Annotated in this window: 108 protein-coding genes, 6 tRNA genes and 1 pseudogene (2 of these 115 cut by a window edge); 77 read left to right on the plus strand and 38 right to left on the minus strand. The window is 71.8% G+C overall.

What is annotated here, in order from left to right:
• The 6 genes from ACIQU3_RS08030 to ACIQU3_RS08055 all read left to right on the plus strand — a co-directional run.
• Window positions 1-14: the 3' portion of a DEAD/DEAH box helicase gene (locus ACIQU3_RS08030; protein ID WP_403728756.1), read on the plus strand. It extends 2836 nt beyond the left edge of the window; only the last 14 of its 2850 coding nucleotides appear in the window; the start codon falls outside the window, past its left edge; it ends in the stop codon at window positions 12-14.
• A gap of 372 nt (window positions 15-386) precedes the next feature.
• Window positions 387-2027, plus strand: a complete 1641-nt coding sequence (locus tag ACIQU3_RS08035) for a sensor histidine kinase (protein ID WP_403728754.1) — start codon at window positions 387-389, stop codon at window positions 2025-2027.
• Window positions 2024-2431: a roadblock/LC7 domain-containing protein gene (locus tag ACIQU3_RS08040; RefSeq protein ID WP_053673866.1), complete on the plus strand. Its 408-nt coding sequence runs from the start codon at window positions 2024-2026 to the stop codon at window positions 2429-2431. Before ACIQU3_RS08035 ends, ACIQU3_RS08040 begins: the two co-directional genes overlap by 4 nt.
• Window positions 2428-2826, plus strand: a complete 399-nt coding sequence (locus tag ACIQU3_RS08045) for a DUF742 domain-containing protein (RefSeq protein WP_403728751.1) — start codon at window positions 2428-2430, stop codon at window positions 2824-2826. Before ACIQU3_RS08040 ends, ACIQU3_RS08045 begins: the two co-directional genes overlap by 4 nt.
• Window positions 2807-3427, plus strand: coding sequence for a GTP-binding protein (locus ACIQU3_RS08050; protein WP_403728749.1), 621 nt, complete (start codon window positions 2807-2809; stop codon window positions 3425-3427). The genes ACIQU3_RS08045 and ACIQU3_RS08050 overlap by 20 nt, the downstream gene beginning before the upstream one ends.
• 68 nt (window positions 3428-3495) lie before the next feature.
• Window positions 3496-5097 carry a cytochrome P450 gene (locus ACIQU3_RS08055; protein ID WP_403923927.1) on the plus strand — a complete coding sequence of 534 codons (1602 nt, stop codon included), beginning with the start codon at window positions 3496-3498 and terminating at the stop codon, window positions 5095-5097.
• On the opposite strand, the gene ACIQU3_RS08060 is transcribed toward ACIQU3_RS08055, so the two are convergent.
• Window positions 5091-6092: an RluA family pseudouridine synthase gene (locus tag ACIQU3_RS08060; protein ID WP_403923930.1), complete on the minus strand. Its 1002-nt coding sequence runs from the start codon at window positions 6090-6092 to the stop codon at window positions 5091-5093. The two genes, ACIQU3_RS08055 and ACIQU3_RS08060, sit on opposite strands and share 7 nt — an antisense overlap.
• 80 nt (window positions 6093-6172) lie before the next feature.
• On the opposite strand from ACIQU3_RS08060, the gene ACIQU3_RS08065 reads away from it, so the two are divergent.
• Window positions 6173-6754, plus strand: coding sequence for a GNAT family N-acetyltransferase (locus ACIQU3_RS08065; RefSeq protein ID WP_403728742.1), 582 nt, complete (start codon window positions 6173-6175; stop codon window positions 6752-6754).
• Between the two features lie 54 nt (window positions 6755-6808).
• Here the strand turns inward: ACIQU3_RS08065 and ACIQU3_RS08070 are convergent, their stop codons facing one another.
• Window positions 6809-7651: a siderophore-interacting protein gene (locus ACIQU3_RS08070; RefSeq protein WP_403923933.1), complete on the minus strand. Its 843-nt coding sequence runs from the start codon at window positions 7649-7651 to the stop codon at window positions 6809-6811.
• A 127-nt stretch (window positions 7652-7778) separates the two neighbouring features.
• A complete protein-coding gene (locus ACIQU3_RS08075) occupies window positions 7779-8708 on the minus strand; it encodes a 5'-3' exonuclease H3TH domain-containing protein (RefSeq protein ID WP_403729224.1) in 930 nt (309 codons plus the stop codon).
• Window positions 8709-8906: 198 nt separating this feature from the next.
• On the opposite strand from ACIQU3_RS08075, the gene ACIQU3_RS08080 reads away from it, so the two are divergent.
• The 4 genes from ACIQU3_RS08080 (at window position 8907) to ACIQU3_RS08095 (ending at window position 14224) form a co-directional block, all read left to right on the plus strand.
• A complete protein-coding gene (locus tag ACIQU3_RS08080) occupies window positions 8907-9998 on the plus strand; it encodes a glycine betaine/L-proline ABC transporter ATP-binding protein (RefSeq protein WP_403923935.1) in 1092 nt (363 codons plus the stop codon).
• Entirely contained in the window at window positions 9991-12606 is a 2616-nt protein-coding gene (locus tag ACIQU3_RS08085) for an ABC transporter permease/substrate binding protein (RefSeq protein ID WP_403923938.1), read from the plus strand. Before ACIQU3_RS08080 ends, ACIQU3_RS08085 begins: the two co-directional genes overlap by 8 nt.
• A 332-nt stretch (window positions 12607-12938) precedes the next feature.
• Window positions 12939-13508: a helix-turn-helix domain-containing protein gene (locus ACIQU3_RS08090; protein ID WP_403728736.1), complete on the plus strand. Its 570-nt coding sequence runs from the start codon at window positions 12939-12941 to the stop codon at window positions 13506-13508.
• On the plus strand, window positions 13505-14224 hold the full coding sequence (locus ACIQU3_RS08095) for a helical backbone metal receptor (protein WP_403923941.1): 720 nt from the start codon (window positions 13505-13507) through the stop codon (window positions 14222-14224). The genes ACIQU3_RS08090 and ACIQU3_RS08095 overlap by 4 nt, the downstream gene beginning before the upstream one ends.
• Here ACIQU3_RS08095 and ACIQU3_RS08100 read toward each other — a convergent pair.
• Window positions 14136-15287 carry a TDT family transporter gene (locus ACIQU3_RS08100; RefSeq protein WP_403923943.1) on the minus strand — a complete coding sequence of 384 codons (1152 nt, stop codon included), beginning with the start codon at window positions 15285-15287 and terminating at the stop codon, window positions 14136-14138. The two genes, ACIQU3_RS08095 and ACIQU3_RS08100, sit on opposite strands and share 89 nt — an antisense overlap.
• A 70-nt stretch (window positions 15288-15357) precedes the next feature.
• Between ACIQU3_RS08100 and ACIQU3_RS08105 the strand changes: the two genes are divergently transcribed.
• Window positions 15358-16296, plus strand: coding sequence for a LysR family transcriptional regulator (locus ACIQU3_RS08105; protein WP_403923946.1), 939 nt, complete (start codon window positions 15358-15360; stop codon window positions 16294-16296).
• A 138-nt stretch (window positions 16297-16434) separates the two neighbouring features.
• Here the strand turns inward: ACIQU3_RS08105 and ACIQU3_RS08110 are convergent, their stop codons facing one another.
• The 3 genes from ACIQU3_RS08110 to ACIQU3_RS08120 all read right to left on the minus strand — a co-directional run bounded on the left by ACIQU3_RS08110 (window position 16435) and on the right by ACIQU3_RS08120 (window position 19611).
• The gene (locus ACIQU3_RS08110; RefSeq protein ID WP_403924172.1) at window positions 16435-17130 is read right to left on the minus strand and encodes a gamma-glutamyl-gamma-aminobutyrate hydrolase family protein; all 696 of its coding nucleotides are present in this window, start codon (window positions 17128-17130) and stop codon (window positions 16435-16437) included.
• Between the two features lie 37 nt (window positions 17131-17167).
• The gene (gene eat / locus ACIQU3_RS08115) at window positions 17168-18613 is read right to left on the minus strand and encodes an ethanolamine permease (protein ID WP_403728725.1); all 1446 of its coding nucleotides are present in this window, start codon (window positions 18611-18613) and stop codon (window positions 17168-17170) included.
• A gap of 260 nt (window positions 18614-18873) precedes the next feature.
• Window positions 18874-19611 carry a FadR/GntR family transcriptional regulator gene (locus ACIQU3_RS08120; RefSeq protein ID WP_403728722.1) on the minus strand — a complete coding sequence of 246 codons (738 nt, stop codon included), beginning with the start codon at window positions 19609-19611 and terminating at the stop codon, window positions 18874-18876.
• A gap of 98 nt (window positions 19612-19709) precedes the next feature.
• On the opposite strand from ACIQU3_RS08120, the gene ACIQU3_RS08125 reads away from it, so the two are divergent.
• Genes ACIQU3_RS08125 through ACIQU3_RS08140 form a run of 4 tightly spaced genes read left to right on the plus strand, consistent with a single transcriptional unit; the run spans window position 19710 to window position 24186 of the window.
• Window positions 19710-21074, plus strand: a complete 1365-nt coding sequence (locus tag ACIQU3_RS08125; protein ID WP_403728720.1) for a glutamine synthetase family protein — start codon at window positions 19710-19712, stop codon at window positions 21072-21074.
• 8 nt (window positions 21075-21082) lie between these two features.
• Window positions 21083-22456: an aldehyde dehydrogenase family protein gene (locus tag ACIQU3_RS08130; protein WP_403728718.1), complete on the plus strand. Its 1374-nt coding sequence runs from the start codon at window positions 21083-21085 to the stop codon at window positions 22454-22456.
• Entirely contained in the window at window positions 22453-23238 is a 786-nt protein-coding gene (locus ACIQU3_RS08135) for a 3-oxoacyl-ACP reductase (protein WP_403728716.1), read from the plus strand. The genes ACIQU3_RS08130 and ACIQU3_RS08135 overlap by 4 nt, the downstream gene beginning before the upstream one ends.
• Before the next feature lie 48 nt (window positions 23239-23286).
• Window positions 23287-24186 (plus strand): DUF2510 domain-containing protein, encoded by a 900-nt coding sequence (locus ACIQU3_RS08140; protein WP_403924175.1) that lies wholly within the window; start codon window positions 23287-23289, stop codon window positions 24184-24186.
• A 15-nt stretch (window positions 24187-24201) separates the two neighbouring features.
• Here ACIQU3_RS08140 and ACIQU3_RS08145 read toward each other — a convergent pair whose 3' ends face one another.
• Window positions 24202-25404: an amino acid deaminase/aldolase gene (locus ACIQU3_RS08145; protein ID WP_403923948.1), complete on the minus strand. Its 1203-nt coding sequence runs from the start codon at window positions 25402-25404 to the stop codon at window positions 24202-24204.
• A gap of 267 nt (window positions 25405-25671) precedes the next feature.
• Between ACIQU3_RS08145 and ACIQU3_RS08150 the strand changes: the two genes are divergently transcribed.
• The 3 genes from ACIQU3_RS08150 (at window position 25672) to ACIQU3_RS08160 (ending at window position 29471) form a co-directional block, all read left to right on the plus strand.
• Window positions 25672-27429, plus strand: coding sequence for a hypothetical protein (locus ACIQU3_RS08150; protein ID WP_403923951.1), 1758 nt, complete (start codon window positions 25672-25674; stop codon window positions 27427-27429).
• A 5-nt stretch (window positions 27430-27434) separates the two neighbouring features.
• The gene (gene mycP, locus ACIQU3_RS08155; RefSeq protein ID WP_403729215.1) at window positions 27435-28634 is read left to right on the plus strand and encodes a type VII secretion-associated serine protease mycosin; all 1200 of its coding nucleotides are present in this window, start codon (window positions 27435-27437) and stop codon (window positions 28632-28634) included.
• Between the two features lie 108 nt (window positions 28635-28742).
• A complete protein-coding gene (locus tag ACIQU3_RS08160) occupies window positions 28743-29471 on the plus strand; it encodes an SseB family protein (RefSeq protein WP_403728710.1) in 729 nt (242 codons plus the stop codon).
• Between the two features lie 20 nt (window positions 29472-29491).
• Here the strand turns inward: ACIQU3_RS08160 and ACIQU3_RS08165 are convergent, their stop codons facing one another.
• The gene (locus ACIQU3_RS08165; RefSeq protein ID WP_062925865.1) at window positions 29492-29848 is read right to left on the minus strand and encodes a DUF1844 domain-containing protein; all 357 of its coding nucleotides are present in this window, start codon (window positions 29846-29848) and stop codon (window positions 29492-29494) included.
• Between the two features lie 392 nt (window positions 29849-30240).
• Here ACIQU3_RS08165 and infC point away from each other — a divergent pair, with 392 nt between their 5' ends.
• The 10 genes from infC (at window position 30241) to ACIQU3_RS08215 (ending at window position 41123) form a co-directional block, all read left to right on the plus strand.
• Entirely contained in the window at window positions 30241-30879 is a 639-nt protein-coding gene (gene infC, locus ACIQU3_RS08170) for a translation initiation factor IF-3 (protein WP_232840736.1), read from the plus strand.
• Window positions 30880-30986: 107 nt separating this feature from the next.
• Window positions 30987-31181 (plus strand): 50S ribosomal protein L35, encoded by a 195-nt coding sequence (rpmI, locus tag ACIQU3_RS08175; RefSeq protein ID WP_003977225.1) that lies wholly within the window; start codon window positions 30987-30989, stop codon window positions 31179-31181.
• Window positions 31182-31279: 98 nt separating this feature from the next.
• Window positions 31280-31663: a 50S ribosomal protein L20 gene (rplT, locus tag ACIQU3_RS08180; protein ID WP_010045263.1), complete on the plus strand. Its 384-nt coding sequence runs from the start codon at window positions 31280-31282 to the stop codon at window positions 31661-31663.
• Window positions 31664-31750: 87 nt separating this feature from the next.
• Entirely contained in the window at window positions 31751-32611 is an 861-nt protein-coding gene (locus ACIQU3_RS08185) for a TrmH family RNA methyltransferase (RefSeq protein ID WP_403728707.1), read from the plus strand.
• A 53-nt stretch (window positions 32612-32664) separates the two neighbouring features.
• Window positions 32665-33816 (plus strand): ATP-binding protein, encoded by a 1152-nt coding sequence (locus tag ACIQU3_RS08190; RefSeq protein ID WP_403728705.1) that lies wholly within the window; start codon window positions 32665-32667, stop codon window positions 33814-33816.
• 167 nt (window positions 33817-33983) lie between these two features.
• Window positions 33984-35111: a phenylalanine--tRNA ligase subunit alpha gene (pheS, locus tag ACIQU3_RS08195; RefSeq protein WP_403728703.1), complete on the plus strand. Its 1128-nt coding sequence runs from the start codon at window positions 33984-33986 to the stop codon at window positions 35109-35111.
• Window positions 35111-37624 carry a phenylalanine--tRNA ligase subunit beta gene (gene pheT, locus ACIQU3_RS08200; protein WP_403923954.1) on the plus strand — a complete coding sequence of 838 codons (2514 nt, stop codon included), beginning with the start codon at window positions 35111-35113 and terminating at the stop codon, window positions 37622-37624. The genes pheS and pheT overlap by 1 nt, the downstream gene beginning before the upstream one ends.
• Window positions 37625-37837: 213 nt before the next feature.
• A complete protein-coding gene (locus ACIQU3_RS08205; RefSeq protein ID WP_403923956.1) occupies window positions 37838-38869 on the plus strand; it encodes a PP2C family protein-serine/threonine phosphatase in 1032 nt (343 codons plus the stop codon).
• Between the two features lie 261 nt (window positions 38870-39130).
• A complete protein-coding gene (locus ACIQU3_RS08210; RefSeq protein WP_403728697.1) occupies window positions 39131-40471 on the plus strand; it encodes a transcriptional regulator in 1341 nt (446 codons plus the stop codon).
• A gap of 106 nt (window positions 40472-40577) precedes the next feature.
• The gene (locus ACIQU3_RS08215) at window positions 40578-41123 is read left to right on the plus strand and encodes an NUDIX hydrolase (RefSeq protein WP_403923959.1); all 546 of its coding nucleotides are present in this window, start codon (window positions 40578-40580) and stop codon (window positions 41121-41123) included.
• On the opposite strand, the gene ACIQU3_RS08220 is transcribed toward ACIQU3_RS08215, so the two are convergent.
• Complete coding sequence (locus tag ACIQU3_RS08220; protein WP_351640432.1) at window positions 41120-41377, minus strand: hypothetical protein; 258 nt, start codon at window positions 41375-41377, stop codon at window positions 41120-41122. The two genes, ACIQU3_RS08215 and ACIQU3_RS08220, sit on opposite strands and share 4 nt — an antisense overlap.
• A 219-nt stretch (window positions 41378-41596) precedes the next feature.
• Here ACIQU3_RS08220 and ACIQU3_RS08225 point away from each other — a divergent pair, with 219 nt between their 5' ends.
• Complete coding sequence (locus tag ACIQU3_RS08225) at window positions 41597-41824, plus strand: hypothetical protein (RefSeq protein ID WP_403923962.1); 228 nt, start codon at window positions 41597-41599, stop codon at window positions 41822-41824.
• Between the two features lie 22 nt (window positions 41825-41846).
• On the opposite strand, the gene ACIQU3_RS08230 is transcribed toward ACIQU3_RS08225, so the two are convergent.
• Window positions 41847-42722 carry a 3-hydroxybutyryl-CoA dehydrogenase gene (locus tag ACIQU3_RS08230; RefSeq protein ID WP_381046263.1) on the minus strand — a complete coding sequence of 292 codons (876 nt, stop codon included), beginning with the start codon at window positions 42720-42722 and terminating at the stop codon, window positions 41847-41849.
• Window positions 42723-42902: 180 nt separating this feature from the next.
• On the opposite strand from ACIQU3_RS08230, the gene ACIQU3_RS08235 reads away from it, so the two are divergent.
• Window positions 42903-44132 carry a glycoside hydrolase family 10 protein gene (locus ACIQU3_RS08235; protein ID WP_403923965.1) on the plus strand — a complete coding sequence of 410 codons (1230 nt, stop codon included), beginning with the start codon at window positions 42903-42905 and terminating at the stop codon, window positions 44130-44132.
• A gap of 110 nt (window positions 44133-44242) precedes the next feature.
• On the opposite strand, the gene ACIQU3_RS08240 is transcribed toward ACIQU3_RS08235, so the two are convergent.
• The gene (locus ACIQU3_RS08240; protein WP_010045242.1) at window positions 44243-44443 is read right to left on the minus strand and encodes a DUF1918 domain-containing protein; all 201 of its coding nucleotides are present in this window, start codon (window positions 44441-44443) and stop codon (window positions 44243-44245) included.
• A gap of 93 nt (window positions 44444-44536) precedes the next feature.
• Window positions 44537-45457, minus strand: a complete 921-nt coding sequence (locus ACIQU3_RS08245; protein ID WP_403923968.1) for a DMT family transporter — start codon at window positions 45455-45457, stop codon at window positions 44537-44539.
• Here ACIQU3_RS08245 and ACIQU3_RS08250 point away from each other — a divergent pair.
• The 3 genes from ACIQU3_RS08250 to ACIQU3_RS08260 all read left to right on the plus strand — a co-directional run bounded on the left by ACIQU3_RS08250 (window position 45456) and on the right by ACIQU3_RS08260 (window position 48041).
• Window positions 45456-46892, plus strand: a complete 1437-nt coding sequence (locus tag ACIQU3_RS08250; RefSeq protein ID WP_403923970.1) for a PLP-dependent aminotransferase family protein — start codon at window positions 45456-45458, stop codon at window positions 46890-46892. The genes ACIQU3_RS08245 and ACIQU3_RS08250 overlap by 2 nt on opposite strands.
• Before the next feature lie 41 nt (window positions 46893-46933).
• A complete protein-coding gene (locus ACIQU3_RS08255; RefSeq protein ID WP_403728685.1) occupies window positions 46934-47374 on the plus strand; it encodes a GNAT family N-acetyltransferase in 441 nt (146 codons plus the stop codon).
• Window positions 47375-47447: 73 nt separating this feature from the next.
• The gene (locus ACIQU3_RS08260) at window positions 47448-48041 is read left to right on the plus strand and encodes a histidine phosphatase family protein (RefSeq protein WP_403923973.1); all 594 of its coding nucleotides are present in this window, start codon (window positions 47448-47450) and stop codon (window positions 48039-48041) included.
• Here the strand turns inward: ACIQU3_RS08260 and ACIQU3_RS08265 are convergent.
• Window positions 48023-48505, minus strand: coding sequence for a DUF6314 family protein (locus ACIQU3_RS08265; protein ID WP_403923976.1), 483 nt, complete (start codon window positions 48503-48505; stop codon window positions 48023-48025). The genes ACIQU3_RS08260 and ACIQU3_RS08265 overlap by 19 nt on opposite strands.
• A gap of 134 nt (window positions 48506-48639) precedes the next feature.
• On the opposite strand from ACIQU3_RS08265, the gene ACIQU3_RS08270 reads away from it, so the two are divergent.
• On the plus strand, window positions 48640-51126 hold the full coding sequence (locus tag ACIQU3_RS08270; protein ID WP_403923979.1) for an alpha-L-arabinofuranosidase C-terminal domain-containing protein: 2487 nt from the start codon (window positions 48640-48642) through the stop codon (window positions 51124-51126).
• 63 nt (window positions 51127-51189) lie between these two features.
• Here ACIQU3_RS08270 and ACIQU3_RS08275 read toward each other — a convergent pair whose 3' ends face one another.
• The gene (locus ACIQU3_RS08275; protein WP_403728676.1) at window positions 51190-51870 is read right to left on the minus strand and encodes a DUF6215 domain-containing protein; all 681 of its coding nucleotides are present in this window, start codon (window positions 51868-51870) and stop codon (window positions 51190-51192) included.
• 173 nt (window positions 51871-52043) lie between these two features.
• On the opposite strand from ACIQU3_RS08275, the gene argC reads away from it, so the two are divergent.
• Genes argC through ACIQU3_RS08300 form a run of 5 tightly spaced genes read left to right on the plus strand, consistent with a single transcriptional unit; the run spans window position 52044 to window position 56877 of the window.
• Window positions 52044-53072, plus strand: a complete 1029-nt coding sequence (gene argC, locus ACIQU3_RS08280; RefSeq protein WP_403728673.1) for an N-acetyl-gamma-glutamyl-phosphate reductase — start codon at window positions 52044-52046, stop codon at window positions 53070-53072.
• Entirely contained in the window at window positions 53069-54220 is a 1152-nt protein-coding gene (gene argJ, locus ACIQU3_RS08285) for a bifunctional glutamate N-acetyltransferase/amino-acid acetyltransferase ArgJ (protein WP_403728671.1), read from the plus strand. The genes argC and argJ overlap by 4 nt, the downstream gene beginning before the upstream one ends.
• Entirely contained in the window at window positions 54217-55128 is a 912-nt protein-coding gene (gene argB / locus ACIQU3_RS08290) for an acetylglutamate kinase (RefSeq protein ID WP_403728668.1), read from the plus strand. Before argJ ends, argB begins: the two co-directional genes overlap by 4 nt.
• Window positions 55125-56324, plus strand: a complete 1200-nt coding sequence (locus ACIQU3_RS08295; protein WP_403923982.1) for an acetylornithine transaminase — start codon at window positions 55125-55127, stop codon at window positions 56322-56324. Before argB ends, ACIQU3_RS08295 begins: the two co-directional genes overlap by 4 nt.
• 7 nt (window positions 56325-56331) lie before the next feature.
• Complete coding sequence (locus ACIQU3_RS08300; RefSeq protein WP_033311957.1) at window positions 56332-56877, plus strand: arginine repressor; 546 nt, start codon at window positions 56332-56334, stop codon at window positions 56875-56877.
• Between the two features lie 103 nt (window positions 56878-56980).
• Here ACIQU3_RS08300 and ACIQU3_RS08305 read toward each other — a convergent pair whose 3' ends face one another.
• A complete protein-coding gene (locus ACIQU3_RS08305; RefSeq protein ID WP_403923985.1) occupies window positions 56981-57256 on the minus strand; it encodes a hypothetical protein in 276 nt (91 codons plus the stop codon).
• Window positions 57257-57542: 286 nt separating this feature from the next.
• On the opposite strand from ACIQU3_RS08305, the gene ACIQU3_RS08310 reads away from it, so the two are divergent.
• The 4 genes from ACIQU3_RS08310 to ACIQU3_RS08325 all read left to right on the plus strand — a co-directional run bounded on the left by ACIQU3_RS08310 (window position 57543) and on the right by ACIQU3_RS08325 (window position 60782).
• A complete protein-coding gene (locus tag ACIQU3_RS08310) occupies window positions 57543-58100 on the plus strand; it encodes a PadR family transcriptional regulator (RefSeq protein ID WP_403728662.1) in 558 nt (185 codons plus the stop codon).
• Window positions 58101-58172: 72 nt separating this feature from the next.
• Complete coding sequence (locus ACIQU3_RS08315; protein ID WP_403728660.1) at window positions 58173-59897, plus strand: acyl-CoA dehydrogenase family protein; 1725 nt, start codon at window positions 58173-58175, stop codon at window positions 59895-59897.
• A gap of 264 nt (window positions 59898-60161) precedes the next feature.
• Complete coding sequence (locus ACIQU3_RS08320; RefSeq protein WP_403923988.1) at window positions 60162-60515, plus strand: hypothetical protein; 354 nt, start codon at window positions 60162-60164, stop codon at window positions 60513-60515.
• A gap of 6 nt (window positions 60516-60521) precedes the next feature.
• Window positions 60522-60782 carry a hypothetical protein gene (locus ACIQU3_RS08325; RefSeq protein ID WP_403923989.1) on the plus strand — a complete coding sequence of 87 codons (261 nt, stop codon included), beginning with the start codon at window positions 60522-60524 and terminating at the stop codon, window positions 60780-60782.
• 318 nt (window positions 60783-61100) lie between these two features.
• Here the strand turns inward: ACIQU3_RS08325 and ACIQU3_RS08330 are convergent, their stop codons facing one another.
• From ACIQU3_RS08330 to ACIQU3_RS08355, 6 genes are all read right to left on the minus strand, one after another.
• Window positions 61101-61904, minus strand: coding sequence for an FAD:protein FMN transferase (locus ACIQU3_RS08330; protein WP_403728656.1), 804 nt, complete (start codon window positions 61902-61904; stop codon window positions 61101-61103).
• A complete protein-coding gene (locus ACIQU3_RS08335) occupies window positions 61897-62976 on the minus strand; it encodes an FMN-binding protein (RefSeq protein ID WP_403728654.1) in 1080 nt (359 codons plus the stop codon). The genes ACIQU3_RS08330 and ACIQU3_RS08335 overlap by 8 nt, the downstream gene beginning before the upstream one ends.
• Window positions 62977-63016: 40 nt before the next feature.
• The gene (locus ACIQU3_RS08340) at window positions 63017-64399 is read right to left on the minus strand and encodes a ferric reductase-like transmembrane domain-containing protein (protein WP_403728652.1); all 1383 of its coding nucleotides are present in this window, start codon (window positions 64397-64399) and stop codon (window positions 63017-63019) included.
• Window positions 64400-64526: 127 nt separating this feature from the next.
• Window positions 64527-65225 carry a L,D-transpeptidase gene (locus ACIQU3_RS08345; RefSeq protein WP_403923992.1) on the minus strand — a complete coding sequence of 233 codons (699 nt, stop codon included), beginning with the start codon at window positions 65223-65225 and terminating at the stop codon, window positions 64527-64529.
• Between the two features lie 3 nt (window positions 65226-65228).
• The gene (locus ACIQU3_RS08350; protein ID WP_403923995.1) at window positions 65229-65816 is read right to left on the minus strand and encodes a pyridoxamine 5'-phosphate oxidase family protein; all 588 of its coding nucleotides are present in this window, start codon (window positions 65814-65816) and stop codon (window positions 65229-65231) included.
• 141 nt (window positions 65817-65957) lie between these two features.
• A complete protein-coding gene (locus tag ACIQU3_RS08355) occupies window positions 65958-66800 on the minus strand; it encodes a hypothetical protein (RefSeq protein ID WP_403923998.1) in 843 nt (280 codons plus the stop codon).
• A gap of 223 nt (window positions 66801-67023) precedes the next feature.
• On the opposite strand from ACIQU3_RS08355, the gene argH reads away from it, so the two are divergent.
• The 4 genes from argH to ACIQU3_RS08375 all read left to right on the plus strand — a co-directional run bounded on the left by argH (window position 67024) and on the right by ACIQU3_RS08375 (window position 71758).
• Window positions 67024-68457, plus strand: coding sequence for an argininosuccinate lyase (gene argH / locus ACIQU3_RS08360; RefSeq protein WP_403728644.1), 1434 nt, complete (start codon window positions 67024-67026; stop codon window positions 68455-68457).
• A gap of 144 nt (window positions 68458-68601) precedes the next feature.
• Window positions 68602-69573: an aldo/keto reductase gene (locus ACIQU3_RS08365; RefSeq protein WP_403924001.1), complete on the plus strand. Its 972-nt coding sequence runs from the start codon at window positions 68602-68604 to the stop codon at window positions 69571-69573.
• A 101-nt stretch (window positions 69574-69674) separates the two neighbouring features.
• Window positions 69675-70226 (plus strand): TetR/AcrR family transcriptional regulator, encoded by a 552-nt coding sequence (locus ACIQU3_RS08370; protein ID WP_403728640.1) that lies wholly within the window; start codon window positions 69675-69677, stop codon window positions 70224-70226.
• Window positions 70223-71758 (plus strand): MFS transporter, encoded by a 1536-nt coding sequence (locus ACIQU3_RS08375; protein ID WP_403924004.1) that lies wholly within the window; start codon window positions 70223-70225, stop codon window positions 71756-71758. The genes ACIQU3_RS08370 and ACIQU3_RS08375 overlap by 4 nt, the downstream gene beginning before the upstream one ends.
• A gap of 127 nt (window positions 71759-71885) precedes the next feature.
• Here the strand turns inward: ACIQU3_RS08375 and ACIQU3_RS08380 are convergent, their stop codons facing one another.
• On the minus strand, window positions 71886-72560 hold the full coding sequence (locus ACIQU3_RS08380; protein ID WP_385654235.1) for a lysophospholipid acyltransferase family protein: 675 nt from the start codon (window positions 72558-72560) through the stop codon (window positions 71886-71888).
• A gap of 387 nt (window positions 72561-72947) precedes the next feature.
• On the opposite strand from ACIQU3_RS08380, the gene ACIQU3_RS08385 reads away from it, so the two are divergent.
• The 3 genes from ACIQU3_RS08385 to ACIQU3_RS08395 all read left to right on the plus strand — a co-directional run bounded on the left by ACIQU3_RS08385 (window position 72948) and on the right by ACIQU3_RS08395 (window position 75261).
• Window positions 72948-74117: a glycerophosphodiester phosphodiesterase gene (locus ACIQU3_RS08385; RefSeq protein ID WP_403728633.1), complete on the plus strand. Its 1170-nt coding sequence runs from the start codon at window positions 72948-72950 to the stop codon at window positions 74115-74117.
• A gap of 95 nt (window positions 74118-74212) precedes the next feature.
• Window positions 74213-74707 carry an RNA polymerase sigma factor gene (locus ACIQU3_RS08390; protein ID WP_403728631.1) on the plus strand — a complete coding sequence of 165 codons (495 nt, stop codon included), beginning with the start codon at window positions 74213-74215 and terminating at the stop codon, window positions 74705-74707.
• Window positions 74708-74763: 56 nt separating this feature from the next.
• Window positions 74764-75261, plus strand: a complete 498-nt coding sequence (locus ACIQU3_RS08395) for a GNAT family N-acetyltransferase (protein WP_403729211.1) — start codon at window positions 74764-74766, stop codon at window positions 75259-75261.
• Window positions 75262-75328: 67 nt separating this feature from the next.
• Here ACIQU3_RS08395 and ACIQU3_RS08400 read toward each other — a convergent pair whose 3' ends face one another.
• Window positions 75329-75757: a hypothetical protein gene (locus ACIQU3_RS08400; protein WP_403728629.1), complete on the minus strand. Its 429-nt coding sequence runs from the start codon at window positions 75755-75757 to the stop codon at window positions 75329-75331.
• A complete protein-coding gene (locus ACIQU3_RS08405; RefSeq protein ID WP_366713537.1) occupies window positions 75738-76097 on the minus strand; it encodes a hypothetical protein in 360 nt (119 codons plus the stop codon). Before ACIQU3_RS08405 ends, ACIQU3_RS08400 begins: the two co-directional genes overlap by 20 nt.
• A gap of 69 nt (window positions 76098-76166) precedes the next feature.
• On the opposite strand from ACIQU3_RS08405, the gene ACIQU3_RS08410 reads away from it, so the two are divergent.
• From ACIQU3_RS08410 to ACIQU3_RS08455, 10 genes are all read left to right on the plus strand, one after another.
• On the plus strand, window positions 76167-76817 hold the full coding sequence (locus ACIQU3_RS08410; RefSeq protein ID WP_403924007.1) for an HAD-IA family hydrolase: 651 nt from the start codon (window positions 76167-76169) through the stop codon (window positions 76815-76817).
• A gap of 373 nt (window positions 76818-77190) precedes the next feature.
• On the plus strand, window positions 77191-78225 hold the full coding sequence (locus ACIQU3_RS08415; RefSeq protein ID WP_403924010.1) for a methionine ABC transporter ATP-binding protein: 1035 nt from the start codon (window positions 77191-77193) through the stop codon (window positions 78223-78225).
• Entirely contained in the window at window positions 78222-78929 is a 708-nt protein-coding gene (locus ACIQU3_RS08420) for a methionine ABC transporter permease (RefSeq protein ID WP_403924013.1), read from the plus strand. The genes ACIQU3_RS08415 and ACIQU3_RS08420 overlap by 4 nt, the downstream gene beginning before the upstream one ends.
• Before the next feature lie 61 nt (window positions 78930-78990).
• Window positions 78991-79809, plus strand: a complete 819-nt coding sequence (locus tag ACIQU3_RS08425) for a MetQ/NlpA family ABC transporter substrate-binding protein (protein WP_403924016.1) — start codon at window positions 78991-78993, stop codon at window positions 79807-79809.
• 140 nt (window positions 79810-79949) lie between these two features.
• Window positions 79950-80582, plus strand: coding sequence for a GNAT family N-acetyltransferase (locus ACIQU3_RS08430; protein ID WP_403728616.1), 633 nt, complete (start codon window positions 79950-79952; stop codon window positions 80580-80582).
• A 142-nt stretch (window positions 80583-80724) separates the two neighbouring features.
• Window positions 80725-81945: a precorrin-6y C5,15-methyltransferase (decarboxylating) subunit CbiE gene (cbiE, locus tag ACIQU3_RS08435; RefSeq protein WP_403728614.1), complete on the plus strand. Its 1221-nt coding sequence runs from the start codon at window positions 80725-80727 to the stop codon at window positions 81943-81945.
• A 379-nt stretch (window positions 81946-82324) separates the two neighbouring features.
• Entirely contained in the window at window positions 82325-86530 is a 4206-nt protein-coding gene (gene cobT, locus ACIQU3_RS08440) for a nicotinate-nucleotide--dimethylbenzimidazole phosphoribosyltransferase (protein ID WP_403924019.1), read from the plus strand.
• 256 nt (window positions 86531-86786) lie between these two features.
• Window positions 86787-88028, plus strand: coding sequence for a uroporphyrinogen-III C-methyltransferase (gene cobA, locus ACIQU3_RS08445; protein WP_403924021.1), 1242 nt, complete (start codon window positions 86787-86789; stop codon window positions 88026-88028).
• A gap of 63 nt (window positions 88029-88091) precedes the next feature.
• A complete protein-coding gene (locus ACIQU3_RS08450; protein ID WP_403728608.1) occupies window positions 88092-88910 on the plus strand; it encodes a TrmH family RNA methyltransferase in 819 nt (272 codons plus the stop codon).
• An 8-nt stretch (window positions 88911-88918) separates the two neighbouring features.
• The gene (locus ACIQU3_RS08455) at window positions 88919-89311 is read left to right on the plus strand and encodes an NUDIX domain-containing protein (protein WP_403728606.1); all 393 of its coding nucleotides are present in this window, start codon (window positions 88919-88921) and stop codon (window positions 89309-89311) included.
• Window positions 89312-89363: 52 nt separating this feature from the next.
• On the opposite strand, the gene ACIQU3_RS08460 is transcribed toward ACIQU3_RS08455, so the two are convergent.
• On the minus strand, window positions 89364-90800 hold the full coding sequence (locus ACIQU3_RS08460) for a protein kinase (RefSeq protein ID WP_403728604.1): 1437 nt from the start codon (window positions 90798-90800) through the stop codon (window positions 89364-89366).
• Between the two features lie 216 nt (window positions 90801-91016).
• On the opposite strand from ACIQU3_RS08460, the pseudogene ACIQU3_RS08465 reads away from it, so the two are divergent.
• The 4 genes and pseudogenes from ACIQU3_RS08465 (at window position 91017) to ACIQU3_RS08480 (ending at window position 93252) form a co-directional block, all read left to right on the plus strand.
• Window positions 91017-91266: pseudogene (locus tag ACIQU3_RS08465) on the plus strand (hypothetical protein).
• Window positions 91267-91501: 235 nt separating this feature from the next.
• Window positions 91502-91711, plus strand: a complete 210-nt coding sequence (locus tag ACIQU3_RS08470) for a hypothetical protein (protein WP_403728602.1) — start codon at window positions 91502-91504, stop codon at window positions 91709-91711.
• 235 nt (window positions 91712-91946) lie between these two features.
• Complete coding sequence (locus ACIQU3_RS08475) at window positions 91947-92882, plus strand: phosphotransferase family protein (RefSeq protein WP_403924024.1); 936 nt, start codon at window positions 91947-91949, stop codon at window positions 92880-92882.
• Window positions 92883-92961: 79 nt separating this feature from the next.
• A complete protein-coding gene (locus tag ACIQU3_RS08480; protein WP_344368180.1) occupies window positions 92962-93252 on the plus strand; it encodes a zf-TFIIB domain-containing protein in 291 nt (96 codons plus the stop codon).
• Window positions 93253-93307: 55 nt separating this feature from the next.
• On the opposite strand, the gene ACIQU3_RS08485 is transcribed toward ACIQU3_RS08480, so the two are convergent.
• The 5 genes from ACIQU3_RS08485 to ACIQU3_RS08505 form a co-directional block, all read right to left on the minus strand.
• Window positions 93308-93379: transfer RNA gene (locus tag ACIQU3_RS08485), tRNA-Val, on the minus strand.
• A gap of 43 nt (window positions 93380-93422) precedes the next feature.
• A tRNA-Val gene (locus tag ACIQU3_RS08490) sits at window positions 93423-93494 on the minus strand.
• Window positions 93495-93518: 24 nt separating this feature from the next.
• A tRNA-Val gene (locus ACIQU3_RS08495) sits at window positions 93519-93590 on the minus strand.
• Between the two features lies 1 nt (window position 93591).
• Window positions 93592-93665, minus strand: a tRNA-Cys gene (locus tag ACIQU3_RS08500).
• Between the two features lie 37 nt (window positions 93666-93702).
• Window positions 93703-93775, minus strand: a tRNA-Gly gene (locus tag ACIQU3_RS08505).
• Window positions 93776-93953: 178 nt separating this feature from the next.
• Here ACIQU3_RS08505 and ACIQU3_RS08510 point away from each other — a divergent pair.
• From ACIQU3_RS08510 to ACIQU3_RS08520, 3 genes are read left to right on the plus strand one after another with little or no spacing between them, the layout of a single operon-like run.
• A complete protein-coding gene (locus ACIQU3_RS08510) occupies window positions 93954-94997 on the plus strand; it encodes a chorismate-binding protein (protein ID WP_403728597.1) in 1044 nt (347 codons plus the stop codon).
• Complete coding sequence (locus tag ACIQU3_RS08515) at window positions 94994-95815, plus strand: aminotransferase class IV (RefSeq protein WP_403728595.1); 822 nt, start codon at window positions 94994-94996, stop codon at window positions 95813-95815. Before ACIQU3_RS08510 ends, ACIQU3_RS08515 begins: the two co-directional genes overlap by 4 nt.
• Window positions 95816-95869: 54 nt before the next feature.
• The gene (locus ACIQU3_RS08520; RefSeq protein WP_403728593.1) at window positions 95870-96694 is read left to right on the plus strand and encodes a GNAT family N-acetyltransferase; all 825 of its coding nucleotides are present in this window, start codon (window positions 95870-95872) and stop codon (window positions 96692-96694) included.
• A 32-nt stretch (window positions 96695-96726) separates the two neighbouring features.
• On the opposite strand, the gene ACIQU3_RS08525 is transcribed toward ACIQU3_RS08520, so the two are convergent.
• A complete protein-coding gene (locus tag ACIQU3_RS08525; protein ID WP_403924027.1) occupies window positions 96727-97251 on the minus strand; it encodes a DsbA family protein in 525 nt (174 codons plus the stop codon).
• Window positions 97252-97428: 177 nt separating this feature from the next.
• Between ACIQU3_RS08525 and ACIQU3_RS08530 the strand changes: the two genes are divergently transcribed.
• A complete protein-coding gene (locus ACIQU3_RS08530; protein WP_403728585.1) occupies window positions 97429-97866 on the plus strand; it encodes a hypothetical protein in 438 nt (145 codons plus the stop codon).
• Between the two features lie 156 nt (window positions 97867-98022).
• Window positions 98023-98241: a hypothetical protein gene (locus ACIQU3_RS08535; protein WP_403728583.1), complete on the plus strand. Its 219-nt coding sequence runs from the start codon at window positions 98023-98025 to the stop codon at window positions 98239-98241.
• Window positions 98242-98343: 102 nt separating this feature from the next.
• Here ACIQU3_RS08535 and ACIQU3_RS08540 read toward each other — a convergent pair whose 3' ends face one another.
• Together ACIQU3_RS08540 and ACIQU3_RS08545 are read right to left on the minus strand one after the other, a co-directional pair.
• The gene (locus ACIQU3_RS08540) at window positions 98344-98904 is read right to left on the minus strand and encodes a CGNR zinc finger domain-containing protein (protein WP_403728581.1); all 561 of its coding nucleotides are present in this window, start codon (window positions 98902-98904) and stop codon (window positions 98344-98346) included.
• Window positions 98905-99202: 298 nt separating this feature from the next.
• The gene (locus ACIQU3_RS08545; protein ID WP_004002642.1) at window positions 99203-99616 is read right to left on the minus strand and encodes an SsgA family sporulation/cell division regulator; all 414 of its coding nucleotides are present in this window, start codon (window positions 99614-99616) and stop codon (window positions 99203-99205) included.
• Window positions 99617-99807: 191 nt separating this feature from the next.
• On the opposite strand from ACIQU3_RS08545, the gene ACIQU3_RS08550 reads away from it, so the two are divergent.
• The 7 genes from ACIQU3_RS08550 to ACIQU3_RS08580 all read left to right on the plus strand — a co-directional run bounded on the left by ACIQU3_RS08550 (window position 99808) and on the right by ACIQU3_RS08580 (window position 107769).
• Window positions 99808-100266: a TIGR02611 family protein gene (locus ACIQU3_RS08550; RefSeq protein ID WP_403728579.1), complete on the plus strand. Its 459-nt coding sequence runs from the start codon at window positions 99808-99810 to the stop codon at window positions 100264-100266.
• Between the two features lie 46 nt (window positions 100267-100312).
• A tRNA-Val gene (locus tag ACIQU3_RS08555) sits at window positions 100313-100384 on the plus strand.
• A gap of 718 nt (window positions 100385-101102) precedes the next feature.
• Window positions 101103-102392 (plus strand): ABC transporter substrate-binding protein, encoded by a 1290-nt coding sequence (locus ACIQU3_RS08560; RefSeq protein ID WP_403924030.1) that lies wholly within the window; start codon window positions 101103-101105, stop codon window positions 102390-102392.
• Window positions 102392-103399, plus strand: coding sequence for a carbohydrate ABC transporter permease (locus ACIQU3_RS08565; RefSeq protein ID WP_403728574.1), 1008 nt, complete (start codon window positions 102392-102394; stop codon window positions 103397-103399). The genes ACIQU3_RS08560 and ACIQU3_RS08565 overlap by 1 nt, the downstream gene beginning before the upstream one ends.
• A complete protein-coding gene (locus tag ACIQU3_RS08570) occupies window positions 103396-104283 on the plus strand; it encodes a carbohydrate ABC transporter permease (RefSeq protein WP_403728570.1) in 888 nt (295 codons plus the stop codon). The genes ACIQU3_RS08565 and ACIQU3_RS08570 overlap by 4 nt, the downstream gene beginning before the upstream one ends.
• Before the next feature lie 7 nt (window positions 104284-104290).
• The gene (locus tag ACIQU3_RS08575) at window positions 104291-104920 is read left to right on the plus strand and encodes a hypothetical protein (protein WP_403728568.1); all 630 of its coding nucleotides are present in this window, start codon (window positions 104291-104293) and stop codon (window positions 104918-104920) included.
• Window positions 104921-105033: 113 nt separating this feature from the next.
• A complete protein-coding gene (locus tag ACIQU3_RS08580) occupies window positions 105034-107769 on the plus strand; it encodes a Tat pathway signal sequence domain protein (RefSeq protein WP_403924033.1) in 2736 nt (911 codons plus the stop codon).
• Between the two features lie 77 nt (window positions 107770-107846).
• Here the strand turns inward: ACIQU3_RS08580 and ACIQU3_RS08585 are convergent, their stop codons facing one another.
• From ACIQU3_RS08585 to ACIQU3_RS08600, 4 genes are all read right to left on the minus strand, one after another.
• Window positions 107847-108053 (minus strand): hypothetical protein, encoded by a 207-nt coding sequence (locus ACIQU3_RS08585; RefSeq protein ID WP_403924037.1) that lies wholly within the window; start codon window positions 108051-108053, stop codon window positions 107847-107849.
• An 11-nt stretch (window positions 108054-108064) separates the two neighbouring features.
• Window positions 108065-109420, minus strand: coding sequence for a diaminopimelate decarboxylase (locus ACIQU3_RS08590; RefSeq protein ID WP_403924040.1), 1356 nt, complete (start codon window positions 109418-109420; stop codon window positions 108065-108067).
• A gap of 264 nt (window positions 109421-109684) precedes the next feature.
• Complete coding sequence (locus ACIQU3_RS08595; RefSeq protein WP_403924043.1) at window positions 109685-111346, minus strand: helix-turn-helix domain-containing protein; 1662 nt, start codon at window positions 111344-111346, stop codon at window positions 109685-109687.
• Between the two features lie 352 nt (window positions 111347-111698).
• Window positions 111699-112021 carry the 3' end of an SCO7613 C-terminal domain-containing membrane protein gene (locus ACIQU3_RS08600; protein WP_403924045.1) on the minus strand. The gene runs 2062 nt beyond the window's last position, so 323 of the gene's 2385 nt are visible here — the last part of the coding sequence; the start codon falls outside the window, past its right edge; it ends in the stop codon at window positions 111699-111701.

Raw genomic sequence — 112021 nt, forward strand, 5'->3', positions numbered from 1 at the left:
CGTCGGTGGGGTGACCGTTTGAGGCGCGGGTGACCCGTTGTTCGTGGTTGCTCGCGCAGTTCCCCGCGCCCCTTGAGGGCGGCGTACTGAAGCCCGTTCACCTGCCATGGTGACGGGCTTTCGTATGTCCGTTCACCGCTACTTGGCGCATTCGAACGATTTCGCAGCGTGTAAACGACCGAGCGTACTATCCCCTCGCGTCCGGTTTCCGGCAGTTGCTGAATATGACATGGCGATGATCCGGTCGGACTAAGCTCGCCCGCAGCGCACCGGCTTGAGATGAATTCGTGCGCTTGTTCCCCAATGGGTGGAAGATCCCGACAGTTTCATGACATACCCCCCTGAAAGTCCCCCGAACCTCAGTCGACCCCTGTCAGAAGGCCCACATGGTGAGTGTTCAATCCCCTCCCGGTCGCGGTGAACTCCCCTACGCACGCGTGCTGTTGCTCCCCGCCATAGTCATGGCCGCGGCGACCGGAGCCGCCGTGGCACTGGTGACGGAGCCGGCCCGGGGTGCCGTCGGCTGGTGCGGCGGCATCGCCACCGCGCTGGTGCTCGCGACGGCGGCCGAGGCGGTACGCCGTGGCCGTGCGCTGCGCCGCGGGCGCGCCGAGCACGCCCGGCACAGCGCACAGCTGGAACAGCGGATCGCCGCCCACGAGACCGAACTGCTCCACTTCTCGCGGGAGATGATCCCCGCCGCGCTCGATCTGCTGCGGACCGGAGAATCCCCCAGGGAGGTGATCCGCAAGCTCGGCCTCGTCGACCCCGCGTTCCGGGACCTTCCCGCCCCGCAGAAGGAGACGCTGCTGAGGGTGCTCAAGATCGTCGACTACGAAGTGACCATGCGTGACGCCGCCGCGCGCTCCTTCGTCAGTGTCGCCCGCCGCGTCCAGGCGATCATTCACCAGCAGGCCGAGGAACTGCGGGAGATGGAGGAGGACCACGGCCGCAATCCGGAGGTCTTCGACGACCTCCTGCGCATCGACCACGGCAACGCCCTGATCGGCCGTCTCGCCGACTCCGTGTCCGTCCTCGGCGGTGGCCGCCCCGGACGCCAGTGGCCCGCCCCGGTGTCCCTGTACAGCACCCTGCGCGGCGCCATGTCCCGCATCCTCGAGTACCGGCGCATCCAGCTGTCCTCCATCGCCAAGGTCAGCGTCAAGGGCATCTACGTCGAGCCGGTCATCCACGCCGCCGCCGAACTCCTCGACAACGCCACGCGCTACTCGCCGCCGCAGACCAAGGTGCACGTCACCGCCACCGAGGTGCAGACCGGCGTCTGCATCGAGATCGAGGACGGCGGTGTCAACCTCAACGAGGAGGCACGCGCCCGGATCGAGGGCATGCTGGAGGCCGCCAAGGCGGGCGTCGACCTCCAGGACATCGGCGAGCACCCGCGCCTCGGCCTGGCGGTCGTGGGCCGTCTGTGCACGGCGTACAACATGCAGGTCTCGCTGCGCGCCTCCGCCTACGGCGGCGTCCGCGCCATCCTCATCGTGCCGAGCGAGATGATCACCCACGAACCCGGTGTCGGACTCGCCCACGGCATCGGCGCCACCGGCATCCCCATGACGGTCGGCATCCCCGAGGGCCCGAAGCGCGCCCCCAAGAGGCGACGGCCCACCAGCCCGAAGATCCCGGCCACGGTCTCCCTGGAGGACGACGACGTCCCCGAGGTCACCGAGTGGACCGCGAACGGTCTGCCGCAGCGCCGCAGCAAGGTGAAGATGCCGCTCGCCGAGCGCCTCGCCCAGCAGGCCGCCAACGAGAAGGCCGACCGGGAAGCGGCCGAGCGGGGCGAGTACAACCCCTGGGCGACACCGGAGCCCGAGCCCAAGTCATGGCACGACATGTCGTCCCCGGACGCCCCCGGCAAGGGCCTGGAGGCCTTCTGGGAGGGACTCAAGCAGGGCATCGAACCCGGCACCCACCCGACCGACTTCATCCGGAACCCGCACAAGTACCTGCATCTGATCAACGACCCGGCCCCCACCGAGGCCGACGACGAGGGGGACCTCAAGTGATCCAGCAGCGAGGCAACTTCGACTGGATGCTCAAGCAACTCGCCGACGGCGTACCGGGCATCGAGATGATCGTGGTGCTCTCGGCCGACGGTCTGCGCATCGCCCGCTACGGCGGCGAGCCGGACGCGGCCGACCGGGTCGCTGCCGCCTGCGCCGGACTGCAGTCCCTCGCGGGCAGCATCTGCCAGGAACTCACCGTGGGCGACGGCGAGATGAAGCTGGTCATGATCGAGATCGACCAGGGGTACTTCTACCTGATGGGCGCGGGCGCCAACGCCTTCCTCGCGGTGCTGTCCGACGTGCGCTGCGAGCCCGGCCGGATGAGCGCCATGATGCGCGACCTCGTCGTCCGGATCGGCGGCCATCTCACCAGCCCGCCCCGGCGGAACGGGCAGATCGTATGACGCCTCCGCAACGCCACAGACGCGAGCTCGCCCCGGAACCGTCCATGCCGCAGGAGGGCGAGGACAAACCCGGGAACCCGGAGCGGATGTACGTGGTGGCCGGCCCGGACGGTGAACGGGCCGAGCTCGACCTGGTGACATTGATCGTGGCGCGTGCCACGGACCCGCCGCCCTCCGCCTCCCCCGAGCAGGCGGCGCTGCTCCGGCTCTGCGCCGCACCCCTGTCCGTGGCCGAGCTGTCGGCCTACCTCCACCTGCCGTTCAGCGCGATGGGCGTGCTGCTCACCGAGTTGCTGACGGCGGAACTGGTGCAGGCGCGCGCCCCGATCGTTCGCAAGGCGCGCTCCGACCGTTCCCTCCTCGAAGCGGTGATGAATGGACTTCAACGGCTCTGACACCATCCCGGGTCCCCGGGCCGAGGACCAGCTGCCCCACACGGCGCAGGCCGCGGCCAAGATCGTGATCGTGGGCGGCTTCGGCGTCGGCAAGACGACCATGGTCGGCTCGGTCAGCGAGATCACACCGCTGACCACCGAGGAGACCATGACGCAGGCCGGCATCGGTGTCGACGACAACTTCGGCTCCGCGTCCAAGACGGCCACCACCGTCGCCATGGACTTCGGCCGGATCAGCATCACCGACCAGCTGGTGCTGTACCTCTTCGGCACACCCGGCCAGCAGCGCTTCTGGTTCCTGTGGAACGGCCTGTTCGAGGGTGCGCTCGGCGCGGTCGTGCTGGTCGACACCCGGCGGCTGGAGGTCAGCTTCGACGTCATGGGGCGACTGGAGGAACGCGGCGTACCGTTCGTGGTCGCCGTCAACTCCTTCCCCGACGCCCCGCGTTACGCCCTCGAGGAGCTGCGCGCCGCCCTCGACCTCACGCCGGACATCCCGATCATGGAGTGCGACGCGCGGCGGCGGGCCTCCAGCCGCGACGTCCTGATGACCCTCATGCGCTTCCTGCACTCGCTCGCCATGACGGGCTCCCGCACCTGACCGTGCGATGCGTTCGCACCTCCCCCCCCCCGGACACCTGGAACCCCCTCAGTTTCGGAGCGATCACTGTGACGCCTGAATCCCACGCCCCGACCGGCACGGACGACCTCCCTCCCGGCCCGCCCCCCGGCTGCCCCGCGCACGGCCTCGGACCCGGCGGACTGCACCGGCTGCACGAGGCGCAGGACCTCGGAGCGCTGTACGAGCAACTACGGGAGCAGCACGGCCCCGTGGCGCCCGTGCTGCTCCACGACGACGTGCCGATGTGGATCGTCCTCGGCCACGCCGAGAACCTGCACATGGTGCGCTCGCCCTCGCAGTTCTGCCGGGACAGCCGGATCTGGACCCCGCTCAAGGAGGGCCTGGTCAAGCCGGACCACCCGCTGATGCCGCACATCGCCTGGCAGCCCATCGCCTCGCACGCCGAGGGCGACGAGCACAAACGGCTGCGCGGCGCGGTCATGGGCGCCATCTCCACCATCGACTTCCGCAGCCTGCGCCGCTACATCAACCGCAGCACGCAGGTGATCGTCAACCGGTTCTGCGAGGCGGGCGAGGCGGACCTCGTCAGCCAGTTCACCGAGCACCTGCCGATGGCGGTGATGTGCGAGATCCTCGGCATGCCCGACGAGTACGACGACCGGCTCGTCGAGGCCGCCCGTGACGCGCTCAAGGGCACCGAGACCTCGCTCGCCAGCCACTCCTACGTCATGGACGTCCTCAGCCGGCTCACCGCCACCCGCCGGGCCCAGCCGGAGGAGGACCTCGCCAGCTACCTGATCACGCACCCGGCCAGGCTGAGCGACGACGAGGTCAGGGAACACCTGCGCCTGGTTCTCTTCGCCGCCTACGAGGCCACCACCAACCTGCTGTCCAACGTGCTGCTGACGGTGCTGATCGACCCGCGTTTCCGGGCCCAGCTCAACGGCGGCCAGATGACGGTGCCGGAGGCGGTGGAGCAGTCCCTGTGGAACGAACCGCCGTTCAGCACGGTCTTCGCCTACTTCGCCAAGCAGGAGACGGAGCTGGGCGGGCAGCGCATCCGCCGGGGCGACGGGCTGCTCTTCGCGCCGCTGCCGGCCAACGTCGACCCGCGGGTACGGCCGGACCTGAAGGCCAGCATGCAGGGCAACCGCTCCCACCTCGCCTTCGGCGGCGGCCCGCACGAGTGCCCCGGCCAGGACATCGGCCGTTCCATCGCCGACGTGGGTGTCGACGCGTTGCTGATGCGGCTGCCGGACGTGGAACTCGACTGCGACGAGGAGGAGCTGAGCTGGACGGCGTCCATCGCCTCCCGGCACCTGGTGGAACTGCCGGTGCAGTTCGCGCCCAGGCCGCCGCAGGACGTGCAGGAGGTGCCGCACCACAAGCCGCTCGCCGCGCAGCGCTCGGACTGGCAGATCGGCAGCGCGCAGCCGCCGGCCACCGCACCGGCCGTACCGCAGTCGCAGCCGGTCACCGCGACCCCCCGGGCGGCCGCAGCCCAGCCCCAGCCCGTCACCGCGACGCCCCGGACGGTCGCATCGCAGCCGGTCACCGCGCAGCCCCAGCCGATCCGGGCGCAGCCGCAGCCGCAGCCTGTGCCGGGGCCGCCCCAGCCGGGCGTCGCGCGAGCGCCCCGCCGCACGGGCGTCTGGCAGCGGTTCCTGAGCTGGTGGCGCGGTTACTGACCGTCCGGCGGGCCGTCGTAGGTCCCGGCGGCCCTACGGTCGTACGACGCCCAGGCCGCGAGCGTCCGTCCGCTGCGGAAGCGGTGGTTTTCGCCCGTGACCGGGTCGGTGAACTCCAGGCAGCGCGCCAGTAGTTGCAAGGGCCGACGGAAATCACCGGCCGGCGCGGGGGCGGCCACCTCGGGGTAGAGCGGGTCGCCGAGGATCGGCAGGCCCAGCGCGGTCATGTGCACGCGCAGCTGGTGCGTCTGCCCGGTGGTGGGCGTGAGCCGGTACCGGGCGAGTCCACCGGGCCGGCCCCGCTCGCCGGATCGGTTGCGGTGCTCGACGAGTTCGACACGGCTCACGGCGTTGGGCTCGCCCGGGACCTCCCGGGCCGTGAGCACACCGCGCTCCTTCACGATCCGGCTGCGGACCGTGAAAGGCAGGGTGAGACCGGGGTCGTACGGGGCGACCGCCTCGTACTCCTTGTGAACCCGGCGGTCGCGGAACAGCGTCTGGTAGGCCCCGCGTTCGCTGGGGCGCACGACGAACAGCACGAGCCCCGCGGTGAGCCGGTCCAGCCGGTGAGCGGCGGTCAGCGCCGGAAGGTCCAGCTCCCGGCGGAGCCGGGCCAGCGCGGTCTCGGCGACATGGCCGCCGCGCGGGGTGGTGGCGAGGAAGTGCGGCTTGTCGGCGACGACGATGTGCTCGTCCCGGTGCACGACCCGCACCGGGAAGGGCACCGCCACCTCGGGGGGCAGGTCCCGGTGGAACCAGACGAACATCCCGGGGACGTAGGGGGCGTCCGCTGCGACGGGCCGTCCGTCCGCACCGACGATCCGGCCCGCGTCGAGCATGCCGTCGACGACGCCGGGGCCCGCCCCGGAGAGCCGCTCCACCAGGTGGTCGCGCACCGTGGCCCAGGTCCCGGCCGCGGGCAGCCGCACCCGCACCGGGTCCACGCCGTGGCGCTGCGGCAGGGGAGAGGGCGGGGTGCCCGTCTTGCGTCTCATCGCGGCCCAGCGTACGAGGCCGGGGCGGCGGGGCGAAAACCCACTGGGATCACGCCCCCGGCCCTTGCCAGGATGCGGGCATGCCGTTTCTCATCAGCCCGGTCCTGACCGCCGGAGCCCTCGCCGACCGCCCGCAGCCGACTCTCCCCGCTGACGGTGCACTCGTCCTGCGCCCCTTCCGGGCCGGGGACGCACCCGCGGTGTACGACGTCTTCCAGGACCCGGTGATGCACCAGTGGCACGCCCGGTCGGCCGACTCCGAGACCGAGGTCGGTGACTGGATCCGCGCGTGGCAGCAGTCGTGGGAGGAGGAGCGGGAGGCGCACTGGGCGGTGGCCGACGCCGCGTCCGGTGCGCTGCTGGGCCGGGTTGCGCTGCGTGAGCTGCGGCTCGACGACGGGGCGGCGGAGGTGGCGTACTGGACCGTCCCGGCGGCCCGGGGGAGGGGGGTGGCCGTCCGCGCCACCACCGCTCTCACCCGCTGGGCCCTGGGCGAAACCGGCTTCCACCGCCTGGAACTGCTGCACGCCGTGCGCAACGAAGCGTCGTGCCGGGTCGCCACCCGCACCGGCTTCGCGCTGGAGGGCACCAAGCGCAGTGCGATCATGCAGCCGGACGGATGGCACGACATGCATCTGCACGCGCGGGTACGGGAGGACTGATCCCGGGGACCGGCCCGGCGTCCGCAGGCGAGTGCCCGGGCGGGCCGGCGGGGCTCAGGCCGCCGACACGCTTTCCTGCTCCGCCTCGATCCGGGCGTTCCACTCGCGCTTCGAGGCCTGCCAGCCGTCTTCGTTGTGGCCTCGCCGCCAGTAACCGGAGATCGAGAGGTCCTCACGCGGGATCTGGTGCTCGACGCGGAGCAGATGGCGCAGCTGCTTGACGAAATGCGCCTCGCCGTGGACGAAGGCGTGCACCCGGCCCTCCGGGAACTCAAGACTCCGTACGGCGTCGACCAGCGCTTCGCCGACGGGCCGGGCGCCGCGGTGCAGCCAGACGACCGCCACGTCCGAGTCGATCTTCTGCTCCTCCTCGGCGCCGGAGACCTCCACGAAGGCGTACGCCCTGGCCCCGTGCGGCAGCGCCTCCAGGGCGCGGGCGATGGCGGGCAGCGCGCTCTCGTCCCCCACGAGCAGATGCCAGTCGGCACCCGGGTCGGGTGCGTACGCCCCACCGGGGCCCATGAAACGCACGGTCTCGCCCGGCCGCACGCGCACGGCCCACGGACCGGCCAGGCCCTCGTCGCCGTGGATGACGAAGTCCAGGGTCAGTTCACGGTGCTCGGCGTCCCACTGGCGGACCGTGTACGTCCGGGTCACCGGCCACTGCTCGCGCGGCAGCTCGTCACGCACGCGCTGCAGGTCGAAGGGTTCCGGATAGGTGACGCCCGCGGGCGCGAAGAGAAGCTTCACATAGTGGTCGGTGCACGTGCCGGCCGTGAAGTCGGCGAGGCCCTCGCCGCCGAGCACCACGCGCTGCATGTGCGGGGTGAGCCGCTCGGTGCGGACCACCTGCGCGGTGTGGAGCCTGCGCGGCTGGCGTCCCGGTCGCTCTGCCATGAGGACCTCCCTGTCTCACATAGTTAGGGTTACCTAAGTTAGCACCTCGCCCCCGCTTCACACCTCTCGAAAAGAGCGGCAGTTGAACACCGAGGGCCGCCGGCCTCCTCCAGCCCGTCCTGTCACGTCATGCCGAGAGGGTCGTCAGCAACCGCTCCAGTGACCCGCCGAGTCCCCAGCGCGCCGACAGCGCCTCCAGTGCCGCCGGGTCGCGCGGCGTCCGCGGCAGCGCCGTCGATACCTCCGGCAGGGGCACGTCGTGCGCCACCCGCACCACCTTCGGCGCGACCGCGAGGTACGGACGCGCCTCGTCGAGCCGCCGGCGCTGCGAGGGTGTCAGCTTCGACCCGCGGTCCTCGACCGCCGCCATGATCCCGGCCAGGTCCCCGAACTCGGACAGCAGCTTGGCGGCCGTCTTCTCTCCGATGCCCGGCACGCCCGGCAGGCCGTCGCTGGGGTCGCCGCGCAGCAGGGCCAGATCCGCGTACCCGCTGCCGTCGACCCCATACTTCTCACGCAGCACGGCCTCATCGGTGTGCTGCAGTGTCCCCACGCCCTTCAGCGGGTACAGCACGCGCACGCCCCGCGCGTCGTCCACCAACTGGTACAGGTCGCGGTCGCCCGTCACGATGTCGACCGGGCCCGTCGCCCGCGCGGTGAAGGTGCCGATCACGTCGTCCGCCTCGTAGCCCGCGACGCCCACGCGCGCGATGCCCACCGCGTCCAGCACCGCCTCGATCACCGGCACCTGCGGGGACAGCGTGTCGGGCACCTCCTCCTCGTCCGGTCCGACCGCGTGCTCCTCGGCGACGCGGTGCGCCTTGTACGAGGGGATCAGCTCCACCCGCCACTGCGGCCGCCAGTCGGCGTCCATGCAGGCGACCAGCAGGTCCGGCCGGTGGTCCTTGACCAGGCGGTCGATGAAGTCGAGCAGTCCGCGCACGGCGTTCACCGGCGTGCCGTCCGGGGCCCGGACCGAGTCCGGGACGCCGAAGTAGGCGCGGAAGTAGAGGGAGGCGGTGTCGAGGAGCATCAGTCGTCCGGTCACGCCACGCATCATGCCGTACCGCACCGACAGCCACCCGGCGCAGCGCAACGCGTTGTGTCCTGCGCATCCGGTGTGAAGCGCCCCACTCTTTCGTTTGCTTCCGGTGATCCAGGGAAGGCGCCGCCCCGGAGCGAGGCTGGTTGCGCATTTCAACTGTTTTGTGCCCTGTCCTCGCTCTGTCCCGTTGTCAACGAAACAGAGGTCCATGTGTCAGCGACGCTGGAAGCGACGAGTCTGTACAAGGTGTTCGGCAGAAGACCGGACCGGGCCGTCGAGCGGCTGCGCGGCGGCGCCGACCGGGAGGAACTGCGGGCCGAGGGCACGACCGCCGCCGTGATCGACGCGTCCTTCACCGTGGAGCCCGGCCAGATCTTCGTCGTCATGGGCCTGTCCGGCTCCGGCAAGTCCACCCTGCTGCGCATGCTGAACGGCCTGCTCGAGCCGACCGCCGGGCACGTGCGGTTCGACGGCCAGGACCTGACCACGCTCGGCGCCCGCGAACTGCGCCAGGTCCGCTCCAAGAAGATCAGCATGGTGTTCCAGCACTTCGCGCTCTTCCCGCACCGCAGTGTGCGCGAGAACGCCGCCTACGGTCTGGAGGTGCAGGGCGTGCCCCGCGCCGAGCGCGCACGCCGCGCCGACGAGGCGCTCGCCCTGTGCGGCCTGGCCGGCTGGGAGAAGTCCTGGCCCGACGAGCTGTCCGGCGGCATGCAGCAGCGCGTCGGCCTGGCCCGCGCACTCGCCACCGACGCCGACCTGCTGCTGATGGACGAGTCCTTCAGCGCCCTGGATCCGCTGATCCGCCGCGACATGCAGGACCAGCTCCTGGAACTCCAGCAGAAGCTCAAGAAGACGATCGTCTTCATCACCCACGACCTGAACGAGGCCATGCGCCTGGGCGACCGCATCGCCGTCATGCGCGACGGCCGCATCGTCCAGATCGGCACCGCCCAGGACATCCTGCTGCGGCCGGAGAACGACTACGTCGCCTCCTTCACCCAGGACGTCGACCGCTCCCGCGTCCTGACCGCCGGCGAGCTCATGGACACCTCGGTCACCGCCGACGACCCCGGCTGCCGCTGCGAGACCGCCACGCCCGACACCCCCTTCACGGAGCTGTGCGCCATCAGCGCCCGGCTCACCCACCCCGTCTCGGTCGTGGACAAGGACGACAAGCAGATCGGCGTCGTCCCCCGGCAGCGCCTGATCGGCTTCCTCGGCGACGAGCAGGACGCCACCCCGGAGCCCTGCGACTCCCCGCGGGACAAGGGCGGAGAGAAGGTGACCGCCCGTGCCTAGGATTCAGCTCGGCAGCTGGGTCAACGACGGGGTCGACTGGCTCACCACCCACATGGCGTGGCTCTTCGACTTCTGCAAGACCGTCTTCCTCGGCCTCTACGACGGCATCAACGCCGTCCTCCAGGCCCCCGAACCGCTGCTCCTCGCGGGCATCTTCGCCGTGATCGCCTTCTGGCTGCGCGGCACCCTCGCCGGTGTCCTCACCTTCGCCGGATTCGCGTTCATCGACTCCCTCGAACTGTGGGAGAACGCGATGATCACCCTGGCGCTCGTCCTCGTGGCGACCGTCATCGCGCTGGTGATCTCCATACCCGTGGGCATCTGGGCGGCCCGCTCGGACCGCGTCAGCGGTCTGGTCCGGCCCGTCCTGGACTTCATGCAGACGCTGCCCGCGATGATCTACCTCATCCCGGCGATCCTGTTCTTCGGCACCGGCGCCCCCGCCGGCATCGTCGCCACCCTGATCTTCGCGCTCGCCCCGGGCGTGCGCATGACCGAGCTGGGCATCCGGCAGGTCGACAAGGAACTGGTCGAGGCGGCCGAGGCGTTCGGCACCTCGCCCCGCAACACGCTGCTGCGCGTCCAGCTCCCGCTGGCCCTGCCCACCGTCATGGCCGGCATCAACCAGGTCATCATGCTCGGCCTGTCCATGGCCGCGATCGCCGGCATGGTCGGCACCGGCGGCCTCGGCGGAGACGTCAACGAGGCCATCGGCCAGCTCAACGTGGGCCTCGGCTCCGAGGCCGGTGTGGCGATCGTGATCCTCGCGATCTACCTGGACCGTATGACCAGCGCCCTGGGCACCCAGGTCTCCCCGCTCGGCCGCCGCGCCGCCGCCAAGCTGCGCGGCGCCCAGGGGCTGAAGATCTGGTCGTACCGGCCCCGCCCGGTCGTCGCCATGATCGGCGTCGTCGTCCTGGCGCTCACCGCGGGCGGCATGGGCGCCTTCGGCGGCGGCACCGGCACCGAGGCCGTGGCGGACGGCAAGAACGTCGGCCAGGGCAAGAAGATCACCATCGGCTACATCCCCTGGGACGAGGGCGTCGCCTCCACCTTCCTCTGGAAGGAGATCCTGGAGCAGCGCGGCTACCAGGTCGAGGCCAAGCAGTTCGACGCGGGCCCGCTGTACACCTCCCTCGCCCAGGGCGACATCGACTTCCAGACGGACGCCTGGCTGCCCACCACCCACGCCCAGTACTGGAAGAAGTACGGCAAGCAGCTCGACGACCTCGGCGCCTGGTACGACAAGACGTCCCTGGAGCTCACCGTGCCCGCCTACATGAAGGGCATCGACTCCTTGGCGGACCTCAAGGGCAAGGCCTCCGAGTTCGGCGGCAAGATCACCGGCATCGAGTCCAGCGCCGGCGAGATGGCCCTGCTGAAGAGCAAGGTCCTAAAGGAGTACGGCCTCGACAAGGAGTACGAGGTCGTCGACAGCTCCACGCCCGCGATGCTGGCCGAGCTGAAGCGCGCCTACGACCGGAAGAAGCCGATCGTCACCACCCTCTGGTCGCCGCACTGGGCGTACAACGACTACGACCTCAAGAAGCTCAAGGACCCCAAGGGCGCCTGGGGCGAGGGCGACGGCGTGCACACCCTGTCCCGCAAGGGCTTCACCGACGACGACCCCACGGTCGCCACGTGGCTGAAGAACTTCAGCATGAGCGAGAAGCAGCTCACCAGCCTCGAGGCCGAGATCAACAAGGCGGGCAAGGGCAACCAGCAGGACGCCGTCCGCGCCTGGCTGAAGCAGAACCCCGGCGTGGTCGACAAGATGGCCCCGGTGCGGAACGCCGGGGGCGGCACGCCCGCCGAGGCCAAGCAGCCCCTGGACGTCGCCTGGTTCCCCTGGGACGAGGACATCGCCGTCACCTACCTGTGGAAGAACGTCCTGGAGCGGCGCGGCTACAAGCTGAACCTGAAGCAGATGGATGTCGGCCCGGTCTACACCGGTCTGGCCTCGGGCGATCTCGACCTCAACTTCGATGCCTGGCTGCCCTACGCCCAGAAGAACTACTGGGACAAGAACCAGGACCGGCTCAAGGACCTCGGCACCTGGTACGAGCCGACCTCCCTGGAGCTCGCCGTACCGTCCTACGTGAAGGGCGTCGACTCCCTGGCGGACCTCAAGGGCATGTCCTCCACCTTCAAGGGGAAGATCATCGGCATCGAGCCGGGCACCGGCGAGATGGACCTGCTGAAGAACAAGGTCCTGCCCGGCTACGGCCTGGACGAGGAGTACGAGGTCGTCGACGGCTCCACGCCCGCGATGCTCGCCGAGCTGAAGCGCGCGTACGCCAAGAAGGAGCCGATCGCCGTCACCCTCTGGTCGCCGCACTGGGCGTACAGCGACTACGAGCTGACCAAGCTGAAGGATCCCAAGAAGGCCTTCGGCGAGGGCAACACGATCCGCACCATCTCCAACGAGGAGTTCCCCGGGGAGTACCCGCAGCTCACTGAGTGGATCAAGAACTTCAGGATGAGCGAGGAGGAGCTCGGCAGCCTGGAGAGCGAGATCAAGGACCGCGGCCAGGGCCACGAGGAGGAAGCCGTGGCCGACTGGCTCGGGCGGCATCCGGACATGGTGCGGAGGATGACTCCGCAGTAGGGTTCCGGGGTGGGACGCGCGACACGCCGCGTCCCGCCCCGGCCCTCGCTCCACGAGCGGGATCCGGACAACCACAGAGCGCTACGCCACCCCCCTGAACCCCTCTCTCCCCGCCTGTTTCCCCAGCGGCTGGGCCACCCGCCCGCCCCGCTCGGCACGGATCACCTGGCGCGAAGTGTGAGGACGCGCACCGTCCCGTATGACGGCGATGTGACGGCCGCCTGAAACGGTTTGCCGAACATGCGTAGGGTGCAGACAACTCAACAGCAGCAGTGCGCCGGGACACCGTCGCACGGGGAGCGGATCGACGGGCGAAGGAGGGAGCCGGAGCGATGGGCGACCACAAAGAGCAGCCCCTTCGGGTGGGCGCGGCCGTGCGCCGGCGGCGCCGCGCGCTGGAGCTCACCCTCGCCGTCGTGGCCGCGCGCAGCGGCCTGTCGGTCCCGTTCCTGAGCCAGATCGAGAACGACCGCGCGCGGCCCAGCACCAGCTCCCTGGAGAAGGTCGCCGACGCCCTGCGCACCACCGCCGTGGAGCTCCTCGCCGCGGCCGACCCCGCGTGCAGCGTGGACGTCGTCCGCGCCGACGGCACCGAACCGGAGCCCCTGCCGCGGACCCGCTCCCTGGTCCGCGGCCACCACCAGATGCACGCCTCCGAATTCACCGGCGACCATGACGCCGGCCGTGAATTCCAGTACCGCAACGACCAGTTGATGTACGTCGCCGACGGCGCGGTGGAGATCGAGGCGGAAGGCCGCGCCTACCGCCTCGGCCGTGGTGACACGCTGTACCTGACCGGCGGTGTACGGCACCGCTGGCGGGCCGCGGAGTCCGACACCCGGGTGATCGTCGTCGCCGTCGCGGAGCACATCGAGGCGGTCCGGGACCGGCCGCGCCGGTGAGGGTCGTCTCGCTGGTCCCCTCGCTGACCGAGGCGGTGGCCCGCTCCGCGCCCGGCACCCTGGTCGGCGCCACCGACTGGTGCAGGCATCCCGCCGACCTGGACGTCGTGCGCGTCGGCGGCACCAAGAACCCCAAGACGGACCGGATTCTCTCCCTCGCGCCCGACCTGGTGATCGCCAACGAGGAGGAGAACCGCGCAGCCGACCTGGCGGCCCTGCGCGCCGCGGGCACCGAGGTCCTGGTGACGGAGATCCGCGACGTGCCGAAGGCCTTCCGGGAACTGGCCCGGGTGCTGGACGCCTGCGGGGTGACGGCCCGCCCCCGCTGGCTCGACGAGGCGGAGGACGTCTGGTCGGTCCTGCCGGAACCCGGGACGCGGCTGACGGCCGTCGTGCCGATCTGGCGCCGCCCGTGGATGGTGCTGGGCCGTGACACCTTCGCCGGTGACGTCCTCGCCCGCCTCGGCGTGGACCAGGTGTACGCGACACACCCCGAGCGCTACCCACGCGTCCCCGTGGAGGACCTGCGCGCCGCCGCGCCGGACGTGGTGGTCCTGCCGGACGAGCCGTACCGCTTCGCCGCGGACGACGGCCCCGAGGCCTTCCCCGGCGTGCCCTGCGCGCTCGTCAGCGGACGGCACCTGACGTGGTACGGGCCGTCACTGGCCGAGGCGCCACGCGTGCTGCTCCGGGCGCTGCGAGCAGCTCGCCCCTGAGCAGCCCGCGCACGGTGCCCGCGACGGCCGTGCCCCACGCCACGACCAGCACCGCGTAGAGCAGCACCGCCGGACCCGCGTAGGCGACGAGCCCGGTGTGCCGGCCCAGCGCCTCGGCGCCCGTGACACAGGTGCCGACCGGGAAGGTGAACGACCACCAGGTCATCGAGAACCGCATCCCGTGCCGCCGGGCGCGCAGCACGTGGGCGGCGGCCAGGCAGAACCACAGCAGCGCGAACCCCATGACGGGCACGCCGTACAGCACGGCGAGGGCACCGAAGGCCTCGCCGTACGGCTCCGGGACGACACCGGGCGCGGTGTCCGCGAAGGCGCCGACGGCGGTGGTGGACTGCCCGAGCGGGCCAAGCACCAGGAACAGCGTGGGAGTGAGCGCGAGCGGCAGCGGGCCGCCGGTGAGCGACCGGGCGAAGACCAGCGGCAGCATGACCAGGGTCGCGAGCAGGCTGAGCCCGAACAGCGCGAAGCAGCCGAGGAGCAGCGTCTCGCGGGCCTGGCCGGACGGCAGATGCGGCACCAGGCCGGGCCCGACGGCGGCCGACACCATGGGCGCGACGAGCGGCAGCAGCCAGACCGGCGTGGCCTGCTGCGGCTCCACCCGATGCCGCACGGCCATCAGATACGGCACCGCCACGGCCGCGGCGAGCCCGATGACCGTGCCCGCGGTGAACAGCACCGCGTCGAGCGCCACGGCGGCCCGCAGCCCGATCCAGTCCCGGCCGACGGTGAGGGCACCGCCGCCCACGGCCAGCAGGGCCATGGCGAGGCAGCCGTAGAAAGGTGCGGTCGCCGGGTCGAGGAGGTGGTCGGTGGCCCGGTCCCGGTGCCGGGCCCAGTGCGCGGCCCGGCCGGCGAGCAGCGCGAGCAGCAGCACGAGGGACAGGGTCCACACCCCGGCGAGCATGCCGCGCAGCCCCGGGAGGTGCGGCGGCAGGGCGGCCCCCGCGGTGGCGACGACGGCGGTGCCCATCACGGTGGCGTACCAGTTGGGTCCGAGATCACGGACGGAGAGCGGGTACGCGACGGGCTGGGCTGCGGTGACCATGACTCCACGATGGTTCCGGGCGGGGCGCACCACCAGGGACCATGCCTCTATGGCGGCATAAGCTGGGCTTATGAGCAACGCGGATGAGAAGGCCGGGCAGGGTGCGGCCGGGGCGGCCGGGTCCCTGGCGCACCGGGTGCCGGACCTGGGCGGCCTGGAGCTGCTGCTGGCGGTGGCGCGGCTCGGCAGTCTCGGCGGGGCGGCCCGGGAACTGGGCATCACCCAGCCCGCGGCCAGCAGCCGGATCCGGTCGATGGAACGGCAGCTCGGCGTGGCGCTGGTCGACCGGTCGCCCCGCGGGTCCCGGCTGACGGACGCCGGGGCGCTGGTGACGGACTGGGCGCGGCGGATCGTGGAGGCGGCGGAGGCGTTCGACGTGGGGGCGCAGGCGCTGCGCGACCGGCGCGACTCCCGGTTGCGGGTCGCCGCCAGCATGACCATCGCGGAGTACCTGCTGCCCGGCTGGCTGCTCGCCCTGCGCGCGCAGCGGCCCGACACGGCGGTCTCGCTGCACGCGGGGAACTCGGCGGCGGTGGCGGAGCGGCTGCTGTCCGACGAGGCCGATCTGGGGTTCGTGGAGGGTCTTTCGGTGCCGGCCGGTCTCGACTCGGCGGTCATCGCCCATGACCGGCTGATCGTGGTGACCGCGCCGGGGCACGCATGGGCCCGGCGGCGGCGGTCGCTGGCGGCGGAGGAACTGGCGTCGACGCCGCTGATCCTCCGCGAGAAGGGTTCGGGGACGCGGCAGGTGCTGGACGCGGCGCTCGGCGGGCTGGCCCGGCCGCTGATCGAGCTGTCCTCGACGACGGCGGTGAAGGCGGCCGTGGTGAGCGGGGCGGGGCCGGCGGTGCTCAGCGAGCTGGCCGTGGGGGAGGAGCTGGCCATGCGGCGGCTGGTGTCGGTGCCGGTGGAGGGGGTCGCGCTGGCGCGGGATCTGAGGGCGGTGTGGCCGACGGGGCACCGCCCCACAGGCCCGGCGCGGGACCTGCTGTCGCTGACGCGGGGGTAGCGCGGGACCTGCCGTCGCTGACGCGGGGGTAGTTTTCGCCCCGCCGCCCCCACCCGTCCCATCCCCGGGGGCGCTGCCCCTTCGACCCAGCCGGGGGCTGAGCCCCCGGCCCCGGCTTCGGCCTGAACGGCCTCGTCCTCAAACGCCGGACGGGCTGACTCTGCCGGTGCTCGCCGCCTCCACCAGCGCCCCCATCACCCGTACGTCCTCTCCCATCTCCGGATGCCACTGCACCCCCAGCACCCAGCCGGCCGAGGGCAGTTCCACCGCCTCCACCGTGCCGTCCGCCGCGTACGCCGACGGGACGAGGCCCTCGCCCAGGCGGTCCACGGCCTGGTGGTGGTACGTCGGGACGAACGTCTCCTCCGGCACCACCCCCGCGTACAGACTGCCCGGCACCGGCTTCACCGCGTGCCCACCGAAGACGCCCACGACCTCGGCGTGCCCCTCGATGTGCTGCAGGAGCGTCCCGCCGAGAGCGACGTTCAGCAGCTGCATGCCCCGGCAGATCCCCAGCAGCGGCAGCCCCGCGGCCAGCGCCGCCTCGATCAGCGCCAGTTCCCACGCGTCCCGCTCCGGCGCGGGCGGACCCGTCCGCGGCTCGCGCTCGGCCCCGTACCGCACCGGCTCCACGTCCGGACCGCCAGCGATGACCAGGCCGTCCAGCCGGGCCACGGCCTTTGCGGCGTGCCGCGGGTCGTCCGGCGGCAGCATCGCGGCCAGGCCGCCGGCCCGCTGCACCAGCCGCGGGTAGCCCACCGGCAGCAGCGCGGCCTCCAGCTCCCACACGCCCCAGCGCGCACCGGACTCCAGGTAGGTGCTGACCCCGATCAAAGGCCTGGTCACGAGAACTCCCTCACGGTCGGACGGCTCAGTCCCTTGCCAACTCTGCCTCGGCGGCCGCCAGCGCCGCGAACTCCTCCTCGGGCGCCTTCGCCACCAGGTGCTTGCGGCTGTACAGGCCGAAGTAGGCCACGGCCACGGCGTACACCACGAGCGCGATCAGCGCCGCCGTCACGTCCACCAGGAACGTCGCCACCAGCGCGGCGCATGCCAGCACCAGCGCGACCGACGACGTCAGCACACCGCCCGGTGTGCGGTACGGCCGCTCCAGCTCCGGCTCCCTGCGGCGCAGCACGATGTGGGACAGGGACATCAGCGCGTAGGAGATGGTGGCGCCGAAGACGGCGATGTTCAGCATCCGCGCGCCGTTGCCGGAGACCGCCGCCAGCAGGAAGCCGATCGTGCCGGGCACCAGCAGGCCCAGGTAGGGCGCCTTGCGGCGGCTCGTGAGCGACAGGAACCGCGGCAGGTAGCCCGCGCGGGACAGGGCGAACAGCTGGCGCGAGCCTGCGTAGATCAGGGAGAAGAACGACGCCACCAGGCCGGCGAGGCCCGCGTAGTTCACGATCCGGCTCAGGGTCGTCGCCTTGCCGTTCGGCTGGAGCGCCTCGACGAGCGGGTTGCCCGCCTCCTGGACTGCGGCGGAACCGCGTGCCCCGGCCGCCGCGAAGAACGTGACCACCGCCAGCACCACCAGGATGCCCATCGACCAGCGGATCGCCTTGGGCAGCGTACGGGCCGGGTCCTTGGTCTCCTCGGCGGCCAGCGGCACGCCCTCGACGCCGAGGAAGAACCACATGCCGAAGGGGAACGCCGCCCAGATGCCGAGCAGGCCGAACGGCAGCCAGGAGTTGGAACCCGCGGCGGAGGAATCGACCGGGATGTCGTCCAGCGACGCGAAGGAGAAGTCGGGCAGCGCCGCCAGCGCGAACACGATCAGGGCGGCCACGGCGATGCCGGTGACGACGAAACTGAAGCGCAGCGCCTCGCCGACGCCCCACAGATGGATGCCGAGGAAGATCGCGAAGCAGACCAGGTACATCGGCCAGCCGGACTCCAGGCCGAACAGGCCCAGCGACTCGACGTAGTCGCCGATGAAGATGACGATGGCGGCGGGCGCGAGGACGTACTCGATGAGGATCGCCGTGCCGGTCAGGAAGCCGCCCCAGGGGCCGAGCGCCCGCCGGGCGAAGCCGTAGCCGCCGCCCGCCGTGGGCAGGATCGAGGACAGCTCGGCGAGGGCGAAGACCATGCACGCGTACATCGCGCCCATGAGCACCATGGCGATCGCGAGGCCTCCGAAGCCGCCCTCGGCCAGGCCGAAGTTCCAGCCCGAGTAGTCGCCGGAGACGACGTAGGCGACGCCGAGGCCGGTCAGCAGCACCCAGCCGGCGCTGCCGCGGCGCAGCGCTCTGCGCTCCAGATAGTCGTCGCCCTCTGGGGCGGCGGGTGTGAGAGTGGGTTCCTGGGACATAAGCAGACTCCCGACGGGGCGGCGGCGGTCACGGGGGGCGAGCGGGCTCCGACTCAATGGAATGGAGCCATACCTTTGCGGGGCCGGCCCGGGATGGCAAGACCCGTGCGTTAATCGCCCGTAAATCCTCACCGCGCCCGACCGCCGTGCCCGACCGTCGTGCCCGGCCGCCGTGCCCGGCCGCCGTGCCTGATCGCCGTGCCTGATCGCCGTGCCCGACCGCCGTGCCCGACCGTCGCGCCGCCCCGACCGTGCGCGGCTCAGCCGAGGAACCCACGCAGCAGTGCCGCCGTGCCGCCGCAGTGCTCGCGCATGATCTCCCGTGCCTGGTCCGCCTCGCCCTCGATCACCGCCTCCACCAGGGCGGTGTGCTGGCGCTGGGAGTGCTCCAGGTTGCGCACCAGCAGCGGGATGCAGTCGAGCAGGTCGTTGACCGTCGCACGGACGGCCGCGTACTGGGCGGTGAGCGTGGGGGAGCCGGACAACTCGGCGAGTGTGAGGTGCAGCAGTGTGTCCAGGCGGCGGTACTCGGCGAGCGGCGCGTCGTGCGTGCGCGCCAGAGCCTCGCGCAGCCGGTCCGCCTGCTTCTCCTCCAGCCCGTGCGCCGCGCACAGCCCGGCCGCGCCCACCTCCAGCACCTCCCGGAACCGCAGCACGTCCTCTATGTCGACCTCGGCGACCCGGCGCCGCAGCTCGTCCTCGCCGACGGCGTCGGCACGCGGCAGTACGAACGTCCCGCCGTACCGGCCGCGCCGCGATTCGACCAGCCCCTGGTCCTGGAGCACCTTCAGCACCTCGCGCAGCGTCACCCGGCTGATCCCCAGCCGTTCCGCCAGCTCCCGCTCGGCCGGCAGCCGCTCTCCCCCCGGCACCAGACCCAGCCGTACGACCTGGAGGATCTGCTCCAGCGCCTCCTCGAAGCCGTTGCCCGCGCGCACCGGCCGCAGCACCGGCGTCAGCCCGTCCCGCACCTCGCCGCCCCCAGCTTCCTCCGGCATGTGGCCGTACCCCCTTCCCAAGCAATGGTTCTCGGCAATACCTTATGGCTCCCGGCGGATCCAAGGCAGCGGATCCAAGGAGCCTAGGAGGCCTTCCCGTGGCAGACCGCACACCCCCGCTGAGCGTCGAGGAACTGCACACCCTCGTCGCCGGCGGTGAGATCGACACTGTCGTCCTGGCCTTCCCCGACATGCAAGGGCGGCTCCAGGGCAAGCGGTTCGCCGCACGCTTCTTCCTCGACGAAGTCCTCCAGCACGGCACCGAGGGCTGCAACTACCTGCTCGCCGTCGACACCGAGATGAACACCGTCGACGGCTACGCCATGTCCTCGTGGGACCGCGGCTACGGCGACTTCGCCATGCACCCCGACCTCACCACCCTGCGCCGCGTCCCCTGGAACGCGGGCACGGCCATGCTCCACGCCGACCTCGCCTGGAGCGACGGCTCCCCGGTCGTCGCCGCCCCCCGCCAGATCCTGCGCCGCCAGCTGGAGCGCCTCGCCGAACTCGGCTACACCGCCCAGGTCGGCACCGAGCTGGAGTTCATCGTCTTCAAGGACACCTACGAACAGGCCTGGGACGCCGGCTACAAGGGCCTGACCCCGGCCAACCAGTACAACATCGACTACTCGGTCCTCGGCACCGGCCGCATCGAGCCGCTGCTGCGCCGCATCCGCAACGAGATGGCGGGCGCCGGCCTCACCGTCGAGTCCGCCAAGGGCGAGTGCAACCCCGGCCAGCACGAGATCGCCTTCCGCTACGACGAGGCCCTGGTCACTTGCGACCAGCACTCCGTCTACAAGACCGGCGCCAAGGAGATCGCCGCCCAGGAGGGCATGTCGATCACCTTCATGGCCAAGTACAACGAGCGCGAGGGCAACTCCTGTCACATCCACCTCTCGCTCGCCGACGCCGACGGCGGCAACGCCATGGCCGGCGATCTCGAAGGCGGCATGTCCGAGGTCATGCGGCACTTCCTCGCCGGACAGCTCGCCGCCCTGCGCGACTTCTCCCTCCTCTACGCCCCCAACATCAACTCCTACAAGCGGTTCCAGCCCGGCTCCTTCGCCCCCACCGCCGTCGCCTGGGGCCAGGACAACCGCACCTGCGCGTTGCGCGTGGTCGGTCACGGCCGCTCCCTGCGCTTCGAGAACCGCCTGCCCGGCGGCGACGTCAACCCCTACCTCGCCGTCGCCGGGCTGGTCGCGGCCGGTCTGCACGGCATCGAGCAGAAGCTGGAGCTGCCCGACCCCTGTCCCGGCAACGCCTACACCGCCGACCTGGACCACGTCCCCACCACCCTGCGCGAGGCCGCCGAGCTCTGGGAGAACAGCCCCATCGCCCGGGCCGCCTTCGGCGACGAGGTCGTCGCGCACTACCGCAACATGGCGCGCGTCGAACTGGACGCCTACGACGCCGCGGTGACCGACTGGGAGCTGCGCCGCTCCTTCGAACGCATGTGAGGTCCTTCGTGTCTTCCGAGCACCTTCTGGAAGTACTGAACCCCGCGACCGAGGAGGTCGTCGCCGCCGTCGCCGGGGCGAGCCCGGCCGACGTCGACACGGCCGTCACCTGGGCCGCCAGAGCACAGCGGACCTGGGCCGCCCTGCCCCCCGCCGACCGCGCCAGGCTGCTGCGCCGCTTCGCGGCCGTCGTCGACGACCACGTGGAGGAACTGGCCCGCCTGGAGGTCCGCGAGGCCGGCCACCTCATCGGCAACGCCCGCTGGGAGGCCGGCAACGTCCGTGACCTGCTGGACTACGCGGCCGGGGGAGTGGAGCGGCTCACCGGCCGTCAGATCCCGGTCCCCGGTGGCCTGGACGTCACGATCCTCGAACCGCTCGGCGTCGTCGGCGTGATCGCGCCGTGGAACTTCCCCATGCCGATCGCCGCCTGGGGCGCCGCCCCCGCTCTCGCGGCCGGCAACGCCGTCCTCCTCAAGCCCGCGGAGACCACCCCGCTCACCGCGCTGCGCCTGGCCGAACTCGCCCTGGAGGCCGGTCTCCCCGAGCACCTCTTCCAGGTCCTGCCCGGCCGTGGCGACATCACGGGCGACGCCCTGGTCCGCCACCCCGGAGTCGCCAAGATCGTCTTCACCGGCTCCACCCGCACCGGGACACGCGTCGCGGCCCTCGGCGCCGAACAGGTCAAGCCCGTCACCCTCGAACTCGGCGGCAAGAGCCCCAACGTCGTCTTCGCCGACGCCGACCTCAAGACCGCCGTCGACCCCTTCTCCTTCCTGGACAACTCCGGCCAGGACTGCTGCGCCCGCACCCGCATCCTGGTCCAGGAGCAGGTCTACGACGAGGTCCGCGAACTCCTCGCGAAGACCCTGGCCGAGGTGGTGGTGGGCGACCCGGCCGACGAGAAGACCCAGATGGGCCCGCTGATCTCCCGGCAGCAGCTCGACCGGGTCCGCGGCTTCGTGCCCGACGACGCCCCGGCCCTGCGCGGCAGCGCACCCGGGGGCCCGGGCTTCTGGTTCCCGCCGACCGTCCTGACCGGCGAGAGCCCCGACTCGGCGGCGGCCTGCGAGGAGATCTTCGGCCCCGTCGCCGTGCTCCTGCCCTTCACCGACGAGCAGGACGCGATCCGGCTGGCCAACGACACCCCCTACGGCCTCTCCGGCTCCATCTGGACCCGCGACATCGGCCGTGCCCTGCGCGTCTCCCGGGCCGTCCGCGCCGGCAACCTGTCCGTCAACTCCCACGCCAGCGTCCGCTACTGGACCCCGTTCGGCGGCTACAAGCAGTCCGGGGTCGGCCGCGAGCTCGGCCCCGACGCCCTGGCCGCCTTCACCGAAACCAAGAACGTCTTCATCAGCACGGAGGGCCCCGCACAGTGACTGCCCAGGAGAACATCTGCCGCCGTCTGGTCGGCCGTACCGCCGTCGTCACCGGAGCCGGCAGCGGCATCGGCCTCGCCGCGGCCCGCCGCCTCGCCTCCGAGGGCGCCCACGTCGTCTGCGGCGACGTCGACGACGCCCGCGGCAAGGCTGCCGCCGAGGAGGTCGGCGGCACCTTCGTGAAGGTCGACGTCACCGACCCCGAGCAGGTCGAGGCCCTCTTCCAGACCGCCTACGACACCTACGGCAGCGTCGACATCGCCTTCAACAACGCCGGCATCTCCCCTCCCGACGACGACTCCATCCTGGAGACCGGCCTGGACGCCTGGAAGCGGGTCCAGGAGGTCAACCTCACCTCCGTCTATCTCTGCTGCAAGGCCGCCATCCCCTACATGCAGCGCCAGGGCCGGGGCTCGATCATCAACACGGCGTCCTTCGTCGCAAGGATGGGCGCGGCCACCTCCCAGATCTCGTACACGGCATCCAAGGGCGGCGTGCTCGCCATGTCCCGGGAACTGGGCGTGCAGTTCGCCCGCGAGGGCATCCGCGTGAACGCCCTCTGCCCGGGCCCGGTCAACACCCCGCTCCTCCAGGAACTGTTCGCCAAGGACCCGGAGCGCGCCGCGCGCCGCCTGGTGCACATCCCGCTGGGCCGGTTCGCCGAGGCCGAGGAGATCGCCGCCGCGGTGGCGTTCCTGGCCAGCGACGACTCCTCGTTCGTGAACGCCACCGACTTCCTGGTCGACGGCGGGATCGCGGGGGCGTACGTCACACCCCTGTAGGCAAGGGCCCGGACGGTGCGGGTCGCGCCCTACAGTGCCGGGATGAGCATGACGCCGCCGCCCGGCTGGTACCCCGACCCGCACGCCCCCCACCGGCAGCGCTGGTGGGACGGCACGGCCTGGACCGAGCACCGCAGCGCGCCCGGGGCCCCCGCCGCCCCGCAGCCGGGCGGCGGTACCGGCCGGACGAAGGCGATCGCCGTGACCGCGGCAGCCACCGTCCTGGTCGCGGCGATCGTCACCGGCGCCCTAGCCCTGAACGGGGGCGACGGCGGCGGCACGGAGCCCAGGACGGCCCCGGCCTCCGCCCCCGGGGCCACGCCCGGCTCGCCGGAGCCGACCCCCGCGGCGTCCACGCCGAAGCCGTCGGCGGACGACCCCGCCGTCGTCGAGGACCAGCTCAACGGCATCACGTTCCCGCTGCTCGACGGCTGGGTCCGCCCGCAGCACGTCGCCCAGGACGACGTCGTCATGACCACCGACGGCACCTACGACTGCCCCGCCGGCGTGGGTCTGTGCCGCCACGGCATGGTCTTCTCCCGCACGGTGACCGAGAACGACGAGAAGTCCCCCGAGGTCCTCGCCAAGGCCGACATCTCCGAGGCGGCCGACGAGGCCTACGACCGCGACAGCCTCGGCCGCGAGCTCTACGGCGGCATCACGTCGCACCAGGTCGTCAAGTCCGGGCCGGTCGCGGTGGCGGGCCGCGCCGGGTACCTCGTGCGCTGGCGCGTCACGACCGCCAAGGGGCCCGGCGGCCACGTCCAGTCGCTCGTCTTCCCCTCCAGCGTCGGCACCGAGTCACCCGTCCTCGTCCGTTACGTCTTCGACGCGGGCGAGGACGGGCCGCCGCTCGCCGACATGGACCGCATCACCAAGGGCATCCGCCCGTTCGGCGACGCGGACACGGGCGGCGGCGTGGGCAGCAGCATCGGCCCCACGGACTGACGCGCCCCGCGGCCCTCAGACGAACGTGTGGCCCTCGCCGCGGTAGGTCGGCACCGTCGCCGTCACCGCGTCGCCCTCCACCAGGTGCAGCGCGTCGAACCGCTCGCACAGCTCACCGGCCTTCGCGTGCCGGAACCACACCTTGTCGCCGATCAGCAGATCGTCCGCCGGCGAGCCCAGCAGCGGCGTCTGCACCTCGCCGGCGCCCTCCTGCGGGTCGTAGCGCAGCCCCTCGGGCAGATACGGCACGGGCGACCGGTCGGGTCCGGCCGCACCCGAGGCGGGATACCCGCCGCCCAGGACCGTCACCACGCCCACCCCCGGCCGCCGCACCACCGGCTGGGCGAAGAGGGCCGCCGGACGGCCGCTGAACGACGTGTAGTTGTCGAACAGACGTGGCACGTACAGCCCCGACCCGGCGGCGATCTCGGTCACCGCGTCCTCGGCCGCCGTGTGCTGCACCGAGCCGGTGCCTCCGCCGTTGACGAACTCCAGCCCCGGCACGACGGCCCGTACCGCGCGCACCACCTCCGCACGACGCTCGGCCAGTTCACGCTTGGCTGCGGCCTGCATCAACCGGATGGCGCGGGACCGCAGCGGCCGTCCCGCCACCGCGTCACCGACCCCGGCGACGTGCCCCTCGTACGCCATGATCCCCACGACCTCGAAGCCGGGCCGCCGGGCAACGGCCCGTGCCACGTCGGCGACCTCGGCGGGGGAGTGCAGCGGTGAGCGCCGGGCCCCGACCCGCACCCGCCCGCCTAGCAGCTTCAGCGAGGTGTCCAACTCCAGGCACACCCGCACCACTTCACGCCCACCGCCCCGGGAGGCGTCGATCAGATCCAGCTGGGCGACGTCGTCCACCATGACCGTCACAGCGGCCGCGAGCTTGGGATCACCCGCGAGTTCGGCGTAGCCGGCACGGTCGGCGGACGGGTAGGCGAGCAGTACGTCGTCGAACCCCGACCGGGCCAGCCACAGCGACTCGGCGAGCGTGAACGACATGATCCCCGCGAAGCCGTCCCGGGCCAGGACGCGTTCCAGCAGCGCCCGGCAGCGCACGGACTTGCTGGCGACCCGGACGGGCTTGCCCCCGGCACGGCGCACCAGGTCGGCGGCGTTGGCGTCGAAGGCCTCGAGATCCACGATCGCGAGAGGAGCGTCGAGATGGGCGGTGGCCCGGTCGTAACGGGCCCGGTCGGAGGCGCGCGCAGTCATGAACGCAGCCTGCCAGACCCGATTACCGCAGGGTAGGGGGACGTTCCGGGCAGATGCCCCGCCGTCGCGGACTGGTTCCCGTTCGCCCAGGAACAAGCCGTAGAGTGACGCGCACGTACGGCGGAATGCGCCGGCCGGGAATCCGAGCCGGGATGACGCTCCGTCCGTACGGGTATCTGTGCCCGGGACGACTGTGTGCCGGGCCTCGGGCAGGACGACACCGGCCCGCGCGAGACGAGCGGCCCGGGACGCGGAAACGGGGGGTGCATGAGCACGGAAGCGCAGCGCGCCTCTTTCCCCCCACGCCCCGCCACCCCGCCCCGTCCGTCGCACCCCCCGGCCACGCCCCAGGCCCCGGCGCAGGACGGGCGCGAGACGGCGGGCACGTCCTCCGGCACCACGACGGCCCCGGAAGCCGCATCCGCCGGGACGGCCGCGGGCACGGACGGCGAGAAACCCTCCGGCAGGCCGAACGGCCACCCCCGGTTCCCGAGCCTCGGCGCCACGAAGCCCGGTGACGCCGCACCCCGGCGCACCGAGTCCGCCGCACCGCCCCCGCCCCGCGCCTCCACCCGCTTCCCCGACGCGCCGCCGAGCGCCGGCCGCGCCTCACACCCGGCCCCGCACACGCCGTCCGGTTCGGTCGGCGCGACCCGCCCCGAACCGAGCAGGCCTTCCACGGGCGGAACCGGCCCCGAGCCGAGCAGGCCCTCCACCTCCCCGGCATCGGATTCCGCCCCTCCGCGGCCGCGTCACCTCCCTGCACCGGAGTCCTCCGCGGGGGCCCCGCCGGAGGCGGCCGGCCGGCCGTTCCGTCTCTCCGCGCCCGGCCGTCCGGACGCGTCGGCCGGGGCGCACGCGGAGTCGGCCGGCCGGCCGTTCCGCCTCCCCACGCCCCGCCGCACCGGCACCCCCGGCGAGCGCACGTCCGAGACGACAGCAGGACTGCTCCCCGCAGACCCGGCACCGGACGAGCCCGCGGCACCCTCCGGCCGCCCCGCCGCGCGGACGACGACGGCGGCGCCCCACGGCTCCGCGCGCCCCACCACCCCGCCGCGCCCCGCCCACGAGCCGTCCGTACCGGCCGGCACCGACCCGGGCACCACCGCCGGGCGGGGCCTGCGCGTACCCCCGGCGCCCGACCGGCGGCCCGCACCACCGCGCACCCCCGCCCCCGACCCCGCACTGTCCTGGAGCGCCACGCGCCCCCTGGTGTCGTTCGGGGAGCCCGAGGGCTACGACGCTGACGCGCGGCCCCGTCCGCTCGGACGGCGCACGGCACCCCGGGCCGCCGCGGCCGCCGTCTGCCTCGTGCTCGGCCTCGGCCTCATCTCCGGTGCGGCCACCGGCAGCTGGCTCGTCGGGGACTCCGGCGCGGAGGGCTCGCCCGGCACCTTCGCCGCCGCCGGAAGCCTCTGGCACCGCGTCCCGGTCGACCAGCTGTTCCCGCCCACCGTGCAGGGCCGGGGCGCCGGCCCCGGCGGAGCGGACCGCACCTGGACCCGGATCGCCGTCGCCCCGGACACCGGCTGCAAGGACGCCTTCGACCCGCTGCTGCGCAAGGCCCTCGCGCCCGCCGGCTGCGAACGCCTGCTGCGCGCCACCTACACCGACGCCACCGAGAGCTACGTGACCACCGTCGGCCTGCTCTTCACCACGGCCGACGCCCCCGGCATGACCGCCCTCGCGAACCGTTTCCGCAAGGAACGCCTGGACCGCCGCAACGACCTGATGCCCCTGCCGTACGCCGCGAAGGGCACACCGGCCGCGGACTTCGGCGCCCGGCAGCGCGCGTCCTGGACCGTCTCCGTGCTCACCGAGGCCCCCGTCGTCGTCTACGCCGTCTCCGGCTGGGCCGACGGCCGCACCGTCGACGACCCCCAGCCCGCCAGCGACGCCGTCGAGGCCGACACCGGCACCGCCGCCGCCCAGGCCGGCCTCGGCAACGAGGCACAGGGCCTCGCCGACCGCGTCGAACGCGACTTCCGCAAAAACGTCCGCTCGGCCTCGGAGCAGCCCTCGTGACCGCCGTGCCCACCCCGGACGGGGGACACCCGCGCACCCGGTCCCGGACGGCCAAAGCCCTGTGCGCCCTGCTCACGGCCGGTCTGGTCCTCCTCCCCACCGCCACCGCCCGGGCCGACGGCATCCGCGCCCAGCAGTGGGCCCTGGACGCCATGCACACCCAGGAGGCCTGGCAGACCACGAAGGGCCGCGGCATCACCGTCGCCGTCCTGGACACCGGCGTCGAGGCCGACCACCCCGACCTCGTCGGCAACGTCCTCCCCGGCAAGGACCTGGTCCGCTTCGGCGCCGAGCCCGGGGACCGCGCCTGGGCCCGCCACGGCACCGCCATGGCCGGGATCATCGCCGGCCACGGGCACGGCCCGGGTGACGCCGACGGCGTCATCGGCATCGCTCCCGAGGCGAAGATCCTCCCCGTCCGCGTGATCCTGGAGGACGGCGACCCCTCCCGGGCCAAGGCCCGCAGCACCCGCGGCAACGCCCTCGCCGAGGGCATCCGATGGGCCGCCGACCACGGCGCCGACGTCATCAACCTCTCCCTCGGCGACGACTCCGCCTCCGCCCACCCCGAACCCACCGAGGACCAGGCCATCCAGTACGCCCTGGACAAGGGCGTGGCCGTCGTCGCCTCCGCGGGCAACGGCGGCGAGAAGGGGGACCACATCTCCTACCCGGCCGCCTACCCGGGCGTCATCGCCGCCACGGCCGTCGACCGCGCCGGAACCCGTGCCTCCTTCTCCACCCGCCGCTGGTACGCCACCGTCAGCGCGCCGGGCGTCGACGTCGTCATCGCCGACCCCGACCACAAGTACTACGAGGGCTGGGGCACCAGCGCCGCCGCCGCCTTCGTCTCCGGCGCCGTGGCCCTGGTCAAGGCGGCCCACCCCCGCCTGCAACCGGCCCAGATCAAGTCCCTCCTGGAGGACACCGCCCGCAACGCCCCCACCGGCGGCCGGGACGACTCCCGGGGCTACGGCTTCATCGACCCGGCGGCCGCCATCCGGCAGGCCGCCCGTATCGAGCCGAAGGAGCTGAAGCCGGCGGCGTACGGGGCGGAGTACTTCGGCCCGGGCCCCGACGGGCCGGGGCCGGACGACGGCCCGTCCGGCTGGGCCGCCTGGCTCGCGGGCGGTACCGGCTGCGTCCTGCTGGTCGCGGCGGTGGTCGTCTGGCGGGGACGGCGCGAGGACCACACCGGCTTCTAGCGCCACGGCACCGGCCCCCTCACCTCATCGCGTGCCCCGCCGCCGTACCCGCGAGGGCGCCCGGGGGCGGGCGAGGGCCGCGTCCGGCTCCCGATAGGCTCGACGACCGTGGCGAACAAGAACATCCCGGACTCCGGCTTCTCCGACGACGACGGCTCCGCCGACCCCCGGCTGAGCGCGGCTCTCGCCGCCTGGTCGGAGGACCGGGGCGCGTTGGGCCGGGTCCTCGCCGCCCTCAAGGACGCCCGGCTGCTCGTGCCCGTCGTGGCGGTGCTCGGCGAGGTCGAGGAGGACGAGAACGGGCTGCGCCGGGAGAAGACCAGCGACATGGCCGTGCCCACCCTCAAGGCCGGCGACCGCACCGCCCTGCCCGCCTTCACCTCCACGGACTCCCTCGCCCGCTGGGATCCGCAGGCCCGCCCCGTCGCCGTACCGCTGCACCAGGCCCTCCAGGCGGCCGCGCACGAGAAGGCCGACACGATCGTGCTCGACCTGGCCGGGCCGGTGCCCTTCGAGCTGACCGGCCCCGCCCTGCTCGCCCTCGCCGAGGGCCGCGCGAGCACCGACCCGCTCGCCGACCCGGCCGTCGTCGAGGCCGTACGGGAAGCCGTCGCCGCCGAGCCGGCCGTGCTGCGCGCCCACCTCGGCCCCGGACAGGCCGACGGCACCTTGGCCCTGGTCCTGGACCCGTCCGCGGCCCCGGCCGAAGCCGCCCGCGCGGTCGCCCGGCGGCTCGCCGCCGACGAAACACTGAGGGCCCGCCTGGTGCGCGGCCTCGACCTGGCACTCCTGCCGGCCGAGGCGACGCCACCGGGCGAGCCCCTGTTCGTGCGCTGAGGCGCGGGTCAGGCCACCGACTAGCCGTAGACCGGGCCGGTGTACTTCTCGCCCGGTCCCTGGCCCGGCTCGTCCGGGACGAGCGAGGCCTCACGGAACGCCAGCTGCAGCGACTTCAGGCCGTCGCGCAGGGGAGCCGCGTGGAAGGAGCTGATCTCGGTCGCGGTGGCGTCCAGCAGACCGGCCAGGGCGTGCACCAGCTTGCGGGCCTCGTCCAGGTCCTTGTGCTTCTCGCCCTCCTCGGTCAGGCCGAGCTTCACGGCGGCGGCGCTCATCAGGTTGACGGCGACCGTCACGATCACCTCGACCGCCGGGACCTCGGCGATGTCACGGGCCATGGCGTCGAAGTCGGGGGACTCAGGAGGGGTCTCACTCATGCCCCACACGATAGGCGCAGGGAGCGGCCGGACCCCACGTGACCCCGGCCCGTCCCAATTGGCCGTTCCCGGGCACTGCTGGTAATCTCGTGTAACGACCGGTCGGACACGTGTGCCTCACAGCCCACGCGACCGACCCACAAGTGGAGGCTTTCGAACTCCCACCCGATCACCCTCAGGGCGGCGGGTCACCGGTCAGGCGGTCCCGTCCCAGCGGCGGCGATCCGTCCGAAAGCGTGCCCCGCGTCCCGCGGCGGTGCTCCGGTAGTTCGAGGAGCCCCGCCTGGGATCGTCCGGGGCATTTTTGTTGCTTCGGCGCGGTTAGGTCTATCGATACAAGACGTTACGCGGCCGTCCGCCAGACCGTCGCGTGGTGCTACCGAGGAGGATCCATCAGCGCCGAGCCCCGCATCAACGACCGGATTCGCGTTCCCGAGGTGCGACTTGTCGGTCCCAGTGGCGAGCAGGTGGGCATCGTCCCCCTGGCCAAGGCACTGGAGCTTGCGCAGGAGTACGACCTGGACCTGGTCGAGGTCGCGGCGAACGCCCGTCCGCCCGTGTGCAAGCTCATGGACTACGGGAAGTTCAAGTACGAGTCGGCCATGAAGGCCCGTGAGGCGCGCAAGAACCAGGCGCACACGGTCATCAAGGAGATGAAGCTCCGGCCGAAGATCGACCCGCACGACTATGACACCAAGAAGGGTCACGTCGTCCGGTTCCTCAAGCAGGGCGACAAGGTCAAGATCACGATCATGTTCCGTGGTCGCGAGCAGTCCCGTCCCGAGCTGGGCTACCGACTGCTGCAGCGTCTCGCGGAGGACGTCCAGGACCTCGGATTCGTCGAGTCGAACCCGAAGCAGGACGGCCGGAACATGATCATGGTTCTCGGTCCGCACAAGAAGAAGACCGAGGCGATGGCCGAGGCTCGCCAGGCGCAGGAAGCCCGCAAGGCGGAAGCGAAGGCCAACCCCGGCAAGTCGCAGAACGCCGCGGACGCCGAGGCGCCGGCCGAGGAGCCCGCCGAGGCGTGACCCCCGGGACGCGAGTCCCAGGAAGCAACCGAAACAAGACGACGCTCCACCGTGCCCGGTTTCGCGACCGGGCACCGGAGCGCCACCGACGAGGAGAGAACGGCGCTATGCCGAAGAACAAGTCGCACAGCGGTGCCAGCAAGCGCTTCAAGATCACCGGCTCCGGCAAGGTGCTGCGCGAGCGCGCCGGCAAGCGCCACCTGCTCGAGCACAAGTCGTCCCGTGTGACGCGTCGCCTCACCGGCAACGCCGAGATGGCCCCGGGCGACGCCGCGAAGATCAAGAAGCTTCTCGGCAAGTGACGTTCCGGCGCGTGAGCGCCGGACGCACGCAGGACCGGGACCCAATCGATTTCGGGTCGTGTGAGCACCCCCACGACCCCGCTACAAGGAGTTAACAAGTGGCACGCGTCAAGCGGGCAGTCAACGCCCACAAGAAGCGCCGGGCGATCCTCGAGCAGGCCTCCGGCTACCGCGGTCAGCGCTCGCGCCTGTACCGCAAGGCCAAGGAGCAGGTCACCCACTCGCTGGTCTACAACTACAACGACCGCAAGAAGCGCAAGGGTGACTTCCGTCAGCTGTGGATCCAGCGCATCAACGCCGCTGCCCGCGCCAACGGCATGACCTACAACCGCTTCATCCAGGGTCTGAAGGCCGCCAACATCGAGGTCGACCGCAAGATCCTGGCCGAGCTGGCCGTCAACGACGCCGGTGCGTTCGCCGCCCTCGTCGAGGTCGCCCAGAAGGCGCTGCCGAGCGACGTGAACGCGCCGAAGGCTGCGTGACGCCGGCTCGAAGCCGATGTGACTGAAGGACCCGCAGGCCGGACGGTCTGCGGGTCCTGCTGTGCAGCAACCGAGAAAGCGAACAGGATGCCCCCTGCCACCCCCGAGCTCATCTCCCCCCGCTCACCCCGCGTCCTGGCCGCGCGGCGGCTGGCCAAGCGGAACTTCCGGGGGAAGGACCGGCTGTTCCTGGCCGAGGGGCCGCAGGCCGTGCGCGAGGCCGCGGGGCACCGCACCGACGCCGGGGCCACGCTCGTGGAGCTGTTCACGACGCGGGACGCCGCAGAGCGCCACGCCGACATCGTGGGGGCCGCCCGGGACGCCGGAGCCCGCGTGCACCTCGCCGCCGAGCAGGTCGTCGCCGACATCTCCACCACCGTCACCCCGCAGGGCCTCGTCGGCGTCTGCCGGTTCCTGGACACCCCGTTCCGGGAGATCCTCGCGGCCCGGCCCCGGCTCGTCGCCCTGCTCGCCAACGTCCGCGACCCCGGCAACGCCGGGACCGTGCTGCGCTGCGCCGACGCCGCGGGCGCCGAGGCCGTCGTGCTGACCGACGCCTCCGTCGACGTGTACAACCCCAAGGCCGTCCGCGCCTCCGTCGGCTCCCTGTTCCACCTGCCCGTCGCCGTCGGCGTCCCCGTGGAGCAGGCCGTGGACGCACTGCGGGACGCCGGTGTCCGGATCCTCGCCGCCGACGGGGCCGGCGACCGCGACCTCGACGACGAACTCGACAAGGGCACCATGGGCGGACCCACCGCCTGGGTCTTCGGCAACGAGGCCTGGGGGCTCCCGGAGGAGACCCGCGCCCTCACGGACGCCGTCGTGCGCGTCCCGATCCACGGGAAGGCCGAGAGCCTGAACCTCGCCACCGCCGCCGCCGTATGTCTCTATGCGTCGGCGCGTGCACAGCGCGCCTCCGGAGGGTGCCGCTCCGTCACCGGGAACTAGTAGGGTGACCAGCTCAGGACCCCTCTGCGGAGCCTTGGAGGTGGGGTACGGGGATGAGCGTCGGCACGAGCAGCGCACCGGGAGCCCAGGACGCCGGGTACCCGCCCGCCGCGTCCCGGCCGCCCGGTGACCACGCCGGCCTCGGCATCGACCCCGACCAGCTGCCGGACGGGCTCGTCGTCGCCGACGAGCAGGGCCGCGTCATCTGCTTCAACGCGGCCGCCGAGCGCATCACCGCCGTCCGCGCCCGCGACGCCCTCGGACAGCGCCTGGAGAAGGCCCTGCCGTTAGAGGACCTCGAGGGCCGCCGCTGGTGGCAGCTGACCGACCCCTACGGCGGGCTCGCCATCCGCGTCGGACAGCCCGAGCGCAATCTGCTCCTGCCCGGCGGCCGCGAGGTGCTGGTCTGCGCGCGCTACGTCCGCACCCGGCCCACCGGACCCCTCCGGCGCCTTGTCGTCACCCTGCGCGACACCGAGGCCCGCCGCCGCACCGAGCGCAGCCACGCCGAGCTGATCGCCACCGTCGCCCACGAACTGCGCTCCCCGCTCACGTCCGTCAAGGGCTTCACCGCCACCCTGCTCGCCAAGTGGGAACGCTTCACCGACGACCAGAAGCGGCTGATGCTGGAGACTGTCGACGCCGACGCCGACCGGGTCACCCGGCTCATCGCCGAGCTGCTCGACATCTCCCGGATCGACTCCGGCCGCCTGGAGGTGCGCCGCCAGCCCGTCGACATCGGCGCCGCCGTCGGACGGCACATCCAGGCCTACGTCGCCGCCGGGCAGCCCGCCGACCGGTTCCTGCTGCGCGTCCAGCAGCCGCTGCCCGATCTGTGGGCCGACCCCGACAAGATCGACCAGGTGCTCAGCAACCTGCTGGAAAATGCCGTGCGGCACGGCGAGGGAACTGTCACGATCGACGTCACGGCCACGGCGTCCCTCCGTGAGGGCGAGTACGCCGAGAACGCAGCCACGTCGGTCACGGTGAGCGACGAGGGGCCCGGCATCCCGGAGGAGTCCATGAACCGCGTCTTCACCCGCTTCTGGCGGGGCAGCAAGCGCGGCGGGACGGGCCTCGGGCTCTACATCGTCAAGGGCATCGTCGAAGCCCACGGCGGCACCATCACGGTCGGCCGGGCCCCCGGCGCCGGCGCCGAGTTCCGATTTACGTTGCCCGTGAGCGCTCCGGCCTATCTCGCCTGAGCCCCGCGGGCGCATTCGCACACCTGAGGGCCCCCTCCCGGACCGGGCGTCCTGGAGGGGCCCTCCACCCCGTTAGACTCGGCCATTGGCACCTTTGTGTCCCACCAGACGGCCGTCCTAGTCGGTGACGGGGACCTTCAGCCAGCCAATCGGAAGCACGGGAAGAGATGTCGGCACCGAATAAGTCGTACGACCCTGTCGAGGTCGAGACGTTGAAACCGGAAGAGATCGAGCGCATGCGGGACGAGGCGCTCGCCGCCTTCGCCGCTGCGGACTCCCTCGAAGCGCTCCACGAGGCCAAGGTCGCCCAGACCGGCCCCGCCTCCCCGCTGGCCCTCGCCAACCGCGAGATCGGCGCCCTGCCCCCGCACGCCAAGGCCGAGGCCGGCAAGCGCGTCGGCCAGGCCCGCGGTGCCGTGAACAAGGCCCTCGCCGCCCGCCAGACGGAGCTCGAGGCCGAGCGGGACGCGCGCGTGCTCGTCGAGGAGGCAGTGGACGTCACGCTGCCCCACGACCGCGTACCGTCCGGTGCCCGGCACCCGCTGACCACCATGATGGAGCGGGTCGCGGACGTCTTCGTGGCCATGGGCTACGAGATCGCCGAGGGCCCCGAGGCCGAGGCGGAGTGGTTCAACTTCGACGCCCTGAACTTCCTGCCCGACCACCCGGCCCGGCAGATGCAGGACACCTTCTTCGTGCAGGGCCCCAAGGGCACCGACGAGTCCGGCTCCGGCGTCGTGCTGCGCACGCACACTTCCCCGGTGCAGGCCCGCGCCCTGCTCGACCGTGAGCTGCCGGTCTACATCGTCTGCCCCGGCCGTGTGTTCCGCACCGACGAACTCGACGCCACGCACACGCCCGTCTTCCACCAGATCGAGCTGCTGGCGGTCGACGAGGGCCTGACGATGGCGGACCTCAAGGGCACCCTGGACCACATGGTCCAGGCCCTGTTCGGCGAGGACATGAAGACCCGGCTGCGGCCGAACTACTTCCCCTTCACCGAGCCCAGCGCCGAGATGGACATGCTCTGCTACGTCTGCAAGGGCGAGTCCATCGGCAACCCCGACCGCCCCTGCCGCACCTGCTCCTCCGAGGGCTGGATCGAGCTCGGCGGCTGCGGCATGGTCAACCCGCGGGTGCTCACCGCCTGCGGCGTCGACCCCGAGAAGTACAGCGGGTTCGCCTTCGGGTTCGGCATCGAGCGGATGCTGATGTTCCGCCACAACGTCGAAGACATGCGAGACATGGTCGAGGGTGACGTCCGGTTCACCCGGCCGTTCGGGATGGAGATCTGATGCGGGTCCCGCTTTCTTGGCTGCGGGAGTACGTCGACCTGCCGGAGACGGAGACCGGTCGTGACGTGCAGGCCAAGCTCATTTCGGCCGGTCTGGAGGTCGAGACCGTCGAGCAGCTCGGCGCCGACCTCAAGGGTCCCCTGGTCGTCGGCCAGGTGGCGACGATCGAGGAGCTGACGGACTTCAAGAAGCCGATCCGCTTCTGCACCGTCGACGTCGGCCAGGCCAACGGCACCGGCGAGCCGCAGGAGATCATCTGCGGCGCCCGCAACTTCGCCGTGGGCGACAAGGTCGTCGTGGCCCTGCCCGGCGCCGTGCTGCCCGGCGACTTCCAGATCGCCGAGCGCAAGACCTACGGCCGGATGTCGCGCGGCATGATCTGCTCCAGCGACGAGCTGAACATGGGCGACGACGGCACCAAGGGCATCATCGTCCTGCCGCCGGAGACCGAGATCGGCAAGGACGCCGTCGAACTGCTGGAACTGGTCGACGAGGTCCTCGACATCGCGGTCACGCCCGACCGCGGCTACTGCCTGTCGCTGCGCGGCGTGGCCCGCGAGACCGCCATCGCCTACGGCCTGCCGCTGCGCGACCCGGCGCTGATCGACGTGCCCGCCCCGAACGCCTACGGCTACGCGGTGCAGATCTCCGACCCCACCGGCTGCGACCGCTTCACCGCCCGCACGGTGACCGGTCTGAGCGCCGAGGCGCGCTCCCCGATCTGGCTCCAGCGCCGCCTGCAGAAGGCCGGCATGCGCCCGATCTCGCTCGCCGTCGACGTCACGAACTACGTGATGATGGAGCTCGGCCAGCCGCTGCACGCCTACGACCGCGGTCTGGTCCAGGGCACCATCGGCGTACGCCGGGCCGAGGCGGGCGAGAAGCTCACCACCCTCGACGGTGTCGAGCGCACGCTGGACGCCGAGGACCTGGTGATCACCGACGATCGCGGCCCGATCGGCCTCGCCGGCGTCATGGGCGGCGCCGACACGGAGATCGCCGACCACGGCGACGTCGAGAACGCCACCGCGGACGTCGTCATCGAGGCGGCGCACTTCGACGCGACGTCGATCGCCCGCACGGCCCGCCGCCACAAGCTGTCCTCCGAGGCGTCCCGGCGCTTCGAGCGCGGCGTCGACCCGCAGGCCGCCGCTGCCGCCGCGCAGCGCACCGTGGACCTGCTGGTCCTGCTCGCGGGCGGCACCGCCGAGGCCGGTGTCACCGAGGTCGTCGCGCCCTCCGCGCCCCGCACCATCACCATCCCGGCCGACCACCCCGACAAGGTCGCGGGCGTCGCCTACGGCCGCGAGACCGTCGTCCGCCGTCTCCAGGAGATCGGCTGCGACGTGTACGGGCAGGACGAGCTGGTCGTCACCGTCCCCTCGTGGCGGCCCGACCTCACCGACCCGAACGACCTGGCCGAAGAGGTCATCCGGCTGGAGGGCTACGAGAACCTGCCCTCCACGCTGCCCAAGCCGCCGGCCGGCCTCGGCCTGACGGACCGGCAGCGGCTGCACCGGCGCGTCGGCCGGGCCCTGGCCGGTGCCGGGTACGTCGAGGCGCTGAACTACCCGTTCATCGGCGAGCAGGTCTTCGACCAGCTCGGTCTGGAGAAGGACGACCCGGCCCGCCGCGTCGTCAAGCTCAGCAACCCCCTCAGCGACGAGGAGCCCGCGCTGCGCACCTCGCTGCTGCCGGGCCTGCTCACCGCGCTGCGGCGCAACGACGGCCGCGGCTCGCACGACCTCGCGCTGTTCGAGACCGGTCTGGTCTTCCGCCCGCGCGAGGAGCAGCGGATCGCCGCCGTGCTCCCCGTCGACCGCCGTCCGACCGGCGACGAGCTCGCCGAGCTGAACGCGGCTCTCCCCGAGCAGCCGCGGCATGCCGCCGTCGTGCTCGCCGGTGCCCGCGAGCAGGCCGGCTGGTGGGGCAAGGGCCGTCCGGCCGACTGGGCCGACGCGATCGAGGCCGCCCGGTCCGTCGCCCGCGAGGCCGGCGCCGAACTCGTCATCCGCAAGGGCCAGTACGGGCCGTGGCACCCCGGGCGGTGCGCCGAGCTGGCGGTCACCGTGGACGGTGCCGAGCGGGTCGTCGGGCACGCGGGCGAGCTGCACCCGCGCGTCGTGAAGGCCCTCGGGCTGCCCGCGCGCACCTGCGCGATGGAGATCGACCTGGACGCGGTGGAGAGCGCCGGTGACGCCACGGCCACGGCGCCCCGGATCTCCGCGTTCCCCGTCGCCACGCAGGATGTCGCGCTGGTGGTCGACGCGTTCGTGCCGGCCGCTGACGTCGAGGCGGCGCTGCGGGACGGTGCCGGAGAGCTGCTGGAGTCCATCCGGCTGTTCGACGTGTACGAGAACGCCGAGCAACTGGGGGAGGGGCGCAAGTCCCTCGCCTACGCGCTGCGCTTCCGTGCGTCCGACCGGACTCTGACCGTGGACGAGGCGTCCGCGGCCCGGGACGCGGCGGTCGCCCTCGCGGGCGAGCGAGTGGGCGCGGAGCTGCGGAGCTAGCGCCGTGGGGCCCGCGCTTCGTGGTCGGCCGCGGCTTCGTCGTGGCTCGTCGCGCAGCTCCCCGCACCCCCGGGGAACGGGGCGGGTCACCTCACTCGTTTGAGTGGTAAGGGTGGGTGATCTCCCCCTTTTCCGGCGTGCTGTCGACAGAATCGGACCGGCCTTCGGGCCGGTCCGATTCTGTGTGTCAGGGCCTATTGGGGGGCCATCGGCATGATCCGCGTCAGGGGTCGGGTACGCAGCCTCGGTCTGCCCACCGCGTGGGGCGCGGCGGCCGTCACGTACAAGCTGGTCTGTCCGCTCGCCCAGGAGACCGGTCTCCAGGCGCGGCTCGTCACCAGTGCCGTGTTCTTCGCCGTCGGGACCGCGCTGATCCTTCATGTGCGGCACTCGCTGATGCGGGAGCTGCGGCAGGCGCGCCGGATCGCCGGCGCCGCGCAGCGCGCACTGCTGCGGCCATTGCCCTCCTGGATCGACGGGCTGGACGTGGCCGCCGCCCAGTTGTCGGCGGAGCGGGGCGCGGCGGTCGGTGGCGATCTGTACGAGGTCGTCGCCACCGAGCACGGTGTACGGGCCGTGATGGGCGACGTACGCGGGCACGGCATCGGCGCGTTCGGGACCGTCGCCGCCGTACTCGGTTGTTTCCGCGAGGCCGCGCACGACGAGCAGGACCTCGGCGGGGTGCTGCACCGGCTGGAACGCGCCCTGGACCGGCAGCTGCGCCAGGAGCATCCCACAGGCGCCGCCGAGGAGTTCGTGACCCTGCTCCTCGTGGAGATCCGTCCCGACGGCGAGATGCTCGCGCTCAACTGCGGCCATCCCTGGCCGTACCGGCTGAGCGGCACGCGGGTGGAGCAACTCGCCGCCGGCGACCCGCATCCGCCGCTGGGTCTCTTTCCGCTGCCGCCGGTTCTGCCGACGGTGGGACTCGGCCGCCTCGAACCCGATGACGCACTGTTCCTCTTCACGGACGGCGCGCAGGACGCCCGGGACGCCGGTGGCCGGTTCTTCCCGCTGGCGACGGCGCTGACGAGTGTGGTGGCGCGGGGCACGCTCTCCTCGCAGGGTGTCGTCGGCGGCATCTCGACCGCTCTCAGGCACCACACCCGGGGCATGGCTCAGACGGACGACATCGCCCTGCTGGTCCTCACCAACGGCCGGCGCATGTCCCTCAGGGGCGCGGGGAACTGCGCGAACGGCCACCATGCGCCAGCGGCCGACGACTCTCCCTTGACGCAACGGTGACGACTCGCCCGGCTCAGCCGGCGGAGCCGTCCGCCCCGCCACGGAGTGTCGGGCAGGCGGCCGGGCGGACGGCGGGAGCGGGCCGCCGCACTGTACGAGGGGGAGCCGGCGGCCCGGCCGGCCTCTTTCGAGGCAATTCAGTCAACCGGCCCGCGACTGTGAGCGACAGTGCGCACACCGTGCGGATTCGAGCACTCCGTTCACACCCCGTGTGAAGGAGGAACCACTAATCTGTCCGCACCGAGCCACCGGGGGGCCCACATGCAGCCCAACACTCTGCTCGACGCGATCCTGGACGAAGCCGGGATCTCGCACGCGGGGCTGGCCGCACACGTCAACCAGGCAGGGCGGGCCCGTGGCCTGTCCCTGAGGTACGAACACACCGCCGTCGCGCGGTGGTTGAAGGGGCAGCGCCCCCGCGGCCAGGTGCCGGACCTGATCTGCGAGGTGCTCGCCGCCCGGCTGCAACGGCACGTCACCCTCGACGACATCGGCCTCGGCGTACCCGGTGAGCCGTCCGCCCCGCACACCGGCTCCCTGTCCGGGTTCGTCGAACGGGCCACCGCCCTGTGGCGATCCGACCAGCAGCAGCGGCCGCACATCCTGGGCGCGCCCGCGCTCACCGGCACCCCGGCCGTGATGCCGGTGTGGGAATGGGAGAACCCGCCCGAGGACGTGGACGTGTCGCGGGGCGGCAGACACCGGGTCACCGCGGGCGACCTGGAGATGCTGCGGGCCGCCCGGACGCACTACGAGCAGATGTACCGCAAGGCCGGGGGCATCGCGACCCGGGCCCGGATCGTCGGCTTCCTCAACGCCGAGGCCGCCCCGCTGCTGCGCGGCAGCTACACCGACCAGACGGGGCGTCAGCTGCACCGGGCCACGGGCGGGTTGGTGGCGGTCGCCGGTATCTGCGCCTACGACTCCGACGCCCACGGGCTCGCCCAGCGCTATTTCCACCAGGCGCTGCGGCTCGCCAAGGCCAGCGGTGACCGGGGGCTCGGGGCGTATGTGATCGCACTGCTCGTCAACCAGTCGCTGTTCATGCGGGAGTACCGGCAGTCCGTCGCCTTCGCGGAGGCCGCCCTGCGGGCCGCCGGCAAGCACATCACCCCTGCGCTCGCCTCCGACCTGTACGCGATGCAGGCCAAGGCGTACGCGCATCTCGGCGACGGCACCAGCGCCCTGTCCTGCATCCGGCGGGCCGAGCAGTCCGCCGAGCGCATCCGGCGCGGCTACGAGCCCGACGAGACCGGGTATGTCCAGCCCGGGCTCGTCAACGTGCAGGTGGCGGAGGCGCTGCTGAGCCTCGGGGAGATCGCGGCGGCAGGGGAGCACGCGGCGGCCGCCGTCGACAACCCGGCGCACGACCGCGGCCGGGTGCACCGGCTGGCGATGCTCAGCACCATCGAGCTGCGGCAGGGCAACGCCGACAAGGCGGTGGCGATCGCCGTGCAGATGGCCGAGCAGGCCCGGGGCATGGAGTCCCAGCGGCTGCGCGACCGGCTGCGTGCGGTGCGGGAGCACCTGGTGCGCAGCCGCTGCGCGGGCACGGCGGAGGCCGCCGAACTCATCGACGGGGCACTGCGCGTACCGTTGTAGATCCGGGCGGTGGTGCCCGTGTCGCTCCGAGGCGCTTCCCGTGCGCCTGCTGTCGGTCCGTCCCTGCTGCGATATTGCCACTTACTCGACGGAAGGTGGCAGAACCGTGCAGTGGACGAAACGCAACGAACAGACTGTGTACTCAAACCGCTGGTTCAGCGTCAATCTCGCGGATGTCGCACTGCCCGACGGCAGGCACCTGGACCACTTCCTCATCCGGCTGCGGCCCGTTGCGGTGGCCACGGTCGTGAATGAGGCCAACGAGGTGCTGCTGCTCTGGCGGCACCGCTTCATCACCGACAGCTGGGGGTGGGAACTCGCGGCCGGCGTGGTCGAGGACGGCGAGGACATCGCCCGCGCGGCCGCCAGGGAACTGGAGGAGGAGACCGGCTGGCGGCCGGGACCCCTGCGCCACCTCATGAGCGTGGAGCCGTCCAACGGGCTCACCGACGCCCGGCACCACGTGTACTGGGCCGACGAGGGCGAGTACGTCGGGCACCCCGTGGACGACTTCGAGTCGGACCGCCGGGAATGGGTGCCCCTCAAGCTCGTCCCCGACATGGTCGCCCGCGGCGAGGTCCCGGCCGCCAACATGGCGGCCGCGTTACTCCTGCTGCACCATCTCAGGCTCGGTCAGGACGTGTTGCCCTAACGCCCCAGTGCCTGCCAGATCGTCATGACGAGGGCACCCACGGCGGTGAGGGCGGCGACCGCGGGCAGCGGCCAGCGCGCGTGTTCCAGTGAGTTGATCCGGGTGTTGAGCTCGTCGAGTTCCTTGGCGGTCTCCTCGGTGCGGTGGCTGAGCAGAGCCAGTCCGCCCTCGACGCGGGCGTAGGCCACATCGAGGCGGCGTCGTAACTCTGCGAGTTCTCCATGGACGACGGGATGCTCGGGATCGGCGGTCACAAGTCCGCTCCTTTCCGTAGTCGTTTCACATCCCTTGCATGCGCTGTGGAGTCAACTCGCCTGGTGGGTGCCTGGGGAGAGTGTGCGTAGGGCATATGCGAGCCCGGCGCGCACACGGTGTGTGAATGCCGCGGGCCCGGCACCCGCTCCGGTGCCGGGCCCGCCGCTTGGCTGAAATCTGACCGTCCGTAACCGGCCGCGGGGGGTACCCGGGACATCATGACGACGTGTCAGAAGAACGCGGTGTACGCGTCGGCGCTCTACGCACTGGTGGTCGTGACGGTCCGCTTCTCCTCCGGGGAAGGGTGGGACACGGCACTGCTGATCGCGCTCGTGATCACACCGCTCGCCTTCTGGATGGGCCGGCTGCGCCGGCGCATGACCGAGCAGGCGCAGGAATGGGGACGCCGCCGTGTCCGGCCGTGGCCGGAGGAGCGGCGGCGTTGAGATGGCTGGGACAGCCGGACGGTCAGGCGTACGTGTAGAAGCCCGAGCCCGTCTTGCGGCCCAGCCGGCCCGCGTCGACCATGCGCTGCAGCAGCGGGGGAGCGGCGTACAGGGGCTCCTTGTACTCCTCGTACATGGACTGCGCGACCGAGGCGACCGTGTCCAGGCCGATCAGGTCGGACAGTTTCAGGGGGCCCATCGGGTGGGCGCAGCCCATCTCCATGCCGTTGTCGATGTCCTCGCGGCTGGCGATGCCCGTCTCGAACATCCGGATCGCGGAGAGCAGGTACGGGATCAGCAGCGCGTTGACCACGAAGCCGGAGCGGTCCTGGGCACGGATCGCGTGCTTGCCGAGCAGCTTCTCGGTGAACATCTGGGCGCGGCTGATCGTGCCCTCGGAGGTGGTCAGCGCCGGGATCAGCTCGACGAGCTTCTGCACCGGGGCCGGGTTGAAGAAGTGGATGCCGATGACCTGGTCGGGCCGCGACGTCGCCACCGCCAGCTTCACCAGCGGGATGGAGGAGGTGTTGGAGGCCAGGATGGCGTCCGGCCGGGTCACGACCTGGTCGAGCACCTGGAAGATCTCGGTCTTGACCTGCTCGTTCTCGACCACGGCCTCGATCACCAGGTCACGGTCGGCGAACTCGCCGAGGTCCGTGGTGAAGCTCAGGCGGGCCAGCGTGGCCTCCTGCTCCTCCTCGGTGATCTTGCCGCGCTCAGCTGCCTTGGCCAGGGAGGTGAACAGCCGGGTGCGGCCGATCTCCAGGGCCTCGCCGGTGGTCTCGGCGACCATGACGTCCAGGCCGGCCCGGGCGCACACCTCGGCGATCCCCGCGCCCATCTGACCGCAGCCCACGACTCCGACGCGTGCAATGTCTCCCGCTGGGATGTCCGTCACATCGTCCCTTTCGCTGCTGATCTACGTCCGGGCAGACCGGCCGGGTCCCGGCGCCTGCTCCGTTCGTGCACGTTACTCCGAAGTATCGATGATCGATCGCGGGGGGCGGGCCTGCTTCGGGCATGCTGGCCCCGGAGTGATCCGCGACGGGGCGGATCCATGGCATTTTGGGGCATCCGGATGGGACGAGTGTCACGCAGGGCGTTCGCGGTCGCGGCGCTGTCGGCTTTCACGGCGATGCCCCGGGCGTCGGCCGCGTCCGGACGCGGGGGAGGTGCGCCGGATCCCGAGATGCGGGGTGTCTGGATCGCGTCCGTGGCCAACCGTGACTGGCCGTCCAAGGCCGGACTGTCCGCGTCGCAGCAGCGGGCCGAACTGCTGACCCACCTCGACGCGGCGGTCCGCAACCGGCTCAACACCGTGTTCTTCCAGGTCCGGCCGACGGCGGACGCGCTGTGGCCCTCCCCGTTCGAGCCGTGGTCGCAGTACCTCACCGGCACCCAGGGCAAGGACCCCGGCTGGGACCCGCTGGGCACGGCCGTCGCGGAGGCGCACGCCCGGGGGCTCCAGCTGCACGCGTGGTTCAACCCGTACCGGATCGCCGTCCACGCCGACCCGTCCCGGCTCGCCGCCTCCCACCCCGCGCGCCGCTTCCCGGACTGGGTGGTGACGTACGGCGGGAAGCTCTTCTACAACCCCGGGCTGCCCGAGGTCCGTGCCTTCGTCGAGTACGCGATGCTCGACGCGGTGGCGAAGTACCCCGTGGACGGCGTCCACTTCGACGACTACTTCTACCCGTACCCCGTGGCCGGGCAGACCTTCGGCGACGACGACGCCTACGCGGAGTACGGCGGCGGCTTCCCGGACCGGGCCGCCTGGCGGCGGGACAACATCGACCGGCTGGTGCGTGAGATGGCGGACCGGGTGCGGGAGGTCCGGCCGGGCACCCGTTTCGGCATCAGCCCGTTCGGTGTGTGGCGCAACGCCTCGACGGACCCGGCCGGTTCGGACACCCGGGCCGGTGTGCAGACCTACGACGACCTGCACGCGGACACCCGGAAGTGGGTGCGCGAGGGCTGGATCGACTACGTCGTCCCGCAGCTGTACTGGAACATCGGCTTCGCCGCGGCCGACTACGCCGAGCTGGTGCGCTGGTGGGCGGAGGTCGCGAACGACAGCCCGGCACAGCTCTACGTGGGGGAGGCGCTGTACAAGGCCGGCGACCCGGCGCAGCCCGCGGCGTGGCAGCAGACGGGCGAACTGTCCCGGCATCTGACGCTGGCCAAGGAATACCCGCAGGTGCGCGGACACGTCTACTTCGCGGCCAAGGACGTGGCGGCCGACCGGATCGGGGCGATGGCGCGGGTCGTCACCGATCACTACGGCCGGCCGGTGGCACCACCACTCTGAGCCGCGCGCCGTGCGGGTCCGACGGGCAGCGGGTGCCGTCCCGCACGAAGCGGCCGACGGTCAGGAGCGGCCGACGGTCAGGAGCGGCCGCCGCCGCTCCCGCGCCGGAGTCATGGCCCGGTGGTGGTCTCCCTGTGCCGGATCTCCGTGTCGGGACCCGGGGAGCAGACGCCTTCGTGCCCGTCCTCGAACCGGACGCGGTACGGGGGGTTGCCCTCCTGGCCGAGCACTTCGACGATCTCGCCGACCTTGTCGTGCTGACCGACCACCCTGCCGTGCTGGACAAGCTGGTCGCCCACGGTTGCGCGCATCTGGAGCCTCCTCACGAAGTGTGGAGCAGCGGTCCGTGGCCTCCGAGTCTACGGCGCGGGGCGCCTGCCGGCAGGGGCCCCGCGGGCTCCCGCTCAGCCGCGTGATCGCTGTGTGACGGCGATGCAGACCAGCACCGCCGCGGCCGTCAACGGGGCGGCGACCGTGAGGTGCTCGCCCAGCAGCAGCACCGACCACACCAGTGTGAGCAGCGGCTGGGCGAGCTGCAACTGGCTCGCCTTGGGGATGCCGATGGCCGCCATGCCGCGGTACCAGACGACCAGCCCGACGAACTGCGAGCCCGCCGCGACCCAGAGCAGGCCGGTGACGCTGTGCGCGGTCAGCCGTACGGGCTCCTGTGCCAGGGCGAACGCGGCGACCGGCACGGTCAGCGGCAGGCACAGCACCAGCGCCCAGCCGATCACCTGCCAGCCCGGCATGACCCGGGCCAGCCGGCCGCCCTCGGTGTAACCGGCCGCGCAGACCAGCAACGCGGCGAACAGGTAGAGGTCGGCGGTGGTCAGGGCGCCGCCGCTCTGCTGCACGGTGAAGGCCAGCACCGCCGCCGCGCCCGCGAGGGCGGCGATCCAGAACGTGCGCGAGGGCCGGGTGCCGACGCGCAGCGCCGAGAAGAGCGCCGTGGTGAGGGGGAGCAGGCCGACCACGACGGCGGCGTGCGCGGTGGTGGAGGTCTCCAGCGCCAGCGTGGTCAGCAAGGGGAAGCCGAGGACGACACCGGCTCCGACCACGGCGAGGCCGGGCCGGTGCCGGCGGACGGGCAGCGGCACCCGCAGCGTCAGGAGGGCGGCGCCCGCGATCGCCGCGGCCAGCACACTCCGCACGGCGACAAGGGACCAGGGACCGAAGCCCTCCAGCCCCCAGGCCGTGGCGGGGAACGTGAGCGAGAAGGCGACGACACCGAGGGCCGCCTGGAGGGTGCCGAAGCCACGGCTCTCCGGACCCGGGGTGGCGACTGCTATCGCAGGTGACGCAGTAGCGCTACTCTGTGCTCTCATGCAAGAGCGTAGCAGTGTGGGTGAACTGGCGGAACAGCTGCGGCGGGAGCTCGACCGCTACTCACCCGGAGGAAAGCTGCCGTCGAGTCGGGCCCTGGTCGAGCGGTTCCGGGTGAGCCCGGTGACGGTGTCCCGGGCCCTGGCCCGGCTCGTCGCCGAAGGTCTCGTGGTCACCCGGCCCGGCGCGGGGGCGTTCCGCGCGCAGACCCGGACGGCACCGGCACCCGCGGGTGACACCTCCTGGCAGGAGGTCGCGCTCAGCGCGGACGGCGCCGCCGACCTCGTGCCGCGCTCGGTCGACGCCTCCGGGGTGCTGGTGTCACTGGCCGCGCCGCCGCCCGGCGTGATCGAGTTCAACGGCGGCTATCTGCACCCGTCCCTGCAGCCCGAGCGGGCGATGGCCGCCGCCCTGTCGCGGGCCGGGCGGCGCCCCGGTGCCTGGGGGCGGCCGCCCATGGAAGGGCTGCCGGAGCTGCGCGAATGGTTCGCGCGGGGCATCGGCGGCTCGGTCACGGCCGCCGAGGTGCTGATCACCGCGGGCGGGCAGTCCGCGCTCACCACCGCCCTGCGCGCCCTCGCCCCGCCCGGCGCGCCCGTCCTGGTCGAGTCCCCGACCTACCCCGGCATGCTCGCCATCGCCCGCGCCGCGGGTCTGCGCCCGGTGCCCGTCCCGGTGGACGCCGACGGCGTGCGGCCGGAGCTGCTCGCGGACGCGTTCCGCGCCACCGGCGCCCCGGCCTTCGTCTGCCAGCCGCTCTTCCAGAACCCCACCGGCGCGGTGCTCGCACCCGAGCGGCGCGCCGAGGTGCTGCGCACCGCCCGGGAGGCGGGCGCGTTCGTCGTCGAGGACGACTTCGTACGGCGGCTGGTGCACGAGGACGCGGGGCCGCTGCCGCGCCCCCTGGCCGCCGACGACCCGGACGGCGTCGTCGTCCACGTCTCCTCCCTCACCAAGGCGACCTCGCCGAGCTTCCGGGTCAGTGCCCTGGCCGCCCGCGGACCGGTCCTGGAGCGGCTGCGCGCCATCCAGGTCGTCGACACGTTCTTCGTGCCGCGCCCCCTCCAGGAGGCCGCCCTCGAACTCGTCGGCTCGCCCGCCTGGCCGCGTCACCTGCGGGCCGTTTCGGCCGAGCTGAAGACCCGCCGGGACGCCATGACCGGGGCCCTCGCCCTGCACTTGCCCGAGTTCGCCCTGCCCTGTGTCCCGTCCGGCGGCTACCACCTGTGGCCTCGGCTGCCCGACGGCACGGACGAGTCGGCCCTCACCTCCGCGGCCCTGCGCGCCGGCGTCGCCCTCGCACCGGGCCGTCCCTACTTCAGCGCCGAACCACCGGCCGCGCACATCCGGCTGAGCTTCGCGGCGGTCGCCGGGACCGGGGAGATCGCGGAGGGCGTACGGCGGCTGCGCACCGCCTGTGACGAGGTGCTCGGATAACCGCTCGACGCGCCTTCCGGCGGCCTGCGAGCATCACGGGCATGACCGGCACACCGAGCCTGCCCGAGGGCTACGAGATCTCCACCGACCCCTCCCGCGTCGACCGCGAGCGCGTGCACCACTGGCTGTCCACCGATGCCTACTGGGCGCTGGGGCGCCCCCGGGAAACGCAGGAAAGGGCGATCGAGGGGTCGCTCAACTTCGGGGTGTTCGACACGGTGTCCGGGGAGCAGGTCGCCTACGCCCGGGTGATCACCGACCGGGCGACCTTCGGGTGGCTGTGCGACGTGTACGTCGATCGCTCCGTGCGCGGCAAGGGCGTCGGGAGCGCGCTCGTGGCCGCCGTGCGGGAGGAACTGCGGTCGTCCGGGGTACGGCGGGTGCTGCTCGCCACGCACGACGCGCACGGGGTGTACGAGCGGTACGGGTTCGCCCCGCTGGAACGTCCCGAGCAGTGGATGGCGCTCATCTTCGGCCAGTGAGAGCCGCGCCACCCTGGGTAACGCGTAGGCAACACCTCTTGACCTGCTCTCTTGCTGCGCTCACGATCGCCGCATGCCACTTCGGGTCACCTTCGTCGCCGCCGCGCGCAGCTCTCCGCTGCTCGCCGAGCGTTTCGAGGACGACCGGCCGCTGGACCAGGCCGGCTGGGGCGAGGTGGAGCGCGTCGCCCGGGACCTGCTGCCGCTCGCCGCGGCAGAACTGCGCTACTGCTCGCCGACCCCGCGCAGCCGGGCGACGGGGGAGGGCCTCGGATACGCGCCGCTGGTGCAGCTCGGCCTGCGCGACTGCGACATGGGCCGGTGGCGCGGGCTGACCCTGGGCGAGGCGATGGCCCGGGAGCCGGAGGCCGTGGACGCCTGGCTGGCCGACCCCCGTGCCACCCCGCACGGGGGTGAGTCGCTGGTCGACTTCATCACCCGCGTCGGCGGCTGGCTGGACACCCGGCCCGTCGAGGACGGCTGCCGGGTGGTGGCCGTGGCCGAGCCCTCGGTGATCCGGGCGGCCCTGGTGTACGCGCTGAAGGCGCCGCCGTCGACGTACTGGAACATCGACGTCCGCCCGCTGTCCACGACTGCCGTCACGGGCCGGGCGGGCCGCTGGAACCTGCGCCTCGACGGGGCGTCGGCTCAGCCTTCGCGGGCGTAGTCGGTCCGCAGGACCAGGTCCTTGGCGGGACCCCGGACGCGCCACACCGTCCGCCAGTGGTCGCTGTCGCGGACGGTGAACTCGCCCCGGTAGAGGTCCGCCGAGCAGGGATGGTCGGCGACGTGCCGTCCGGACGTCAGGTCCAGGTCGTGGAACGGCCGCCCGTCGGCGAACCGCACCCGCGCCGTGCCTCCAGGGCCCGGCAGGAACCGCAGGGTGCGCTCCGCGGGCCGGGCGACGCCCTGCCACACGAAGGTGCCGGACTCGTGATGCAGCAGCCCACCGGGCCCCTCCGTGTCCGCGCGGAACTCGGTGGTGCCGGTGAACTCCGTGTCCGCGCGGAACTCGGTGGTGCCGGTGAACTGCCCGTCCGTGCCGCTCGCGAGATCCCGCACCGACCGTGACACGCTCCATCGCCCGGCGAGATACGCCAGTACGTCCGTCACTGGCCAGAACTCGCCCATCCTGCCTCGCTCTCGGTCCCGGCCGTTGCGTGCGACCCATTGACGCGCTTCCGCCCCCTCCCTATCTTGCCGTTCGAAGTGCTGATCAATGTCTGATATTTCGAACACCTCTAGCAGAGAGCCGCGGAGTATCCATGCCACGCACCGACGCCCGCACCCGATGGAGACTCGGTCTCACCACCACCGCCCTCCTGACGGCGGCAGCCCTCGTACCGGCCCCCGCACACGCCGAGGACGTGACCGACTACGCGATCACCGTCGCCCCGTCCGACCGGGGCGCGAAGATCGACGACACGATGTACGGCGTCTTCTTCGAGGACATCAACCGCGCCGCCGACGGCGGTCTCTACGCCGAGCTCGTGCAGAACCGGTCCTTCGAGTACTCCACCGCCGACAACGGCTCCTACACACCCCTGACCTCATGGACGGCCGGCGGCACGGCCCAGGTCGTGAACGACTCGGGCCGCCTGAACGAGCGCAACCGCAACTACCTCTCCCTGGCCGCCGGTTCGTCCGTCACGAACGCCGGCTACAACACCGGCATCCGCGTCGAGCAGGGCAAGCGCTACGACTTCTCCGTGTGGGCCCGCACCGCGAGCGGCAGCACCCTCACCGTCTCCCTGAAGGACGCCTCCGGCGGTCTGGCCACCGCCCGCCAGATCGCGGTGAAGGGCGGCTGGGCCAAGTACAAGGCCACGTTCACGGCGACCCGCACGAGCAACCGCGGCCGGCTCGCCGTCACCTCGGCGAACGCCGCCGCGCTCGACGAGGTGTCGCTCTTCCCGCGCGAGACCTACAAGAACCAGCCGAACGGCCTGCGCAAGGACCTCGCCGAGAAGATCGCCGCCCTGAAGCCGGGCTTCGTGCGCTTCCCGGGCGGCTGCCTGGTCAACACCGGCTCCATGGTGGACTACAGCGCGGCCTCGAACTGGCAGCGCAAGCGCAGCTACCAGTGGAAGGACACCATAGGCCCGGTCGAGGAGCGTGCCACCAACGCCAACTTCTGGGGCTACAACCAGAGCTACGGCCTCGGCTACTACGAGTATTTCCGCTTCTCGGAGGACATCGGCGCCATGCCGCTGCCCGTCGTCCCCGCGCTGGTCACCGGCTGCGGCCAGAACAAGGCCGTCGACGACGGCGCGCTGCTCAAGCGGCACATCCAGGACACCCTCGACCTGATCGAGTTCGCCAACGGCCCGGCCACCTCCGAGTGGGGCAAGGTCCGCGCGCGGATGGGGCACCCCAAGCCCTTCCACCTCACCCACATCGAGGTCGGCAACGAGGAGAACCTCCCCAGGGAGTTCTTCGCCCGCTTCCAGCAGTTCCGGGCCGCCGTCGAGGCTGAGTACCCGGACATCACCGTCATCTCCAACTCGGGTCCCGACGACGCGGGCTCGATCTTCGACACCGCCTGGCAGCTCAACCGCGACGCCGAGGTGGACATGGTCGACGAGCACTACTACAACAGCCCGAACTGGTTCCTGCAGAACAACGACCGCTACGACTCCTACGACCGCGAGGGGCCCAAGGTCTTCCTCGGCGAGTACGCCTCGCAGGGCAACGCCTGGAAGAACGGCCTGTCCGAAGCCGCCTTCATGACCGGTCTGGAGCGCAACGCCGACGTCGTCAAGCTCGCCTCGTACGCCCCGCTGCTCGCCAACGAGGACTATGTGCAGTGGCGGCCGGACCTGATCTGGTTCAACAACCGGGCGTCCTGGAACTCGGCCAACTACGAGGTCCAGAAGCTGTTCATGAACAACGTCGGCGACCGTGTCGTGCCCTCGAAGGCCACCACCACGCCGAACGTCAGCGGTCCCATCACCGGTGCCGTCGGCCTGTCGACGTGGGCGACCAGCGCCGCGTACGACGACGTGAAGGTCACCTCGGCCGGGGGCTCGACCCTGCTGCGCGACGACTTCTCCGGTGACGCCTCGAAGTGGAAGCACAGCGGGACGGGCAGCTGGAGCATCCAGGACGGCCAGTACGTCCAGACCGACACCGCCGCCGAGAACACCATGGTGACGGCGGGCGACCCGGCCTGGAAGGACTACGACGTGCATGTGAAGGCCACCAAGAAGTCCGGCAAGGAGGGCTTCCTCGTCGCCTTCGGGGTCAAGGACACCGGCAACTACTACTGGTGGAACCTGGGCGGCTGGAACAACACCCAGTCCGCGATCGAGCAGGCCGTGGACGGCGGCAAGGGCACCCTGATGACGAAGGCCGGCTCGATCGAGACCGGGCGGGCCTACGACATCGACATCAAGGTGCGCGGCCGCCAGGTCACCCTGTTCCTCGACGGCAAGGAGTGGGGGAGCTTCACCGACGACAAGCCTGCCGAGCCGTTCCGCCAGGTCGTCACCGAGGACGCGAGGACCGGGGACCTGATCGTCAAGGTCGTCAACGCCCAGGCGGCCGAGGCCCGCACGGCCGTCGACCTCGGTGGGGCGAAGGTCGCGTCCACCGCCCGCGTCACCACGCTGGCCGCCGACGAGGACGCCGTGAACACCGAGACGGACACCCCGGTGACGCCGGTGACGTCCACGTTCCGAGGTGTGGCGGAGAAGTTCACCTACACCTTCCCCGCCCACTCCGTGACGTTCCTGCGGATCAAGCAGAGGTGACCTCGCGCTGCACGGCCGCCGTCCCCGGGGCGGTGGCCGCGCGGCGCCGTCACCGCGTGCGCGTCACCTGCCGGACTTCCACCCGGGGACCGTCGGCAGCACCTTCTCCGCGACGCGCAGCAGCACCGCGTCGTCCGGCACCACACCGTCCGCGCGCCACAGGGTGACGTCGAGGGAACCGCCGTGGTCCTTCGCGTCCCGCGCCACGGTCAGGGCCCGGGCCGGAACGCCCGGACCGCTGTCGACGTCCTCGCCGTCGAGCCGGAAGCTGATGCTGATGGTGCGGTCCGAGTAGAGCACCCCCGGGCGGCCCAGCACCTTCTGCGAAACGGCGTCCCTCCCGAGCAGTGCTTCCGAGCCGGCCACGGGAAGGCCGTCGTAGGTCGCCGACAGCGTCACGGTGTACGTCTCGAACTCGACCTGCGCCTGCGGGGTGGCGATCTTCCCGATGGAGCTGTCGCTGCCGGAGGCCGTCTTCGCGATCTCCGCCGGCGTGCCCAGCAGCGTGGCAAGGTCGGACCGGTTCAGCGCCTCGCACAGCTGCGCGCCGGAGAGGTGCCCGCCCTTCGCGGCCGGGGTCTCGCCCTCGGAGCAGGCGGCCGGCTTCGGCTCGCTCCTCTCCTCCGACGACGTCTGCGCGAGCCCCCAGAAGCCCGCGCCCAGCGCCCCCACCAGTACCACCGCCGCGAGCGCCTGCCCCCACGCGTTCGGGCTCTTCATGGGCGCGTCGATCTGCCCGGTCATGTTCCCCCACCCACCGTGATCCCCTGAAATGTGCCCGCGGACCTTACCCTGTGGTCATGGTCAGGACAAAGTCGGTTTCCGGGAGTGCCGGCGCGACGACCGAGCCGCCCCTGTATGGGATTGCATAAACGTGCAGAGAAACGTATAGTCATGCCCTCTAAGGAGGAGGTTCCATGGCGGTGCGTGCGGCAGTGGCCGGAGCGAGCGGATATGCGGGCGGGGAACTGCTGCGTCTGCTCCTGACCCACCCCGACGTCGAGATCGGTGCCCTGACCGGCAACTCGAACGCGGGACAGAAGCTCGGTGCGCTCCAGCCGCACCTGCTGCCCCTGGCCGGCCGTGTCCTCCAGGAGACCACCCCGGACGTGCTCGCCGGCCACGACGTCGTCTTCCTCGCGCTGCCGCACGGGCAGTCCGCCGCCGTCGCCGAACAGCTCGGCCCGGACGTGCTCGTCGTCGACATGGGCGCCGACTTCCGCCTGACCGACGCCGCCGCCTGGGAGCGGTTCTACGGCTCCCCGCACGCCGGGACCTGGCCCTACGGCCTTCCCGAACTGCCGGGTGCCCGCGCCGCGTTGGAGGGGTCCAAGCGCGTCGCGGTGCCCGGTTGCTACCCGACCGCCGTCTCGTTGGCCCTCTTCCCGGCCTACGCGGCGGGCCTGGCCGAACCCGAGGCCGTGATCGTCGCCGCGTCCGGCACCTCCGGCGCGGGCAAGGCACCCAAGCCACACCTGCTGGGCAGCGAGGTCATGGGATCGATGTCCCCGTACGGCGTCGGCGGCGGACACCGGCACACCCCCGAGATCACCCAGAACCTGAGCGCGGCCGCCGGGCAGCCGGTCTCCGTCTCCTTCACCCCGACCCTCGCGCCGATGCCGCGCGGCATCCTCGCCACGTGCAGCGCCAAGGCCGCCGACGGCGTCACGGGCGAGTCGCTGCGCGCCGCCTACGAGAAGACCTTCGCCGACGAACCGTTCGTGCACCTGCTCCCCGAGGGCCAGTGGCCCGCCACGGCGTCCGTCCACGGTTCGAACGCCGTTCAGGTGCAGGTCGCGTACGACGCGGACGCCGGACGGATCATCGTGATCAGCGCCATCGACAACCTCACCAAGGGCACCGCGGGCGGTGCCGTCCAGAGCATGAACATCGCCCTGGGCCTCGACGAGACCACCGGACTGACGACGATCGGAGTTGCGCCGTGAGTGTGACGGCAGCAAAGGGATTCACGGCGGCGGGCATCGCCGCCGGGATCAAGGAGAACGGCAACCCCGACCTGGCCCTCGTGGTCAACACCGGCCCCCGCCGCGCCGCCGCGGGCGTCTTCACCTCCAACCGCGTCAAGGCCGCCCCGGTCCTGTGGTCCGAGCAGGTGCTGAAGAGCGGTCAGGTGTCCGCCGTCGTCCTCAACTCCGGTGGTGCCAACGCCTGCACGGGCCCCAAGGGCTTCCAGGACACCCACGCGACCGCCGAGAAGGCCGCCGAGGTCCTCGGCCGGGGCGCCGTCGAGGTCGCCGTCTGCTCCACCGGCCTCATCGGCGTCCTGCTCCCCATGGACAAGCTGCTCCCGGGCATCGAGACGGCCGCCGCCCAGCTCTCCGAGCACGGCGGCGAGAAGGCCGCCATCGCCATCAAGACCACCGACACCGTCCACAAGACGTCCGTCGTCACCAAGGACGGCTGGACCGTCGGCGGCATGGCCAAGGGCGCGGGCATGCTCGCCCCCGGCCTCGCCACCATGCTCGTCGTCCTCACCACCGACGCGGCCCTCGACGACGACGTCCTGGACAAGGCACTGCGCGCCGCCACCCGCACGACCTTCGACCGGGTCGACTCCGACGGCTGCATGTCCACCAACGACACCGTGCTGCTGCTCGCCTCCGGCTCCGCCGAGGTCACCCCCGCGTACGCGGAGTTCGCCGAGGCCGTACGGCAGGTCTGCGACGACCTCGGCCAGCAGCTCATCCGGGACGCCGAGGGCGCCAGCAAGGACATCAAGGTCGAGGTGGTCGGCGCCGCGACCGAGGACGACGCCGTCGAGGTGGGCCGCTCCATCGCCCGCAACAACCTCCTCAAGTGCGCCATCCACGGCGAGGACCCCAACTGGGGCCGCGTGCTCTCCGCGATCGGCACCACCTCCGCCGCCTTCGAGCCCGACCGGCTGAACGTCGCCATCAACGGCGTGTGGGTCTGCAAGAACGGCGGCGTCGGCGAGGACCGCGACAAGGTCGACATGCGCTACCGCGAGGTGCACATCGTCGCCGACCTCGCCGCCGGGTCCGAGACCGCCACCATCTGGACCAACGACCTCACCGCCGACTACGTCCACGAGAACAGCGCCTACAGCTCATGACCACTCCGACCCGCAAGCACACCGCCCTGCCCAAGGCGCAGATCCTCATCGAGGCGCTGCCGTGGCTGGTCCGGCACAACGGCAAGACGGTCGTCATCAAGTTCGGCGGCAACGCCATGGTCGACGAGGACCTGAAGGCCGCCTTCGCCCAGGACGTGGTCTTCCTGCACCACGCCGGCCTCAAGCCCGTCGTCGTGCACGGCGGAGGCCCGCAGATCAGCGCGGCCCTCGACCAGCACGGCATCGTCAGCGAGTTCAAGGCCGGCCTCAGGGTGACCACCGAGGACGCCATGGACGTCGTACGGATGGTGCTGGCCGGGCAGGTCCAGCGCGAGCTGGTCGGGCTGCTCAACCAGCACGGGCCGCTCGCCGTCGGCCTGACGGGCGAGGACGCCCACACCATCACCGCGACCAAGCACCAGCCCGAGATCGACGGCGAACTGGTCGACATCGGGCGGGTGGGCGAGATCACCGCGATCGACACGGGCGCGATCGAGGCCCTGCTCGCCGACGGCCGCATCCCGGTCGTCTCCTCGATCGCCCGGAGCCAGGACGACGGACATGTCTACAACGTCAATGCTGATACGGCTGCTGCGGCACTCGCTGCTGCACTGGGCGCCGAAACCCTCATGGTCCTCACGGACGTCGAGGGCCTCTACGAGGACTGGCCGCACAGCGACGAGGTGATCAGTCGCCTCACCGCCGCCGAACTGGAGCGGCTGCTGCCGGACCTGTCGTCCGGCATGGTGCCGAAGATGGAGGGCTGCCTGCACGCCGTACGCAACGGTGTCACCACGGCCCGCGTCATCGACGGCCGGGTCCAGCACTCGATCCTGCTGGAGATCTTCACCGACGAGGGCATCGGCACGATGGTCGTGCCCGACGAGCAGGAGGGGGACGCCGTATGACCGCCCACCAGGAGTACGCCGAGCGGTGGCAGGGCGCACTCATGAACAACTACGGCACTCCGCTGCTGCCCCTGGCACGCGGCGAGGGCACCCGGGTGTGGGACGCCGACGGCAACACGTACCTCGACTTCGTCGGCGGCATCGCCACCAACGCCCTCGGCCACGCCCACCCGGCGGTCGTCGAGGCCGTCACCCGGCAGATCGGCTCGCTCGGCCACATCTCCAACTTCTTCATGGCCGAGCCGACCGTCGCCCTCGCCGAACGGCTGCTCGACCTGTTCGGCCGGGACGGCAAGGTCTTCTTCTGCAACTCCGGCGCCGAGGCCAACGAAGCCGCCTTCAAGATCGGCCGGCTGACCGGGCGGACCCACATCGTCGCCACCGAGGGCGCCTTCCACGGGCGGACCATGGGTGCCCTGGCGCTCACCGGCCAGGCCGGCAAGCGCGAGCCGTTCCTGCCGCTGCCCGGCGACGTCACGCACGTGCCGTTCGGAGACGCCCAGGCCCTGGCCGCGGCGGTGACGGAGGAGACCGCGCTCGTCATCCTCGAACCGATCCAGGGCGAGCTCGGCGTGGTCGTCCCGCCCGCCGGTTACCTCAAGGCGGCCCGGGCCATCACGGCCGCGACCGGGGCGCTCCTCGTCCTCGACGAGGTGCAGACCGGCATCGGCCGGACCGGGCACTGGTTCGAGTACCAGGCGCACGAGGGCGTCCTGCCCGACGTGGTCACCCTCGCCAAGCAGCTCGGCGGCGGGCTGCCGCTCGGCGCCACCGTCGCCTTCGGGCGCGCGGCCGACCTGCTCCGGCCCGGCCAGCACGGCACCACCTTCGGCGGCAACCCCGTGGCCTGTGCCGCCGGGCTCGCCGTCCTCGACACCATCGGGAACGAGGGGTTGCTGGAGAACGTCAAGCGGCAGAGCGAGCGGTTGCGGGACGGAATCGAGGGCCTCGGCCATCCGTTGATCGATTTCGTCCGGGGAAGGGGACTCCTCCTGGGTATCGTGCTCACCGAGCCGCTCGCGCCCCAGGTGCGCCAGGCGGCTCAGGAGGCCGGATTCCTGGTGAACGTGCCCGCCCCCGACGTCGTCCGGCTGATGCCGCCGCTGAACCTTCGCGACGACGAGGCGGACGCGTTCCTCGGGGCGCTGCCCGGCATCCTCCAGGCAGCCGGCGGGGACGGACGAACCGGGGAATGAGACGACGATGAGCCAGGCGCAGGACCACGAGCAGCCGGGGGCGAACGGGCCCGCCGTGCCGCAGACCCGCACCGCCCGCCACCGCCGGATCGTGGACATCCTCAACCGGCAGCCGGTCCGCTCGCAGAGCCAGCTGGCGAAGCTGCTCGCCGACGACGGGCTGAGCGTCACGCAGGCCACGCTCAGCCGGGACCTGGACGAGCTGAACGCGGTGAAGATCCGCAACGCCGACGGGGACCTGATCTACGCGGTGCCCAGCGAGGGCGGGTTCCGCACGCCCCGGGCGCCGCTGGGCGGGTCGGCCAAGGAGGAGCGGATGCGGCGGCTCTCACAGGAGCTGCTGATCTCCGCGGAGGCCTCGGCGAACCTCGTGGTCCTGCGGACCCCTCCCGGGGCAGCGCAGTTCCTGGCTTCGGCCATCGACCAGGCCGAGCTGCACGACATCCTGGGGACCATCGCCGGTGACGACACGCTGCTGCTGATCAGCAGGGAGCCGACGGGTGGGCAGGCGCTGGCCGACCATTTGCTGAGGCTGGCCCAGAACGGGCACTAGGACCTGTCCGGCCGATCACTCCGGGTGCGCCGGGGCAGGAAGCCGCTCGCGCTGCCCCGGCCAGGGCTTCGATCATGACCAACGGGACACCGGCGTGGTGAGGTCAGGGCGCGAAGTACCAGCAGTACAGGCCCAGGCCTCTCTCCGCGCGCCTCATGGCCAGAGCCGACAGACGCTCAAGGAGGCCGACGGCACTGCCCGGCCCGATCTCGTCGCCCATCTCGGAGGCGGTCTCGGCCCACGTGAGAGCGGTGGTTCTGAGCTGATCCGTTCCTGCACCGGCCAGGGCCGTCGAGAGCGTCTGCGGAACAGCGAAGACGGTGAAACCGTCGTTGCCCATGGGCACCACGTGCCGGAGCGGACTCTCCGCCCCCGTCAACAGAGCTTCCCACCTCGGGACTGCGTCATCCGGATGGATGCCGTCACACGGCACGGCAGGAAAGTCATGGCTCTTGCGCGGTCCTACCCGCACGGCTGACTCGTCGCCTTCAGCAATGAAGAACTCTCCTGCCGGCACCATCTGCTGATGATGGCATGTCTCGGTACCGGGCAACCCCGCCCCCGGCACCCTGCCGTCGGCAATGACTGCGTGACCTGCCCCGGGGTGAGCCGCGTCTCACGGCGGAAGCGTTGTTATGCAACGAAGTGCATAGGAGGATCGCCACATGGCGCTCGAGCACGCGATCCTCGTTTCCCTGCTGGAGAAGCCGGGCTCCGGCTATGAGCTGGCCCGGCGGTTCGAGCGGTCCATCGGATACTTCTGGACCGCCACCCACCAGCAGATCTACCGCGTGCTCAAGCGGATGGAGAGCGACGGCTGGGTCGACGTCCGGGACGTCCCGCAGTACGGGCGTCCGGACAAGAAGGAGTACTCCGTCGCCCAGCCCGGACGGGCAGCGCTTTCCATGTGGCTGAGCGAACCGACCGAGCCGGAGAGCGTGCGGCACGACCTCGCGGTCAAGATCCGGGGTGCCGCCTTCGACGATCCGGCAGCCCTGATCAGTGAGGTCGAGCGGCACCGGCAGGCGCACACCGGCCGCCTCGCCCACTACCTCGCGGGCGAGATGCGTGACTTCGGGGAGCCTGCGGCGGACGGTCCGCTCGACGCCGAGCGGGAACTCCAGCACGTCGTGCTGCGCGGCGGCATCGCGTACGAACGCATGATGATCGCCTGGCTCGACGACGTCCTCGCCACACTCGCCCGTTTCGACGCCGAACACTGACCTGCCGAGCGGGCCCTCACCGTGCCCGTGCCCGGACCCATCCTCATCCGACCCAGCCGAAAGGCGGCACCCGTGACCGACGCGCTGCTCTTCAACCCGCGCACCTACGACCCCGCGCACTTCGACCCGGAGACCCGCAGGCTGCTGCGCGCCACTGTCGACTGGTTCGAGGAGCGCGGCAAGCGCCGGCTGATCGAGGACTACCGGACCCGCGCCTGGCTCGGCGACTTCCTCGCCTTCGCCGCGAAGGAAGGGCTCTTCGCGACCTTCCTCACCCCCGCCTCCGCCGCCGCGGAGGGCGATGGCGACAAGCGCTGGGACACTGCCCGCATCGCCGCCCTCAACGAGATACTCGGCTTCTACGGCCTCGACTACTGGTACGCCTGGCAGGTCACCATCCTCGGACTCGGCCCCGTCTGGCAGAGCGGCAACCCCGCCGCCCGCGCCCGCGCCGCCGAACTGCTCTCCCAGGGCGAGGTGTTCGCCTTCGGCCTGTCCGAGAAGACCCACGGCGCCGACATCTACTCCACCGACATGCTGCTGGAGCCCGACGGCGAGGGCGGCTTCCGCGCCACCGGCTCCAAGTACTACATCGGCAACGGCAACGCCGCCGGGCTCGTCTCCGTCTTCGGCCGCCGCACCGACGTCGAGGGTCCCGACGGCTACGTCTTCTTCGCCGCCGACAGCCGCCACCCGGCCTACCACCTCGTCAAGAACGTCGTCGACTCCTCGAAGTACGTCAGCGAGTTCCGCCTCGAGGACTATCCCGTAGCCCCCGAAGACGTCCTGCACACCGGCCGCGCCGCATTCGACGCCGCCCTCAACACCGTCAACGTCGGCAAGTTCAACCTGTGCACCGCCTCGATCGGCATCTGCGAGCACGCGATGTACGAGGCCGTCACCCACGCGCAGAACCGCATCCTCTACGGCCGCCCCGTCACCGCCTTCCCGCACGTGCGGCGCGAACTGGCCGACGCGTACGTCCGGCTCGTCGGCATGAAGCTCTTCAGCGACCGGGCCGTCGACTACTTCCGCACCGCGGGCCCCGACGACCGCCGCTACCTCCTCTTCAACCCGATGACGAAGATGAAGGTGACCACCGAGGGCGAGAAGGTCATCGACCTGATGTGGGACGTCATCGCCGCCAAGGGCTTCGAGAAGGACAACTACTTCGCCCAGGCCGCCGTCGAGATCCGCGGCCTGCCGAAGCTGGAGGGCACCGTCCACGTCAATCTGGCGCTGATCCTCAAGTTCATGCGCAACCACCTCCTCGACCCGGTCGCGTACGAGCCCGTCCCGACCCGCCTCGACGCGGCCGACGACGACTTCCTCTTCCGCCAGGGCCCGGCCCGCGGCCTCGGCTCGGTGCGCTTCCACGACTGGCGGCCGGCCTTCGACGCCTACGCCCACCTGCCCAACGTCGCCCGGTTCCGTGAACAGGCCGACGCGCTCTGCGAGTTCGTGCGCTCCGCCGCTCCCGACGAGGAGCAGAGCCGGGACCTCGATCTCCTCCTCGCCGTCGGGCAGCTCTTCGCGCTCGTCGTCCACGGTCAGCTGGTCCTGGAGCAGGCGGCCCTGGCCGGCGTCGAGGAGGACGTCCTCGACGAACTGTTCGCCGTCCTCGTACGTGACTTCTCCGCGCACGCCGTCGAACTGCACGGCAAGGACTCCGCAACCGAGCAGCAGCAGCTCTGGGCACTCGGCGCCGTCCGGCGCCCGGCGGTCGACGAGGCCCGTTCGGAGCGCGTCTGGCAGCGCGTCGAGGCGCTGTCGGGGGCGTACGAGATGATGCCCTGAGGCCTCGGCACGGCCTCGGACGAAACGCAGCGGGGTACGGGCGGCAGCCCGTACCCCGCGAGTCAGTCACATGCTTCAGCGCGATGCGCTGATGCCTGCACTGGGCGTCGTTTCCAGCGCCCGGAATGTACCCCACAGTCTCGCCTTTTGGGTACGTGACCGAATAGGCCGCGACATTGTGGTTTTCCAGGTGCCGGGTGTAACGCGGCGGCGAATACCGGACGCTGTAGGGGGAGGCAACAAAACCGTCAGATCGGATCCCTCATGCACAACACCGGCCCGGCTTCCGGATACCAGGCCTACGACCAGCCCCCAGGGCCCGACCGCTCCGCCCGCAACCAGGCCGGTGCACGCAGAACAGCCCTCGCCATCTGCACGATCGCCGACATCGCGGCCGGTCTGTTGGCCCTGTGGATCGTGCTCCACCTCCTCGACGCCAATCAGGTGAACCCCTTCGTCGAATTCGTGCACGGAACGGCGGACTGGCTGTCCGGCTGGGCGCAGGACATTTTCACCATGGACACAGAGGGGCTACGTGTCGTCCTCAATTACGGACTTCCGGCGGTCATCTACCTGCTGATCGGTCACGGTATCGCCACACGGATCAACCGAGCCTGACGTGACGTGAATGTGGTGCTTCTGTGGTGCCTCGCGAAAACCGAGCGTCGCGCCGGAACCACTGCTGAGGAAAACGCCCGAACTGGAATGACCGACTCGGTGACAGACAGCCTGAACGAACCACCTGACCCGCCGATTCACGAAGACCTCGGGCGCGAGCAGGGCGATGTCGTGGCAGACGCCGTGTCGGCCGCCTGGCACGCGCAACACCCGGCTGCCCAACCGCTGGGCAGCAGCCCATCGGACCAGCAGCATCCCCCGGCGTGACACCCGGGACCCGTCGCACGCTGTAGCAAGTGGGTCGCGAGATCGACCCCGTGAGGCCCGCTTTCCCCCCGTGAGCTGGTCTCGTGCGAGGGCGGGCAGGTACATCCCCCCGTTACCTGCCCGCCCCCGCGTACAGCCGGCCCTGCTTCGGCCGCCTCACAGCCGATCGGGGCGAGGCGGAGCCGACGGGCGCTCGTGGCTGCACGGAGGCCATCCGACCGCGAACTTGATTGCCCGGACAGGTCCTCGGGTTCTCGTCCGGGTTCGGGTGGACCGTGGCCGGTCGCGCGGCCCCGCGCCCCTGAGGGGGGACGCCCCTCACCCGAGCCTCGCAGCCAAGCCCCCCGTACACCGCACCTCGTCGCCGGCCGTGATCAGCAGCGCCTCCACGTCCGGCAGCGACTCCAGCCACGCCAGGCCCTCCCGCGACCCCATCGCGAACGCCGCCGTGGCCCAGCAGTCCACCCAAGTCAGCCGGGGCCCCACCACCGTCACGGAGACCAGGTCGGTCACGGCGGAACGCCCCGTCCGGGGATCGACGATGTGGTCCCCCCGCTCGGCCGTACCGGACGTGGCCACGGACAGCTCCGCCACCCCCGCCGCCGAGACGACCGCCGCCAGGCCACCCGGCCGCAACGGATCGGACACCCCCACGCGCCACGGCCGCTGCCCACCCGGTGTCCCGAGCAGCTGCACATCGCCGCCGCCGTTGAGATTCACCCCGCACACCCCGGGCACCTCCGCCAGCCGCCGCGCCGCCCGCTCGACCGCCCAGCCCTTCACGATGCCGGTCGGATCGAGGCGGCCCTGGTACGACGTGCTGAACCAGCCGTGACTCAGCCGCTCCGCCTCCGCGGCCAGTTCCAGCACCTCGGCGACCTCGGGATCACACTGCGCGACGCTCACCTCACCGCGTTGCAGCCGCGAGATCTGACTGTCCTCGCGGTACGTGCTGAACACCTCGTCCACCCGGTGTAGCCCGGCCACGGCCTCGTCCAGGGCCGCACGCACGGCGGCCGGTTCCCCGCCGCGGACGTCGAAGGAGAAGACGGTCCCCATCGTCTCCTCGGCATGACGTACCGCGGCGGGAGCCTCAGCGGAGTCGGCCACGGTGTCAGCCACCGGCCTGGTCCAGCGCGGACTGGAGCGACTTCTTGTAGCCGGCGCTGGTGTACGTGGCTCCGGAGACGGCGTCGATGTCGGCGTTTCCGGCCGCCACGGCCGCCTGGTTGAGGCGGGGGACGGAGGAGGAGGTGATCTGGTCGCTGCGGCCGCCCTTGGGTGCCTGGACCGCCTCGGCCTTGGTGATCTTCCCCCCGGCCACGGTCACCCGCACCTGCACCGGCCCGTACTGCGTCTGCGCCACGCTGCCGGTCAGTGTCTGCGTCGCGGCCTGACCGCCCCCCGACCCCGCCGCCTGGCCGCCTCCCGAACCCGCCGCCTGCGAGGAACCGCCCCCGGCCGGAGCCTTGTCCAAGGCCGACTGGAGGGACTTCTTGTAGCCGGCGCTGGTGTACGTGGCTCCGGAGACGGCGTCGATGTCGGCGTTTCCGGCCGCCACGGCCGCCTGGTTGAGGCGGGGGACGGAGGAGGAGGTGATCTGGTCGCTGCGGCCGCCCTTGGGTGCCTGGACCGCCTCGGCCTTGGTGATCTTCCCCCCGGCCACGGTCACCCGCACCTGCACCGGCCCGTACTGCGTCTGCGCGACATCGCCGGTCAGCGTCTGCGCGCCGCCCGCCCCCTGCTGCGCCCCACCGGACGCCTTCGCCTTGTCCAGGGCCGACTGGAGGGACTTCTTGTAGCCGGCGCTGGTGTACGTCGCCCCGGAGACCGCGTCGATCTCCGCGCTCTGCGCCGCGACCACCGCCTGGTTCAGCCGCGGCACCGAGCTGGCCGTGATCTGGTCGCTGCGGCCGCCCTTGGGCGCCTGGACCGCCTCGGCCTGGGTGATCTTGCCGTTGTTCATCGTCAGTCGGACCTGTACGGCGCCGTACTGCGTCTGCGCCGCGTCACCGGTGACCGCTCCGTTCACACCGCCCTGCGGTGCCTGCCCGGCCGCCGCCGGCGGTGCCTGCCCCGCCGCCTGCGCCGACCCCGGGTCGGAGGCCGGCTTCAGGGACAGCAGCAGCACGATCCCGGAGACGGTGGCTGCGCCGGCGAGCACGGCGCGCCGGACGGGGTGAGACTTCCTCATCGTTTCCCAAACTCCTGAAGGGCTGTTGGTGTCCCGTCGCTCACATCTCGAACGACTCGTGATGGATACGGCGGGCGGGCACGCCCGCGCCGCGCAGTGCCTCGTAGACCGACTGCGCGAAGCCGGGCGGCCCGCACATGAAGACGTCGTGGTCGTCGATGTCCGGGATCTTGCGCTGGAGGGACTCCGCCGAGATGTCGGGGCGCTCGCCCTCCGGGCTGTTGACCGCGTACATCAGCCGCGCGCCGCGCTCGTCGGCGATCTTGGCGAGTTCGCCCCACAACGCCAGGTCCTGCGTGGTGTTGGCGCGGTAGAGCAGGGTGATGTCGCCGGACGCGCCCGGCAGCGTCTCGAACAGCGCCCGCATCGGGGTGATGCCGACACCGCCCGCGACCAGCAGCACCTTGCCGCGACTGCGCCGCTGCGCGGTCATCGCGCCGTACGGGCCCTCGGCCCACACCTTGGTGCCGGGCTCGAGGTCGCGCAGCCGGGAGGTGTGGTCACCGATCGCCTTGACCGTGATCCGCAGCATGTCGGGGCGGGGCGCGGCCGACAGCGAGTACGGGTGCGAACTGAAGCGCATGCCCGGTGCCTTGAACCGCCAGCGGAAGAAGTGCCCGGCCTCCGCGCCCATCCGGTGCAGCTTGCGCCCGCTGATCAGCACGGACACGATCCCCGGCGTCTCCTCGATGACCGCCGCGACCCGCATCCGGTGGCGCAGGTTCAGCCGGATCGGGGTGAGGATCCGGTACCAGACGACCAGCGCGGTCACCACGCCGTACAGCCCGTACCAGAAGGTCTTCGCGGCCGGCTCGACGGCGAACTCGTTGCCGGTCGTGATCTGGTGCCAGAACGTCATGTACACCGACGCGTACGTGAGCAGGTGCACGTGGTACCAGGTGTCGTAGCCGATCAGGCGCCGCACCCCGCCGATCGACAGGATCCCGATGAGGAACAGCAGGCCCGTGCCGATGGCGGCCTTGCCCATGTCCGGCAGCTGGTTGACGGAGTCCACCGTCTGCTGGACGACGTCACCGAGCCCCTTGCCCGCCTGGAGCGCGTAACCCCACATGGTGAGGAAGACGTGGGCCAGCACCAGACAGAGCGTGTAGCGGCCGGTCATCGCGTGCCAGCGTGCCACCCGGTCGGTGCCCACCCGGCGCTCCAGCGCGGGCACCCGGGCCATCTGGAGCACCACGAGCGCCATGAGGTACCCGGCGAGCAGGCCGGTGATCCGGCCCGCGGCAAGGATCTTGCTCGTGTTGTCGGCGAGGGACGGCGTGTTGTCCCACCACAGCCACAGCACGGCCGCCGCACCGGCCCACAAGGCGATCAGCAGCGGGACGGCGGGTGAGCGGCGCGGGCGGATGCGGCGCATCGTCTGGCGGCGGGCGGCACGTCCGCCTGCGAGCGTGGTGGTCACGGTTCCTCCGTGGGGACTTGACCCTTGGCCCACACATACGTGCCGGGGCGCGGGAGCGTTCAGCCGTGCGCCGACTCGGGCGCGAACAGGACTGACCGCTGGTAACCCTCACGCGTCCGTCGTCCCGTCACAGGCGGGTGACGGACGTACTCCCGCTGCGCGTGCCCACCGCGATGTGCGGCCGACGTGCGGGGTTGACCCACACGAGGATCCGCCGCATCGCCTCCTCGGGCACCGACACGCAACCGGCCGTCGCCCCCCGCCCGTCGACGTGAAGGAAGATGCCCGCGCCGCGCCCCCGCACGGGACGCTCGTAGTTGAAGCCGACGACGAGCGCGTGCGCGTACTGAGTCGAGTAGCCGATCAGGTGCTCGGCCTCGGCGGCCCGGCAGTCCGCCGCGCGCGGCTCGCTCCAGCGGTTGTAGGAGCGGGAGTCGTTGTCCTGGCACCACCAGGAGTTCTGGTGCACCCGTCGGTAGGGATACGCCGTCCCGCGCGGCGCGGCCTTGATCCCGAAGGCGTACGGCAGACCGTAGAGGCCGGTCGGGGTGGTGTTCGTGCCCTGCTTGCGGCCGGCGCCCGCGACGAGCCCGTTCGCTCCGAAGCGCGCGGGCGCGGAACCCCGCTTCACCCAGCGTCCGTCCGAGCGGTCCCACCACGTGACGGTCCCCGTCGTCGAGGCCCGCGAGGGGGCGACCGCGGTGATGAGCTGGGTGCCTCCGCCGGTGTGCGCCATCCGGGCGGGCAGCGGCGGCGGGGGCACGGGCGGCCCGGCGCCGAGCACGATCAGACAGGAGAAGGCGAGGGCGGCGGCACCGGGACGCATGCCTCAGACCGTAGAGGGCGGCAGCGGCAACGGCAGCCCGGGTAGTCCGTCCAGGCTGGTGGCGATGTGCTCCTTCTTGCTGAAGTACGCGCCGAGGGACGCGTCGTCCTCCCGGGCGAACCGCTTGGCGTGCAGGTCCCGCTCCTCCTCGTACGCCATGAAGGGAACCGCGTAACCGCAGGTGTCGCGGATGAGTTCGGCGGTGACGACGATGATCGCGCGCAGACCGTGCCGTGCCCGGTCGATGTCGGGGAAGTGCCCGAGCAGCTCTCCGAAGCGGGGGTCGTCGCGGAAGACCGGCTCGCCCCTGCCGTGCACGCGCACGATGTTCGGCGGGCCCTGGAAGGCACACCACATCAGCGTGATCCGCCCGTTCTCCCGCAGGTGGGCGATGGTTTCGGCGTTGGAGCCGGCGAAGTCGAGGTAGGCCACGGTCTGCTCGTCCAGCACGGCGAACGAGCCCTTGAGGCCCTTGGGGGAGAGGTTGACGGTGCCGTCCGCGGCCAGGGGCGCCGTCGCGGTGAAGAAGACCGGCTGTCCCTCGATGAACGTGCGGAGTCGGCCGTCTATGCGCTCATGAGTCTTTCCCATGTCGAACGATTATGGCCGTGAATGTTTCGAGTGTCTAAGGAGTTGCGCGGGGTCCGGTCACCTCTGCCGGACCCCGCGGGCAGGCGTCGTACGTGGCCGCCCCGGCCGGCGCTCCCACGGGGCGGCCACAGCGCCTTCACCTCACTTGTTGAGGGTGCAGGCGGCCAGGGAATCGAGGCCCTGGGGCTTGGCGGCGGTCCGGCCGATGGCGGTGGCGATGCGGTTGACGGTCGAGACGCGCTTGTCCTTGAGGGGGCCGAGGATGGCGTTCTGGACGAAGTTGGGGCCGCCCTGGCCGACGGTGTCGACCAGGCGCTTGTTGGCTTCCTGGATCTGCGTGTTGAGCAGGGTGAGGTTGCGGTCGACCTCGGCCTTGGCGGAGGCGGGGACGGCCGGGAGCTTGGAGCGCACGTCGGGGCAGGTGATCGTGCCGGCGCCGGCATTGCCGGCGTTCCCCGCGTTACCGGCATTGCCCGCGTTCCCTGCGTTGCCGCCCGCCTGCGGCTTGCCGGCCGCGCCGCCGCCCGCGTTGGTGCCCGCGCCGTTGAGGGTGCAGGCGGCCAGGGAATCGAGGCCCTGGGGCTTGGCGGCGGTTCGGCCGATGGCGGTGGCGATGCGGTTGACGGTCGAGACGCGCTTGTCCTTGAGGGGGCCGAGGATGGCGTTCTGGACGAAGTTGGGGCCGCCCTGGCCGACGGTGTCGACCAGGCGCTTGTTGGCTTCCTGGATCTGCGTGTTGAGCAGGGTGAGGTTGCGGTCGACCTCGGCCTTGGCGGAGGCGGGGACGGCCGGGAGCTTGGAGCGCACGTCGGGGCAGGTGATCGTGCCGGGCCCGGCCAGCGTGCGGGCGTTCTTGGCGCCGCTGTCGGGCGTCTCCCCGGCGAGGGCGAAGCCGGCGATCACCGTGCCGGACAGCGCCACCGCGGCGGCGCCGCCGATGAACGTGACGCGACGCTTGTTGTACTTCGGAAGAGCCCTGGACATGCGGATGCCTCACTAGGGGGTCGGGGTGTTCGTCGGTGTCGTAACGCGGCGCCTGCGTTCGGCGAGAGGTACGGGTAAGCGGTTTCCCGCGTTCAAAGGATCTTCAAATTCCTCTCACGTGACCGAAAACAGGCCCCCGGTCCTGCTGGATTGACGAATCATGCAAAGGTCTGCATACTCATGCATGACGGTGAGGTACTTCCCCCCTTGAGGAGCGCAGCAGGTGAGCAGCAACAGCGGTGACGTCCGGCTCTGGGGCGGCCGGTTCGCCGACGGTCCCGCCGAGGCCCTGGCGAAGCTGTCCGCGTCCGTCCACTTCGACTGGCGGCTCGCGCCGTACGACATCGCCGGTTCGCGTGCCCACGCGCGCGTGCTGCACAAGGCGGGCCTGCTCACGGAGGACGAGCTGACCCGCATGATCGCCGGTCTCGACCAGCTGGAGACGGACGTCGCCGACGGCTCCTTCGTGGGCACGATCGCCGACGAGGACGTGCACACCGCCCTGGAGCGCGGCCTTCTGGAGCGCCTCGGCCCCGACCTCGGCGGCAAGCTGCGCGCGGGCCGCTCCCGCAACGACCAGGTCGCCACCCTGTTCCGCATGTACCTGCGCGACCACGCCCGGATCGTCGGCGGCCTGATCGCCGAGCTCCAGGACGCGCTGATCGGTCTGGCCGAGGCACACCCCGACGTGGCGATGCCCGGCCGCACGCATCTCCAGCACGCCCAGCCCGTCCTCTTCGCCCACCATGTCCTGGCCCACGTCCAGTCCCTCTCCCGGGACGCGGAGCGGCTGCGCCAGTGGGACGCGCGGACCGCGGTCTCGCCCTACGGCTCGGGCGCCCTGGCGGGTTCCTCCCTCGGGCTGGACCCGGAGGCGGTGGCGAAGGACCTCGGGTTCGAACACGGCTCGGCCGGCAACTCCATCGACGGCACGGCCTCCCGGGACTTCGTCGCCGAGTTCGCCTTCATCACGGCGATGATCGGCGTCAACCTCTCCCGGATCGCCGAGGAGGTCATCATCTGGAACACGAAGGAGTTCTCCTTCGTGACCCTCCATGACGCGTTCTCGACGGGCTCGTCGATCATGCCGCAGAAGAAGAACCCGGACATCGCCGAGCTGGCCCGGGGCAAGTCGGGTCGCCTGATCGGCAATCTCACGGGCCTGATGGCCACGCTCAAGGCCCTCCCGCTCGCGTACAACCGCGACCTCCAGGAGGACAAGGAGCCGGTCTTCGACTCCATCGACCAGCTGGAGGTCCTGCTGCCTGCCTTCACCGGCATGATGGCCACCCTCACCGTCCACCGCGAGCGCATGGAGGAACTGGCCCCGGCCGGCTTCTCCCTCGCCACGGACATCGCCGAGTGGCTGGTGAAGCAGGGCGTGCCGTTCCGCGTGGCCCACGAGGTGGCGGGCGAGTGCGTGAAGGTCGCCGAGGCCGAGGGCAAGGAGCTGGACGAGCTGACCGACGACCAGTTCGCGAAGATCTCCGCCCACCTCACGCCCGAGGTCCGCACGGTCCTCAACGTCCCCGGCGCACTGGCCTCCCGCAACGGCCGGGGCGGCACGGCCCCGAGCGCGGTCGCCGTCCAGTTGGCAGAGGTGAAGGCGGACGTGGCGGCCCAGCACGAGTGGGCGGTGGCCAGGAAGCAGGCCTGAGGGAGTCGCCCTCAGGGGCGCGGGGAACTGCGCGAACAGGCGCAGACGACCCGCACTCGCCGAAACACCGCACCGGTCGAGCTCAAAGGCGAAGGTCATCGCGGGTTACGTTGGTCGTCAGCCGCCGACCGAACGGAGCCAGCGATGCCCTTCGCCCGTCTCGCGAACGCCACAACCCCCACCTGCCACATCGGCCTTGGTCTCGCCGCGGTGGGACGCCCCGGCTACATCAACCTCGGCCGGGACCAGGACCTCGGGGAGGACCGCAGCGTCGAGACGCTCCGCACCCGCACGCACGAACTCCTCGACGCCGCCTACGCCCAGGGTGTCCGCTACTTCGACGTGGCCCGCTCCTACGGCCGCTCCGAGGAGTTCCTCGCCGACTGGCTGAAGGACCGGCCCGGCCTCGACGACGTCGTCGTAGGCAGCAAGTGGGGTTACACCTACACCGCCGGCTGGTCCACCGACGCCGAGAAGCACGAGGTCAAGGACCACGGCCTCGCCACCTACGAACGCCAGCGCGCCGAGAGCGACGCCCTGCTCGGCGACCGGCTCGACCTGTACCAGATCCACTCGGTGACCCCGGACAGTCCGGCTCTCGCCGACAAGGAGCTGCACGCGAAGCTCGCGGAGGCCGCCGCGCAGGGCCTCACCGTCGGGTTCTCCACCAGCGGCCCCGCCCAGGCGGACGCGATCCGCGCCGCCCTCGCCGTGACGGTCGAGGGCCAACCCCTCTTCCGTACCGTGCAGTCCACCTACAACGTGCTGGAGACCTCGGCCGCCCCCGCGCTCGCCGAGGCCCACGACGCCGGGCTCACCGTGATCGTCAAGGAGGGCATGGCCAACGGCCGCCTCGCCGGACCGCACGCCCCCGACGCCCTGCGGGAGATCGCCGAACGCACCGGCCTGGGCTGCGACGCTGTCGCCCTGGCCGTCATCCTCCGGCAGCCCTGGGCCGGCGTCGTCCTCTCCGGCGCCGCCACCACCAGTCAGCTCGCCTCGAACCTGCACGCGGCGGTCGTCGACCTCGACGACGACCAGCTGACCCGCCTCGCCACGCTGGCGGAGGAGCCGCACGCGTACTGGCAGCGGCGCGCGCAGCTGCCCTGGCACTGATCACCCCGTCACCTGGACCTCCACCTGCACCACCACGACGGTGGTGAGTCACGCATGCCCCATGTGAGACATTCATGTCTCACATGGGTTAGGCTTGTCTCATGGCTGTCGATCCTGAGCACGTGCTGCGCGCCGCCGCCGCCCTGCTGACCCGTAAATCCACCGCGACCATGGACGAGGTCGCCAAGGCCGCCGGGATCAGCCGGGCCACGCTGCACCGTCACTTCGCCGGACGTGACGCCCTCGTCCGGGCACTGGAGGCACTCGGTATCACGGAGTGCGAGGCCGCGCTCGACGCGGCCCGGCTCGACGAGGGCACGGCGAGCGACGCGGTACGCCGACTGGTCGGGGCCATGGAGCCCGCCGCCGGACTGCTCGCGTTCCTCTACACCGAGAACCAGCTGTTCGAGGGCGAGGGCCAGAACGCCGGCTGGGCCACGATCGACGACCGGATCTCCGCCCTGTTCCGCCGCGGCCAGCTCGGCGGCGAGTTCCGTATCGACCTCACACCCGCCTGGCTCACCGAGGCGCTCTACGGCCTCATGGCCTCCGGCGCCTGGATGGTGCACAGCGGCAAGGGCGCACCCAAGGACTTCCAGCACATGATCGTCGAGCTGCTGCTCGGCGGCGCACTCAGAAGAGAGGAATCATGACCAGCACCCTGCAGGCGGCGGAGACGACCGAGGCGGTGAAGCGCCCGGGTCGCTGGCTCGCGCTCGGCGTCCTCGTGCTCGCCGTGCTGCTGGTGGCCGTCGACGCGACCGTCCTCGGTCTCGCGACCCCCTACATCAGTGAGGACCTCAAGCCCTCCGGCACCCAGCTGCTCTGGATAGGCGACGTGTACTCGTTCGTCATCGCCGGCCTGCTCGTGTCCATGGGCAGCCTCGGCGACCGGATCGGCCGCAAGCGGATCCTGCTGGTCGGGGCCACGGCGTTCGGCGCGATATCCGTCGTCAACGCCTACGCCACCACGCCCGAGATGATGATCGCCGCGCGGGCGCTGCTCGGCGTCGCCGGAGCGACCCTCATGCCGGCGACGCTCGCCCTGATCCGCAACCTCTTCCACGACCCGCGCGAACGCAGCCTCGCCGTCGGCATCTGGGGCGCCACCGCCTCCGCCGGTACGGCGGTCGGGCCGATCGTCGGCGGGTTCCTGCTGGAGCACTTCTGGTGGGGCTCGGTCTTCCTGATCAACCTGCCCGTGATGGCCGTCCTGGTCCTCGTCGGCATCAAGCTGCTGCCCGAGTCGCGCACCGCGAACCCCGGCCCCTGGGACCTGGTCAGTGTCGTACTCTCGCTGGTCGGCATGATCGGTGTCGTGTACGCGATCAAGGAGGCCGCCACCCACGGCTTCGGCTGGAGCACCCTGGCGGCGGGCCTGCTGGGCGCGGCCGCCCTGTACGGGTTCGTACGCCGTCAGCTCAGGCTGCCGGCCCCGCTGCTGGACATGCGGCTGTTCCGGCGCCGCGGCTTCAGCGGGGCGGTGCTGGCCGATCTGCTGACCATCCTCGGCCTGTCCGGACTGGTGTTCTTCCTGTCCCAGTACCTGCAACTCGTGCAGGGCAGGCGGCCGTTCGAGGCCGGGCTCGCGGAACTGCCCGCGGCCGTAGGTGCGGTGGTGGCCGGACTGGTGGCGGGGCGTGCGGCCCGGCGCTTCTCGGTGCGGGCCGTGGTCTGCGGGGGCCTCGCGGCGATCGGCGTCGCGCTGGCCGTGCTCACGGTGCTCGGCCAGTCCACCGGCTATCCGCTGCTCGGGGCGGCGCTGCTGGTCGTCGGCGTCGGGGCCGGTTTCTCGTTCACCGTGACCGCCGACGTGATCCTCTCCAGCGTGCCCAAGGAACACGCGGGCTCCGCGTCCGCCGTGTCCGAGACGGCGTACGAACTCGGTGCCGCACTCGGCATCGCCGCGCTGGGTTCCATCGTCACCGGCGCCTACCGCGACTTCACCGGCCCGGCGGGCACACCGGCCGCGGCCCACGAATCGCTGGGCGGCGCCGTCGAGGCGGCGGCGCACATGCCGGCCCACACCGCGGCTGAGATGCTGGACGCGGCCCGCACGTCCTTCGTCGACGGCCTCGCGCTCGCGGCGGGCGCAGGCGCGGCCGTCCTGCTGGCCGCGGCGGTGGTGGCCTGGTTCCTGCTACGGGGCCAGAAACTGGAAGACAGCCACCCGGAACACACGTAAGGGCGACGCCCCAAAGGGGCGCGGGGAACTGCGCGAAGCGGGGGGCGCGGGGAACTGCGCGACAAGCCCCCACAACCCGCAGCTGTCGACGGACCCGGCCCCCGAGCCCTCCCGCGCCCCGAAAAACCTACGCCGCTTCCTTCGCCTTGCTCGCGTACATGTCCACGTACTCCTGCCCCGACAGCCGCATCACCTCGGCCATCACCGAGTCCGTCACGGCCCGCAGCACATAGCGGTCCCGGTCCATCCCCTCGTACCGGGAGAACTCCATCGCCTCACCGAACCGCACCGTGACCTTCCCCGGACGGGGCAGCCCCGCCCCGCCCGGCTGAAGCTTGTCCGTACCGATCATGGCGAACGGCACCACCGGCGCCCCCGTCATCAGGGTCAGCCGGGCGATCCCCGTCCGCCCCCGGTACAGACGGCCGTCGGGCGACCGCGTCCCCTCCGGGTAGATGCCGAACACGCGGCCTTCCTCCAGTACGCGCCGCCCGGTCATCAGCGCGGCGACACCGCCCCGGCCACCGTCCCGGTCCACCGGGATCATGCCGACGCCGGTGAAGAACCAGGCCATCAGCCGGCCCTTCAGGCCCTTGCCGGTCACGTACTCGTCCTTGCCGATGAAGAAGACCTGACGGTCGCAGACCAACGGCAGGATCATCGAGTCGATGAACGTCAGGTGGTTGCCGGCCAGGATGACCGGGCCGTCGCCGGGAATGTGCTCAGCACCCTCCACCTGAGGGCGGAACATCAGGCGCATGATCGGGCCGAGCACTGCCTTGATGAGCACGAAGCGGGACAACGGACCCTCCGGTGTCAAGGGGTTCTGTATGAGTCTGTGCAGGTGAGGACGATACTCGTGGCCCCGGGTCTCGCGCACATCGGGCACGGCGACTTCACCGAGGCCTTACGCACTGTTGACGCGTGTTTACCTGCGGTGGCGCGCGACCGACGGTACGTAACGCGACCGACATGCTGTGACGCACATCGCCCCGGAGCCCACCGCACGCGTTCCCAGAACGCCACGCCCGAATCGAACATGATGCGACAAGCCGTCAATTCATCCGCCTCACCAGGCACTACGACACCTCGCGTCACCCGCGTGTTCCCCCCCGGGTCTCCCACTGGTCATGTACGCGCCCCTACGATCGGCCCGCACGGACGAGCCGCGACGTCAGGGAGGGCGCTCATGGGAACGCAGGAGTCGAACGAAGATACGAGCGGTACGGGGCGGCGGGCCCTGCTCGGCGCCGCGGTGCTCGGGGCCGGCGGAGCGGTCCTCGGCATGGCCGGCACGGCACGCGCCGACGGAGCCCGGCACGGCGGCGGCCACGGTGGTGTCGAGAGCCTGCCCAAGCCGACGATCATCGGCCACCGCGGCGCCAGCGGCTACCGGCCCGAGCACACCTTCGGTTCCTACCAGCTCGCCCTCGACCTGGGTGCCGACGTCGTCGAGGCGGGCGACCTGGTGCCCACCCGGGACGGGCATCTGGTCTGCCGTCACGAGCCGGAGATCGGCGGCACCACGGACGTCGCCGACCACCCCGAGTTCGCCGGACGCAGGAAGACCAAGCTGCTCGACGGCGTCTCCACCACCGGCTGGTTCACCGAGGACTTCACGCTCGCCGAGCTGAAGACCCTGCGGGCGGTCGAGCGCATCCCGGCCAACCGCCCGCACAACACGCTCTACGACGGCCGCTGGGACATCCCCACCTTCGAAGAGGTCCTCAGGTGGCAGGACGAACAGACCCGCAAGCGCGGCAGGCAGGTGTGGATCTACCCCGAGCTGAAGCACCCCACCTACTTCCGCAAGCAGGGGCTGCCCCTGGAGGAGCGGGTCGCCAAGCTGCTGCGCAAGCACCGCAAGGACCGGCGCACCTCCCCGGTCATCCTCCAGTCCTTCGAGCCGACGAGCATCCAGCGCCTGCACAAGATCGTCGACAACCCGCTGGTCGTCCTGCTGTCCTCGGCCGGCTCCCGCCCCTGGGACTTCGTCGAGACCGGCGACCCCCGCACGGTCGCCGATCTGGTCAAGCCGGCCGGACTGCGCGAGATCGCCTCCTACGCGCAGGGCATCGGCCCGACCCTGGACCTGGTCATCCCGCGCGACGCCCAGGGCAGACTCACCGAGCCGACGGCACTGGTCTCCGACGCGCACCGGGTCGGTCTGGTCCTGCACCCGTACACCATGCGCAACGAGAACCCCTTCCTGCCCGCCGACTTCCGCAAGGGCACGGACGCGGATGCCTACGGTGACGTCTTCGGCGCCTACCGGGCCTACTTCGCGACCGGCATCGACGGCGTCTTCACCGACCAGCCCGACACGGGCCTGCTGGCCCGCGAGGACTTCAACGGCTGACCCCCCCCGGTCAACAACCGGGGCCGCGCCCCCCGGTCGAGTGAGCTTCGGCCGCCCGGGCAACCCGCCGCCCGGGCGGCCGCGTCGCTCTGCATATGACGCATGACCTGGTCACCGCCCTGCGCCCGCTGCTCACCGCCGAGGCCTCCGCCGAGGCATATTCCAACGGGACCGAGCCGGGCGATCTGGAGCAGGCGGTCTGGCTCCGCCTGCTGGAGCGCCTCGACGCGGAGGGCCCGCCGCTCGACCCCGAGCAGTGGCTGCGCCGCGCCGTCCGCTCCGAGGTGCGCCGCACCCGCCGCAGGCACCGCATCGAACGGCCGTACGCCGGTGAACCAGTCGACGACCGGGAGCGCGACCCCGAACAGGTCGCTCTCGCCACGGCCCGCGGCCGGGCCCTGCGCGAGGCCGTGCGCCGCCTCCCCGGGCGCTGCCCCCGGCTGATGGAGGCGCTGCTCTCACCGGAAGACCTGACCTACCGGGAAATCGCAGGGGAGTTGGGTATCTCACAGGGGAGCCTTGGCCCGGAACGTTCCCGATGCCTGGGATGTCTCAGGAGATTGCTGACGCCGGAGGTTGCGGCCTGCTGAGGACGGGGATAGGAGTGGGGACGACAGGTGATCAGATGAGCGGGAGGCGTGCGCACATGGGCATGAGCGTGACCATCTCTGCGGCGACCGAGCAGGACGCGGAGCAGATCTTCAGACTGCAGTACCTGTGCTTCCAGTCGGAGGCGGCGCTGTACGGGAACTACCGCATCGACCCGCTCGTCCAAACCCTCGACTCGGTCCGCGAAGAGGTCACCCGCGACTGCGTCTTCGTGGCCCGGCTCGGCGATGAGGTCGTCGGCTCGGTCCGCGGCTCCGTCACGGAGGACGGCGCCGCAGCGATCGGCAAGCTCTGCGTCCACCCGCGCCTCCAGGGGCACGGCATCGGAGCCCGCCTCCTGCGGGCGGCCGAGTCGGCCCTCGCCGACCACCACGGCGCCACCCGTTTCCGCCTCCACACGGGCCACCGCAGCGAGGGCAACCTCCGCCTCTACCGCAAGGTCGGCTACGAGACGGTGGGCAGGTCCGAGGGCGCCGACGGCGTACCGATGATCATCCTGGAGAAGCCGGCGAGCACGTACGCGGCGACGGCTTGATCTGCGCCCCGTCAGGGGGGCGGGGAACTGCGCGACCAGCCGACGGCCCGCGGCCGCCTGACGAACCTCAGGCGGCATCCTCCTTGGGCGCACCCTTGCGCAGCCAGTAGATGGCGGACACCGGCAAGAGCACGGGAATGAAGAGATACCCCATCCCGAAGTCCGACCACACGGTCGCGTCCGGGAAGGCGGACGGTTCGACCAGGGTCCAGGTGCCCACCGTCAGCACCCCCACCAACTCGGCGACGCAGCACGCCAGCGCGACCCTCCGGGCCGTCTCCCCGCCCCGCACCAGCGTGTACGTGATGAACCCGTACACCACACCGGCCACGGCCGACAGCGAGTACGCCAGCGGCGCCCGGTCGAACTCCGTGGCGATCTGATACGCGGACCGCGACACCGCCCCCACGACCATCACGCCGTACAGCCACACCAGCAGCGTGCCCGGTCCGCTGATCAGCCGGCGCCGGCTCACCTCAGCCTCCCCAGATGTCATAGAGACGCACCTCCAGCACCGCCAGCACCACACCGCCGGCGGCCACCGTCACCGAACCCCAGCGGGTCCGCTCGGCCAGCGACATGAACCCCGCCGCCGGGACGCACGCGAACGCCCCGAGCAGATACGCCACGAAGATCGTCGTGCCCTGCTCCGGCTTCTCGCCCTGCGCGAGCAGCACGATCCCCACGGCCAGCTGGATCAGCGACAGCACGGTGACCACGGCCATCCCGATGAAGTGCCAGTCCTTCGTCGGCTGGTCGCGGTAGGCCGCCCAGCCGCACCAGGCGGCGAGCAGCAGCGCGGCGACGCCGGTCACCAGCGTCAGGGCATTCAGCATGCAGCGACCTTATTACGGCCGAAAAGGCCCCCCGCTTCCGGCCCTGGCCTGCACCGTAGGGTCGAGGGCATGACGATCCACGCCCGGGCCCTGCTGTTCGACAACGACGGAACCCTCGTCTCCTCCCTCGCCTCGGTGGACCGCTGCTGGGCGCGGTGGGCCGCGGAGTACGGGGTCACGGCCGAGCAGTTCGCGCGTGTCGAGCTGCACGGGCGGCCGGCCGCCGAGATAGCCGCCGACCTGCTGCCCGCCGAGGTCGTACCGGCCGCCGTCGCGCGGATCGAGGATCTGGAGGTGGAGGACGTACCCGACGGCGGCGTGCAACTGCTGCCGGGCACCCGGGCCTTCCTCGACGCGCTGCCCGCCGAACGCTGGGCCGTCGTCACCTCGGCCACCCGGCGCCTCGCCGAGGCCCGGCTCGAAGCCGTCGGCATCCTGCCCAAGACGCTCGTCGCCGCCGACGACATCACCCGCGGCAAGCCCGACCCGGAGCCCTACCTGCTCGCCGCCCGCACCCTCGGCGTCGACCCCGCCCACTGCGTCGTCTTCGAGGACGCCCCCGCGGGCCTGGCAGCCGGTCGCGCCGCCGGCATGACCACCGTGGCGTTGACCACAACCCACCAGACCCACGAACTCCGGGCCGATCTGGTCGTCGAGAACCTGTCCGCCCTGTCCGCACTGGTCACCGAGCAGGGCGTGGAGATCTCCGTGCGCCAGTGACGGCCCCGGATCGCGTCCACCGCTGTCCAGCATGCGGACAGCGGTGGGCCGGTCAGGACCGTACGCGTGTTTTACTGACGACATGACCACGACGAGCGACCGCATCCCCGCGACCGAGGCGACCCTGACGCCCGGTGCTCGTTGTATGTGTCGAATGTGCGCCTTCTAGAGGGCCCCTGCACCACCCCTGAGCTCGCGCCCCGAAGCGAGACGCGGCCCGTCCGCACGCCCTGAGCGCTGCGTGACCCGAGGCCGCCCCGCGCACATGTTCTCCCGGTTCCACTCCCCAGCGAGAACCGTGTCGCGTCCCTGACCGAATGCACCTGTGCCCGGGCACACCCACGCCCGCGCACTCGACAGTGACGGAATCCCAGTGATCACCACCTCGGGCCTGACCAAGGTCTACCGTGCACGCGGCCGCGAGGTCACCGCCCTGGACGGCGTCGACCTGCACGTCCGCGAAGGCGAGGTGTACGGCGTCATCGGCCAGTCCGGCGCCGGCAAGTCCTCGCTCATCCGCTGCGTCAACCTGCTGGAACGACCCACCGCCGGCACCGTGACCGTCGCCGGGCAGGACCTCACCGCCCTCGCCGGCCGCGGCCCGCGCGCCGGAAAGGAACTGAGGCAGGCGCGCAGCCGTATCGGCATGGTCTTCCAGCACTTCAACCTGCTGAGCTCCCGGACCGTCCAGGACAACGTCGAGCTGCCGCTGGAGATCCTCGGGAAGTCCGGGCAGGAACGCTCCCGCAAGGCGCTGGAGCTGCTCGACCTGGTCGGTCTCGCCGACAAGGCCAAGTCCTACCCGGCGCAGCTCTCCGGCGGGCAGAAGCAGCGCGTCGGCATCGCCCGCGCCCTCGCCGGCGACCCGAAGGTCCTGCTGTCCGACGAGGCCACCAGCGCCCTCGACCCGGAGACCACCCGCTCGATCCTGGCGCTGCTGCGCGACCTGAACCGGCAACTCGGCCTGACCGTCCTGCTCATCACCCACGAGATGGACGTCGTGAAGTCGGTCTGCGACTCGGCCGCCCTCATGGAGAACGGGCGCATCGTCGAGTCGGGCACGGTCAGCGAGCTGCTGGCGACCCCCGGCTCCGAGCTGGCCGCCGCGCTCTTCCCGCTCGACGGCGAGGCCTCCGGTGAGGACCGCACCGTCGTCGACGTCACCTTCCAGGGCGAGAGCGCCACCCAGCCCGTCATCTCGCAGCTCGCCCGCACCTACAACATCGACATATCGATCCTCGGCGCCGCCATCGACACCGTCGGCGGCCTCCAGGTCGGCCGGATGCGCATCGAGCTGCCCGGCCGCTACGAGGACAACGTCGTACCGATCGGCTTCCTGCGCGAGCAGGGCCTCCAGATCGACGTCCCGGGCCATGAGTCCGAACTGGTGAAGGAAGGTGCGAAGTGACCTGGTCCGAGATGCAGCCCCTGCTGGAGCAGGCGTGTTGGGACACGCTCTACATGGTCGGCTGGTCCACGCTCATCGCCGTCGTCGGCGGACTGCCGCTCGGCGTCCTGCTGGTCCTGACCGACCGCGGCGGCCTGCTCCAGAACCTCGCCGCGAACAAGGTCATCGGGCAGGTCGTGAACATCGCCCGCTCCCTGCCGTTCATCATCCTGATGGTCGCGCTGATGGGCTTCACCCGCTCGATCACCGGGACGACCATCGGTGTCGAAGCGGCCATCGTGCCGCTCGCCGTCGGCGCCATCCCGTTCTTCGCGCGCCTGGTCGAGACGGCCGTCCGCGAAGTGGACCACGGGCTCGTCGAGGCCGTGCAAGCCATGGGCGGCAACACCTGGACCGTCGTCCGCAAGGTGCTCGTCCCCGAGTCCCTGCCGTCGCTGATCTCCAGCACCACCACCACGATCGTCGCCCTCATCGGCTACTCCGCCATGGCGGGCACGGTCGGCGCCGGAGGCCTCGGAGACATCGCCATCCGCTACGGCTACCAGCGCTTCGAGACCCAGCTGATGTGGATCACCGTCGCGATCCTCGCCGTCGTCATCTCGGTCATCCAGTTCGCCGGCGACTACGCGGCCCGCTCCCTGCACCGCCGCGGCGCCCACTCGGGGCCCGCCCCCAAACTGTGGCTGCTCAAAGCCGCCTCCTGAACTCCCCGTACACCCACAACGGGGTCGCACCACCGCAAGGTCATAAGGAAAGGCACTTTTCGTGCGTAACACCGCCAGGATCACCACTGCCGTTCTCGCCGCCGGAGCCCTCACCCTCGGGCTCAGCGCCTGCGGTGCGGACAGCGCCGACACCGACGGACCCCTGATCGTCGCCGCCAGCCCCGTCCCGCACGCCGAGATCCTCAACTTCGTCAAGGACAACCTGGCGAAGAAGGAGGGCCTCGACCTTCAGGTCAAGGAGTTCACCGACTACGTCACGCCGAACACGGCGACGCAGGACGGCTCCGTCGGCGCCAACTACTTCCAGAACAAGCCGTACCTCGACGACTTCAACAAGAAGAACGGCACCGACATCGTGCCGGTCGTCACGGTCCACCTGGAGCCGCTCGGCCTGTACTCCCACAAGGTCAAGAAGGCCGACGACCTGAAGAGCGGTGCGACCGTCGCCGTCCCCAACGACACGGTCAACGAGGCCCGCGCCCTCAAGCTCCTCGCCGCACACGGGATCATCACCCTCAAGGCAGGCGTCGGCAACGAGGCGACCCCCTCCGACATCACCAAGAACCCCAAGAACCTCAAGTTCAAGGAGCTGGAGGCGGCCCAGACCCCGCGCTCCCTCGACGACGTGGACGCCGCCGTGGTCAACGGCAACTACGCCATCGAGTCCGACCTCAAGCCCTCCAAGGACGCGCTCGTCCTGGAGTCCCCGAAGAACAACCCCTACGGCAACTTCATCGCCGTGAAGAAGGGCAACGAGGACGACCCGCGGGTGAAGAAGCTCGCGAAGCTCCTCACCTCGCCCGAGGTGAAGAAGTTCATCCAGGACAAGTACGCCGGCTCCGTGCTCGCCTCCTTCTGAGCCCACGTCCGGCACCCGCGCGCACGGGGCCCTTCCCCCACCCGGTGGGGAGGGTCCCGTGGTGCGGATCAGTGCTTTCATGCTGCATGCTGGGCAGTTCAGCATGCCCAGAAGGTTCACCGAAGGTTACGGAGCGGCGCATGACGAGCACCTTCCCCAACATCTCCATCAGCACGGAGCGGTTGGTGCTGCGTCCCCTCGACGAAGACGACGTCGGCTCCCTGACGGCGATGATGAACGACGAACAGGTGGCGGCCTGGACCTCCGTGCCCCAGCCCTTCACGGAGGACGGCGCACGCACCTGGATCACCGACTACGCCCCCACGCAGCGCACCGAGGGGCACGGCATCGACTTCGCCGTCACCGAGTTCCTCACCCAGCGCCTGGTCGGCGTCATCCAGCTCACCAAGACCAACTGGCACGTCCGCTCCACCGAGCTGTCGTACATCGTCGCCCCCTGGGCGCGCGGTGAGGGCTACGCCTCCGAGTCCGCCCTGGTCACCGCCCAGTGGCTCTTCACGGACCAGAAGTTCGAGCGCATCGAACTGCGCACGGCGGCCGACAACACCGCCTCCCAGCAGGTCGCGCAGAAGATCGGCTGTATCAGCGAGGGTGTGCTGCGCAACGCCTGCATAGCCCGGGCCCGTGCCGAGGACGGCACGTGGACCGAGGTACGCACCGACTTCATCGTCTGGAGCCTTCTCCCCGAGGACCTCGAAGGTGTGGGCGAGCAGCTGCGGGACGGTTTCACGTCCTTCGGCGACTGGAACTGACCGGAACCACCCGCAGGACGCCGGCGACGACACCGGCGCTCCCCCCGACACCTCCACCGGGTACCCTCACGGAGCCCGCCCCCGGGCTGCTCCCCACCACGCGACTCAGACCACCTGCTAAAACCCCTGGAGACTGACGACGATGGCCGACCGGGTCACGGTGATCGGCTGGGACGGCTCGCCGCTGACCGCCGCGGCGAGGGCCGCCCTGGGCGCCGCCACGCTCGTGGCCGGCGCCGCCCACCACCTGGCGCTCCCCGAGGTGCCCGCCGGTGCCGAGCGCATCCGTCTCGGAAGTGTCGCCCTCGCCGCCCGCCGCATCGCCGCCCACCGCGGCACGGCCGTCGTCCTCGCCGACGGCGACCCGGGCTTCTTCGGCGTCGTACGCACCCTCCGGGCCCCCGAGTTCGGCCTCGAGGTGGAGGTCGTCCCCGCCGTCTCCTCCGTCGCCGCCGCCTTCGCCCGCGCGGGCATGCCCTGGGACGACGCACAGGTGGTCGTCGCACACCCCCGCACACTGCGGCGGGCGGTCAACGTATGCCGAGCCCACACCAAAGTGGCAGTTCTCACCTCTCCCGGCGCCGGCCCCGCCGAACTCGGTCTGCTCCTCGAGGGAGTCCACCGCTCCTTCGTCGTCTGCGAGGAACTCGGCACCGCCCGCGAGCGGGTCTCCGTCGTCACCTCCGACAAGGCCGCCGACCACACCTGGCGCGACCCCAACGTCGTCATCGTCCTCGGCGGCCCGGCCCGGCCGGACACGGCGGGGGAGGCGGGCGGCTGGATCTCCGGCCGCGACCCGTCCGCCGGACCGCGCGGCTGGACCCTGCCCGCCGACACCTACGGCGTGCACCTCGGCGAGGGCGAGACCCAGTTGCTGCGCGCCTCCCAACTCGCGCACCTCGGGCCCCGCGTCGGCGACCTCGTCTGGGACATCGGCTGCGGCAGCGGCGCCTTCGCCGTCGAGGCCGCCCGTGCCGGTGCGGCCGTCCTCGCCGTCGACGGCGACCGGACCGCCTGCGCCCGCACCGACGCCACGGCCCGGCGCCTCGGCGTCCAGCTCCAGATCGTGCACGGCACCGCCCCACACATCCTGGAGAACCTTCCCGAACCGGACGTCGTCCGGGTCGGCGGCGGGGGAGCGGCCGTCGTCTCGGCGGTCGCCGACCGCCGCCCGCAGCGCATCGTCACGCACGCCGCCACCCGCGACGCCGCCGAACTCATCGGCCGCGACCTGACCGAGCACGGCTACCACGTCGAGTGCGCCCTCCTCCAGGCCGTCGAACTCGACACCAAGGCCTGGACGGAGAAGGAGCGGAGCGTCGCGTTCCTGCTCAGCGGCGTCCTGCCGAAGCGCGGCGCCTGACCCCGCGTCGGTCCCCACGACCGTCCCCGTGATCGGTTTGTCGTACCGCGCGCGGTAGGCTGGCCGATCGCTGCACCGCACAAGGACGCCCGGCGCTTCGTCGGTCAATGTCCGGAAAACCCGCCCGTTTTGGGGTGTGTGTGGTACGGCAGAACCGGAGGACGCGCAACGTGGCGCAGTCCACAGCGGAACCGTCGCGGATCAAGCTGCCGTGGGGGTGGTTCGACCGCGACAATGCCAGTGAATGGCTTTGTCGCCTTTTCCGGGCGGACCGTTCGTGCCGCTGGGGACGCACGCTCGTTCTTCACTGCGGGGCGGTCGGTGCGCCGTTCCGGGCGAGCTGGTCGTAGGAGCACTAACCGATGGGCGAGGGGTACGCATGACCGACACCGGCCAGGTCCCGGGCGAGGGACTGCCGGAGAGCGCAGGCATGGTGGAGCAGCCGGACGCCCCCGCGCCCGGTGCGTACGCCGACCTCTCCGAGACCGCCGCCGAGGACGACGACCTGCTGCTGCTGCCGGGCGCCCAGGGTGCCTGGGGCAACGAGGTCCCCCCGCCCGCGCCGGAGCCGGTCCAGGCGACCGCGCACCAGCCCGGGCCGCACGAGATCTCCGGCCGGGACAGCGGCTCGGTCGATCTCGGCGGTGTCCGTCTGCCCGACCCGCCGCCGATCCCGCCCATCACCCCGCGCCGGCCCCTGCACCTCGGTCCGCCGCTGCCCGACAGCTCGGCCAGCCCGGTCCGCTCCCTCGCCGACCGCGGCCCCGCGGACGCGCCGGTACGCCAGCCGGCACCGGCCGCCGCGGGCCCCGAGTACCTCGACGGCCCCCGCGCCTCCGAGACGCACACGCAGCCCGCCGCGCCCTGGGGCGCGCCGGTCACGCACCCGGCCCCGGTGGGCGCCGGGGCGGCGGCTGCGGAAACGGTTGTTCCGGCAACGGCACCGATGGGCACGGCCCAGACGGTCGCGACCCACGCGACGACGGAGACGAGCCACACGACCCCGCAGGCTCCGGCGTCGGTGCCCGCAGCGGCAGCGGCACCGGCCGCGCAGACCGCTGCCGTCGACCAGGCCGTGGTGCCGGCGGAGGCCCGGGCAGCGGAGGCCCAGGCAGCCGAGGCCGTCGCCGCTCAGGCTCCGACGGGTGACCCCGCTGCTGTGGGTGTCGGCCCGGACGGCGCTCAAGTCGCCGCCGCCGAGCAGGTCATGCCCGCAGCGGGCGCAGACGCCGTGGACGCGGGTCTGGACGCGGCGGCGGGCCGGGTGAGCGCCGCCCAGGCCGGACTGGCCGCCGCCGGTGAGGCCGCCGGTGTCGCCGAGGACCGGGCGGCCGTGGCCGGGCATCCGGTTCCCGAGCAGGGCGCCGCCGTCGTGGGCGACCCCGCCGTGACCGGCGCCGGTCCGGACGCGGGTCCGGTGACCGCCGCCGAGGGCGCGGCCGCTGTCGCCCCGGAGCAGGTTGCGCCGCTCCCTCCGGAAGCGGGGCCGGTCGTGGAGGGCCCCGCGCAGGCTGGTGAGTCCGGGGTGGCCGGTGGTTCTCCTGAGGGTTCCGTGCCGGAGGCCGCCGATGCGCAGGCCACGGAGGCCGTCGCCGAACAGGCCTTGGCGTCGGCTCCGGCTCCTGCTGCCGAGGCCGGGCAGGCCGCTGAGGCCGCCGCGTCCGTGGAGGCCGTCCCACTTCCTGAGGCGGCCCCGACCCTTCAGGCGGCCCCGACCCCTGAGGCGGTCCCGACCCCGACGGCCGCCCATGCCCCTGAGGCTGCCCCGCTCCCCGAGGCCGCCGCTGCGCCCGAGCCCGTCGCCGCCGCTGCCTCCGTGCCCGTCGCCGCCGCTGCGCCCGAGCCCGTCAGCGAGGAACCTGCCGCCCCGGAGGCGGTCGCCCAGACGCCGACTGCCGTCGCTTCCCCCGCTCCGCAGCACGTCGCGCCGGAGCCGCACATCACGGCCGAAGCGTCTGTGCCCCAGCCCCCGGCGACAACTGACGCCGTACCAGTCGCGCAGGAACCCGAGGCGTCGGTGCCACAACCCATCACTCCGGCCCCTGAGGCGCCCGGCCAGGAAACCGTTGCCCCGGCCGCTGAACCGGTCGTCGGCCAGGAGGCGACTGCCCCTGCCGCGGAACCGGTCGGCCAGGAAGCAGGCCTTCCGGCGGCCGAGACGGCCCTCGCCCCGGAGCCGACTCCGGCCTCCGAGACGGCCCTCGCCCCGGAGCCGACTCCGGCCGTCGAGGCCGTCGCCGCCCCGGACCCGGCCCAGGCCCCGGAACCTGCGCCCCGGGCTGCCGTGCCCGCCGACGCACCGGCCCCCGCCGACCCCGCCGTGCCCGCCTCCCCGGACACCGTCCAGGACGCGACCGCACCGGCTCAGGCCGGCCCCGCAACGGCCCAGCCCGAGCCCACCGCCCAGGCTCCCGAGCCCACCGCCCAGGTTCCCGAAACCCCCGCACCGGTACCCGAGGCACCCGTGCCCGCCCTCACCCCTGTGCCCACCCCCGCTGCCGAAGCCGTCGAGCCCGACCCGACCCCCCAGGTGGCCGACACCGACACCCCGGCGCCCACCCCCGAGGACGTCACCGTCGTACTCCCGGACCCGTCCGCGGACGAGCAGCCGGGGCAGCCCGGAGAGCCCGAACAGCCGGTACAGGGCCCGCAGCAGTCGCAGCCGGTGACCCCCGGGACGCCGGAGAACCCGGCGCCCGCGATCACCGTCCCGGCACCCCGCGACGGTGACACCGACCTCGCACAGAACGCCGACGACCTGGACACCCGGGGCGCCGAACAGGAAGACCTGGCCGACCAGGAACGCCGAGAAGAGAGCGCGGCCGCAGTGGCAGAAGCCCGACAGTCCACCGGCCCCGCGGCCCCCGGCTACGGCCCGGCCGAGCGCGAGGCCGTTCTGAAGGTCATGCGTGAACGCCGCGACATCCGCAACGGCTTCCGCAGCGACCCGATCCCGCACGAGGTACTGCTCCGCGTCCTGGAGGCCGCCCACCACGCGCCTTCCGTCGGCCACTCGCAGCCGTGGGACTTCGTCGTCATCCGCTCCGCCGACACCCGACGGGCGATGCACGAACTCGCCATGCGCCAGCGTGACGCCTACGCGAAGTCCCTCCCCAAGGGGCGGGCGAAGCAGTTCAAGGAACTGAAGATCGAGGCCATCCTCGACACGCCGGTGAACATCGTGGTCACCGCAGACCCGACCCGCGGCGGCCGCCACACCCTGGGCCGCCACACCCAGCCGCAGATGGCCCCCTACTCGGCGGCCCTGGCCGTGGAGAACCTCTGGCTCGCCGCCCGTGCCGAAGGCCTCGGGGTCGGCTGGGTCAGCTTCTTCGACGAGCGCGAGACGGTCCGTGCCCTCGGCCTGCCCGAGCACCTGGAGATCATCGCCTACCTGTGCGTCGGCTACGTCGACGAATTCCCGGACGAGCCCGAGCTGTTGCAGGCCGGCTGGTCCAAGCGCCGCCCATTGTCCTGGGTCGTGCACGAAGAGACATACGGCCGCCGTGCCCTGCCCGGAGAGGAACCCCACGACCTGCTCGCCGAGACCGTCGCGCAGATCCGCCCGCTGGACGCCAAGGCGCTCGGCGAGGCGTGGGAGCGCCAGAAGCGTATGACCAAGCCGGCCGGTGCGCTGGGCATGCTGGAGATCATCTCCGCGCAGTTGTCCGGCCTGTCCCGTCAGTGCCCGCCGCCCATCCCGGAGCCCGCGGCCGTCGCCATCTTCGCGGGCGACCACGGTGTGCACGCCCAGGGCGTCACCCCGTGGCCGCAGGAGGTCACGGCCCAGATGGTGGCCAACTTCCTGGGCGGAGGCGCCGTCTGCAACGCCTTCGCCACCCAGGTCGGTGCCGAGGTGTGCATCGTGGACGTGGGTGTCGCCGCCGACCTCCCGGCCACCCCCGGTCTGCTGCCCCGCAAGATCCGTGCCGGTACGTCGGACCTGACGACCGGCCCCGCGATGACCCGCGAGGAGGCCACGCAGGCCATCGAGGTCGGCATCGAGACCGCCCGCGACCTGGTCGCCGCCGGTAACAAGGCTCTGCTGACCGGTGAGATGGGCATCGCGAACACCACCGCGTCCGCCGCTCTGATCTCCGTCTTCACGGGTGCGGACCCGGCGGAGGTCACCGGCCGGGGCACGGGCATCAACGACGAGACCCTCGCCCGCAAGACCGAGGTCGTCCGCCGCGCCCTGGAGCTGCACCAGCCGGACCCGGCCGACCCCATCGGCGTGCTCGCCGCGATCGGCGGCTTCGAGCACGCGGCCATCGTCGGCCTCCTCCTCGGCGGCGCCTCCCTGCGCACGCCGGTGATCCTGGACGGCGTCAGTGCCGGCGCCGCCGCCCTGGTCGCCCGCGCGATCGCCCCCGAGGTCCTGGCCGCGTGCATCGCGGGCCACCGCAGTGCCGAGCCCGGCCACGTCGCCGCGCTCAACAAGCTGGGCCTGCGCCCCCTGGTCGACCTCGACCTGCGTCTCGGCGAGGGCACCGGCGCACTGCTCGCCCTCCCGCTGGTCCAGAGCACGGCCCGGGCGATGCACGAGGTGGCGACGTTCGATTCGGCAGGCGTGACGGAGAAGTAGGGCTCCAGCCGTCCCCGCGGATCCGTGGGCGGACGTTCCGCAGACCGGAGCGCCCGCCCACGGCCACGGCTCCCCACCTCGCGGACCCTGGACCCACGGCCCTCCCGCCCCGGACCACCCTGCCCGACACCCCGCGAAACGCCCCTCGCCGGCGCCCCGGTGCCCAGCTACTGGACCGCCTGGGCCACGCTCCCTCCCGCCCATTAAAATCCGCACGTCAGGGCACTGAACACCGCCGCAACAGGAGTCGCCCCTCATGGCCGAACACCCCGCCTACCCCGTAGGCCTCCGTCTCGCCGGCCGTCGTGTGGTCGTTCTCGGCGGCGGCCAGGTCGCCCAGCGCCGCCTTCCGGCGCTGATCGCGGCGGGCGCGGACCTCCTCCTCGTGTCCCCGGAGGCCACCCCCTCGGTCGAGGCCATGGCGGACGCCGGTGAGATCACCTGGCACAGGCGTGCCTACCAGGAGGGCGACCTCGCCGACGCCTGGTACGCCCTGATCGCCACCAGCGACACCGAAGCGAACAACAGGGCGTCGGCCGAGGCGGAACGCCACCGTGTCTGGTGCGTCCGGTCCGACGACGCCGACCTCGCGACCGCCTGGACCCCGGCCACCGGCCACAGCGAGGGCGTCACGATCGCCGTCCTCACCACCGACGCCAAGGGACGCGACCCCCGCCACACCGCCGCCGTCCGCGACGCGGTCGTCGAGGGTCTGCGGGACGGCACGCTCGTCGCACCGCACTACCGCACCCGCACCCCCGGGGTCGCCCTGGTCGGCGGCGGGCCCGGCGACCCGGACCTGATCACCGTGCGCGGCCGGCGCCTGCTCGCGGAGGCGGACGTGGTCATCGCGGACCGCCTCGGCCCGCGTGACCTCCTCGCCGAACTGCCGCCCCACGTCGAGGTGATCGACGCGGCGAAGATCCCCTACGGCCGCTTCATGGCCCAGGAGGCCATCAACAACGCGCTGATCGAGCACGCGAAGCAGGGCAAGTCGGTCGTCCGGCTGAAGGGCGGCGACCCGTACGTCTTCGGCCGCGGCATGGAGGAGCTCCAGGCCCTCGCCGAGGCCGGCATCCCCTGCACGGTCGTCCCCGGCATCTCCAGCTCGATCTCGGTCCCGGGCGCGGCCGGCATCCCGGTCACCCACCGCGGCGTCGCTCACGAGTTCACCGTGGTCAGCGGCCATGTCGCACCCGACGACGAGCGGTCCCTGGTCGACTGGCCGTCCCTGGCCCACCAGACCGGCACGCTGGTGATCCTCATGGGCGTCGACAAGATCGGGAAGATCGCCGAGACGCTGGTCGCCCACGGAAAGCCGGCCGGCACCCCCGTCGCCCTCGTCCAGGAGGGCACGACCGCCGCCCAGCGCCGCGTCGACGCGACCCTCGCGACGGTCGCGGAGACCGTACGGACCGAGGATGTGAGGCCCCCGGCGGTCATCGTCATCGGCGAGGTCGTGAAGGTCGGCCCCCCGGCCCCCGCGACAAGCGAGTAACCCCGGGTAACCAACCCGTCCCGAGCCGTTGGCACCACACCCAGGACAAGGCAGTATCACCCTGTGGCCGATCTCATCACCGTCGAGGATCCCGACGACCCGCGTCTGCGCGACTACACCGGCCTGACCGACGTGGAGCTGCGCCGCAGGCGCGAACCCGCGGAGGGCCTGTTCATCGCCGAGGGCGAGAAGGTCATCAGAAGGGCCAAGGAAGCCGGCTACGAGATGCGGTCCATGCTGCTCTCGGCCAAGTGGGTCGACGTCATGCGTGACGTCATCGACGAACTGCCCGCCCCGGTCTACGCCGTCAGCCCGGAGCTCGCCGAGCAGGTCACCGGCTACCACGTGCACCGCGGCGCGCTGGCCTCCATGCAGCGCAAGCCCCTGCCCACGGCCACCGACCTGCTGCGGACCGCCCGCCGCGTCGTCGTCATGGAGTCGGTCAACGACCACACCAACATCGGGGCGATCTTCCGGTCGGCCGCCGCCCTCGGCATGGACGCCGTCCTGCTGTCGCCCGACTGCGCCGACCCGCTCTACCGTCGCAGCGTGAAGGTCTCCATGGGCGCCGTCTTCTCCGTCCCGTACGCCCGTCTGGACACCTGGCCCAAGGGGCTGGAGTCGGTGCGGGAGGCGGGCTTCACCCTGCTCGCCCTCACCCCCGACGAGAAGGCCCGGCCCCTCGACGAGGCCGCTCCGCACACCATGGACCGTGTGGCCCTCATGCTCGGGGCGGAGGGCGACGGCCTGTCCACCCAGGCCCTGGTCGCCGCCGACGAGTGGGTCCGCATCCCCATGTCCCACGGCGTCGACTCCCTCAACGTGGGGGCGGCGGCCGCTGTGGCCTTCTACGCCGTGGCCACCGGCAGGCCCACGGTCTAGGGCCGGCCGTGGAGCAGCGCGACGCGATCGTGGCCGTACTCCGGCGCGGAGAGCGTCTCCTGGCGATCCGGCGCGGCCCGGCCGTCGCCCGGCCCGGCTACTGGCAGCCCGTCAGCGGCAAGGTCGAGCCGGACGAGACCCAGGAGCAGGCGGTCGTACGGGAGGTCCACGAGGAGGTCGGCCTCACCGTCGTACCGGTGGCGAAGGTCTGGGAGTCGGAGACCGACGACCACCGTTTCCGTCTCCACTGGTGGACCGCCCGCGCGGACTCTGGCGACGTGCTTCCCGACCCGGGCGAGGTGGCGGAGACCCGCTGGGTCACCCCGCGTGAATTCCTGGCACTGGACCCGGTCTTCGACGGTGACCGCGAGTTCTTCGAACGGATCCTGCCGCAGCTGTGACACCCCGCTGAAGCCGGGCGTCGCCCCACGGCCCAGTCGCGCGGCCCGGATCCTACGGCTCGAAGTGCCGTGGGCGTTCGACCTGCTGGACGTGCTCCTGCCGTACGCCGTCCCCGTCGCCGAGCCCCCGCGCCGGACCCTGGCAGCCCTGCACCAGGGCGATGCCGACGGCCACCAGCAACGTCACCACGACGAACACGAACAGCCGCTGCCGCAGCAACCGCGGATTGGCGGGTCGCAGTCGGGTCCCCGTGTTCCTGGACGCCGGACGCCCGGTGCCGCTGTGCGGGGCGGGGCGTCCGCCGCTGCCCGGCCGCGACCCGTCGCGCCCGGTGGGCGTCGGCCGTGACCCCGACCGGGACGCGGTGCCGCCCCGGGCGGTACCGGGCCCGCGCGCCGGGTTCCTGCTCCGGCTTCCGCTCCCCGTCGACCGGTTCCCGCCCCGCGTACCGGCCCCGCTCTGGGACGCCGTACCGTCCGGCGCATGGCCGTCCCGGGAGGGTGCGGAACCCCGTGGCGGGGGAGTGGCCCTGCCCCGCTGGGCCCCGGACGTGCCGGAACCGTGCTGCGCCGGGGGACGCCGGGTCCGCTCGGGATAGGTGTCGACGGGCCGGTCGCCCTCGGCGCCGCGCGGCGCGGGCGGCCGTACGCCGGCCAGGTCCTGTGACTCCCGGGCCGCGATCTCCTTGAGACGCAGCGACAGTTGGAGCGTGCTGGGGCGCTCCTCGGGATCCTTCGCCAGACACGCCCGGACGAGCGGCGCCAGCGCGTCGGGCACACCGTGCAACTGCGGCTCCTCGTGCACCACGCGGTACAGCATCACCTCGGAACTGCCGTGCCCGAAGGGCGAGTCGCCCATCGAGGAGTACGCGAGCGTGGCACCGAGCGAGAACACGTCCGTGGCGGGGGTGACGGCGGCCCCGCGCACCTGCTCCGGCGCGAGGAAGCCGGGCGAGCCGACCGCCGTGCCGACATGGGTGAGCGTGGAGGCGCCGGTGGCCCAGGCGATGCCGAAGTCGATGATCCGCGGCCCCTTCGGGGACAGCAGGATGTTGGACGGCTTCAGGTCCCGGTGCACCACCCCGGCCTCGTGCACCGCGACCAGGCCCTCCGACAGGGCGGCACCCACGGCCGCGACATCGGCCGCGCCGAGCGGTCCCTCGGCCGCGACCTTGTCGTGCAGGGACGGGCCGGGCACGTACTGGGTGGCGAACCAGGGGCGGTCCGCGTCGAGGTCGGCCGCCACCAGCCGGGCCGTGCAGCCCCCGCGGATCCGCCGGGCCGCCGAGACCTCACGGGCGAACCGGGAGCGGAACTCCTGGTCCTCCGCCAGGTCGGGGCGGATGACCTTGAGCGCGACCCGCTGCCCCTTCTTGTCGGAGCCCAGGTAGACCACGCCCATCCCGCCCGCGCCGAGCCGTCTGTGAAGCTTGAACGAGCCGACGACGCGCGGGTCCTCGCGCCTCAGGCGCATCATCGCCATGTTCATCCCCGCTGCCCGGTCCTGTGACGAGCCACAGCTTACGTTTCCACGGCCGCCCGCGCGCAGAGGCCGCGCCCTCTCGGCGTGATGGATTGTCAGTGGTGGGCGGGAGACTTGAAGAGTGGTCAGGGAAGGCGCGAAGAGGCGGACTTCGCGTGAAGAGTGACCTCAACCACCCTTCGCAGAAGGGGGATTGCTCCTGCGCAAGGTGATCGTGTGGAGATGGCTCGGGGTGCGCGGGACACGACACGCACCTGCGAGGTCGCGGCGAGCAGGGCGGGCCGCAGGGCGGAGACGGCGGTACACCGAGGCCTCGTGGAAGTGAGCGAAGTCACCCGATGGGGGTCCCTCGCACCGTTCAGGCGGCGGGGGAGAGACAGTCGTGCGTACCGCCCGCTTCATGGCGAATCGGGTGCTCGCGCTCGTGGAACAGCCCGTTCCGCGGGAGGGGGGCTCGGACAAAGAGGGGTGATCCAGGCGTCCCGTCGGGGAAGACCCTGAGTCCCGCGCCCTCGTCTCCACCCAGGGGAGTACATCGCAGGTGGCGGCTCATCCTCGGGGAGGCCCGGCAATCGGTACGAGGGCATGACGCCGCGGAGGGGCCGGACGCCTAGATTTGAGGTCAAGCGGCGGGTGGCAGCACTCGTCCCCCGAGGTCAGACGCCCGCCGCTGCCAACGACAACTGAGAACGGTCAGGAGAGGGACCATGGCCCAGACGGCACCGCGGACACTGCTCCGCGAGGAGGGACGCAAGGCATACGCCGCCGCGTTCCGCCCCCGCCGCACGGGCCGCCGCCACCCGCTGGTGGCGACGCTGATGGCCCTTCCCCTGGCGGTCCTGCTCCTCCTCGTCTTCGACGGGTGGGAGACAGTGGCCACACAGGCGTCGTCCGTGGGCGAGATGCTGGGGCGCTGAGCGGCGACCCCAGGCCCGGAAGAGCGGTCCGGGCGGGGACATCACACCCATGAAACCCCGTGGGGACGGGGGTGCGGCGGACGGCACAGATGCCGGCGCAGCTGGGGAGCTGCGCCGGCATTGCTTTTCCCACAGCCGGCCATCCCACCTCACCGGTATCCAGGCCCGGGCATGCCGGGGGCCCGCTTCCGGTTGTTCCTGACACCGCGCACCCCGCCGCCCGTACTCTCACACCGTGACCTCCGCCCCCCTCGTGCACGCGCTCACCCTCAGGGCCCGAGCGGCCGCCCACGCCCGCTCGTCGGCCTGCCCCTGCGGCGCGGCCACGCTCGCGGACCGCCCGGACGGCATCGTCGTACGCCACGCGGACACCGTCGCCAAGGCGCACCCGCCGGACAGCGACCCGGCCGAACTGCGCGCCCGCCTCCGTGTGGCCGCCCGCCTTCCCGGCATCCTTCTGCCGCCTCTCCCGCCCTCCCCGGTCACCCTGCACGGCCGCCTCGTGACGTTCTGGCCGTACGGCACTCCCGTGGACCCGGACGACCCGGACGCCGCCCCCTGGGAAGCGGCCGCCACCCTCCTCGCCCGCCTCCACCGCACCCCGCTCCCACGGGGCCTGCCCCCCATGCGCGGCCCCGTCAAGGCGGCCCGGGCCATGGCCCGGCTGCGCGAGGCCGGCCCGCACCCGGCCGCCGTCCCCGTCCTGCGGGCCTGGGCCACCCTCCCGCCCTGGGCCCGCGGCGAGGCGCCGATGCCGCACTCCGGCGCCCTCTGCCACGGCGACCTCCACCTCGGCCAGCTCATACGCCGCCCCGCGCCCGACGGCCCCTGGCTGCTGATCGACGTGGACGACCTGGGCGCCGGTGTCCCCGCCTGGGACCTCGCCCGCCCCGCGGCCTGGTACGCCTGCGGCCTGCTCCCACCCGGGGAGTGGGACCGGTTCCTCACCGCCTACCGGGAGGCCGGCGGCCCGGCCGTACCCGCCGAGGGCGACCCCTGGCCCGCTCTCGACGTCGCCGCCCGGGCCCTCACCGCGCAGACCGCGGCCCGGGCCGTCGCCAAGGCGGTCGAGGCCGGCCGGCCGCTGGACGAGGTGGAGCGGTCGGTCGTGGACGCCTGTGACCGAATGGCTACCGTCCCGCCACAGTTGACGCCGGAGCACGCGAAGTAGGGTGCAACCGAGCACAGCGGGACAGAGTCTGTCCTGGCGACACCTGAAGCAGGACCGACCGGCGAGGAGTTGAACGACCATGCAGTGTCCGAAGTGCCACGCACCGATGCACACGTACAACCGCAACGGCGTACAGATAGAGCAGTGCAGCGGCTGCCGCGGCATCTTTCTCGACTACGGCGAACTGGAGTCCCTGACCCGCCTGGAGTCCCAGTGGTCCCAGGCCGCCCCGCCGCCCCCGCCCGCTCCGCAGGCCTACCCCGCCCCGCCGGCCCCCGCCTGGGGCGCCCCGCACGGAGGCCACGGACATCACGGCCACCATGGACACCACCGCCACAAGAGCTTCGGGCACATGCTGTTCTCGTCCTGAGTCATGGCACGACAGGAGCCCCCGGCCGCGAACGGCCGGGGGCTCCTGTGTGATGTGGACGATACTGGGATTGAACCAGTGACCTCTTCCGTGTCAGGGAAGCGCTCTCCCGCTGAGCTAATCGTCCTCGGGACCATGAACACGGACCGCATCCGGTCATGGGCACTGCGTGCGCGATACTGGGATTGAACCAGTGACCTCTTCCGTGTCAGGGAAGCGCTCTCCCGCTGAGCTAATCGCGCGGGTAAGGATCTTGAAAGATCCAGTGGACGATACTGGGATTGAACCAGTGACCTCTTCCGTGTCAGGGAAGCGCTCTCCCGCTGAGCTAATCGTCCTTGGAGGTGGAGACGGGATTTGAACCCGTGTAGACGGCTTTGCAGGCCGTTGCCTCGCCTCTCGGCCACTCCACCAGGAGTGTAGGGGACCGGGAAGCCCCCTCTTCCTTCGAGCGGACGACGAGGTTCGAACTCGCGACCTCAACCTTGGCAAGGTTGCGCTCTACCAACTGAGCTACGTCCGCCTGTCGTTTCGGTCCGCTCTCGCGGCCCGGCGACGTGTTGAACTCTAGCGGATACCGGGGCCAGTACAAAAACGCGTTTGTGCAGCGTGCTGCGCCTCCCCTGCTCAGGGAGGTCACAGGGCCGCGCGACGGGACATCCCCGGGTCACCTTTGAGACACCCGCCCTAGACTCGACTCCGTGCTCGACCTCCCTCCTCTCGCCCGCTTCGGCCACCGCGTCGCCACCGGGCTCCTCGACGTCACCGACGATCCCGAAGCCCTGGAGTCCAGCGGCTTCTGGGCCGTCTGCGCCGACTTCGAGGGCCGTCTGACCTGCGCCCGCTTCGCGCGGATCAGGACGGCGGACGTGCCCGCCGCGGCCCCCGGCGCATGGCACGGCCCGGCCGTCGGTGACTGGACGTCCTCGCTCGACCGCGCCACGTACACGTCCGGGGTGCGGAGGATCCGTGACCACATCGCGGCCGGCGAGGTCTACCAGGCGAACCTGTGCCGGGTGCTGTCCGCGCCCGTCCCGCCCCGCGCCGACGTGGACGCCCTCACCGCACTGCTCGCCCGCGGCAACCCGGCCCCCTACGCGGGGACGATCCGCCTGCCCGGGCACGGTGTGGAGATCGCCACCGCCTCGCCCGAACTGTTCCTGCGGCGCGACGGCCGGGTCGTCGAGTCCGGACCGATCAAGGGCACCGGCAGGACGGAGGCCGACCTGCTGGAGAAGGACTACGCCGAGAACGTCATGATCGTGGACCTCGTCCGCAACGACATCGGACGGGTGTGCGCCACGGGCAGTGTGTCGGTGCCCGACCTGTGCGCCGTCGAGAAGCACCCGGGGCTGGTCCATCTCGTCTCGACGGTCCGCGGCGAGCTGGCCGACGGGGCGGGCTGGGCCGAGCTGCTCGGCGCCGCCTTCCCGCCCGGCTCGGTCACCGGCGCGCCCAAGTCCAGCGCGCTGCGGATCATCGACGCCCTGGAGACGGCGCCCAGGGGCCCGTACTGCGGCGGGATCGGCTGGGTCGACGCCGACCGGGGGACCGGCGAGCTCGCCGTCGGCATTCGTACCTTCTGGATCGACCGGACCGCCGGCATGCTGCGCTTCGGTACGGGAGCGGGCATCACCTGGGGTTCCGACCCCGAGGGGGAGTGGCGGGAGACCGAGCTCAAGGCGTCCCGGCTGCTCGCGATAGCGTCGGGAACGTACGAGGTGAGTGGAGAGGACCTGACGTGAAGATCTGGCTCGACGGCGGACTGCAGGACATCGACTCCGCCCGCGTCTCCGTCTTCGACCACGGGCTGACCGTGGGCGACGGCGTCTTCGAGACCGTGAAGGCCGTGAACGGCCTGCCGTTCGCCCTCACCCGGCACCTCGACCGGCTGACCCGCTCCGCACGCGGCCTCGGGCTGCCGGACCCGGACCACGACGAGGTGCGCCGCGCCTGCGCCGCCGTCCTGGAGGCCGGTCCCGTACCGCTCGGCCGGCTGCGCATCACGTACACCGGCGGCCACGGCCCCCTCGGCTCCGACCGCGGTGACCACGGCCCGACCCTCGTCGTCGCCCTGGGCGAGACGACGCGGCGCCCCGACTCCACCGCCGTGATCACCGTGCCCTGGACCCGCAACGAGCGCGGCGCGCTCACCGGCCTGAAGACCACCTCGTACGCCGAGAACGTCGTCGCTCTGGCCCGTGCCCGTGAACAGGGCGCCTCCGAAGCCCTGTTCGCCAACACCGTGGGGCAGCTGTGCGAGGGCACCGGGTCGAACGTCTTCGTCGTCCTCGACGGCGAGATCCACACGCCGCCGCTCGCCTCCGGCTGCCTCGCCGGCATCACACGTGCGCTGACGGCCGAATGGACCGGCGCGAAGGAGACCGACCTGCCGCTTGACGTCCTGGAACGGGCCGAGGAGATCTTCCTGACGTCCACCCTGCGGGACGTGCAGGCCGTGCACCGCGTCGACGGCCGTGAGCTGCCCGGCGCGCCCGGCCCGGTGACCGTCAAGGCCATGCGGATCTTCGAGGAGCGGGCGGGGAACGACCTCGACCCCTGACAGCCCCCGCAAATTCGGCTGACCACGGCCGTGGTTGCGGGTAGAACACCCCTGATGACCACGACCCTGCGGCCGACCGAGCCGCTTCAGCAGAACGCCGACGGGACGCGCTCACGCCGCTACCAGGTGTGCGTGAACAGCCGTCCCGTGGGGGCGATACACCTCGGCACGCATCCCGTGTTCGGCGACGCGGTGGCCCGGATCATGAAGCTGCACATCGAGGAACCGGACCGCGGGCGGGGCCGGGCCACGGTCGCCGCGCTCGCCGCGGAGGAGGTGGCGCGCGGCTGGGGGTGCCGCCGCATCGAAGTCTCGGTCCCGGCCGCCTCCGGGGCCGGGCTCCGGCTCGCCACTGCGCTCGGCTACGTCGTCCGCAACCGCGGCATGGAGAAGGCCCTCGGCGACACCCCGCCGGAGCTGCCGGAGGGCAGCCGCGCCCGGCCCATGACCGACGCGGAGTTCGGCCCCTGGCTGGAGAAGGGCCTGGAGGACTACGCGCACAGCTGGATGGAGCGGGGCGTCCCGGAGGCCGAGGCCCGGGCCAAGTCCGAGCGCGACCACGCCACCCTGCTGCCCGACGGGCTCGCCACCTCCGGCATGCTCATCAGCGTCGTCGAGCACCTGGGTACACCGGTGGGCACGCTGTGGCTGGCGGTGCGCGAGGGCAGCGCGTTCGTCTTCGACGTCGAGACCGACGCCGCCCACCGGGGGAAGGGCCACGGCCGCACCCTGATGCTGCTCGCCGAGGCCCAGACGATCGCCGAGGGCAGGCGGACCCTCGGTCTCAACGTCTTCGCCGGCAACGCCCCCGCCGAGCGGCTCTACGACTCACTCGGCTACACGACCACGCAGTACGCCATGTACAAGCCGCTGTTGTAGCGGCCCGGGAGCCGGGGCCGGGCCAGGGGAGGTCAGTGTTCCGGCCCGGCCAGCAGCCGGTCCGCGATCTCCTCGATCCGCTCGCGCAGCCCCTCCTGACTCTTGCCGCCGTCGAGCCGCTCACCGCCGATGACGTACGTCGGGGTGCCGGTCACGCCGATCGCCTTGCCCTCGGCCTGGTCGGCGTCCACGAACAGGATGTGCCGGCCGTCGATCAGCGCGGTGTCGAACTCCTCGGCGTCCAGGTCCAGTTCGCGGGCCAGCTCGACCAGGAAGGATTCCCCCCGACGCCCCAGCTCCTCGACCCGGCCGAGCAGCGCCTCGACGTACGGCCACCCCCGGCCCTGCTCCCACGCCTCCTCGGCGGCCTGGGCGGCGGCGAAGGCGTGCTTGTTCTTCTCCAGCGGGAAGTGCCGCAGCCGCAGCTCCAGACGCTCCCCGTAGCGGGCGCGCAGGGCACGGAGATCGTCCAGCGCGGTGCGGCAGTCCGGGCACTGGAGGTCGCACCAGACCTCGAGGACGGGGGCGGCGGAACGGTCGGAGGAGGAGTCGCTCATACCGACAGTCTTCCAGCAGGTGGCGCCGGGGGCGCAGCCCGCACCGGCACCCGCGGAGGAGGTGACCCGGAGATGTCCCTGATGTCGTTGGCGGAGCATGGCCCGCCGGGGTGCCGCGGGTGCAGGATGGAAGGGACGAAGTGCCCCGCCCCGACCGCCTGACGCCTGGAGGACCGGATGATTGCCGAGACCGTCTGCTCCGCCGTGTCCGCGGCGGGCCTGGGCATCGCGGTCGTCACGGCGTACCGCAAGCGCTACCTCACCGCGGTCCGTATCGCGGCCTACTCCCTCGTGCCGATCGGCCTGGTGATGACGGGCGTCGTCGAGTGGCTGGCCGACACCGCGTTCAGCCCGACGGCCTGGGCCGGGTTCGGGGTGCTCGGTGTGGCCTGGGTGCTCTTCATGACCACACGGGCCGTGGAGCGCCGGCGCGGCGGCACCCGCAAGGAGCGCCGGGCAGCGGCCCGCGCGGCCGGCGGCCCCGATGCGGTGGCACCCGCCTCGGCGCCCTCCCTGGGGCAGGGCGCCCGCCCGGCGACCCGGCCCGCGCCGGCCTCCAGGGGCGAGGACGACTTCAGCGACATCGAGGCCATCCTCAAGAAGCACGGCATATGACGACCGCCCCGCCCGGGGCTGAATCGTCACAGTGGGTCCGTCGGCGCGCGAAAGTGATCACAACCCGAACCGGACCTCGCGCAATCGGCACACTCCCGCACGTTACGGGGGCAGTGATCGCGTGCGGCGGGGCGACTGCGCCATCATCGCCGCGAGATGCTGCACACGACGAAACAGAGCCACCCCGCACCGCCGCAGGACGAGGTACGTCCTCAGCGGGACGAGCCCTTTCTCCCACGGGACGAGCCAGGTCCCCGGCAGGACGAGCCGCGCGGTTGCCTCTTCGCCCTCTCCCAGCCACCACTGATGATCTTCCTTGCGGTGATCGGGAGTCTGCTGCTCATGGCCTCGTTGCACGACCTGCTGCTGCTGTGAGCCTGACCCGCGGTACCCGGCGCCACCCGCCGGGGCCGCGCCGGCATCGACGGTCTCCGCGGCCCGGCGGCCCTGGCGCCCGCCGGGCCTGACGGACGGCGGTCAGCCCGCCGCCTCCTTGCGGCGCGCGCGGTACGCGGCCACATGCAGACGGTTTCCGCAGGTGCGGCTGTCGCAGTAGCGCCGCGAGCGATTGCGGGAGAGGTCGACGAAGGCACGCCGGCAGTCCGGCGCCTCGCACCTCCGCAGCCGCTCCTGCTCGCCGGCGACCACGAAGAACGCCAGGGCCATCCCGCAGTCGGCGGCCAGGTGGTCGGCGACGGAGGCACCGGGTGCGAAGTAGTGCACATGCCAGTCGTAGCCGTCGTGGTCCGTGAGCCGGGGTGTGGTGCCGGCGGCCGCCACCAGGTCGTTGATCTGGCCGGCGGCGGTCCTGGCGTCGGGGGCGGCGAAGACGATGGCGAAGCGTGAGCGGATCTTGCGCACCGCGGAGAGGTCGATCTCCGAGAGCACCCCGACATCGCTGATCTCGTGGTTCCGCACGAACTCCGCGAGGGTCGCCACGTCCGGCAGCCCGTCCGCCGCCGTGTCGTCCTCCGGTGCGGTGTTCACCAGATCGACCACGGTGTCGAGGGCGCACCGGGTGTCGTGGGTGATCAGCACGATTCGCTCCCTGGCCTGAGGGTCGGGCGGGCGCCCGCCGATGCTGGCCGATGGTAACGGCTCCACCACCACCGGACCGCCCACATGCCCGCACACGGCTTCGAATACAACGCCGGCGGACCGGCCATGGTTCCCGCGTGGTGAGGGTCGGGGCGAGCGGCGGCGGCGTACGCACGCGAACCGGCGCCGGACCGCGTGAGTCGCGGTATCGGCGCCGGTGTCATGCCGTATGCGGTTGTCCGAGCCCGAGCCGTCTCCCCGAGTCGACGGCGCCGGGCGGCTTTGTGGGTGCCTCGCCCTAGCTTTCCGCCAGGATGTGCGAGAGCTCCTGGTCGAGGTCGAAGTGCCGGTGTTCCGTGCCGGGCGGCACGGCGGCGTCGGTCCGCTTCAGGAAGGACTCCAGGGCCCGTGCCGGGGCCTCCAGCAGGGCCTCGCCCTCCGGCGAGCTCAGGGCGATGCACACGACGCCCTGACCGTGACTGCGCGACGGCCAGACGCGGACGTCGCCGGTGCCCGTGGGGCGGTGAAGCCCCTCGGCGAGGAGGTCGCGGGCGAACACCCACTCGACGGTTTCCTCGGCTCCGGTGTGGAAGGTGGCGTGCACGGCGTAGGGGTCGGCCGTGTCGTACCGCAGGCCTGCGGGGACAGGCAGGGAGGACTCGCTCGACACAACGAGGCGCAGGTGCAGCTCGCAGCTGACCGTGGTGTTCATAAGCGCCAGGGCCTTTCGCTCAGTGTGCGCTCGGGGATTCGCACGTCGGCGAAATCGACATGCCACCTACGGTGCCGTTGTAAACCCCTCTGAGTGTTTTGCGTGCCTTTACGTAACTCTTCCGGCCGAGAGATCGTTCGAGTCGTGCGTCCATTCCGGTGACTGGTTTCGCTCGGGTAGTGTTTGGCCGTATGAATACGGGGAGTGACGAGCCGGGCGAGGTGGCCGTGGCGTCGGACGAGACGGGGACGGGCGAAGTGCACGGCGAGCAGGACCGCGGGCTCGGCTCGCGGGCGCCGGAGTTCATCAAGGCCCGCCGGGCGCTGCACGTCAGCTGGCAGGTCGGGGTCTTCGTCATCGGGCTGGCGGTCGTCGTCGCCGGCATCATCATGCTGCCCCTTCCCGGACCGGGCTGGGTCGTGATCTTCGGCGGCATGGCGATCTGGGCGACGGAGTTCGTCTGGGCCCAGCTGGTGCTCCGCTGGACCAAGCGGAAGGTCACCGAGGCGGCCCAGCGGGCCCTCGATCCCAAGGTGCGGCGACGCAACATCATCCTGACGTCCGTCGGGCTGGTGATCGTGGGCGTCCTCGTCGGCGTCTACCTGTGGAAGTTCGGCATCACCATGCCGTGGAAGATCAAGGACCAGTGAGCGTCACAGGCACCCCCTGACATGGGGTAATGTTCTTCCTGCGCCCGGGCGATTAGCTCAGTGGGAGAGCGCTTCGTTCACACCGAAGAGGTCACTGGTTCGAACCCAGTATCGCCCACCCGGACCGACGGCCCACCTGCGTCATCGCAGGTGGGCCGTCGTCGTGTCCAGGCAGGAGTGGCGGCCGTGGGGCCCGCCCCGCTGATGGGAGCCCGAGCGGTGGTCACCACCGTGCGGCGAGCGGCGGGGACGCGGCCCCTGCCGGTCGGCAGGCGGCGCCGAGCGGCACAGCCCCATGGCGACCGGCGACCGGTGACGTCGTGCTCGCCGTCGAGGGCTCTCGGATCCTCCAAGCCCGAATGCCGCCCGCCCCGCCCTTCGCGCCGGCCGTCACGTCCCCCGTCCGCCGTGTCACGCACCGCCCGGCTCGCCGGTGGCCCCGGCCCGCCCTCGGTCGTCCCCCGTCGCCCCGCGGTCGCCCTCAACCCCCGTCGGCGCCGCACACGCCACACCCCTTGCGACAGGCCCATGGCCGGAACCCGCCCCCGAGCCCCACAATCCTCTCCGGCCGCCCGGGGCCGCTTTTCGGTCACGCCACAAACCGGTCCGGCTCGCCCCGCTGCGCTCGGCACCCCGGCCACGCCGTCGTCACCAGCGATGTCGCCCCGAGCCCGTCCCCGGGCCTACCTCCCCGTCCCGCTGAGTGACCCACTGCCTCGGCAAGAAATTCTTGTCCGAATCATTGACGCACTCTCAGCCCCTCCGTACCTTGTGCCAGCAAGCGCTTACTTGAAACGATTCATGCGAGCGGGAACGATGTGCGGGGAGGCCCAACCGTGGTGAACGGCAGGAATGTTGAGAGACGTACGATCCTGAAGGTGGCCGGAGCCACGGCAGCCACGCTGGGGTTGGCCGCGACGACCGGCTGCGGGGGCGACGGAGGGGCGTCCGCGGACGGGACGGTGACGATCCGTTACGCGTGGTGGGGTGCGGAGGATCGTGCCCAGCGCATCAACAAGACCATCGCGCTGTTCGAGGAGAAGTACCCGAAGATCAAGGTGAAAACGGACTTCCAGCCTTATCTCGACTTCTGGAAGAAGTTCAACACCCAAGCCTCCGGGGGGAATCCGCCGGACGTGTTCCAGAATGCGATCGGTTTCCTCAGGAAATACGACGCGAAGAACGTGCTGCTCGATCTCAGCGAGCAGGCCGAGGCCGGCAACCTCCGGATGGACGGATTCCGCGCCGGGCTCGAGAAGTTCGGCGAGATCGACGGGAAGCTCCTCGGTGTTCCGGTCGGTTCGAACTCCATGGCGCTGGTCATCGACAGGCCCGTCTACGCGCGGGCCGGTGTGAAACCGGAGCAGGGCTGGACCTGGGACGACTACCACGCGGCGATGAAGAAGATCCGCGACAGGACGGGACGGGCCGGTGACACCGGCCCGTACAACATCATGTACCTCTACGACCTCTACCTGCGCCAGAACGGCAAGGCGTTCTTCGCCGAGGACGGGCTCGGCTTCACCGAGGCGGATCTGACGGACTGGTGGACGAAGGCCGAGGGGGGCGTCGAGGACGGCAGCTACGCCAACCAGAAGAAGGTCGCCCAGATCAAGCCCAAGTCGGCGGTCGCCGGGGAGATCTCCGCCGGTGAGTTCACCTGGGACAACTTCACCGTCCGCTACACCTCCGAGGGCAAGAGCGAGTACGGCCTGGCCCCCATCCCGACCACGGACGGCAAGAAGACCGGCCAGTACCTCGGCTCCCTCATGCTGAGCGCGTCCAAGCGCACCCAGCACCCCAAGGAGGTCGCCCAGTTCATCGACTTCATGGTGCACGACCCCGAGGTCGCCAGGATCATGGGATACGACCGCGGCGTGCCGGCGACGCAGGCCCAGTACGACGCGTACAAGCCGGCCGACGAGGTCAACAAGGCGATCGCCGCCTATGAGGAGTCCCTCGTCGAGGCGGGAGTCCTGGAGCCGATCACCCCGCACCCGAACGGTGCGGACGTCTTCGAGGCCGCCTTCCTGCGGATCGGCGAGGAACTCGGCCTGGGCAAGCGCTCGGTGGGCGAGGCCGTCAAGCAGTTCTTCACCGAGTCGAAGACGGCTCTCGGCACCTGATGGGAACCACCGTGACACACGCCCCTGCGATGGAGGGCCTGCCCCAGGGCAAGGACTCCGAGCCGCGGCACGGTCCGGTGGACTCCTCGCGCCCCGCCGCCCTCAAACGGCGGCGGCGCCGGGAGAACCTGGCCGGCTATCTCTTCATGTCCCCGTGGATCGCCGGGTTCCTGCTGCTCACGGCGGGTCCGATGATCGCCTCGCTCTACTTCGCCTTCACCGACTACAACCTGTTCGACGCTCCCCAGTGGATCGGCCTGGACAACTTCTCCGAGATGTTCGGCGATCCGCGCTGGCGCCACTCGGTGCAGGTGACGCTCTGGTACGTGGCCGTCGGTACGCCGCTCAAGCTGATCGCCGCCCTCGGCGTGGCCCTGCTGCTCGCGCAGAGCAGGCGCGGACAGGCCTTCTACCGTGCCGCCTTCTACGCACCGTCACTGATCGGCGCGAGCGTGTCCGTCGCGATCGTCTGGAAGGCGATCTTCTCGGACGACGCGATCGTCGACCGGACCCAGAAGATCTTCGGTATCGACGCCGGCGGCTGGACCGGCGACCCGGACATGATCATCTACAGTCTGGTCGCGCTCACCGTGTGGCAGTTCGGCGCCCCCATGGTCATCTTCCTGGCCGGCCTCAAGCAGGTCCCGCGCGAGCTGTACGAGGCGGCCGAGGTCGACGGCGCGGGCCCGTTCCGCCGGTTCTGGAACATCACGCTTCCGATGATCTCCCCCGTCCTCTTCTTCAACGTCCTGCTGGAGACGATCCACTCCTTCCAGATCTTCAGCTCGGCGTACATCGTCGGCGGCGGCGCCGGAGGCAACGCCTGCGGTCCCGCCGACGGATCGATGGTCTACACCTGCTACCTCTACGTCCAGGGCTTCGAGAACAGCCGTATGGGACTGGCCTCCGCGATGGCCTGGCTGCTGCTGATCGCGGTCGCCCTGGTGACGGCGGTGCTGTTCTGGTCCCAGAAGCGCTGGGTGCACTACGAGGAGGGCGCCCGATGAGTGCGCAGGCCACTGACATCAAGCCCGCCGCCGCGGCCGGGGCGCTGCGGCGCAAGCTGCACGGCTCCCTCGCCTGGCACGTCGGGTCCCTGCTGATCCTCGCGGTGATCCTCTACCCGGTGATCTGGGTCGTCGGCGGGTCCTTCAAGAAGAGCGAGGACATCATCGGCAGCCTGGACCTGTTCCCGGGCGATCCGGTCCTCGGCAACTACAAGAGCCTCGCCGACGGCATCGCCGACATCTCGATCTCCACCTTCTTCTTCAACTCGCTCTTGCTCGCGGTCGGTTCGGTCATCGGCGTTCTGGTGTCCTGCTCACTGACGGCCTACGCCTTCGCGAGGATCCGGTTCGCGGGCCGCAATCTGCTGTTCACGCTGATGATCGGCACGCTCCTGCTGCCGTACCACGTGCTGCTGATCCCGCAGTACGTGCTGTTCCGCAACATGGAGCTGATCAACACCTACACGCCGCTGCTGCTCGGGAAGTACCTGGCCACCGAGGCGTTCTTCGTCTTCCTGATGGTGCAGTTCATGCGCGGCATGCCCAGGGAACTCGACGAGGCGGCGCGCCTCGACGGCTGCGGGCACGTGCGGATCTACTGGTCGATCGTCCTGCCGCTGTGCCGGCCGGCCCTGATCACCAGCGCGATCTTCACCTTCATCAACTCCTGGAACGACTTCATGGGCCCTTTGATCTACCTCAACGAGCCCGACAAGTACACGGTCTCGCTCGGCCTGAAGATGTTCGTCGACCAGGAAGGCCTGGCCAACTACGGAGGCATGATCGCGATGTCGCTGGTCGCGCTGCTACCGGTGCTGGCCTTCTTCCTCGCCTTCCAGCGCTATCTGATCGACGGCATGGCCACGTCGGGCCTGAAGGGCTGAGGCGGGCATGGCCGGGACACGGGTGAAGGCATGGGGGAAGTCGGTGTTCGCCAGTGGGGCCTCCCCTGCTCGAGCGGAGTCGAGAGCTTGGGGAGGTTTCGCTGTGTTCGCCGAGTGTCTGCTGACCGGGGTGTGGATCGCGGTGGCCTCGCTGGGAGTCGTCACCTACCCCGCCGCGTTCGCCGCCGGGGCGCGGCATCTGCGACGTCGTACCGCTCATGAGGCCGGTGGCCGACGGGAGTTCGTCGCCGACTTCCGCGCGGCGCTGCGCGGCGGGTGGCTCGCCGGGGTCGCCGGGTGGGTGGCGGTGGCCGCCGTCTGGGTGGACGTGCAGGCGACCCGGGCGGGGATTCCCGGCGGGCCGCTCGCCGGGGCCGTCGGAGTCGTCGCGCTGATCGGGCTCGTCGTCGCCGGGCTGCGTGCGGCGGCCGTGTGGGTGCCCGGGGCCCGTTGGCGGACGCTGCTGGCCGGGGCCGGAAGGCGGACGGTGCTCGATCCGGCCGGCTCCTTCCTGATCGTCGGCGGCTTGGCCGTGGTGGTGGTGTCCGGCTGGTTCGCCGCGCCGCTGGCGGTCGCCGTCCTCGGGACCGTCGCGGCGGCGGCCGTCGCCGTGGAGGAGCGGTACCGGCACCGCTGAACGGAGATGCCCTCATGTCCCAAGTCGGTGCCCCGGCGCCGGATCTCTCTCTGTCATGCCCCTGACCAGCGCAGGGTTCGCTTCCCGCACGGACGAGGAAAGGCAGCATCGCCATGTCTCCCATCCCCCGCAGAACCCTCCTCACGGCAGCCGCCGTCACCGGAGCCGCCGCCCAGTTCAGCCGGGCTCTGGGGGCGCAGGACGCCCAGGCCGCTCCCGGAGCCGGACCTGGTGACGCCGACCCGGTGACCCTGGACTGGCTGGAGGACGGCGGCCTCGGCGCCGCACCCGGTTCCACCGTCGGCGTGCCCTGGCCGAAGGGCGCATACCGGAAGGACCAGACCTTCGCCCTGACGGACGCCTCGGGCAAGGCCGTACCCGTGCAGTCCTGGCCCCTCGCCTACTGGCCCGACGGCTCCCTCAAGTGGACCGCGCACGCGGTCGCCTCGGGCGGCGGCAAGCTCACCCTCGCCGCCGGGACGCCCGCTGCACCCGAGAAGAAGGTCACCGTGCAGAAGCGCGGCGGCACCATCGACATCTCGACCGGTGTCATCTCCGCGAGGATCGGCACGTCCGGCTCCACCCTCGTCAAGTCCGTCAGCCGCGGCTCCACCGAGATCGCGAAGAACGGCCGGCTCGTGCTGATCCGCCAGCCCGAGATCGAGGACGAGGACCAGGGCGCGGTCAGGACCGAGCGCTTCGACGGCGCGATCTCCAAGGTCGAGGTCGAACAGGCCGGCCCGGTCCGCGCGGTGGTCCGTATCGACGGCAAGCACCGCAAGGGCGGCCGCAGTTGGCTGCCCTTCTCCATCAGGCTCTACTTCTACGCAGGCGCCGACTCCTTCCGCATGGTGCACACCATCACCTACGACGGCACGCAGGAGCCGGGCAAGGCCAGTGGCGACTTCATCCGCGGCCTCGGGATCCGCTTCACGGTGCCCATGCGGGACGAGTCGTACGACCGCCACATCCGCATCGGCGGTGACGGCACCGGACTGCTGCGCGAGGCCGTCAAGGGCATCACCGGACTGCGCCGGGACCCGGGAGCGGCCGTGCAGGCCGCCCAGTTCGAGGGCCGGAAGCTGCCCGATCCCGGCACCTGGGACCAGCGGGTGACGACCCGGCTGCAGTACATCCCCGAGTGGGGCGACTACACCCTCGCGCAGCTGTCCGCAGACGGCTTCACACTGCGCAAGCGCACCACGAAGGGGCACGGCTGGGTCGCCGCGGGCGGTGGCCGGCGCGCCTCCGGCTTCGGCTATGTGGGCGGGGCGAGTGGCGGATTCTCCTTCGGGCTGCGGGACTTCTGGGAGAAGTTCCCCGCACAGCTCGACATCCGGGACGCCCACACCGACGAGGCCGAGGTGACCCTCTGGCTCTGGTCACCCGAGGCACAGCCCATGGACATGCGCTTCTACCACGACGGCATGGGTCAGGCCACCTACCCCGAGCAGCTCGAGGGCCTCAACATCACCTACGAGGACTACGAGCCGGAGTTCGGCACCCCGTACGGCATCGCCCGCACCTCCGAACTCCTCTTCTGGGCCAACGGGTCGACCCCGGGCCCCGACCGGTTCGCCGAGCAGGTCCAGGCCGTCCGTGTGCTGCCCCAGCTGGCGGCCCCGCCCAAGCAGCTCATCAGGGCCCGGGTCTTCGGGCCGGGCCTGTACTCCGAGCCGGACCGTTCCACCCCAGCCAAGGCGAAGATCGAAGACCACCTCGACTTCCTCTTCACCTACTACAAGGACCAGGTGGAGCAGCGCCGCTGGTACGGCTTCTGGGACTACGGCGACATCATGCACACCTACGACACGCACCGGCACCAGTGGCGGTACGACATCGGCGGCTACGCCTGGGACAACTCCGAACTGTCGCCGGACCTGTGGCTCTGGTTCGCCTACCTGCGCTCCGGCCGCGCCGACATCTTCCGCTTCGCCGAGGCGATGACCCGGCACACCGGCGAGGTCGACGTCTACCACCTGGGCACATGGGCGGGCCTCGGCACCCGGCACGGTGTGCAGCACTTCGCCGACAGCGCCAAGCAGCAGCGCATCGCCAACACCACCTACCGGCGCTACTACTACTTCCTCACGGCGGACGAACGCGTCGGCGACCTCATGCACGCCAACGTCGACTCCGACGAGACGTTCCTCGTCCTCGACCCGATCCGCAAGATCCGCACCGAGCCGTACACCCCGGACCGGCACGCCCTGTCGATCGGCTTCGGCACGGACTGGAGCGGCCTGGTGTCGGCCTGGCTGACGGAGTGGGAGCGCAGGTGCCCCAAGTGGGAGAAGGCCAGGGCGCGCGTGCTGTCCACCATGGAGACCATCGCCGCCCAGCCCAACGGCTTCGTCCAGGGCACTGGGCTCTACGACCTGGACACCGGGAAGTTCGCCGTCGCGGACAAGCCCGTGGTGAGCGTCTCCCACCTGTCGGCGGTGTTCGGCCTCAACGAGCTGTGCGCCGAGCTCATCGACCTCGTCGACATGCCGAAGTTCAACGAGGCGTACTTCGACTACTGCCGGTTCTTCAACGCCACCAAGGCCGAACAGAAGGCCCGCTACGGCTCCGACTTCGGCAGTCTGCTGCTGTTCCAGGGGCACTCGCGCCTGGACGCGTACGCGGCCGTCAAGACGGGGGACGAGAAGCTCGCGGCGCGGGCCTGGGAGAAGTTCTACAACTCCGACGGCTACAAGGAGTCGGCGCCCTGGCGGACGGAGAAGGTGAGCGGCCCGGCCGCGCTGGTCCCGGGCAGCGAGGCCACCTGGGTGTCCACCAACGACACCGCGCTGTACGGCCTCGCCGCCATCGAGAACCTGGCCCTGCTCGGCGACAAGATGCCGTAGCGGGAGCCGGGAGCCGGGAGCCGGGAGCCGGAGGCCGGAGGCACGGTTGCCGGTGGCGCCACCGGCAACCGCTCGTCCTAGTCGATGATCTGGTTGAAGAACAGCACGGCGGGGGCCAGCACCCCGCCCCCGACGCTCACCGCGACCGGCCACACGTGGCCGGCCAGCGCCGCCAGGACGGTGGCACCGATGCCGGCCAGGGCCGCCAGCAGGAAGACGATCGCGGCGCGCTGGCTGAGGAGCGGTCCGTCCCGGCCGGGCCCACGGCGGTCGGCCTGTGCCACCTCGGTGCCCCCTAGCCGGCGCTGCGGACGGGCTCGTGCGCCCGGCGCCGCACCGGCACGCGGGGGGCACCCTGGCCCGGCACGTCCCAGGGGTCCTGCGCGGGGCGCAGGAGTTCGAAGTGGACGGCCCCGCCGTCGCCGTCCGTCCGGACCCCGTGCACGGCGGGTTCGGGCAGGCTGTTGTAGTGGAACGGCGTCGAGAAGTAGTAGGCGCCGGTGTCCGGGACGGTGATGAGGTCACCGGGTTCCAGCAGCGGCAGCGCATGGTCGCGCGCCAGCAGGTCCCCGGCGAAACAGGCCGGTCCCGCGATGTCCTGGCGGACCGGCCCGCCCCGCTTGGCCCTGCCGCTCGGCTCGTGCGCCTCGATGCGCAGGGGCCAGGCATCGGGGTTGAACACCGTCCGGGTGGCCACCTGCACACCGGCGTGGGTGACCGCGATCGGCCGGCCGCCCATGCTCTTGGTGTACTCGACGCAGGCGGCGGTGAAGCCGTTCTTGGCCAGGACGGAGCGTCCGAACTCGGTGACGATCCCGTACCGGCCGGAGAACAGCGCGGGTGCCTGTGCCCGCAACTGCCGGACGTAGGTGTCGAACGTCGGTGCGGTCTCGTCGTCGGCGAAGTTCACGGGCAGTCCGCCGCCGATGTCGATGCCGACCACCTGGCGCCGTCCGAGCGAGGCGTTGACCTCCTCGGCGAACTCCACGGCCCGCGCGACGCCGCCGGCCATGAGGTCGAGCGGGCAGCCCTGTGAACCGGCGTGCGTGTGCACCCAGGTGAGCCACGGGTGGTCGTGGTAGGCGCGCAGCAACCGCTGCCGGCTGCCCGGGTCCGCCAGGGGCACGCCGAACTTCGACGTGCTGGTCGCCGTGCTCATCGCGGCGATGCTGCCGCCGCCGAGCTGGGAGTTGACGCGCACTCCGATCCGCGAGACCGGGACACTGTCGCCGAGAGCCCGGTCGATCCTCGCCAGTTCCTGGTAGTTGTCCACGTTGACGGTCACCCCCAGATCGAGGGCGTGGCGCAGTTCGGCCTCCGTCTTGGCCGGTGAGTCGAAGACGATCCGCTCCGGCGCGAACCCGGCGGCCAGTGCGCGGGCCAGCTCGCCCGCGGTGGCCACCTCGCAGCCCATGCCGAGCCGGCGCAGTTCCGCCAGCACCGGCACCAGACAGTTCGCCTTGGCCGCGAACGCGTGCAGGACACCGGGGGAGGAGGGGAAGGCGCGGTGCAGGGAGGCGACGGTCGACGCGACGCCGTCCAGGTCGACGAACGCGGCCAGTGGAGACCGCTCGGCATCCAGCAGTCCCTGCCGCACCGCCTCCTGGAGGATCCGTTCGCGTCGCTCGGCGGCGGCAGTCAGTCCGGTCATGGTGTGCCCTTCCGGTGTCGTAGGCGCGGCGCCCCGGACCGCCCGGGGGTGGACCACCAGGCTGCTGTCCGCACCCGGCCGGCGTCTTCGTCGGATCGTCAAAGACGCTGGCCGCACGGACGACGGGAGGCGGCGACAACTCGCCCGCCGGGCGGTGGTGTTGTCCGCTACGACAACAGGTGAGCCCCTGGACGGTGGCCGTGGCCAAACGGCGGACCGCCTGCGTGGCCGGGCCGCGATGCCGGATGCCGTCGGGACGGGCGGTCAGGGGCGGGTACCGTCGGCCTCGCCGCCCAGACGCAGCTGCACCTGGGCCAGCAGCCGGGCGTCGGGGCTGTCGAGGTCCAGCCCGGACACCTGCGTGATGCGGCGCAACCGGTAGCGCAGACTGTTGGCATGCACGCCCAGGGCGCGCGACGCGGCGGACACGTCACCGAAGTGGTCGAGGTAGGCGCGCAGGGTCTCCACCAGGCAACTGCCGCTGTGGCCGGCGTCGAACTCCCGCAGCCGGGCCACCGACGTCCGCGCCGGCAGGGCCAACTCGCGCAGGGCGTCGACGACCTGGAGGATGCCCACGGTGTCCGCGACGTCCTCGCTGCGCGCCACGGTGTGCGGCCCGCCGGACGCGATGAGCGCCTGCAGGGCCTGCTCTGCCGACCTGCGGGATTCGGGCGCCCGTGCCAGGCCGGGGACCACGTCACCGAGCCCCGCCCTCACCGTCGAGCCGATCGTCGCCGTCAACTGCTCCGCCAGGGCGGTCCCGAGCCGTCTCACCTGGGCGTCGGCCCGCCGCGGGTCGCGTTCCAGCCCGCTCAGCAGCACCAGGGTCCTGCCGCCCGCCGGGACCACCACGACCCGGTGGCCGAGGGCCGCGCAGTGCAAGGTCAGCAGGCCGTGGAGCCCGGCCGGTTCGTCGCCCGCGGCGCGGCCGGTGCCGGTCCCCACCGCCAGGACGGCACAGGGCTCCCGGGGCGGCAGCCAGGCCCGCTCCGCGAGCACCTCGACCGAACCGCGGTCCTCCAGCAGCGCCCGGGCCGCGTCCTCCACCAGCCGCCCGTCGGAGTTGTGGGTGCGGTGGTGCAGCAGATGGGCGGCGGCGGCCCGGACCGCCGCGCGCAGCGTCTCCGCGGCGTTCGGCGACAGCGGCCGGCCGGCCACCGCCGCCACCCAGATGGACCCGAGCGCCTCTCCGCCCGCCCGCACGGCACCGACCAGACGCTCCGGATCCTGTCCTCGGGCGGGCCGGTGCAGCACGTCGTCCGCACCCCACAGCGCCTGGAAGAACCCCGCCTCCCGCATGGCCGCCACCCGCCAGGGCGGCACGCGACGGCCGAGGATGGTCAGCCGGCGCATCTCGTCCACGTTCTCCTCCGTGGAGGAGTAGGCCAGCACCCGCGACTCCGTGTCCTCGATCGTCACCGAGCCTCCCACCAGGGCGGCCACCGCGTCGGCCAGCGACTCCAGGTCGCCCAGGCGCAACTCGCCGGCCGTGGGCACCACAGGCGCGCCCGCCGAGGCCAGCCCCGCCCTCAGCACCCCCACCAGTTGTGCCCATGTGCACCAGGCGGTGCGGAAGAGTACCGCCGTGCCGCTCTCCTCCGCGGCCGTCTGCAACGCCCGCGCGGTGGCCTCCGGCCGGCCCGGACCGAACACCACGCCCGCCGCACCTGCCTCACCGGCCCGGCGCACCACGTCGACCGCGTGCGCGGAACGCGGGTCCACGCCGACCGCGAGCAGTAACTCCCGGGCTCGGATCACCGGTTCCAGGGCGTCCAGCACATGGACACCGGTGACCTTCGTGCGCAGCCCCGCCGGGGCCGTGTGCAACTCCACGGCTCCCGCCCCCACCACCGAGAGCAGCCGCTCCAGCGTCCCTTCTTCCTCGGTGCCCGGGCCCCGGCCCGACGATTCCCCCAGGTCCGTCACGGTGCCTCCCCGTCCCAGCCCGACCGTGCCACCGTGGGGCGGCCGTTCGGAGACCACGTATGACATCACGGGCCCGGTCCGCCGTCGAGAGGCCTTGGGGGCACACGGAGGCGCCGGCGGCGCGAACCGCGGGGAGTCGCACGCCCCCTGGTGCCACGTCGGACGACGTGCGCCCCGTCGCGACGCCCGGCGCGCCCTCGCGCCACACCAACCGCAAGCCCGTGCACGTCTTTGCCGCCCTCCTCCGCCTTGCATCTGCACGCCCCACGCCCCACGCCCCACGCCCCACGCCCCGCGCGGGTCGGCCGGGAGGCGCAGTCACTCCCGGCCGACCTGATCCAAACGACAGGCCCTAGCTCATCCTCCCCAGGACCTCCCGCATCCGCCGGACGTCCCGGATGCGCTGCTCGTAGGTCGCCCCGAGTGCCAGCAGCAGGAGGCCGGCCAGGGCGGGAGGCGCCCAGCGGGGGAGGGCCCCCGTCACCTGGACGACGTACGGGGCGAGTTCGTGCAGGGTGACCAGGGCCAGCACCCAGCCGCCGAGTACCAGCGGTGCCCGTAGCCGGTGCCGGGCGCCCAGCAGGGTGACCAGCAGCGCCGCGACGCCGAGCAGCAGCGGCCGGGTCCACCGCGGGTCGGCCCAGGCCGCGACCAGGCTCGGCAGGAGGGTCGCGG

This window comes from Streptomyces sp. NPDC101110, assembly GCF_044759525.1.
Lineage (GTDB): Bacteria > Actinomycetota > Actinomycetes > Streptomycetales > Streptomycetaceae > Streptomyces.

Excerpts from the sequence above, each read along its gene's own strand:
- ACIQU3_RS08300 (WP_033311957.1), top strand. The coding sequence starts at position 56,332 with ATGAGCCAGGCGCAGGACCACGAGCAGCCGGGGGCGAACGGGCCCGCC.
- ACIQU3_RS08310 (WP_403728662.1), top strand. The coding sequence starts at position 57,543 with ATGGCGCTCGAGCACGCGATCCTCGTTTCCCTGCTGGAGAAGCCGGGC.
- ACIQU3_RS08265 (WP_403923976.1), bottom strand. The coding sequence starts at position 48,505 with ATGGGCGAGTTCTGGCCAGTGACGGACGTACTGGCGTATCTCGCCGGG.
- ACIQU3_RS08410 (WP_403924007.1), top strand. The coding sequence starts at position 76,167 with ATGACGATCCACGCCCGGGCCCTGCTGTTCGACAACGACGGAACCCTC.
- ACIQU3_RS08035 (WP_403728754.1), top strand. The coding sequence starts at position 387 with ATGGTGAGTGTTCAATCCCCTCCCGGTCGCGGTGAACTCCCCTACGCA.
- ACIQU3_RS08355 (WP_403923998.1), bottom strand. The coding sequence starts at position 66,800 with ATGTCCAGGGCTCTTCCGAAGTACAACAAGCGTCGCGTCACGTTCATC.
- ACIQU3_RS08520 (WP_403728593.1), top strand. The coding sequence starts at position 95,870 with ATGACCACGACCCTGCGGCCGACCGAGCCGCTTCAGCAGAACGCCGAC.
- ACIQU3_RS08365 (WP_403924001.1), top strand. The coding sequence starts at position 68,602 with ATGCCCTTCGCCCGTCTCGCGAACGCCACAACCCCCACCTGCCACATC.
- ACIQU3_RS08205 (WP_403923956.1), top strand. The coding sequence starts at position 37,838 with ATGATCCGCGTCAGGGGTCGGGTACGCAGCCTCGGTCTGCCCACCGCG.
- ACIQU3_RS08140 (WP_403924175.1), top strand. The coding sequence starts at position 23,287 with ATGACGCCGCCGCCCGGCTGGTACCCCGACCCGCACGCCCCCCACCGG.
- ACIQU3_RS08580 (WP_403924033.1), top strand. The coding sequence starts at position 105,034 with ATGTCTCCCATCCCCCGCAGAACCCTCCTCACGGCAGCCGCCGTCACC.
- ACIQU3_RS08120 (WP_403728722.1), bottom strand. The coding sequence starts at position 19,611 with ATGCCGGAGGAAGCTGGGGGCGGCGAGGTGCGGGACGGGCTGACGCCG.
- ACIQU3_RS08235 (WP_403923965.1), top strand. The coding sequence starts at position 42,903 with ATGGGACGAGTGTCACGCAGGGCGTTCGCGGTCGCGGCGCTGTCGGCT.
- ACIQU3_RS08350 (WP_403923995.1), bottom strand. The coding sequence starts at position 65,816 with ATGGGAAAGACTCATGAGCGCATAGACGGCCGACTCCGCACGTTCATC.
- ACIQU3_RS08470 (WP_403728602.1), top strand. The coding sequence starts at position 91,502 with ATGGCCCAGACGGCACCGCGGACACTGCTCCGCGAGGAGGGACGCAAG.
- ACIQU3_RS08165 (WP_062925865.1), bottom strand. The coding sequence starts at position 29,848 with ATGAGTGAGACCCCTCCTGAGTCCCCCGACTTCGACGCCATGGCCCGT.
- ACIQU3_RS08530 (WP_403728585.1), top strand. The coding sequence starts at position 97,429 with ATGATTGCCGAGACCGTCTGCTCCGCCGTGTCCGCGGCGGGCCTGGGC.
- ACIQU3_RS08225 (WP_403923962.1), top strand. The coding sequence starts at position 41,597 with ATGACGACGTGTCAGAAGAACGCGGTGTACGCGTCGGCGCTCTACGCA.
- ACIQU3_RS08045 (WP_403728751.1), top strand. The coding sequence starts at position 2,428 with ATGACGCCTCCGCAACGCCACAGACGCGAGCTCGCCCCGGAACCGTCC.
- ACIQU3_RS08590 (WP_403924040.1), bottom strand. The coding sequence starts at position 109,420 with ATGACCGGACTGACTGCCGCCGCCGAGCGACGCGAACGGATCCTCCAG.
- pheS (WP_403728703.1), top strand. The coding sequence starts at position 33,984 with ATGTCGGCACCGAATAAGTCGTACGACCCTGTCGAGGTCGAGACGTTG.
- cobA (WP_403924021.1), top strand. The coding sequence starts at position 86,787 with ATGGCCGAACACCCCGCCTACCCCGTAGGCCTCCGTCTCGCCGGCCGT.
- ACIQU3_RS08400 (WP_403728629.1), bottom strand. The coding sequence starts at position 75,757 with ATGACATCTGGGGAGGCTGAGGTGAGCCGGCGCCGGCTGATCAGCGGA.
- ACIQU3_RS08375 (WP_403924004.1), top strand. The coding sequence starts at position 70,223 with ATGACCAGCACCCTGCAGGCGGCGGAGACGACCGAGGCGGTGAAGCGC.
- argC (WP_403728673.1), top strand. The coding sequence starts at position 52,044 with ATGGCGGTGCGTGCGGCAGTGGCCGGAGCGAGCGGATATGCGGGCGGG.
- ACIQU3_RS08535 (WP_403728583.1), top strand. The coding sequence starts at position 98,023 with ATGCTGCACACGACGAAACAGAGCCACCCCGCACCGCCGCAGGACGAG.
- ACIQU3_RS08210 (WP_403728697.1), top strand. The coding sequence starts at position 39,131 with ATGCAGCCCAACACTCTGCTCGACGCGATCCTGGACGAAGCCGGGATC.
- ACIQU3_RS08255 (WP_403728685.1), top strand. The coding sequence starts at position 46,934 with ATGACCGGCACACCGAGCCTGCCCGAGGGCTACGAGATCTCCACCGAC.
- ACIQU3_RS08335 (WP_403728654.1), bottom strand. The coding sequence starts at position 62,976 with ATGAGGAAGTCTCACCCCGTCCGGCGCGCCGTGCTCGCCGGCGCAGCC.
- ACIQU3_RS08270 (WP_403923979.1), top strand. The coding sequence starts at position 48,640 with ATGCCACGCACCGACGCCCGCACCCGATGGAGACTCGGTCTCACCACC.
- ACIQU3_RS08075 (WP_403729224.1), bottom strand. The coding sequence starts at position 8,708 with ATGCGTGGCGTGACCGGACGACTGATGCTCCTCGACACCGCCTCCCTC.
- ACIQU3_RS08405 (WP_366713537.1), bottom strand. The coding sequence starts at position 76,097 with ATGCTGAATGCCCTGACGCTGGTGACCGGCGTCGCCGCGCTGCTGCTC.
- ACIQU3_RS08240 (WP_010045242.1), bottom strand. The coding sequence starts at position 44,443 with ATGCGCGCAACCGTGGGCGACCAGCTTGTCCAGCACGGCAGGGTGGTC.
- ACIQU3_RS08060 (WP_403923930.1), bottom strand. The coding sequence starts at position 6,092 with ATGAGACGCAAGACGGGCACCCCGCCCTCTCCCCTGCCGCAGCGCCAC.
- ACIQU3_RS08460 (WP_403728604.1), bottom strand. The coding sequence starts at position 90,800 with ATGAACATGGCGATGATGCGCCTGAGGCGCGAGGACCCGCGCGTCGTC.
- ACIQU3_RS08260 (WP_403923973.1), top strand. The coding sequence starts at position 47,448 with ATGCCACTTCGGGTCACCTTCGTCGCCGCCGCGCGCAGCTCTCCGCTG.
- ACIQU3_RS08245 (WP_403923968.1), bottom strand. The coding sequence starts at position 45,457 with ATGAGAGCACAGAGTAGCGCTACTGCGTCACCTGCGATAGCAGTCGCC.
- ACIQU3_RS08390 (WP_403728631.1), top strand. The coding sequence starts at position 74,213 with ATGACGCATGACCTGGTCACCGCCCTGCGCCCGCTGCTCACCGCCGAG.
- pheT (WP_403923954.1), top strand. The coding sequence starts at position 35,111 with ATGCGGGTCCCGCTTTCTTGGCTGCGGGAGTACGTCGACCTGCCGGAG.
- ACIQU3_RS08070 (WP_403923933.1), bottom strand. The coding sequence starts at position 7,651 with ATGGCAGAGCGACCGGGACGCCAGCCGCGCAGGCTCCACACCGCGCAG.
- argB (WP_403728668.1), top strand. The coding sequence starts at position 54,217 with ATGACCACTCCGACCCGCAAGCACACCGCCCTGCCCAAGGCGCAGATC.
- ACIQU3_RS08430 (WP_403728616.1), top strand. The coding sequence starts at position 79,950 with ATGACGAGCACCTTCCCCAACATCTCCATCAGCACGGAGCGGTTGGTG.
- ACIQU3_RS08050 (WP_403728749.1), top strand. The coding sequence starts at position 2,807 with ATGGACTTCAACGGCTCTGACACCATCCCGGGTCCCCGGGCCGAGGAC.
- ACIQU3_RS08565 (WP_403728574.1), top strand. The coding sequence starts at position 102,392 with ATGGGAACCACCGTGACACACGCCCCTGCGATGGAGGGCCTGCCCCAG.
- ACIQU3_RS08185 (WP_403728707.1), top strand. The coding sequence starts at position 31,751 with ATGCCCCCTGCCACCCCCGAGCTCATCTCCCCCCGCTCACCCCGCGTC.
- ACIQU3_RS08345 (WP_403923992.1), bottom strand. The coding sequence starts at position 65,225 with ATGCGTCCCGGTGCCGCCGCCCTCGCCTTCTCCTGTCTGATCGTGCTC.
- ACIQU3_RS08145 (WP_403923948.1), bottom strand. The coding sequence starts at position 25,404 with ATGACTGCGCGCGCCTCCGACCGGGCCCGTTACGACCGGGCCACCGCC.
- ACIQU3_RS08480 (WP_344368180.1), top strand. The coding sequence starts at position 92,962 with ATGCAGTGTCCGAAGTGCCACGCACCGATGCACACGTACAACCGCAAC.
- ACIQU3_RS08105 (WP_403923946.1), top strand. The coding sequence starts at position 15,358 with ATGAGCAACGCGGATGAGAAGGCCGGGCAGGGTGCGGCCGGGGCGGCC.
- ACIQU3_RS08100 (WP_403923943.1), bottom strand. The coding sequence starts at position 15,287 with ATGGTCACCGCAGCCCAGCCCGTCGCGTACCCGCTCTCCGTCCGTGAT.
- ACIQU3_RS08295 (WP_403923982.1), top strand. The coding sequence starts at position 55,125 with ATGACCGCCCACCAGGAGTACGCCGAGCGGTGGCAGGGCGCACTCATG.
- ACIQU3_RS08275 (WP_403728676.1), bottom strand. The coding sequence starts at position 51,870 with ATGACCGGGCAGATCGACGCGCCCATGAAGAGCCCGAACGCGTGGGGG.
- ACIQU3_RS08550 (WP_403728579.1), top strand. The coding sequence starts at position 99,808 with ATGAATACGGGGAGTGACGAGCCGGGCGAGGTGGCCGTGGCGTCGGAC.
- ACIQU3_RS08150 (WP_403923951.1), top strand. The coding sequence starts at position 25,672 with ATGAGCACGGAAGCGCAGCGCGCCTCTTTCCCCCCACGCCCCGCCACC.
- cbiE (WP_403728614.1), top strand. The coding sequence starts at position 80,725 with ATGGCCGACCGGGTCACGGTGATCGGCTGGGACGGCTCGCCGCTGACC.
- ACIQU3_RS08090 (WP_403728736.1), top strand. The coding sequence starts at position 12,939 with ATGGGCGACCACAAAGAGCAGCCCCTTCGGGTGGGCGCGGCCGTGCGC.
- ACIQU3_RS08570 (WP_403728570.1), top strand. The coding sequence starts at position 103,396 with ATGAGTGCGCAGGCCACTGACATCAAGCCCGCCGCCGCGGCCGGGGCG.
- ACIQU3_RS08385 (WP_403728633.1), top strand. The coding sequence starts at position 72,948 with ATGGGAACGCAGGAGTCGAACGAAGATACGAGCGGTACGGGGCGGCGG.
- ACIQU3_RS08190 (WP_403728705.1), top strand. The coding sequence starts at position 32,665 with ATGAGCGTCGGCACGAGCAGCGCACCGGGAGCCCAGGACGCCGGGTAC.
- ACIQU3_RS08320 (WP_403923988.1), top strand. The coding sequence starts at position 60,162 with ATGCACAACACCGGCCCGGCTTCCGGATACCAGGCCTACGACCAGCCC.
- ACIQU3_RS08545 (WP_004002642.1), bottom strand. The coding sequence starts at position 99,616 with ATGAACACCACGGTCAGCTGCGAGCTGCACCTGCGCCTCGTTGTGTCG.
- ACIQU3_RS08065 (WP_403728742.1), top strand. The coding sequence starts at position 6,173 with ATGCCGTTTCTCATCAGCCCGGTCCTGACCGCCGGAGCCCTCGCCGAC.
- ACIQU3_RS08370 (WP_403728640.1), top strand. The coding sequence starts at position 69,675 with ATGGCTGTCGATCCTGAGCACGTGCTGCGCGCCGCCGCCGCCCTGCTG.
- ACIQU3_RS08395 (WP_403729211.1), top strand. The coding sequence starts at position 74,764 with ATGGGCATGAGCGTGACCATCTCTGCGGCGACCGAGCAGGACGCGGAG.
- cobT (WP_403924019.1), top strand. The coding sequence starts at position 82,325 with ATGACCGACACCGGCCAGGTCCCGGGCGAGGGACTGCCGGAGAGCGCA.
- eat (WP_403728725.1), bottom strand. The coding sequence starts at position 18,613 with ATGTCCCAGGAACCCACTCTCACACCCGCCGCCCCAGAGGGCGACGAC.
- rpmI (WP_003977225.1), top strand. The coding sequence starts at position 30,987 with ATGCCGAAGAACAAGTCGCACAGCGGTGCCAGCAAGCGCTTCAAGATC.
- ACIQU3_RS08575 (WP_403728568.1), top strand. The coding sequence starts at position 104,291 with ATGGCCGGGACACGGGTGAAGGCATGGGGGAAGTCGGTGTTCGCCAGT.
- ACIQU3_RS08525 (WP_403924027.1), bottom strand. The coding sequence starts at position 97,251 with ATGAGCGACTCCTCCTCCGACCGTTCCGCCGCCCCCGTCCTCGAGGTC.
- ACIQU3_RS08250 (WP_403923970.1), top strand. The coding sequence starts at position 45,456 with ATGCAAGAGCGTAGCAGTGTGGGTGAACTGGCGGAACAGCTGCGGCGG.